This is a genomic window from Rahnella inusitata (assembly GCF_965118895.1).
Classification (GTDB): Bacteria; Pseudomonadota; Gammaproteobacteria; order Enterobacterales; family Enterobacteriaceae; genus Rahnella; species Rahnella inusitata_A.
In genome coordinates this window covers 55,347-170,689 of the sequence record NZ_CBCPJJ010000009.1, presented here as the reverse complement: position 1 = coordinate 170,689, position 115,343 = coordinate 55,347, and the positions used below count along the sequence as shown (strand labels likewise).

Below are 115,343 nucleotides of genomic sequence, written 5' to 3'. Positions count from 1 at the left end.
TGCCGCCACAAATTCGGGTTCGATATTGTAAACCGACTGCACGCCGCAGGTGTTTTGCGCCACCAGCGCGGTGATCACGCTGGTACCGTAGGCGCCGAGCGCCGAGAACGTTTTGAGATCGGCCTGGATCCCGGCACCGCCGCTCGGATCGGTGCCTGCAATGGTCAGCGCATTAATCCGTTTCATGGCTGCGCCTCCCCGTTTAACCATTCCCCGTTAATCAGGTACAAATTATCGAGTAACTCTGGCGTGAAGCTGCCCGGCCCTTTCACCGTTGCGCAGGCGCGTTCTCCGGCACAGGACATGACGCGACAAGCTGCTGCGACGTTATCCAGCCGGTTGCCCGGTAACGTAATGAAAGCAGCCACCACCGCCGACAGCGCACAGCCGGTGCCGACCACGCGGGTCATCATCGGATGGCCGCCCGCGACTGCCCAACAGCGATCGCCGCCGGTCACATAATCTGTCTCACCGGTGACCGCGACAATCGCACCGGTTTCACGCGCCAGATGCTGCGCGGCGGGCAAGGCAGAAAGAGAGTTGTCACCGCTGTCGACACCACGACCGGATGCACTCAGACCGCTGAGCGCGCGGATTTCCGAGGCGTTACCGCGAATGGCGGCGGGTTGGAGTTTGATGATGTTGAGACAGAATTCAGTGCGCCAGCGCAGGCCGCCCACGGCCACCGGATCCAGCACCCAGGGTTTTCCGGCCTGATTCGCCGCCTCAATAGCCGCCAGCATCGCCTCGGCGTGAGAATGCGTCAGCGTACCGACGTTGACCAGTAAGGCATCAGCAATGGCGCTAAACTGCGCCGCTTCGGCAGGATCAACCACCATCGCCGGAGACGCTCCCAGCGCTAGCAAAACATTGGCAGTAAAAGATTGCACCACGTCGTTGGTCAGGCAGTGGACCAGCGGTGATGAGTGGCGGAGTTGTTGCAAAGAACCGGCGGCAATCGCACCGGGAAATACGGAAGGTCGGACGTTCATAAGTCTCCCAACCGGCTTTCAGGAAGGCGGCATCGGGAGAGATACCTGACTTCCCTACGCTGGCATAATCCAGATCAGGTAATACGGGTAAAATCTCAGCCTTTCTTTTGCAAGAGCGGCACCCCGAGTCAAGGGAGCATTATTGGTGCGGACGGCGGGAAGATCAATCAGCATTTGATACCAAAAAGCCCCGTCCATTGACAGGGCTGATGAGATAACCCTGATTTACACCGTCGCCGCCACATCCTCCAGTACGCCGCCTTCACTGCGCGCCTGCCACAGTTTTATCCAGCGCAGGACTGATGCCACCATAATTACCGCGCCGAGCGCGACCATAATGATGGAAATTGTGCCGTTGAACAGATTGAAGCCTTTGGCCAGTGGATTGAAATAGACGTGAGCCACCATCCAGTACGCTGCGTAGTTCACAGTGACGTACAGATACGCCAGCGGTATCAGGCAGGTCAGCATGTAGCGGCGCTTATCCGCCAGACGCAGAATAATGGTCGCGCCGATCATCAGACCGATTGAAGCCATCAGCTGGTTGGAGACGCCAAACAGCGCCCAGACCGAATTGATATCGCCGGAGTTCAGCAGATATCCCCAGAGCAGGCAGGCGACGATGCTGCACGCCACCGCGCCCGGCCACCAGTCGGTACGTTTCAGCGGTGCCCACAGGTCACCGAAGAAATCCTGCAACAAATAGCGTGCCACGCGGGTGCCCGAATCGACCGCCGTGAGGATGAATACCGCCTCGAACATCACCACGAACTGGAAGAAGTAAGAGGACAAATGGCTGAACCACGGAATGCGCGTAAAGATATCGGCCATGCCGACCGCCAGCGTCACGGCACCGCCGGTGCGCCCGCTAAGATCCAGACCGATTTCCTGGCTAAGCGCCGGCAGATTCACCACCTGCATGCCCAGACCGGCAAACACTTCCGGCGCGGAGTTAATGGCAAAATAATCCGCCGGATGCAACGCGGTGGCAGCAATCAGCGCCATCACGCCGACCACACACTCCGCTAACATCGCCCCAAAACCGACCGGCAAAATATCACTCCATTTGTCTATCTGCTTAGGCGTGGTGCCGGAACCGATAAATGCGTGAAAACCTGATATCGCGCCACAGGCGATAGTGATCGAGATAAACGGCCAGACCGGACCCGCCAGCACCGGGCCGCCACCGTGGATAAACTGCGTGATCGCCGGGAACTGAATTTCCGGGTTGATGAACACCACGCCGACGATCAGCGCACCGAACACGCCGATTTTCATGAAGCTGGAGAGATAACCGCGCGGCGTCAGTAACATCCATACCGGCAGAGCGGTGGCGAAGAAGGCGTAGACAGGTAAAACCAGACTGACGGTCGAGGCGCGCAGGCTGAGCCATTCGCCAAACGCCGAGGCCTGTATGTACGGCCCGATCACCACGCAGGCCATAATCGCAATAATACCCACCCACGAAGCGGCTTTCATGCTGCCGGTCAGACGCTCCCACAGGCCGACGCAAATCGCCACCGGGATAGTCATAAAGACGGCAAACGTGCCCCACGGGTTACGCTCAAGGGCATGTACCACCACCATCGACAAACCAGCCATGGTAATGGTGATGATAAATAACATCGCCAGCCCGGTACACCAGCCGGCTACCGGCCCGAGTTCACGCTTAGCCACTTCCGACAGGGATTTACCCCGGTGTTTCATCGAGGCGAACAACACCACGGTATCGTGTACCGCGCCGCCGACCACGCAACCGATCAGAAGCCATAACATACCGGGCAGATAACCGTACTGCGCCGCGAGCACAGGGCCGACCAGAGGCCCCGCCGCCGCAATTGCCGCAAAGTGGCTGCCAAAGTTCACCCATTTTTTCGTCGGGACATAGTCTTTCCCGTCTTCCAGTAAATGCGACGGCGTGACCTGAGCATCATCGGCTTTCAGCACTTTACGGACAAAAAACACGCCGTAAAACCGGTAGCAGATAGTCAGGATACACAGAGTCGCGATGACAAAAGTCAGTGCGTGTTGCATCTTATTGTTCTCCGGATAAGGAATAATCAGGTGCAACGTAGCAAAGCTCTGTAGAAAGCGCGTCCGCTGTTTAGGTCAGCGGCGGTATAGCGATTTAAGCGGCAAAAACGCAGGGATGAACGGCGTGGTTCAAAGCCCGAGTTGAGATTTCAAGGATTTCAGATAACGGCGGCTGACCGGTACGCGCACCTCGTTTTTCATCACCAGCTCCGCCAGCCCGCTGTCGTCAAAACGGATTTCCCGCAGATGGCTTATGTTGATTAAAAACTGCCGGTGGCAACGCAGCAGCTGCGTCCGATTTTCCAGGGTGCGCAGCGTCAGTTCCGTAAAACATTCACTGCCGTCGGCGCGGTTTACGAAGACTCCGCTGACCCGCGAGCTGACAAAAATCACCTCATCGAAGGCAAGCAGATAAATGCGATTCTGGCCGCAGCAGGGGATCAGCGCCAGATCCGGTTCGCCGGCCATCAGCGCAGTAATATTTTGTTCCGGCAGATGCTTGCGCAGACGGCAGAGGGTTTTGTCCAGCCGCGATGCCTGTACCGGCTTTAGCAGATAATCAAACACGTTCTCTTCGAACGCCTGCAAGGCATATTCGTCATAGGCGGTGAGAAAAACAATGTGCGGCATACGCTCAGCGTCAATCATCCCGACCAGCTCCAGCCCGCTGATGCGTGGCATATGGATATCGAGAAAAACCACGTCGGGTTGCAGCCGGTTGATAGCACCCAGCGCTTGCACCGCGTTTTCACACTCGCCGATCACGCTGATATCCGCCGCATCCTGCAGCAGAAAACGCAGATTTTCACGCGCAAGCGGCTCGTCATCAACAATCAATATTTTCAGCATGCTGACTCCTTAACGGCAACCGTAAAATGACACGGGTAAACTGTTCCGGTTCGCATTCCACATGCAGACCAAATTCATCGCCGTAACGCCCGCGCAGACGGCGATCGACCAGACTCATGCCCAGACCATTTCCGCAAGCCGACGGCGCATACAGCCCGGCGTTATCTTCAACGGTCAGCATCAGACAATCGTCCTGCCCGATGGCGGAAAGACGGATGTGCCCGGCGCCCAGCAGTTGTGACGTCCCGTGCTTGATGGCGTTTTCCACCAGCGGTTGCAGCGTAAAAGCGGGTAAAAACAGCTGTTGCAGCGCGTCGGGAAAATCAAACGTGACGCTCAGCCGGTCGCTGAACCGCGCGCGTTCGATATGCAGATAGGCTTCCACGTGTTCAATTTCGTCGGCCAGTGTCACCACTTCCTGCGGGCGTTTGAGATTTTTGCGAAAAAAAGTCGAAAGATGCTGCACCAGTTCGCCCGCCTGCTGGCTGTCGCGACGGATCACCGCCACCAGAGTATTCAGCGCATTAAACAGAAAGTGAGGATTCACCTGCGCGTGCAGCAGTTTGATTTCCGACTGGATCAGCAGTTGCTTGTGGCGCTCATACTGCCCGGCGAGGATCTGCGCCGACAATAAACTGGCGATCCCCTCGCCCAGCGTCCGGTTGATCGAACTGAACAGCCGGTTGCGGGCTTCGTAAAGTTTGATCGTGCCGATCACTTCCTGATTCTCGCCGCGCAGCGGGATCACCAGCGTCGACCCGAGCTTGCACGACGGGCTTTGCGTGCAGCGATACGGCACTTCATTGCCATCGGCGTAGACCACTTCGTTATGTTCGATAGCGCGGTGAGAATGCTCGGACAAAATCGGCGAGCCTGGCAGATGGTGATCGTCGCCGATCCCGACAAACGCCAGCAGCTTCTCGCGATCGGTGATCGCCACCGCGCCGATATCCAGTTCCTGATAGATGATCTGCGCTACCCGCGCGGTGTTTTCCTGATTAAACCCCTGGCGCAGCACCCCTTCGGTACAGGCCGCAATATTCAGTGCCCGGGCGCTGAACGCCGTGGTGTAGCGCTCAAACATCGCCCGCCGGTCGAGCAGAATGCGCATGAACATCGCCGCGCCAATGGTGTTGGTCACCATCATCGGCGTGGCAATACTTTTTACCAGCCTAAGGGCTTCGTCATAAGGACGTGCGACCATCAAAATGATCGCCATCTGCAATACTTCGGCAAACAGCGTGACGCCTGCAACCGTCAGCGGATTAAACAGCCGGTCAATACGCCCCCGCCGCATCAGCACCCGGTGAACGATACCGCCGAGCAGCCCTTCCATCACCGTCGAAATCATGCAACTCAGCGCCGTCATTCCGCCCAGCGAATACCGGTGCAACCCACCGGTCAGCCCGACCAGCACCCCGACCACCGGCCCGCCGAGTAAACCGCCGAGCACCGCACCGATAGCGCGGGTATTGGCGATAGAGTCCTGAATATGCAGGCCAAAATAGGTGCCCATGATGCAGAACATCGAGAACATGAAATAGCACAACAGTTTGTGCGGCAACCGAACGGTGACGTGCATCAGCGGAATAAACAGCGGAGTTTTACTGAGTAAGTAAGCGATAACTAAATAAACGCACATTTGCTGCAACAGCAACAAAACCAAATTGAACTCATACATAGTCGCTGGCAGTATCATTAAGTGAGACGCGCACTATAGTCGACAATATCCACACAATCTTTGAGGGGGTTCACTCTTTGGTATCACCACTACACATTCGCCCTTACAAAGAAGCCGATCGCCCTTTTTTACGCACGCTGTATCTGGCCGCACGCAAAGACACCTGGACCTGGCTGGAAAATGCTGACTATAAGCTGGAGGATTTCGACCGTGCGGTGATTGGCGAGACGATTCTGGTTGCCGAGCGCGACGGGTTTTTGCTGGGGTTTGCCTCGATTTTTACTCAGGAAAACTTCCTGCATAATCTGTTTATCGATCCAAAGTTTCAGGGAACGGGTGCTGGCAGTGCATTGCTACATGCCGCCGAAAAAACTTTTACACGTACCGGTTCGCTGAAATGTTTAGTAAAGAGTAAAAAATCGGTGGGATTCTATTTATCAAAGGGCTGGACCGTAGTCGCCACGGGGGATAGTCCGAAAGGTGAATATTATCTCTTTCATTCATCTGCTAAATAAAACAAGGGTGAGTTATTAGCAACTCATCTCACAAATATCAATATTCTGTTCTTTATCAAATTTTCTTTGTTGTTAAGAGGTTAAATTTCCCAGCAGTGCTATACATACGTTGTCTTCTTTAAACTTTTTGAGGGTACGAATGAAAAAAATAAAACTGCTGCAGGCCGCGCTGATCACCGGTGCCCTGCTTTTAGCGGGGTGTACGAACCACGTTACCCAGGCTGATAAATACTCCGGCTTCCTTGGCGATTATTCCAATCTGAAAGAAAAGAAATTGCCCTCAGGTACGCCGGTGCTGCGCTGGATTGATCCTTCCTTCAAAGCATCAAACTATTCTTACCTGATGTATGAGCCGATTAAATTCTACCCTGAACCACAACCTACGGCGCAAATTAGTAAAGAAACGCTGCAGGGCGTGCTGGACTATGCCAACAGCCGCATGAAACCGGCAATGGCTGAACATCTGCAACTGACCGATCACGCAGGCCCGCGCACGCTTATCTTTAAAGGCGCGATCACTGGCGTAAATACGTCAGCAGAAGGTCTGCAATTCTATGAGGTGATCCCGGTTGCCCTGGTGATTGCAGGTACCGAAACGGCTACCGGCCACCGTACCCGTGATACCGAAGTGTATTTCGAAGGCGAACTGATCGACGCCAGTACCGGCAAATCGGTTTTCAAAGTTGTGCGTAAAGGCTTCGGTAAACAAGTGTCCAACGACACCCAGAAAGTCACCGCGAACGATCTGAAAGTCGTGGTCGATGGTCTGGCAAACGACACCAAGTTGTTCCAGGCGAACTAAACCTGACGCGTGAGTGAGTATTTTATGAGGCAGCCAGAGGGCTGCCTTTTTTCTTTCCTGCCCGCTGTCTCATGCATCGTGACTCATAGACTTATCACGACCCTCACCCTCTCGCGCCATCGCAAGAAAAGCACAGGCGGCGCCATTGGTCTCACCGGCGCGGCTCACCAGCATCAGGTTGGCAGCCAGACCGGGTTCATCCAGCACACGGTATACCAGACCCGGTATATGTACCTGTTCCAAAGGCTCAGGTACTAATGCAATACCCAGTCCGGCCGCTGCCAAAGCCAGAACGCTCAGTGTACTGGAGGTACGATGAGCGATATTAGGTGGATGCCCCAGCATCTCGATAAGCCTGTGAAGTAAATACTCATCCGCATCGTGTGCATCGTAGAAAATTAGCGGTTCTGTCGCGAGCATCGCCACTTTGAGCAGGGGAATATTGGCCAGAGGATGATCGTCAGCCATGGCCACCCGTCTTTCCCAGTAACCGATTCGTTCAGCCAACAGCGCCCGATCGTGCAACTTGCCGTGATCGGGGGTATACCCAATGTCCAACTGCCCTGCCAGAATCGCGTCGGCCTGCTGCTGCGGGGGGAGTTCCCGAACGATCAATTCGACATCAGGATAGGCTTTGTGGAAGGCGCGTAAATCGCGCATCAGCTTGCCGCTAAAAACGGCGTTCCCGGCAAACCCCACCCGTATGCTCCCCAGCTCACCACGTATGGCGCGCTGGACAGTCAATTTGGCATGTTCAGCCTGAGCGAGCGTGTTACGTGCCTGGGCAAGCAGTAATTGGCCCGCTTCGGTCAGCTCTACCCGGCGGCTGGTACGCTCAAACAGCGGTCCACCTAACTCTTCCTCCAACGCACGGATCTGCATACTCAAGGCCGGTTGCACGATATGAAGGCGCTCTGCGGCTCGCCCAAAATGCTTCTCTTCAGCAACCGCCAGAAAATACCTCAGATGACGCAATTCCATCACACCCTCATTAATCATTTTAAATGATTGATTGGTAATATTAACACATTGGAATTTATTAAAGTTAAAGAGGATGCTCTGTTCCATCGGCACATGTGATGCCTTCTGCTTAAGGACTTTGCCATGCAACATCATCTTGAAGATCGTCTCCAGATAACCGACCTGATGACCGGCTGGATCCATCGCGATCTGGGCCAGTGGGATGCCCTTCGTGAGCTTTTTCACCCTGACGGCACTATCGAAGTGACGTGGTTTGAAGGACTCGCAAGCGAGTTTATTGATGGATCGATGAAAATGGGTGCGTCAGATGCCCGCACTAAACACCTGATCGGCACACCCGTTGTGACCTTCAATCAGACAGCGACGAAAGCTATCGTTGAGACCAATGCCATGATCATCGGCGAGAACGTCACACTGGATGTAGGCTGTGTCGGCCATAACCGTTTTTACGATTTGGTGGAAAAGCGTGAAGGTATCTGGAAACTCCTGCACCGCCAAAGTATTTACGATATGGCGACTTTCACCTTCCCGATGGGGCCGGTCGAGATCGATAGCGTCGTCGTGGCGAAATATCCACGCGAATATGCCGCGCTGGCCTATATGCTGGAAAAAAGCGGTTTCCCGGTCAAACGTATTTTTGCCACCCGCGGGAGCGAGTTAGAAAAAGACATGAAAGCCGCCGGCGCGGCCTGGTTAATGGCCTGATTATTCCTCTCTGACTCACCGGGGTAACCCGCACACTTAATGAAATGCGCCAATTTGCCTGGCGGACAAAGAGAAAATCGCATAAAAAAAGCCAGTGGATATCGCTATCCCACTGGCGTTTTCATGGATCCGGCTCTCAGATTTCATCCAAAAATGGTAAGCACTTAGTCATCCCAAATGCTGCATTTCATCATGCTCAACGAAAGCTACTGTATTTTCCCGTCAATGCCCTTTGATGTTCTTGGCAAAATACATGGCTTTGTCGGCATGTTCGAGAAGCTGACGTTCGTCTTCACCATGCTCAGGGTAAAGCGCAATCCCAATACTGGGCACGATGTGCAAACTGTGGCCGTCGAGAATAAAAGGATGATGAAAAGCATCACGCATTTTTTCCGCCACCCGCGCGACGTATTCTGACAATGACGTGCCGCGGAGCAGAACAACAAACTCATCACCACCAACGCGCGCGACAGTATCCGATTCACGTACGCACTGCTTCAGGCGAGCGGCGACCTCTTGCAGCAATAAATCTCCGATCCCATGACCCAGCGTATCGTTCACCTGTTTAAATTTATCCAGATCAAGATAAAGCAAAGACAATTGCCCATGATCTCGTCGTGCAGCCGCCAGCGCAACGTTCAGACGATCGTGCAAAAAACCACGATTAGGCAACGCGGTAAGCTGATCATATTGCGCCATGTATTGCAGCCGGACTTGCATTTGCTGACGCTCAATGACGGTGGCAATTTGCGTTGAGACGAACTGCAGTAACTCCTGATCCTGTTCGCTGTAGCAGACTCCTCCGGGATAGCTTTTGACCATCAGCACGCCGATCGTGCCTTTGTGGGATTTGAGCGGGACACCCAGCCAGGAAAAGGGGTTCATGCCAAAGGAGACGCGCAGCGCTTTCAGACGATCGACCATCGTCTCAGGCGTCAGCAGCAGCGGCTGACCGGAATGAATAATCTCTGCGTAGAGCGTCCCCGGGATCAGTTTGAAAGGTTCTGGCGTTTGCAGATATTCATCCACGTGATAGGGAAAGCTGAGCTGGTCTGTTTCATCGTCGTAGAGCGTTACAGAAAAATTCTCTACTGGCAGAAGTGTGCCGACGATCTGATGGATACGCTGAAATAACTTGAGAAGATCCTCGGCGGTATGTGCGGCTTCGGATATGGAATAGAGCGCAGACTGCAAGGACTCGGATCGCTTGCGTTCGGTAATGTCGCGCGCAACCCCAATACGTAACTGGTCGGCCGGTGACCAGCGCGCTGACCACATGATGTGGACGACGTGCCCGTTCTTGTGCAGATAGCGGTTCTCAAAATGCAGTTGAGGCTGGCCTGCCATCACCGCCACCACCGAGTTACGGGTCAGTTCGCGATCTTCAGGCAGCATCAGGTCGAACATATTTTTGCCGATCATTTCTTTCGGCGTATACCCGAAAATACGTTCGCACGAAGCGCTCGCAAAAACGATATGGGCTTCGGCATCCACTGCAAAAACAGCATCCATCATGAGGTCAATAAAACTGGCCAACGGCGCGTGAGGATTCGGTTCCATAGAGAAATTAAGGCCTGAAGAGAAAAGGGAGTACGACCGCGTTCCTGAGAGATATCCGCCGCCCATTAGCGCCATACTGTTTTGCATTAACGCTTACAAATAATACAGATGAACATATCACGGAAAAGGGAGATTTGGCGATGCTGAAAAACGCCTGCCAGCAGAGGGGAGTTAAAATAAAAAAACCCGCGATTACGCGGGCTTATAAGGTCTGTATTTGTGGTGGCAGCCAGTGCCAGACGTCAAATCATTCCCACTCAATCGTCGCCGGTGGTTTACCGCTGATGTCATACACTACGCGGGAAATGCCATCAACTTCGTTGATAATGCGGTTGGAGCAGCGGCCGAGGAAATCGTACGGCAGGTGCGCCCAATGCGCAGTCATGAAGTCGATAGTTTCAACTGCGCGCAGTGAAACAACCCAGTCGTATTTGCGGCCATCACCCATCACGCCAACGGAGCGGACAGGCAGGAAGACGGTGAACGCCTGGCTGACTTTGTTGTACAGGTCGGCTTTATGCAGTTCTTCGATGAAGATAGCATCCGCACGACGCAGCAGGTCGCAGTACTCTTTCTTCACTTCGCCCAGCACGCGCACGCCCAGCCCTGGCCCAGGGAACGGGTGACGGTACAGCATGTCGTACGGCAGGCCGAGTTCCAGACCGATTTTACGCACTTCGTCTTTGAACAGCTCTTTCAGCGGCTCAACCAGACCCAGTTTCATTTCTTTTGGCAGACCGCCCACGTTGTGGTGGGACTTGATCACGTGCGCTTTACCAGTCGCAGAGGCAGCGGATTCGATCACGTCAGGGTAGATGGTGCCCTGCGCCAGCCATTTCACCGCATCCTGCTTGCAGGCTTCTTCATCGAAGACTTCTACAAACACGCGGCCAATGATTTTACGTTTCGCTTCCGGCTCATCAACACCCGCCAGCGCAGAGAGGAAACGCTCTTCCGCTGCCACGTGAACGATGTTCAGACCGAAACGGTCGCCAAACATTTCCAGCACCTGATCGGCTTCGTGCAAACGCAGCAAACCGTTATCAACGAAGACACAGGTCAGACGGTCGCCGATGGCGCGGTGCAGCAGCATCGCGGTCACGGAAGAGTCCACACCGCCGGACAGGCCGAGGATTACATGATCGTCGCCAATCTGAACGCGCAGGCGATCAATGGCGTCTTCGATGATTTTAGCCGGAGTCCACAACGCTTCGCACTGGCAGATGTCCATCACGAAACGTTCCAGAATGCGCAGGCCCTGACGGGTGTGCGTCACTTCCGGGTGGAACTGCACGCCGTAGAAGCGTTTTTCTTCGTTCGCCATAATGGCAAACGGACAGGTATCGGTGCTGGCAACGGTGACGAAGTCAGACGGAATGGCCGTTACTTTATCGCCGTGGCTCATCCAGACGTCGAGCAGCGGCTTGCTGTTATCGCTCAGGGCGTCCTGAATGTCGCGGATAAGCGCGCTTTCAGTCTGAACTTCAACCTGTGCATAACCAAACTCGCGTTCGTTAGAACCTTCAACATGGCCGCCTAATTGCATTGCCATGGTTTGCATGCCATAGCACACGCCCAGCACCGGCACACCGGCTTCGAAGACGTAGTCGGGCGCACGCGGGCTGTCATGCTCGGTGGTACTTTCAGGGCCACCGGACAGGATGATCCCGTTCGGGTTGAATTCGCGGATTTGGGCTTCGGTTACGTCCCAGGCCCAGAGTTCGCAATAGACACCGAGCTCGCGCACGCGGCGTGCAACAAGTTGAGTGTACTGGGAGCCGAAATCGAGGATCAGGATACGGTGCTTGTGAATATTTTCGCTCATGAGGGGCGTTTTCCAGAAAGCAATAAAAGCGTTAAAACAACAGGTTAATTTTTTCTTAATGCACTAAAAGCAGACAGCGAGCTCGTTGCTCGCTGTCTTAAGGGATTAGGAACCCATGCGGTAGTTCGGTGACTCTTTGGTGATGGTCACGTCATGTACGTGGCTTTCCTGGATCCCGGCACCGCTGATACGAACAAACTCAGCCTTGGTGCGGAGGTCGTCGATGGTAGCACAACCGGTCAGACCCATACAGGAGCGCAGACCGCCCATTTGCTGGTGAACGATCTCTTTCAGACGACCTTTGTAAGCAACGCGGCCTTCGATACCTTCCGGCACCAGTTTGTCAGCGGCGTTATCGGTCTGGAAGTAACGGTCAGAAGAGCCCTTGGACATCGCGCCCAGAGAGCCCATACCACGGTAGGATTTGAACGAGCGGCCCTGATAGAGTTCGATTTCGCCCGGTGATTCTTCAGTCCCCGCCAGCATCCCGCCGACCATCACGCAGCTTGCGCCGGCAGCGATAGCTTTAGCGATGTCGCCGGAGAAGCGGATACCGCCGTCGGCGATAACCGGAATACCGGTGCCTTCCAGCGCTTCAACCGCGTCAGAAACGGCAGTGATCTGTGGAACACCTACGCCGGTCACAATACGCGTGGTACAGATTGAGCCTGGACCGATACCGACTTTCACCGCGCTCACGCCCGCTTTTGCCAGTGCCAGAGCACCTGCGCCCGTCGCGACGTTACCGCCGATGATTTGCAGATCCGGGTATTTTGCGCGGGTAGCGCGGATACGTTCCAGAACGCCTTCGGAGTGGCCATGAGAGGAGTCGATCAACAGAACGTCAACGCCCGCCGCAACCAGTGCGTCGATACGTTCTTCGTTGCCAGCACCCGCGCCAACCGCAGCACCGACGCGCAGGCTGCCCTGCTCATCTTTACATGCGTTAGGTTTACGTTCGGCTTTCTGGAAGTCTTTGACGGTGATCATACCGAGAAGATGGAATTGCGCGTCAACAACCAGCGCTTTTTCTACGCGTTTTTCGTGCATTTTCTGCAACACGATTTCGCGGGCTTCGCCTTCTTTCACGGTAACCAGACGTTCTTTCGGCGTCATGACTGCGGTGACAGGCTGTTCCAGATCGGTCACGAAGCGCACGTCACGACCGGTGATAATACCGACCAGTTCGTTCTCTTCGGTCACAACCGGATAACCGGCAAAACCGTTAATTTCAGTGAGTTCTTTAACCTGACGCAGAGTGGTTTGTGGCGTAACCGTTTTAGGGTCAGCAACAACGCCGCTTTCATGCTTCTTCACGCGACGGACTTCTTCCGCCTGACGCTCAATAGACATGTTCTTGTGGATGAATCCGAGGCCGCCTTCCTGCGCCAGAGCAATCGCCAGATTCGCTTCAGTCACGGTATCCATCGCTGCGGACAGCATAGGGATATTCAGACGGATTTTAGCGGTCAGTTGAGTACCGAGATCGGCAGTATTAGGCAGAACTGTGGAGTGGGCTGGAACAAGGAGAACGTCGTCGAACGTTAGTGCTTCTTTTGCGATACGTAGCATGGGCAATATCTCACCAAGGTGGATGCGGAAAAGATAAAATATTGCAGCGGGAGTATACAGGTGAGTAGGTATTCCGACCAGAACTATTTCAAAAACTTCTTGATTACCTTTTTCGGGCATGTAGTATCGTTCGATTAAGTCTCTGTTTTTGAATTTGATCTGGATCACATGTCGCTACCTTCTTCGCCTCCTATTTTTACCGTAAGCCGCCTGAATCAGACGGTCCGACAGTTGCTGGAAAACGAAATGGGTCAGGTCTGGCTCTCCGGTGAGATCTCAAATTTCTCTCAGCCCTCTTCCGGCCACTGGTATTTCACCCTCAAAGATGACCGCGCGCAGGTCAAATGCGCCATGTTCCGCAATACCAACCGCCGCACGACGTTCCGCCCGCAAAACGGCCAGCAGGTTTTAGTGCGCGCGACCATTACGCTGTATGAACCGCGCGGTGATTATCAGCTGATTGCCGAAAGTATGCAGGAAGCCGGTGACGGTCTGTTGCAGCAAAAATTCGATTTGCTTAAGCAACAGCTGGCGGCCGAAGGTCTGTTCGATACTCAGTTCAAACAAGCGCTACCCTCGCCTGCGAAATGCGTCGGAGTGATCACCTCCGCCAGCGGTGCGGCATTGCATGATGTGTTAAACGTATTAAAGCGACGCGATCCATCACTCCCGGTGATTATCTATCCCACCTCCGTTCAGGGTGTGGATGCGCCAATGCAAATCGTCCGGGCTATTGAGCTGGCGAATACTCGCGAAGAGGTGGATGTACTGATCGTCGGGCGCGGCGGCGGTTCGCTGGAAGATTTATGGAGCTTTAACGACGAGCGCGTGGCGCGGGCCATTTTCGCCAGCCGCATTCCTATCGTCAGCGCTGTCGGCCACGAAACCGACGTCACTATTGCCGATTTTGTTGCGGATTTGCGCGCCCCCACGCCATCAGCCGCCGCAGAACTTATCAGCCGCAATCAGCTGGAATTATTGCGTCAGATCCAGTCTCAGCAGCAGCGTCTTGAACTGGCGATGGACTATTACCTCGCGCAACTCGCGCAGCGCTTTAGCCGTCTCAACCATCGTCTGCAACAGCAGCATCCGCATTTGCGCCTGGCGCGTCAGCAGACGGCGCTGTTCAAACTGCGCCGCCGTCTGGATGAAGCGATGCAAAATCAGCTGCGCCAGATCCTTCGCCATACCGACCGGCTGCAGCAACGTCTGACACAACAGCAACCACAGCCGCGCATTCACCGTGCGCAACAGCGGGTTCAGCAGTTGCAATACCGTCTGCAACAGGCGATGTCTGAGCAACTGGGTGAACACCGTGAACGTTTCGGCAAAGCTTGTGCGCAGCTTGAGGGCGTCAGCCCGCTGGCGACGCTGGCTCGTGGGTATAGCGTGACGACGACGCCGCAGGGTGCATTGTTGAAGAAAACCACGCAGACCGCACCGGGCGATACGCTCAAAACACGTCTGGCCGATGGCTGGATTGAAAGCGAAGTGAAATCGATCGTGGTGGAAAAGAAGGCGCGTAAACGGGCAGTGAAAGGGGCCTGAAACAGGCCCCTGGTTTACTATCAGATTAAGTAACTTTTTGTCCGTTCCCCGTTTATCCACACCTCACGCGCTTCACCTTCCGGCAGAACGATATCCAGAGATTTCCACGCTGGTTTGAATTCGCCACGCTGAGTGATCGTGATATCGATACGTTGCGTGCCGCTGACAATGTCCCAGTTGAGCCACAGCGCCTGATTTTGCTGCCAGCGGTGGCTTTCGCCGTCATCCTCGAACAACATGCCTGCTGATGTCACCGCTCCTGGCGCCGGATAAACGTGCAACTCGCGCGCCATGTCCTTGTTGCTGTCCACGTATGCCAGACGCGCAGACTGCGGTAATGCAGCACCGGCGCGAACCAGCAGCGGCAGGCGATCGAGCGGCGCATCGAGGATAATCGTCTGACCGCCTGCGAACCATTCTCCGCTATAGAAATCGCACCAGCCGATGCCGTTGTCCGGAAGATAGACCGCGCGCTCGCGCTGCCCCTCATCGACCACGCTGGCAACCAGTAAATCCCGGCCCATCAGGAAATCGTCGGTTTCGGCGAAGGTGTTTTTATCATGCTCGTGATCGAGGAACGTTGGCCTGAGCATCGGTTCGTCATCGGCGTGTGCCTGCCAGAGCAGCGTGTAGAAGTACGGCAGCAGACGGTAGCGCAGACGGATGGCATCGCGGATAAGCGGCGTCACCTGCGGGTACATCCACGGTTCGTTGACGGTGTGATCGTCATTCCACGAGTGAATGGTAAAGCGCGGATGCATCACGCCGTTTTGCACCCAGCGTACAAACAGTTCGGCGTCGGGTTTATCGCCGGAGAAACCGCCGACGTCGTGCCCGACGTTGTACAGCCCCGATAAGCTCATGCCAATACCCATACGCGTGTTGTAGCGCAGCGTCTGCCAGTTAGTCCGGTTATCGCCGCTCCACGTCTGTACATAGCGCTGCATGCCCGCACAGCCGGATCGTGAAATCAGATACGGGCGGATTTCCGGTGCAAAGCTTTGCTGCGCTTCGAACGACGCACGCATCATCAGCAGCGGCATCACCGGTCGAATGTGTTTAATGGCGATAGATTTACCGAATCCGTGGCAGCGCGCGTCGCTGTCCCAGACTTCGTATTCGTTATTGTCGTTCCACGTCGAACCAATGCCTTTTTCCAGCAACTGCTGCGTGACGCCTTTCTGCCACCAGCGTACGGCGGCCGGATGAGTGAAGTCGAGGTGTGAACCTTCGTCATCCCAGAACACCGATCGCTCAGGCACATTGTTTTCGCTGTCGCGGATAAAGAGCCCCTGCTCCGCCACCTGCTGATACTGCGGGTGATCCTGCAACAGGCACGGCTTGATGTTAGCGGCCAGACGGATACCGGCGTCGAGAAACGCCTGTGACATCACTTCCGGCTGTGGCACTTTTTCGTAATTCCAGTTGAAGACGTAGCGTTTATTGCCAATCGACGTATAACCCGACGAAAGCTGGAACGAATCGCAGGGGATCTCGTGTTGCTGGCACAGTGTGATGAATTTCATCAGCTGCTGCTGAGCGTCAGGTGCATCGGTGTAATACATGGTCGAGCCGCTGTAACCCAGGCTCCATTTCGGACCAAACAGGGTTTTACCGGTCAGCCTGACCAGCTTTTTAGTGACGTCCAGGGAGGTCGGGCCAATAAACAGATAGTAATCCAGATCGCCCGCTTCGGCACTGAAACGACGATATGGCAGATGGTAATTATCCAGCTCTTTGCCAAGATCCAGCCAGACATTGCTGAGATTATCGTAGAACAGGCCAAAACTGACGTCGTTACGGCGGGTCATCGTGAACGGAATATGTTTGTACAACGGATCGGTGCTGGCCGCGTTGTATCCCATTGCATCCAGATTGCGCATTTCGAAGCGGCGGCCGCTGCGGTTGAGATCACCGGCTTTTTCGCCCAGTCCGTAAACGCCGTCCTGCGCCTCACGCCGCTGATAGTGCGCCGACGCGTCGCCTTGCACCGAGAGCATATAGGCACCGGTTTTACGGTCGCTGACCAAAGGCAACCAGTCACCCGCCGCGTTTTTATGTTCCCATTCCAGCCAGAGAGGCTGATGGACGGTCACGCGCAGGGCTTCGGTCGTAACGATCAGGGTATTTTCGCCCTGCGTCATCTGATAACCCGGCAGCGTAAAACCTTCATTGCTCAGACGGTCGCGCCCTTCCCACGGCACATCATTTTGCGGTGCGATGCTCCAGGTGCGATCCAGTGCCAGCTTGCCGTGACGCTGAATAAACACGCGGATTAAGCCGTGCTCCAGCACCCGCAGACAAAACAGATGTTTACCTTCGACACACAGATCCACACCTGCGTCGTTTTGCCCGGCCAGCTCCCAGTATTTCAACGTCTTCATACGTGCTCCCTTTTTGCCGGATTGCGGCGTTCAGCGATCAAAGCAATCAGGAAGACCGCTCCGATCAAATCAAAGAATCCCATGGCGATAAACAACGGGTTAAAACCGATTGTGTCGGCAACGGCGCCGATCAGCAGAGAAAACAGGAAGCTGGCGATCCATGCGGAGGAACCGCGCATTCCGTTTACTGTCGCTACCTGATTTTTATCGAAGGTCTCCACGACCACTGCGCTCAACATGCAGGAAATTACCTGATGGCCGAAGCCGCCGATGGAGATCAGCGCAATCGCTGCGTACGGGCTTTGCGTGAGCGCTACCAGCGCCAGCGACAGCATCATGAATGCGCCGGTGACGGAGCTGGCGACGATGGAGTTGATACGGGTGCAGCCGAAAACTTTGCGATACAGCGTGGTGAGATAGCCGCTGGCGATACTGCCGAGATCGGCGGCCAGGAACGGAAGCCAGGCGAACATCACGATGTGTTTCAAATCCATCCCGCGTTCGTTGGCCAGATACAGCGGTACCCAGAAGCTGAACACCGCCCACGCGGGTTCGGCCAGAAAGGCGGGGATGGCGATACCGTAGAATTTTTTGTTTTTGCAGACGATTTTCAGCGACTGAATAAACGGCAGACGCGTTTGCTGCGGTTCATTGTCCTGACGGATCAGCGCCAGTTCATCTTTGCTCAGATTAGGGTGGGTTTCCGGTGAATGGTAAAACTTCCACCACAGCAAAACCCACAGCATCGAGAGCACACCGCAGAACAGGAACGCCCCGCGCCAGCCGAAAGACAGATGTGCCACCAGAATGATCGGGGGTGCCAGCATCGCGCCAATCGAGAAACCCACACCCGCCCAGCCTGCGGCGACCGGCCGTTCTTTACGCGGGAACCAGTCGGAAATCGCTTTGGCGTTGGCCGGTGTGGCCGCCGCTTCTGCGCTGCCCATGAAAAAGCGCAAAATCGCCAGCTGGATCCAGCTTCCGGCACCGGCGTGCAGCATACACACGACTGCCCAGACAGAAGCACAGATCAGGAAACCGAGCTTCAGGCCGATCACGTCGATCAGCCAGCCACACAGCGGCTGGAAAATGGTGTACGCCGCCTGAAAGGCCGCGACGATGTAAGAATATTGTTCGGTGGTCATGTTCAGGCTGGTTTTGAGTTCCGCAGCCAGTAATCCCAGCGAATTACGGGTGATGTAGTTCACCGTCACGCCGAGTAAAAACAGCGCCAGCATCCACCAGCGTAACGCTTTTATTTTCCTGCGCCCTGTTACCGCAGTCTTCTCAGTGCTGATTTGAATTGTCATGCCTGTTCTCCCACCCGTCGGCCATTGCCGCAGATGATGTGTTATGTAAGGTACTTCGGCAGAGTAGGCAGACGGATCTGTGAGCGAAACGTGATTTTTTGCAAAAGCTTTCACGCTATAACTGCTTAGCGGCATCACGGCAGGCAGAAGCTTGTGCGCTCTTCATCTTATGAGGTGAAAAATTTTGCACAGGCGATTTTGAAGGAGATCACAGTTTGAAAGGAAAGTTAAATATCCAGCAAATTGCCGACCAGACAGGGCTGTCGATCAGCACCGTTTCACGGGTTCTGGCGGGGAAAAATAATACCAGCACCAGGGCCCGCGAGCGGGTGATGGAATGTGCCAAATCGCAGGGCATTTTCACCGGACTTTCTACCGGCCGCCTGATGCTCAATAACATCATGATTTTCGCCCCGGCCCGCGCCTTCGATGTTCGCAGCGATATTTTCTATTACAAAGTGGTGCAGGGGATTCTGGCGGCAACCGCCCATCATGAAGTGCGCGTGCGCTATTGCGCGATGGAAGAAGAGAACGCCGACGCCGCACTCTTTATCGCCAAAATGACCGACCCGCTGACCGAAGCCGCGCTGCTGGTTGGCATCGACGATCCACATATCCATCAGCTCGCCGCCGAAATGGGCAAGCCCTGCGTGCTGGTGAACTGCCATGACCGGTATATGCGCCACGACAGCGTCAGCCCCGATCATCAGACCATGGGCGATTTCGCCTGCGATTATCTGTTCGCTCAGGGGCATCAGCACATCGTGACGTTGCAATGTCTGCGTCGTCATACCATGGAACTACGTCTGAGTGGCATCAGACAGGCATTCGCCCGTCATCATCAGACCTTCAGCGACAGCCATCATCTGCTGAACACCTCGGGTTTTGGCGCGCAGGAAAGCGAGCAGGCAATGCTCAACTATCTGGATGCCTTGCCGGCGGGTCAGCCGCTGCCAACGGCAATTCTGGCGGGCGGTGATTTTATGGCGTCCGGTGTCGTGGCGGCGCTCAGCAAAAAAGGCTTCTCAGTGCCGGGCGATATCAGCGTGCTCAGTACCGACGGGTTTAATCTGGCAGAAATCCACGACGTGCCGCTGACCGCCGTCCACGTGCCGCGTGATGAATTGGGAACCGAAGCCATCGCGCTGTTGCAACGGCGTATGCTGCGCCCTGACGCCCCCTGCACTAACCAGCTCCTTCAGGGAAAACTGGTGGTGCGGGATTCGGTACGTAAGGCTTCTGGCCGGGCAGTCACGCCCCGCGCCCATCAGCTTTATGATCAACAAATCTGATGAATCACACGTTGTAAGAGCGGCAGCCGGACAGATAAATCTCATCTTTGACGGGAGGAACGTGACGCGGTTCTATACTGAGTTGTGACGACTATTCATTAGCCGCTTTTCAGTATCAGACATTCAGAACACCTTTCTTTCACCTGCGGGTGACCCTTGATAAGGAGATTCATGATGAATCACAGTTCAGCGAAGCGTTACAACAGCGTCATTCCACCCTACATGCTCAACCGCATTATCGAACACGGCTCAGAACCTCAGCGCAAATGTGCCCGGCAAACGCTGGTGCATGTAAACACCCTGATGGCACAGCCTTACGCCAAACCGCAAAAGATCGTAACCGCCAAAGCCGGACAGGTGGAGCGCAATATTTATGATGCGAAAAACACTACCCGTCTGCCGGGCGAATCGGTGCGTAAAGAGGGCCAGAAAAGTAACGGCGATATCTCAGTGGATGAAGCCTATGATTATCTCGGCGTCACCTATGATTTCTTTTGGCAAGCGTACCAGCGTAATTCTCTCGACGGAAAAGGTCTGGCGCTGGCCGGCACCGTTCACTATGACAAAGGCTATCAGAACGCCTTCTGGAACGGTCAGCAGATGGTGTTTGGCGACGGTGACGGCGAGATCTTCAACCGCTTTACGATTGCCATCGACGTGGTCGGTCATGAGCTTTCGCACGGTGTGACGGAAAGCGAAGCCGGGCTGGAATATAATGGTCAATCCGGTGCGCTGAACGAATCACTGTCTGACGTGTTCGGCTCGCTGGTCAAACAGTTCCACCTGAAACAAACCGCCGAGAAAGCGGACTGGGTCATCGGCGAGGGCTTGCTGGCCAAAGGCATTCACGGCACCGGACTGCGCTCAATGTCGCACCCCGGCACTGCGTACGACGATCCGCTGCTCGGCAAAGATCCGCAGCCCGCTGACATGAGCGGTTATGTGAATACCCGCGATGACAACGGCGGTGTCCACATCAATTCCGGCATCCCGAACCGTGCCTTTTACCTTGCCGCGACTAAACTGGGCGGTAACGCCTGGGAACGCGCAGGATATGCCTGGTACGATACGGTGTGTGACAAATCGTTGCCTAAAAATGCAGACTTTGTGACGTTTGCCCAACTGACGGTTCAGCATGCCGAAAAACGGTTTGATGCCTCCGTCGCGCAGGCCGTCCGTGAAGCCTGGGAGCAAGTCGGAGTGATGTAAATGAAACCTTTAGAGTCGCTGGAAAGTAATGCGGTTATCGAGATTTACCGTGAAGGTGGTATCGCGTTTATTCCTAAACTCAGCGGGCCGCGAAGGGTTGAGCTTTCAGACATGAGCGATGATAAGCGGCAGCAACTCTGTCAACTTATCAACCAGGCGATGCTCTATGCCCAGGAAAAAGAAAACGCCGGTCATGGAGACCAGCGTTATTTCCGCATCGAGATTTACTTTGCGTCGGCGGAGCATACGGCCAGTCTGGTGGTGATCATTCCGGAAACCGAAGCGCCGGAAGAACTGGTGAATTTATGGAAACAGGCCCAGCCCGACGATCACCCTTCTGAGTAAGGGGTGTACGTAAATATCACCCGCTTTTTAGAAATCATCCCATGCCCGTTTTGGCAGATATAATCCACCGCTCCGCAGGCTTTTAGTTCCTGCAACGGCTGCTGACAATCCGGGCATAACGCTGTTTGCTGATACTCTGTCTGACATGTTTCACATCGAAAGTGACCGCTCACCCAGCTCATCGGCTGGTCGCAAACCGGACAACAGGCATCCATCGTATTTCTCCTCTAAATAACGCCCAGCGTTCGCAATAAATACAGGCCGAGCGCGGTGGTGAAAAATGATCCCAGCGTGGTGACGGCAATAATGTTCGCCGCCAGCGTCGCGTTGCCGCCCATCGCGCGGGTCATGACATAACTGCCCGCCGCCGTTGGTGTGCAGGAAAACAGAAAGATGACGCCAAGCGCCGCATCGCGAAAACCAAACGCCCAGGCGCCGGCAGTCATCAGCGCCGGAACGAATATCACACGCGAAGCCGATGACCAGGCTGCGACGTTTGAACTGCGAAACATTGCCCGCCAGTCGAGGCTGGCACCCGCGCACAACATCGCCAGCGGCAGAGCCATGCCGGAGATAAACGCGCCAGTGCTGGCAAGGGTAGCTGGCATCGGCAAATGGCTATGCTGGAAGATCAGCCCGAGCACCAGACCAATGATCAGCGGATTGGTTACTACGCCGTATAAAATCGGCTTTATCCCGATACGTTTGCCCTGCCCGCCCTTCAGGCTGCGCGTCAGCGTGATCACCGACAGGACGTTAAACAGAATCACCGTCACCGCCAGGTACATCGAACCGAGCGCGATCCCTTCGCTGCCAAACGCCAGCGAAGCGTAAGCCAGCCCCGCAATTCCGGTATTAGCGCGAAATCCTCCCTGAACAAAAATGCCACGCTCACGCGGATCTTTCACCAGTTTTAGCGCCACCAGTTCCAGCAGCAGGAAAGAAATAACCGTCGCGACACCACCGTAAATGGCCAGCGGCAGATTGGAACCTGAAGAATCATGCCCCTGCGCCACGCTGAAAAAGAGCAGGCAAGGTAACGCGATATTGAAAACTAACCGGCTGGCTTTCTCATTAAAACTATCGTCCATCAGGCCAGTACGGCGCAGCACCATGCCCAACAACAAAATTAATAAATTAGGTACCGTGACGCCAAATGCAAAACTCCAGGTCTGCCAGAACATCCAGCCAACTCCTCGCGCAAAATTGAGACAAAAAAATGGGGTACATTTTCATGCACCCCATCAGTTTTAGGATTTGTTTTTCAGGTGCTGCAGCAGGCGTCTGCGCTTACGCTGCTGATGTGGTGACAGCGTGTTTTTCTTGCCTTCATAAGGGTTCTCACCCTCTTTGAACTGGATGCGGATCGGCGTACCCATCACTTTCAGTGAACGACGGAAGTAGTTCATCAGATAGCGCTTGTAAGAATCAGCCAGATCTTTCACCTGATTTCCGTGGATCACCACGATTGGCGGGTTATAACCCCCGGCGTGGGCATATTTCAGTTTCACACGACGACCGTTTACCAGCGGAGGCTGGTGATCGTCAGCAGCCATCTGCATGATACGGGTCAGCATAGAAGTGCTGACGCGCGTGGTCGCGCAAGTGTAGGCTTCAATCACGGATTCGAACAGGTTACCCACGCCGCTGCCGTGCAGAGCAGAGATAAAGTGAATACGCGCGAAGTCGACGAAGCCAAGGCGCAGATCCAGCTGATCTTTCACCTGAGCACGCGCTTCCTCACTCATGCCATCCCATTTATTCACCACAATCAGCAGTGAGCGCCCGCTGTTGAGGATGAAGCCTAACAGCGAAAGATCCTGATCGGAGATACCGTCGCGGGCATCAATCACCAGCATCACGACGTTCGCGTCTTCAATTGCCTTCAGGGTTTTAATGACGGAGAATTTTTCAACAGTTTCGGTAACTTTACCGCGCTTACGCACACCGGCGGTGTCGATCAGAACGTATTCACGTTCGTCGCGCACCATCGGGATATAAATACTGTCGCGGGTGGTACCCGGCATGTCGTAAACCACGACGCGCTCTTCGCCCAAAATGCGGTTAGTCAGTGTGGACTTACCCACGTTCGGACGCCCGACAATAGCCAGTTTGATTGGCAAAGATTGCGGATCGAAATCGTCTTCTTCGTCTTCCGGGATTTCATCACCGGTGGCTTCCTGCTCTGCCCAGTAAGCGGCGTTAGCCTCTTCTTCGGTCAGTTCGACTTCTTCAGGTTTAGCCCCAACGAACGGTACCAGTACGTGCTCAATCAATTGTGCCACACCACGGCCATGCGAGGCCGCGATAGGGTAGACTTCGCCTAAACCGAGTGAGTAGAAGTCACCGACGGCGCTGTCGGGGTCAATACCGTCAGTTTTGTTCGCCACCAGGAAAGTCGCTTTTTCACGGCTGCGAAGATGCTGGGCAATGCCCTGATCGGCAGGCATCAGGCCCGCGCGCGCATCGACCATGAACAGAACGATGTCCGCTTCTTCGATAGCCAGCAGAGACTGGCCAGCCATACGGGTTTCAACACCATCTTCGGTACCGTCTATACCGCCGGTATCCACGATGATGAATTCATTACCCTCAATCTCAGCACGACCATACTTGCGGTCACGCGTTAGCCCCGGGAAATCCGCAACCAGCGCGTCACGCGTCTTGGTCAAACGGTTAAATAAAGTGGATTTACCCACATTCGGGCGCCCAACAAGCGCAACGACAGGTATCATTTTGAAGCCTCAGTGTTTTTATTTATAGCTAAACGCAAATAGTCTGTTGCCCTTCTGTTTCGGACAAACAGCTATAATTCAATTTGTTACAGCGCAATCCAGATTTCAAATTGCACGGTTTTCAGAATACGAAACGGCCCCTGAGCAATTCAGGAGCCGTTTTTAAGCCCGTGATCAAACGATCTCAGGGCCAGACGCCGGGCGCGGTTTTAGCGGGTGAAGGAGTAGACTTCGCCACCTTTCGCTTGTACCACCAGCTTGTCGCTTGCCACAATCGGCGCACTCAGGAAGCCATCACTGTCGACTTTCTGCTGAGCAACGAAACGACCGTCCGTGGTGTTGATCCAGTGCAGATAGCCTTCTGAATCACCGACTACGATATACCCATTATACAGCACTGGCGCGGTAAGATTGCGGTGCAACAGATCACTTTGACGCCACAGGCTCACGCCGCCCTGCGTATCCAGCGCCATCACACGGTCATCCTGATCGACCATGTAGATACGACCCGCATCGACGATGATGTCATTCACAGAGCCGACATCACGTTTCCACATCACCTGACCAGAACGCAGATCCATCGCCACCAGATTGCCGTTGTAAGCCAGCGCATAAACAACGCCATCAACGATAACCGGTGTGGTGTCCACATCACTCAGACGGTCGATTTCAGTCGTACCGGTGGTTTGTGAAATACGCTGCTGCCAGATCAGCTGACCTTCTTTCATCAGCACGGCGCTGACGCGGCCGTTATCACCGCCGACAATGGCTGCACCGAAGGCAACCGCCGGGGCAGATTCACCGCGCAGAGACAGCGTCGGCATATCGAGGTTAGCGGTCCACTGGATTTTACCATCAGACTCGCTCAGACCCTGCAACATACCGTTGCCAGTGTGTACCAGCACTAAACCATCGCTGACCACAGGACGGGACAATGCTTCGCCCGCCACTTTGGTCTGCCATGCCACGGTGCCATCTTCAGTATTCAGCGCATAAACCACCGCTTTTTCACTGCCGACGTACACATGGCCGCCGGAAACGGTCAGGCCGCCGGAAAGCTGTGCCGAACGATTGCTGGAGAGGAAACCAGTTTTTTCAGACAGGTTAACACTCCATTTTTCTTTACCGCTGTCAGCATCCAGCGCTTTCACAATGCCAAAACGATCGGCTGCGTAAATGGTGCTGTCCTGCCAGGCCGGACGCAGATGGGAGTAAAAATCACCTACGCCATCGCCTACGGATTTGCTCCAGACTTTCGTCGGAGTAAATTGATTCTCAACTTTTGGCAGCGGGGACATTTTGACGACATCTTCTTCGCTGTTAAACAATGAACAGCCACTCAGCAGGGCAACAGAAACCCATCCTACCAAGAGTGTTTTACGCAATTGCATCGGGGTTCCCCTTAGCTGGCTAAGTTGTTCAATTTCATACGCAGCATCGTTTGCAGCGTTTGAGAGGGTTTAGATTCCAGACCTTTGCTGAAGGCATCACGAGCCCCTTTCGCATCGCCTTTAGCGAGCAGAACATCACCACGGATGCCTTGCTGCATTGCTGCCCAGCCTTCACCCTTCACGCCGTCTAACGTTTTGAGTGCATCATCAAATTTGCCTTGCTGCATCTGGACACGTGCCAGACGTAAATTCACCAGCGAGCGTAAATTGTCTTCTTTGGCCTGCCCCTGCGCCTGCGTTAACTGCTTTTCAGCATTGGCGAAATCTTTCGTTTCGACAAAGTGATCGGCCAGTTGCAGAGCGGCAAACACACCGTAATTGTTGTCATTGCTCTGAGCAAACTTCTCGAGCTCGGCCACGCCTTGCGCATTTTTGCTGGCCATTGCCTGATTAGCTTTCTGGAAAGACGCAGAAGCTTCCGTCAGGGCAGAGTCCTGATGGCTCTGCCAGAAACGCCAGCCGCCCAGGGCTACAATACCCAGAACAACGCCAATGGCCAGCGCTTTACCGTTTTCGGCAAAGAAGCGACGTACAGCATCAACCTGTTCATTCTCAGTGGTATAGACTTCCACAGTGTCCTTCTCCTTAACCCAACATCGAAGCCAGACGCCCAGCAACTTCACTGTGCGTCAGCGTTTCTTGTGTTCCAGTTTGCAGGTCTTTGACTACAACCTGCTGGTTAGCGACTTCATCTTCGCCTAATACCAGGGCAACGCGCGCACCCCATTTATCAGCACGGGCGAATTGCTTCTTGAAGTTGCCGCCACCGTAATTCGTCATCACTTTCAGTTCCGGCATGGCATCACGCAGCGTTTCAGCCAGTTTCATGGCTACACCTTGTGTACCCGCGCCGGAAGAAATAACGTAAGCATCTACCGTCGCAGGTGCTTTGAAGTCCGGGTTTACGGCCTGAACCAGTAATACCAGACGCTCAAGCCCCATCGCAAAACCGACGGCAGGTGTCGCACGACCGCCCAATTGTTCTACCAGCCCGTCGTAACGGCCACCCGCACACACGGTACCCTGTGAGCCCAGACTGCTGGTTACCCACTCGAACACGGTGCGGTTGTAATAATCCAGACCGCGCACAAGTCGCTGATTAATCGTATATGGGATACCAGACTGCTCTAAAAGTTCACACAGACCTGCAAAGTGTTCTCTTGATTCATCATCAAGATAGTCACCGAGCTCTGGCGCATCGTTCAGTAGCGTCTGAATGTCCGGATTTTTGGAATCCAGAACACGCAGAGGATTACTGTACATACGACGTTTGCAGTCTTCATCCAGCTTGTCTTTATGCTGCTCAAGGAAAGCTACCAGTGCGTCACGATAGTTCGCGCGGGCTTCCAGTGAACCGATAGAGTTCAGTTCCAGCGTTACGTGCTCGGAGATGCCCAACGCACGCCACCAGCGGGCGCTCAGCAGGATCAGTTCAGCATCAATATCCGGGCCTTGCAGACCGAAGACTTCGACACCCAACTGATTAAACTGACGATAGCGTCCTTTTTGCGGACGCTCGTAGCGGAACATCGGGCCGATGTACCACAGACGTTGTTCCTGATTGTACAGCAGACCATGCTCGATACCGGCGCGCACACAGCCAGCCGTCCCTTCAGGGCGCAGCGTCAGGCTTTCACCGTTGCGATCCTCAAAGGTGTACATTTCTTTTTCCACGACATCGGTCACTTCACCGATAGCGCGTTTAAACAATGGGGTCTGCTCTACAATCGGCATACGGATTTCGCTGTAGCCGTAACCACCGAGTACCTGTTTCAAAGTACCTTCGATACGCTGCCACAGCGCGGTGTCTTCCGGCAGGTAGTCGTTCATGCCGCGAATGGCCTGGATATTCTTTGCCACGTCAGTTCTCTATCGTTTTATAAAAAATGAACCCGATTATAGGGGGTTTGTGGTCTGCGGTTCAACGCACAGACGCCATCACCCCTGTCGGGTTCAATATAATGCGGGCTTACTCTGACGCCCGCAACCGATGTTACTTTTCAAGATGATTGATAACGATACGTTTACTCTCATCCATAATCGCCGCTTTGGCGCGGATCTTGGCTTCTAACTGATCGATCATCAGTTCGTTATCAAAACGATCTCTCTGACGAACGCCGTCTTCATAGAAACCGCTTTTATTATGACCGCCAGTGACGCCAATCGTAGAAACCAGCGCTTCGCCCGGACCGTTCACCACGCAACCGATGATGGAAACATCCATTGGCGTGATCAAATCTTCCAGACGCTGCTCTAATGCATTGACGGTGCCGATGACATCAAACTCCTGGCGCGAACAGGTCGGACAGGCAATAAAGTTGATCCCACGGGAACGGATGCGTAACGATTTCAGAATATCAAAACCGACTTTGACTTCTTCGACCGGATCGGCGGCAAGCGAGATACGCAACGTGTCGCCGATACCTTCAGACAACAGCAGGCCGAGACCGATGGCAGATTTCACCGAACCGGCGCGTAAACCGCCGGCTTCCGTGATGCCCAAATGCAAAGGCTGATCGATACGCTTCGCCAAAAGACGATAAGACTCGACGGCAAGAAACACATCAGAGGCTTTTACGCTGACTTTGAACTGATCAAAGTTAAGTCTGTCGAGAATATCGACATGGCGCATCGCAGATTCCAGCAGCGCTTCCGGCGTAGGTTCGCCGAACTTTTCCTGGATATCTTTTTCCAGAGAGCCACCGTTCACACCGATACGGATAGGAATATTGTAGTGACGGGCGCAGTCCACCACGGAGCGGATGCGTGATTCATTACCGATGTTGCCCGGATTAATGCGCAGGCAATCAACTCCGTATTCAGCCACTTTCAGCGCGATACGGTAGTCAAAATGGATATCAGCAACGAGCGGAACATCCACCTGCTGCTTGATAAGCTTGAACGCCTCAGCGGCATCCATGGTAGGCACAGAAACGCGGACAATATCGACGCCCACGCGTTCCAGCGATTTGATCTGGGCGACCGTCGCCGCGACATCTGTGGTGCGGGTGTTGGTCATCGATTGCACAGCAATCGGCGCGCCATCACCTACAGGCACCTTGCCGACATAAATCCGGGTTGATTTGCGACGGGTAATGGGTGCTTGGTTATGCATTACTTCACTCTCCATCGTTGCAATCGTCCGACAAGCTGCCGATTACTCGGCAGCGATAGTCAGGCGCGCAACACGGCTTGATTTTACAAAACGACTTAAATCAACCGGCTTGCCCTGGAATTGAATATCCACTGCACCCGGTGCGCCGATTTTCAGCTTATAAGGTGCAGTTCCCTTCACGCTCAGGGTTTCGCCGCCTTTTTTGATGCCGCTGAACAAGGTTTTACCTGACGCGTCATCGATCTGTAACCAGCAATCGGCTTTGAATGTCAAAGCGACAGCTTGCGGATCAGCACCTGCAGCAGCAGTTTGTGCATCACCGGTTGGCAGACCATTCTCAGCCGTTGCTGGCTGGCTGGTGGATACCGCAGCAGGTGCTTGTGCTGCAGGCGTTCCGGAGGAAGCCGGTGCGCTGTTATCCGTTGGCGTTTGCGCCGTGTTCAAAGGAATTGAGTTCTGTAATTGTGGTGCCGTCGCTGCTGCGTCAGGCGCAGAAGAGGGATCTTCTGTCGTCGGTGCAGAATTAGCGTTGTCACCACCGCCCAGAGGTATAGTTTGCCCCTGGCCGTTATCCTGATTCAGTTGGGCCGTAGACTGATCGGCCATTGTCGCGATTTCTTCCTGCTGCGCCTGATGGTTTTGCCACCACCATGCACCGGTCAGGCCAATCACCACAAATACCACCAGCCAGGTAAAGCCCATCAGCCAGCCATCGCGTTTTTTGCGAGACTTACCGAGAGAGAAACCCTGCATAGAAGCGACTTTCGGCACTTTAATCGGGGCTTGCTTACCAATCAGGTTTAAGAGCTCTTCTTCCGGGATATGAACCAGTTTGGCATAGGAACGAAGATAACCACGCAGGAAAGTCGGCGCGAGATCGGCCGGCGTCGCATCTTCTTCAATTTGGCGAATCGTAGAGACTTTCAGACACAGGCGTTCTGCAACGGCCTGATGGCTGAGCCCTAACTCTTCACGTGCCTGACCCAGGCGTTGGCCTGCGGTCAATTTAACTTTATTTTCTTGGGAGGCTTCAGTATTCATTAGCTAAGAACTGCTGGTACTGTTTGGATTGTGGATAACTTCGCGCAAGCTGCTTACCGAAGCGTTGAACGCTGTCCGGATTGCCCGCTAACGCAGCGAATCGAATTTGTAACATAATGCTGTCAGCCGTGGCTGGCAGGACATGCTGGTAGATATCCAGTAGAAGTTTCGCCTGAGCGCGATTCCCTTCTTCAAATTCTTTGGTTGCCTCTGTCAGCAAGGGTGCGCCTTTATCGGGATCGGTTTTTAATGCCCGGCTCAGTAACACTCGCGCTTCCTCATTCTGATTTGCCTTCAGAAAACAGTAGCCTGCATTTTCGAGACTGTCTGCCACCTGACCGTAATCAGGCGCATTGGCTGCGGCGCTAAACTGCTGTTGTGCCGGTACATACTGCCCTAAACTACACAAAAACGCACCGTAATTATTTAAGACGGTCCCATTTTGCGGAGCCAGCTTCAGCGCTTGCTGATAGCGGCTTTCAGCAGCTTTCTGATCGCCGGTTTTTTGCTCGTAAAGTGCCATGCCCAACTGAGTACGATAATCATCCGGCGCACTGTCTGCGGCTTTTTGCAGATTTTGTTTCGCCGCATCCATATTCCCCTGAGAAAGATACGCCATTCCCAGTTCAAGACGCGTTTGGGAGGCACCGGTTGCTGCCTGCGTCTCTTTCGGGGAGCTTGAACACCCCGTCAACAGAGAAACCGCCAAACCGGCAGCCATCAGCATTTTCGTACTGTCTTTCATTGCCATGCTTAATTCCCTTTATTCTGCCACCGACAATAAAACGCAGGGCTTTGAGGGATACCTCCAGGCCCTGCGCTGACCTTCTGACGATTAAACGGCTTTAACGGAAATCTGCTGCTCAGCCGCCATCTTTTTCTTCAACGTACGTTTGGTGCGGTCAATGACGTCACCGGCCAGCTGGCCACAGGCGGCATCAATGTCATCACCACGGGTTTTACGCACGATGACGGTAAAACCATACTCCATCAGCACTTTAGAAAAACGATCAATACGGCTGTTTGAGCTGCGGCCATACGGCGCGCCAGGGAACGGGTTCCATGGGATCAGGTTGATTTTGCACGGCGTATTTTTCAGACGCTCAGCCAGCTCATGCGCGTGCTCGGTGCCATCGTTGATATGGTCGAGCATAACGTACTCAATGGTCACGCGGCCCTGGTTGGCGTTGGATTTGCTGATGTAACGTTCAACGGCGGCCAGGAACGTATCGATATTGTACTTGCGGTTAATCGGCACGATTTCATCGCGGATAGCGTCGTTCGGCGCGTGCAGGGAGATAGCCAGCGCAACGTCAATCATGTCGCCCAGCTTATCGAGCGCAGGCACGACGCCAGAGGTAGACAGCGTCACGCGGCGTTTAGACAGGCCAAACCCGAAGTCATCAAGCATGATTTCCATCGCCGGAACGACGTTGGTCAGGTTCAGCAAGGGTTCGCCCATGCCCATCATCACGACGTTAGTGATGGGACGGGTGCCCGTAATTTTGGCAGCACCGATGATTTTCGCCGCACGCCAGACCTGACCAATGATTTCGGACACGCGCAGGTTACGGTTAAAGCCCTGTTGAGCCGTGGAACAGAAAGTACATTCCAGCGCGCAGCCGACCTGGGAGGAGACGCAAAGCGTGGCGCGGTCGCCGTCCGGGATATACACGGTTTCGACCAGTTGCCCGCCGACCTGAATCGCCCATTTGATAGTGCCATCGGTAGAACGTTGTTCGGAAGCGACTTCCGGAGCGCGGATTTCAGCCACGCGCGCCAGCTTGTCACGCAGCGGTTTATTGATATCGGTCATTTGCTCGAAATCATCGCTGCAATAGTGGTACATCCACTTCATGACCTGATCAGCACGGAACGGTTTCTCGCCCATGTTGATAAAGAACTCACGCATTTGTTTGCGGTTAAGATCAAGAAGGTTAATTTTTGCGGCAGCAGGAGCAACAGTTTTCACTTCCTCTGCAGAAATCGGGAAGGTTTCAGACACGTTTTGCTCGGGAGTTGTTGATTCTAACATAATGAAATATGGCCTCGTTGTTACACGTTATGGCGCCAGGGAAGTGCAGAACCGTCACTGTCTGCGCGCACAAGCGGCATTCAGGTGGCCTGCAATAAATTGCGCCCCGAAGAGGCTGGCTCATTCGGGGCGCAACATTGTACAAATTTTAGGGCAGAGTTGCCATGTTTGGAAGGTGACGCTGACAAAATTCTTGCGAATTTGCGGTCTGTATTCCGGCAATGACGCCCGAAAATCTTAACGCGGGCAGATTTCGCTTTCGTCGAAGAAGTAAGCGATTTCGCGTTGTGCGGATTCTACTGCATCAGAACCGTGAACGGCGTTGGCAGTGAAGCTGTCAGCGAAGTCTGCACGCAGGGTACCGGCCAGTGCGTTTTCCGGGTTAGTTGCCCCCATGATGTCACGGTTACGCTGAACCGCGTTTTCGCCTTCCAGCACCTGAACAACGATCGGACCAGAAGTCATGAACTCAACCAGACCGTCAAAGAATGGACGACCTTTATGCTCAGCGTAGAAACCTTCAGCCTGCTCTTTGGTCAGTTTCAGCATTTTAGAAGCAATGATGGAGAAACCTGCGCGTTCGAAACGAGCGTAGATTGCGCCAATGTCATTGTTAGCAACGGAGTTTGGCTTGATGATGGAGAAAGTACGTTGGATAGTCATGGAAAAACCTCTGTCTGACTTTTATAGGTAGGGCCGGTTAATTTAATGTTATACCTGCCGTAAAATGGCGGTGATTATAGGGAGCGAAGTTAAGATTGCCTACCCGAATCACAACATTTAATTAAAAAAATGCGGCATTGATTCACGATCATGCACAAACTGCCTATTCCCCTTAAACAAAACAGGGGCAATAAGGGGATTTACGTCGAGATCCCCTTGCGGTTTTAGGCCTGCCCGGACGAAGGAATAATATTACGCAGCCAGCTTCCCCACTTACGCTGATAGAACGGCTGCGTGTGACTGATCAGATAATGGCTGATGCCACGTTCCTTTTCAGAAACAATACAGAAATCCACAGGACGGTCGTCCGGTGAGGTTTCGGCCGCCACGTTGCCCGCTTCGCGGATCAGCGCATCAATTTCGTGTTCATCACCGTCGGCCTCCACGCCGATCAACAAGTTGGGCTGATCGTCGACAGTTTTATCGTGGATCAGTGCCATGAATGCCCTGCGCACCGGTTTTTTCTGCGTGAACAGCGTGGTCAGTGCGTCAATCATCGCCGACGGATACTCTTCCGGCTGGCCGATCAGCAGTTGGCTTTCTTTATCCAGCACCAGTTCTGATGGCGCATTCAGCCCGCCGTTGCTCAGCAACTGCGTCACTTCGCTCGGGTAAAACTCTTTTCCGTATTCAGATTTGGGATTTAGAAACAGCTCCTCGCCCTGCGTCATTTCAAACAGCACGCGGGCGGGCAGTGCCACAAAGGCCTGCTCATCCGGGCTTTCGCCTGCACTGGCTTTTTCCAGAACGTCGACGGAAGAAAAGAAAGGAATGATCGAGCTGCCGTCCTGTTTTTCCCAGTGCAGGATATTCAGTTCGCTGCCCGCAGTGATCGCCACACTGCCCTGCGTTTGCGCATTATCCTGACCGGCATCGCCCAGAACAAACACGGTGGAATCCAGCAGCATCTGGTAAAACGCCGGACGCCAGGCGGCAGCGGTCACGGACAGACGGAGCAGTCGCTCCAGCTCGTTTTCACCCTCCGTCGCAGCGCTACCCGCAGGGAGATGATCGTGTGGGACACTCATGGTTCTTTACTCCGGTAAAGGTATAAAACGGGGCGCCCGTGAGCGCCCCGTAAACTTACAACGAAAACAATATTGGATTATTTGGCTTTGTTTAACAAAAGATTAGCTACAGTACGCACGCCCAGACCGGTGGCACCGGCAGACCACTGGTCAGCCGCGCTTTTGCGGTAAGTTGCGGAACAGTCGATGTGCAACCAGCCCTTTTTGTAATCCGTCACAAAGTGAGACAGAAACGCCGCTGCCGTACTTGCACCGGCGGTGTGGGAAGGACCGGCGATGTTATTGAGTTCAGCGAAATTAGACGGCAGATGGGAACGGTGGAACTCTTCCAGCGGCAAACGCCAGAACGGTTCGTGTTCGGCTTTGGCGCTTTCCAGCAGGTCGGCGGCCAGGGCATCATCAAAGCTGAACAGCGCATGGTAATCGTTGCCCAGCGCCGTTTTGGCCGCACCGGTCAGCGTTGCCGCATCGATCAGCAGTTCGGGATTCTGTGCAGAGGCGTCGATCAGGCCATCGGCCAGCACCAGACGGCCTTCCGCGTCGGTGTTCATCACTTCAACGGTTTTGCCATTGCGGTAGCGAATGATATCACCCAGTTTGAGCGCATTGCCGCTGACCATGTTGTCCGCGCAGCACAGATAAAGCTTCACGCGTTTATTCAGGCCGTTGGCCGCGGCCAGCGCCAGCGCACCGGTCAGGGTGGCTGCGCCGCCCATGTCGGCTTTCATGGAATCCATGGAGCCGCTCGGTTTGAGGCTGTAACCGCCGGTGTCGAAAGTAATACCTTTGCCGACCAGGCAGGCGTAAACCGGCGCTTCTGCGTCGCCGCTTGGGTTGTAATCAAGCGCCAGCAGAACCGGAGCGCGATCTGAACCACGGCCAACAATGTGCAGACCGTTATAATTTTGCTGGCGAAGATCGTCACCTTTGGTGATGCGGTAGCTGACTTTGTCGTTACCAAATTCGCACATCAGATCCACAGCGCGCGTTGCCAGTTGCTCTGGTGACAAGTCTTCTGCTGGGGTATTGATCGTGTTGCGCACCCAGTCGATGATTTTCAGGCGCTGCTTCAGCGTGTTCGAATCATCTTCTGATAATTCGGCCCATTCGACGTTACGGGTGCCTTTCGGGCCACGGAAGCCTTGCCAGAATGCCCAACTGTTTTCGAGATCCCAGCCTTCACCGGCCAGTTTAACATTTTTAACGCCCTGACCGTCGATACGACGTGCCGCTCGGGAGATTGCCGTCAGCGCGTCGCCGCCATTCAGATGAATGGTCATGCCCGCAGAATCGGTGCTCAGTGCGGCTTTTTCGCCCCAGCGCGCATCGGCTGGCTGAGTAGAAAGGAAAACGGGCATGGCTTCATTGGTCGTTACTTCGGAACTCATAACAGCACTCCTGATTGTTTTTATCTTCAATGATGACAGGTAAATCGCCCTTTTATAGGGTTACTTCATTTCGTATAAACCGGTGGCAGCTCACGCAGGCGGCGGACAGATTTCACTACCAGCGCAATGGCATAATCAATTTCTTCTTCGGTGGTCCAGCGCCCCAGCGAGAAACGGATGGAACCGTGTGCCAATTCTTCGCTCAATCCTATGGCACGCAAAACGTAGGAAGGTTCAAGGCTGGCGGAGGTACAAGCGGAACCGGAAGACACTGCCAGATCTTTGAGCGCCATGATCAGAGACTCCCCTTCCACGGCGGCAAAGCTGACGTTGAGGATGTTGGGTGCCGCGTGCTGCGGCGATCCGTTGAGATGCACCTGATCCAGTTGCTGAATGCCCTTCCACAGGCGATCCCGCAGTACGGTCAGACGTTCTGCTTCAGCGATCATTTCTTCTTTGGCAATGCGGTACGCTTCGCCCATGCCGACAATCTGATGCACCGGCAGCGTCCCGGAACGCATACCGCGCTCGTGGCCGCCGCCGTGAATTTGTGCGTCGATACGCACTTTCGGTTTGCGGCACACGTACAGCGCGCCGATGCCTTTCGGGCCATAAATCTTATGTGCGGAGAACGACATCAGATCGACCGGCAACTCGCTGAGATCGATAGCTATCTTGCCCACGCTCTGGGTCGCATCGACATGGAATAAAACGCCGCGACTGCGGCAAAGTTCGCCGAGCGTCGCGATGTCCTGAATTACGCCGATTTCGTTGTTCACCTGCATGATTGACACCAGAATCGTCTCCGGACGCATCGCCGCTTCCACTGCCGCTGGGGTGATCACACCATCTTCGCGCGGGGCCAGATAAGTGACTTCGAAACCTTCACTTTCCAGCTGAATACAGGTATCGAGCACCGCTTTGTGTTCGGTCTGGCTGGTGATGATGTGGTTGCCTTTCGCACGCTGCGCATGGGCTGCGCCTTTGATAGCCAGATTGTCAGATTCTGTCGCGCCCGAGGTGAAGACAATCTCACGCGGATCGGCATTGATCAGATCAGCTATCTGGTTACGCGCCACGTCCACGGCCTCTTCGGCCTGCCAGCCAAAGCGGTGCGAGCGGGAGGCCGGATTGCCGAAAGTACCGTCCAGTGTCAGACACTGCATCATCATCTGCGCCACACGCGGATCGACCGGCGTGGTGGCGGAATAATCGAGATAGATAGGTAATTTCATGACAGGCAAGCTCCGGACTGCGCGTTCGTTATCGAACGAAAGAATGAAAAACGACAGCCAGTTTAAAACGGCTTCACGGATTCTTAAAAGGGAAATGACGTTTTGCGGGCACTAATCGGTAAGAATTGACGTCAGTAAAAGTAAAAAGCCCGCGGAAATTAATTTCCCGCGGGCTTTTTTAAGCGTCGATCATCAGTGGAAAAAGAGATTACGCTCTTAAATTCACATTGATCGTTTCCATCTGACGGCCATTTGGCTGACGACGGACTTCACCATTCTGACGGTCGGCCACTTCCAGGATTTCCTGGTTATTGACCAGCTCTGCCAGCGTAATGTTGTTGAGGAAACCGCTGATGCGCTCGCTCAGATCACGCCACAGAGTATGAGTCAGACAGCGTTCGCCGTTCTGGCACCCTTCTTTACCCTGACAACGGGTTGCGTCAACGGATTCATCAACGGCAGTGATGACTGCGCCAACAGCGATATCCGCTGAATCTTTACCTAACAGATAACCACCGCCCGGACCACGAACGCTGGCAACCAGACCGTTTTTACGCAGACGCGAGAACAGCTGCTCCAGATAAGAGAGGGAGATGCCCTGGCGCTCAGAAATGTCAGCCAGTGGTACCGGTCCTTCCTGTGAATGCAGCGCTACGTCAAGCATAGCGGTCACGGCATAACGGCCTTTGGATGTCAGTCTCATAGCATGGTTACCTGTGTTGAATTACTTAAAAATACAATGGTTCGGAATATGCAAATGAGTCTGCCATTCCCGAGTAAAACAGTCAACTATTTAACCTAGTAATTTACTCAAGTATTACAGAGCCGTAAGAACGATGTAGAAGAGAAAACGCAACTCAATGATAATCAGACTAAAAACTGCCTTTATTATCAGAAAGCGAGGCTTATTCCTTGCTGTTCTTAGTCTTTTCGATCGACGTCAGGATGCCGCGCAGGATGTTCAACTCCTGAGATTCAGGTCGCGCACGGGTAAATAACCGACGCAATTTGCTCATTACCTGACCGGGATGTGCCTGTCGGATAAAGCCGGTTTCCAGCAGCGTATGTTCCAGATGCTGATAGAAACGCTCGAGGTCATCGACCAGCGGATACGGTGACTCTTCATACTCTACCTGCGGCTTCGCAGCTTCCAGTAAGGCAAGGTGCGCCACGCGCACTTCATATGCGATGATCTGTACAGCCATCGCCAGATTCAGCGAGCTGTATTCAGGGTTCGCCGGGATGCAGACGTGGTAGTTACATTTTTGCAGTTCTTCATTGGTCAGACCAACGCGTTCACGACCAAACACCAGTGCGACCGGCGCGGTTTGTGCCGCGATGGCGCTGTGCTCGCCGCATTCACGCGGTTCCAGCATCGGCCACGGCAACGTGCGCGAACGGGCGCTGGTGCCGATCACCAGACTGCAGCCCGCCAGGGCTTCGTCCAGCGTATCAACGATCTTCGCATTCCCGATAACATCACTGGCACCGGCAGACAAAGAGATGGCCTGAGAGTCAGGTTTCACCAGCGGATTGACCAGATACAGGCTGGATAATCCCATGGTTTTCATGGCACGGGCGGTAGAGCCCATATTGCCAGTGTGGGAGGTTTCAACTAATACAATACGGATATTGGGCAGCATACAAACTCTGAGCGTGGCGGAAAATCACAACAGCCTATCACAACGGTAGTTAATTTTCAGAACCCCTGCTATACTGCGCGCCGTTTCCCGTATTCCCGTTCTTTAACATCCTAGTTGGAAGATATCCATGCATCCGATGCTCACCATCGCCGTGCGCGCTGCGCGCAAGGCCGGTAACCTGATTGCCAAACATTACGAAACACCAGATTCTGTAGAAGCGACTCAAAAAGGTACCAATGATTTTGTTACCAATGTAGACCGCGAAGCCGAGCACATGATTATCGACGTCATTCGCAAATCCTATCCAAAACACACCATCATCAGTGAAGAGTGTGGCGAACTGGAAGGCGAAGACAAAGATGTACAATGGATTATCGACCCGCTGGATGGCACCACCAACTTCGTTAAACGCTTCCCACATTTCGCTGTATCTATCGCCGTGCGCATCAAAGGCCGCACTGAAGTCGCGGTAGTTTACGATCCAATGCGTAACGAACTGTTCACCGCGACCCGCGGTCAGGGCGCACAGCTGAACGGCTACCGCCTGCGCGGCACCAACGCCAAAGACCTCGACGGCACCATTCTGGCGACCGGCTTCCCGTTCAAAGCCAAACAGCACGCAAAAAGCTACATCAATGTGATCGGCAAGCTGTTCACCGAGTGTGCGGATTTCCGTCGCACCGGTTCTGCTGCGCTGGACCTGGCGTATGTCGCCGCGGGTCGCGTTGACGGTTTCTTCGAAGTGGCCCTGAAACCATGGGATTTCGCCGGTGGTGAGCTGCTGGTTCGTGAATCAGGCGGCGTAGTGACTGACTTCGTTGGCGGCCACAACCATTACTCTTCTGGCAACATCGTTGCCGGTAACCCGCGCGTTGTTAAAGGTATTCTCAATACCATGCGTGAAGAACTGAGCGAAGCGCTGAAGCGTTAATTCCGCTGCTTATCAGTTAAAAAAAACGGACGTCCATTGCGGGCGTCCGTTTTTTTATGCCTGTTTTAGCGACCGAACGGGCCGCCCAGCCCCGATGAAGCCTCTCCGCCCCCCGCGCAGTAAAGCAGGATGCCTGCCACCAGCAGCACAATTCCTCCGCCCAGTGCCAGCAGCGACCACGTAATGCGTTGCCAGACCGCTGGCGTCCGACTGGCGCTCAGCTTCACCGCCAGCGCCCGGCTGTAAAATACCAGCACGCCAATCAGGGAAACGGTAAGCGAGGTGCCGATAGCCATCGCGATAGCAGAAATCACGCCCCAGCTGTATACGCCGATCACCTTGGCAAACAACAGCACCATGATCGCACCTGAGCATGGCCGCAGCCCCATCGCCAGCACGATCGCAATTTGTGTACGCAGATCGCCACCCGCCTGCAACTGTTTATCACTCGGCACATGCTGATGCCCGCAACCACAATGATCGTCATGAACATGCGGCAGCGCGGCCGGCGATGAAATACGGCGTATCTTCATCGCGGGTACTGGCCGCAGACTTTTCAGCGTGTGATAAACGCCTTTCAGCGCCCGCCAGCACAGCAAAAGACCGAGCAGGATCACCAGAATGAAACTCCCCTGCTCCATCCAGAAACTACTCTGATGCAGTTGGCGGGAAGAGAGTTGCAACACGCCGAGCACCACGCTGACCAGCAATATCGCCACCAGTCCCTGCACTATTGCCGAAGCGAAGGTCAGTTTCAGGCTACTTTTCAGCCGGGAAGGATGGGTGGCAAGATAGGTGGTGATGACGATTTTTCCGTGCCCCGGCCCGATGGCGTGGACAACGCCGTAAATCAGGCTAAAGCCCGCCAGTGTGAAACCCGCCCGCATCGGATTTTCTTTTACCTGGCGCAATAGCCCCGCCAGTTCCTGATGTAAATCCCGCTGCCACATAATGCTGCTGAGCAATATGCGCGGCCAGTAATGCATCAGCAGGAAACCGCCTGCCGCCAGCAGAATAAGAAAGACCGCCAGCGGCCACAGATCGCGCCAGGAAATCGTTTTCGACGACGTTGAGATCAATGACATTCCAGCGTGACCTTCTGAGCGAACTGCTGACCGAGATCCATGCTTTCCGGCGGCGCATCGGCTTTATCGAGCGACAGCGCGTAACTTTGCAGCGAGGCATTTGGCTTTGGCGTAAACAGCGCCAGCGTGCAGCGATTTTCCAGCGCCGGCGGCAAATGCAGCGCGGTTTTATCTTTGTAGGTCATATCGACAAAATAGGACGGGTCAAACGTCATAAACTCCATCGGTTTCCCGGTCAGTGGCTGAGGTCGGGCGAGCGGGAGAACAAACTCGAGCACCGCCTGATCGCCTTTTCGGGAAAGCTGATATTCACTCGGTAAGTCCAGATATTTCACCGGTTTTCCCTCACGATAAAAGTTGGTGAAATAATGCTGACTGAGCACGCGCGCCATCACTTCTGCCGCCAGCTTCTTCCAGATATCTGAACCGGTTTTGGCATTTTGCGCGTCATACAACAAATCTGCCGAGGTGATTTCATCCATCGTCCAGACCATTTTCAGACCGGTTAACGAAGTCTCGTCGGCGACCAGCGTAGTCTGCATATCAATAAAGCTGTGCGGGTGCGCAGACGCCGTGCCCGGCAGGCAAAATAGCGCCAGCGCCAGCCAGCGCATACTGAGTCCTGAGAGCCTGTCCCTGGTTTTTCGCAACGTCACTCTCCTGTAAAGCATCATTAAATTGTTACTTAGTAACAGTATTTTGCTGTGCATTTAAGCGGTCGTCAAAAATATCTGTGATCTGAGTTGTAAGCCGGAGTAAAACCCGATGGCCGCGACCTGTCGCGGGCGGGCGGTTTGCTATGCTTGACTAATAATTTCAAGTGACACCATTACAGAAGGTGATATGACTCTGGATCCACAACCTGCTCCCGCGCTTTCCGCTTCGCAACGTCGCTGCCACGTGTTGCTGATGCTGTACGCGCCGCTGACGGCTGTGCAACTGGAGATTATCAGCGAAATCAACCGGGTTGACCTGCAAACGACGTGGGACGATCTGGCGGAAGTCACCTGCGAGATCCAGCGGATACACCGGCTGGACGTGCTGCAATACAGCGAAAAAGAGTGCCGCATTCAGGGTGACACCCTCGCCCAGCGCCTGTGTCTGTTTCAGGGATTACGCCGCACCCTGCGGATTTCCCCAGATTTTGTGCCGCGTCATTTTCTGCCCTGGTTACATATTGCGTTCGAAGGCCAGCCTTGCCCAAAGGTGGTACTGCGCACCGATATTCTGGGGGTCATGATCGAAGATTGCGCCTCGCTGTTGCCGAAAGGGCTGAGCGAGCACGATTGCCAGCTGATACGCATTTGTTTGCAATATTGTCTGTGGCAGAACGGTGCATGGCAAAGCGCGCCGTCCAGCGGCCTACGGTTCACCGAACAACAGCGTCGGTGGCTGCGCGAAAAAGCGGAGTATCCGGCGGCGCGAACGCTGTTTACGCAGTTGCAAACCCTGAGTCACGGCTTGCTCGATGACAGCGAGTGTGAGTTTTTCACGCTGATGCTACGCATGCTCAAAACGCACAGCTACCAGAGTTCCGGTTCGACCGAAGATCGGCGATTGCTGCTGCAAATCGAAAATCTGGTGGCGCGCTTTCAGGATGTCGCTGGCATGAAGTTTAGCAGTCACGAAGGTCTGGTCGGCCAGCTTTTCGCCCATCTCGGCCCGGCCATCGAGCGCTGTCATTTCGGTATTGGTATCGACAATTTAATGCAGGAAGAAGTGAACCGGATGTATCCGCGTCTGGTACGAACCACCCGCGAAGCGCTGGAAGGGTTTGAGCAGGAATATCTGATTCAGCTCTCTGAAGATGAAATCGGGCTGGTCGCGATCACGTTTGGTGCCTGGCTGATGCAGGGTAATGCGTTGCAGGAAAAGCAGATCCTGTTACTGACGCACGATAATCCGGCGCTGGAAGAGGCGGTCGAGCAGCAAATCCGTGAGGCAACGCTGCTGCCGCTGAACATCAAATATCAGACGCTGGCTGATTTCTATAAATTCGGTGCTCCGAGCGGCGTGGCGATGATTGTCACCCCCTACGCCACCCGCAGCACCGACGCCGATCCGCTGGTGATCCACACCCAACTGCCGCTGGCGAAAGAGCAGCGAAAACGTATTCGCTCGCTGCTCGAAGCGCCTTAACGGACAGGTGCGGCCGGTGCGGAAGGCGTGACTTTAGGGCGCAGGAAAATCGCCGGCACCGCCAGCAATGCCATCACCCAGAACAATCCGGCATGCAGATGTTCAAACAGGAAGCCGGACACCATCGTCATAATCGCCACCCCGCCGCCCATTGCCAGTGCAGAATACACCGACTGTAAGCGAATCACCTGATCGCGCGGCCGTGCTGCAATAAAACGCATTCCCGCCAGATGACAGACAGTGAACGTGCCGCAGTGCAGGATTTGAATCACAATCAGCCACGGCAGCGCGGTAAATTCGCCCATCAGCCCCCAGCGTACCACGCCGCACACCGCCGACAGCAGCAGCAGATCGCGCGCCGACCAGCGGCTGAACAGTTGTTTGCTAAAGGTAAACACCAGCACTTCCGCCACCACACCAAGTGACCATAAATAGCCGATAGTCGTCGAAGAATAGCCGACGTCCTGCCAGTAGATGGCGCTGAAGCCGTAATAGGCCGCATGCGCCCCCTGCAACAATGTGACGCATAACAGGAATCGCCAGACCGGCGTTTCGCCCAGCAGCGCTTTCCAGGTGATGGTCGGCGCGCCGCTCTGGCGCGGCTCCCCCACCGGCTTCACGCTCGGACGCAATAACATCCCGAGCAGCATCGCCGCCACGCCTGCGGTCAGCGTGTATAAAATTGCGTTATGACCGTAGACTTCTACCAGTTTTCCGGTCAGCGCCGAGCCAATCACAAACGCAATCGAGCCCCAGACGCGCACTTTGCCGTAATCCATATTGATCTGACGTTGCAGCGTGCCCGCCAGCGCGTCGGTCAGCGGCACCAGCGGCCCGAAGAACAGGCTGAAACCGGCGATGTTGATCATCAGCCACGCCCAGCCGTTGCCGAACCAGAAGCCGACGGCGAAAGCCAGTGTGAGCAATGCCAGAATGCGCAGCCCGGTTATCAAATGAGAGGGGTCTTTGATGGAAGGAGAAATGATTAACGTGCCAAGGAAGCGTGCGACTAATCCTGCGCCGAGCAGCAGGCCGATATTTTCGGAAGAAATCCCCTCGCCTTTAAGCCATAACCCCCAGAAGGGAAGAAAAATACCGTAACTGAAAAAATAGGTGAAATAACTGAGTGACAGCCAGCGTGTGGAACGCAATTCCATAGATCCTCCGGTGTGAGGCCAATACTTTGACAGAGCTCACAATCGCTAGCAATCCGCAAACCTCTCCATAACAGAAGAATGTCTGCCAGCTCACAAATTCTGATTCATACGTATAAAAAAACCCGCCGAAGCGGGTTTTAGCACCTGACGGTTACCGCAATATTATGCGTAAACCGGGAAGCGTGCACAGATGTCGAGAACTTTGTTTTTCACGCGCTCGATAGTTGCTTCATCGTTCACGTTGTCCAGCACGTCACAGATCCAGCCAGCCAGTTCACGCACTTCGGCTTCTTTGAAGCCGCGACGGGTCACAGCCGGAGTACCGATGCGTACGCCAGAAGTCACAAACGGGCTCTTCGGATCGTTTGGTACGCTGTTTTTGTTCACGGTGATGTTGGCGCGCCCCAGAGCGGCATCAGCTTCTTTACCGGTCAGGTTTTTGTCAACCAGATCCATCAGGAACAAGTGGTTGTGCGTACCGCCGGAAACCACTTTGTAACCACGTTCCAGAACCACGGCAACCATCGCCTGTGCGTTTTTCGCCACCTGCTGTTGGTAGACCTTGAATTCAGGTTCCATCGCTTCTTTCAGTGCTACCGCTTTCCCGGCAATCACGTGCATCAGCGGGCCGCCCTGACCACCAGGGAAGACGGCGGAGTTCAGTTTTTTATAGAACTCTTCGCTGCCGCCTTTCGCCAGGATCAGACCACCGCGTGGGCCAGCCAGCGTTTTGTGTGTGGTTGTGGTGACAATGTGCGCGTGTGGAAGCGGATTAGGGTAAACGCCTGCGGCGATAAGACCAGCAACGTGTGCCATGTCGACGAAGAAATAGGCACCAACGCTGTCAGCGATTTCACGCATTTTGGCCCAGTCAACGACACCGGAGAACGCGGAGAAGCCGCCGATGATCATTTTGGGTTTGTGCGCTTCGGCCTGACGTTTCACATCTTCGTAGTCGATATCGCCACTTTCGTCGATACCGTAAGGCACCACGTTGTACAGTTTACCGGACAGGTTTGCCGGTGAGCCGTGCGTCAGGTGACCGCCGTGACCGAGGTTCATCCCCAGAATGGTGTCGCCCGGTTGTAACAGTGCGGTGTAAACCGCAAAGTTCGCCTGTGAGCCGGAGTGTGGCTGAACGTTAGCGAAATCAGCACCGAACAATTCTTTTGCACGGTCGATAGCCAGTTGTTCAACGATGTCGACGTACTCACAGCCGCCGTAATAGCGTTTGCCAGGGTAACCTTCGGCATATTTGTTGGTCAGCTGCGAGCCCTGAGCCTGCATAACACGCGGGCTGGTGTAGTTTTCTGACGCAATCAGCTCGATATGTTCTTCCTGACGAACAACTTCTTTTTCCATTGCTGCCCACAGCTCAGCATCATAATCGGCAATGTTCATTTCACGCTTTAACATCCGCATCTCCTGACTCAACAAACTAAAAATAAACGCCCCTCACGGGTTCTGCGCCACAGTGTAAATGTTTAAGCGGGCTTCGGATAGGGGCTGTTTAAGGTTTTTAGGCAAACGATTGGCTCCAGATACAGCAAGGCTTTGATCTGCGAACCTCTGTCCATAATCAAGGGAGTTTTATTCACATGATCATGTACAAATTTCAGCTTTGTGAGCCATCCCTCACCCGATAATAGACCTACTCCTTTAGGGGGGTTTACAGAAATTGTGGGTTTATATAAGATGCATTTAAAATGCATGTTATAGAGTTAAATCAAAATGACACGGAGTTCACTATGCTAGATGCCCAGACTATCGCAACCGTTAAATCCACCATTCCCTTGCTCGCCGCGACCGGCCCGAAGCTCACCGCGCACTTCTATGACCGTATGTTCGCCCATAATCCTGAGCTGAAAGACATCTTCAATATGAGCAATCAGCGCAACGGCGATCAGCGTCAGGCGCTGTTTGACGCCATCTGCGCTTATGCCGCCAACATCGAAAATCTTGCCGCACTGCTGCCTGCGGTAGAACGTATTGCGCAGAAGCACACCAGTTTCACTATCCGCCCGGAACAGTACAACATTGTTGGTACACATCTGCTGGCGACGCTCGATGAAATGTTCAGTCCGGGTCAGGAAGTGCTGGATGCGTGGGGCAAAGCTTACGGGGTGCTGGCGAACGTGTTCATCAACCGTGAAGCAGAAATCTATCAGGATAGCGCTGAGAAAACCGGAGGATGGAGCGGCACTCGTGAATTCCGTATCGCCGAGAAACATCCGCAAAGCAGTCTGATTACCTCTTTCCTGCTCGAACCGGTCGATGGCAAGCCGGTAGCTGACTTCCAGCCGGGGCAATATCTGGCGGTGTATATCCGCGACGCCTCGCTGGAGAATCAGGAAATTCGTCAGTATTCCCTGACGCAGGCACCAAACAGTAAAAACTATCGTATCGCGGTGAAACGCGAAGATCAGGGCGCGGTATCGAACTTCCTGCACAACCACGCTCAGCCTGGTGACATCATCCACCTCGCCGCACCGCACGGTGATTTCTTCATGGATATTGGCGAAACCACGCCGGTCGCGCTGATTTCTGCCGGTGTCGGCCAGACGCCGATGCTGGGAATGCTGAATACACTGGCGCTGCGCGGGCATAACGCCCCTGTCCAGTGGCTGCACGCTGCCGAAAACGGCGCAGTTCATGCTTTCGCCGGTGAAGTGAAAAGTGCCGGTGCGCGACTGCAGCTGCTGGAAAACCACGTCTGGTATAACCAGCCGCAGGAAAGTGATCTCCCGGGCGAAGATTTCCAGCATCGGGGACTGATGGATTTAAGCAAAGTCAGCGCGCAACTGGCCGATCCGGCAATGCATTTTTACCTGTGCGGCCCGGTCGGGTTCATGCAATTCGCCGCGAAACAGTTGCTGGCGATGAACATCAGCGAAGACAGAATTCACTATGAATGTTTCGGCCCGCACAAAGTGATCTGAATCTGAAAGGCTTTAAAGCAAAAAGGCTGACGCAATGTCAGCCTTTTTCGTTTCTGCTCCGTACGGCGGATCAGATCGCTTCTTCGTCCTGCTCGCCGGTACGGATACGTACCACACGCGCCACGTCAAACACGAAGATTTTACCATCGCCGATTTTACCGGTCTGCGCGGTAGTCATGATGGTTTCCACGCAGGTATCCACGATGTCATCCGCCACCACAATTTCGATTTTCACTTTTGGCAGGAAATCGACCATGTATTCAGCACCACGGTACAGCTCGGTGTGACCTTTCTGACGGCCAAAACCTTTCACTTCGGTGACGGTCATCCCGGTAATCCCGACTTCTGCCAGTGCTTCACGGACGTCGTCGAGTTTGAATGGCTTAATAATCGCATCGATCTTTTTCATGGCGGACCCTTATTATCATTCGTTTGCTCTCCGCCTTCCTGAGCGGCAGCATGGTTCACAATCTGGCTTCGCAGGCGCGTGGCGTACGAAGGGGCTAAAGGTATCATAGTTCAGGGGCGGGGATGTACCCGATGGCGCTGATATTCTTTACAGTCTTTACTCTTTAAAATCGGTCGCTTCCAGTTCGTGGCGCGACAGTAATTTATAGAACTCGGTGCGGTTACGCCCGGCGATACGCGCCGCCTGCGTGACGTTACCTTTGGTGATCTGTAAAAGTTTACGCAGATAATTCAGCTCGAACTGATTACGCGCATCGGCAAATGTCGGCAATGCGGTGTTCTCCCCCTCAAGCGCCTGCTGAACCAGCGCTTCACTGATCACCGGCGCAGAGGTGAGCGCGACACATTGCTCGATCACGTTCACCAGCTGACGCACGTTCCCCGGCCAGCTGGCCGCCATCAGGCGTCTCAAAGCATCGGTGGAAAAACTGCGCACAAACGGCTTGTGCCGCTGCGCCGAAATGCGCAGCAAATGGTTGGCGAGCAGCGGAATGTCTTCCGCCCTTTCACTGAGCGTCGGTAATTTCAGGCTGACGACATTCAGACGGTAAAACAAATCTTCGCGAAACTCGCCCTTCTCCATCGCTTTCGGTAAATCACGATGGGTGGCAGAGATAATGCGGACATCGACATCAATATCATGATTGCTGCCGAGCGGGCGCACTTTGCGCTCCTGCAATACGCGCAGCAGTTTTACCTGCAATGACAGCGGCATATCACCAATTTCATCAAGAAATAACGTCCCGCCGGTTGCCGCCTGAAACAGCCCTTCCCGGCTGCTGACCGCCCCGGTAAACGCGCCTTTGGCATGGCCGAACAACTCGGATTCCAGCAGCTGTTCCGGCAGCGCACCACAGTTGATGGCGATAAACGCTTTCTTACCGCGCGGGCTGGCACCGTGGATCGCCTGAGCCAGCACTTCTTTACCGGTGCCGCTCTGGCCGTTGATCAGCACGCTCACATCTGACTGCGCGACCATATTAGCCTGTTCCAGCAGACGCAGCATGACCGGGCTGCGGGTGACAATTGCCTCCCGCCAGCTTTCATCCGCCGACGGGCTGGACTGCGTCAGCGCCTCATCAATGGCTTTATAGAGCGCATCACGATCGACAGGCTTGGTCAGGAAACTGAACACGCCCTGCTGGGTGGCGGCGACCGCGTCTGGGATCGAACCGTGCGCGGTGAGAATGATCACCGGCATACCCGGCTGGAATTTTTGAATCTCCGCGAACAGTGCCATGCCGTCCATTTCGTCCATGCGCAAATCGCTCAGCACCAGATCGATACGTTCACGATGCAGCACACGCAGTGCTTCGGCACCGCTTTCGGCGGTGGTGACACGGAAACCCTCGCTGGTCAGGCGCATGCCCAGCAGCTTTAACAGGCTGGGATCGTCATCGACCAGCAATAAACTGGCAGCTTTTCGTAGCGTCATTTTGCGTTCAGATCCTTAGGCGGCGTGTAAGTCTCAGCCGGTTTTACGGAGGATTCAGAAGCCGGTTTCGCCGGTGTTGCAGGATCGTTATCCGGTAAATCACCCTGAATTTGTTTGCGCGAGGAGAGCTGACGTTCGATATCAGTCAGGTTTTCAAGCTTACGACGCGTATCCGCCAGACTATTTTCCAGTGTCTGCTGCTGTGCAGTCATCGCCTGAAGCTTTTCTTCATTTGCTGACTGCTGGCGGAGATTGCGGGCTTTTTCATCCCCCAATACCACCTGCAAATTCTGACGTTCGCGCCACAGCTGTACCAGCGGGCGGATCGATCCTGGCATCTGCCCGCGATTCTGACTGACTTTATTCAGTAAGGCGCGGCGCTGCGGCAGATCAGGTTCGGCACTGGCTAACAAAATGCTTTGCTTGAAAATCTGATCCCAGCTACTGGCGGGGATCTGCTGCGCCTGAAAACGCGCCTGCACGTCGCTCAAGCGATCGGCACAATCCATCGCACGCAACCAGTAGAGTGAATTGGTCAGTGCGTCGCCATCGTCCAACGCCCAGAGGGTCTCACAGGGCGCAATACGAAAATCAGTCACTTTGCTTTCAGGAACAACACTACTGGAAACTTGCTGATAATAGCGGTTATCGGCGGTGTGCTGCACGCAGCCCGCCAGTACCAGTGCGGTACCGATCGATAAAAATCGGCGAACAGATTTAATCAGTAAGGTGAATGCGTTCATTGGTCGCACCCGCTAGCAAATATCGTCATTATTTTTTTCTTCTCAGCCGTCAGGGGCAATTCGATACGAAAACAGACGTCCGCATCCTCAACGGCAACCAGTTGCAGCTCTCCATGCATACGACGAATACAGTCCTGAGCAATGCTTAACCCCAGACCGCTGCCTTTTACAGCCCCTTTTCTCTGCTGGCTACCCTGATAAAAAGGTTCAAAAATCATCGCGCGCTCGGCGTCGGGGATCGGGGCTCCGGAGTTCGCCACCTCGATAATCACCCGCTCTTCACCATACCGGCTGCGGACCCAAATAGTACCGGATTCAGCCCCGTAGTGCACCGCATTGGAATAGAGATTATCCAGCACCCGCCGCAGCAGCGTCGGTTCGGCCAGACACTGTGGCGCATCAATAATCACTTCACTGCGGATTTTCTTCGCGCGCGCAGGCAGACTGTTGGCTGCCACCACGTCGGTGACCAGCGCTTTAAGATCGACAGCCACACTGAGCGTTGGCGCATCCGCCAGTTTACGGTTGTAATCGAGCAATTGTTCGATGAGCGTCTGCAAATGGCGACTGCTGTTGTTTAAGATCGCCACCACTTCTTTCTGATCCGGCGTCAACGGTCCGGCGACTTCATCGGCGAGCAGTTCGGTGCCTTCACGCATACTGGCGAGCGGGGTTTTCAACTCATGAGAGATATGGCGCAGGAATTCATGACGCTGCGATTCCAGCCACGCCAGTCGTTCGCTCAACCAGACAATACGCTGCACCAGCGAGCGGATTTCACGCGGGCCTTTAAAACGCGAAACATCCCCCAAATTTCGTCCCTCACCCAGCCGGTTGATCATACGTTCAACCCCTTTCACCGGACCGATAATCATGCGGGTAAACAGCACCACCAGCGCGCCGCTGAGCAGGAACAACACCAGCGCCTGCCAGCCAAAGAACTGGCCGCGCTCCGCAATTTCTCGTTGCAACTGTAAACCGCGTGAAAACACCACTTCGCGGGTGGCCTGTACCATTTCAGCATTGGTGCGCGAGAAATTCTCCAGCCGCGCTGAGGAATCGTCATCCGGCGAGTTGTTGTCGCAAACCGGCGTTGTCAGTTGGGTCAGCAACGTGCGCAGCGTCTGGTAATAACGCAAATCCGGCAACACAGAAGAATGGGCATCCAGTAACTGCGAATATTGTTTGCGTTGATTTTGATAAAGGCGGGAAAGCGTCGGATCGTCAAGGACACAGTACTGACGATAGCTGCGCTCCATTTCCAGCGCGATGCTGGACATGGCTTCGCTGCGACGGGCATCGCTTAGCGTAGTGCGGTTAATCCGGGCAGCCTGACGGCTGAGCTGGTCGAGACTGTCATAGGCCTGATAAGCCAGCACCAGCAATGGCAGCAGGACTAACAGGAAAGCCATCAATACCAGCTGGCGTAAAGAACCGGGGAATAAACGTCCTCTTTTCAACGCATTCATCTCATTTTCAACAGATGAAGTCATGCTAGCTGACAAAGGTTTGAACAGCCAGTGCCGCAGCGAATCGTCTTTAAGGATTTAAGAAAACAGGAAATTTCAGAGGGGTGGTATTGCAGAACATCCATCAGGATGTTCTGCAAACCGGAAGAGGTGGTGCCTCACTCAACGTGTCGTTCGATGCTTGATAACGTGCTTGCGCAACGATTATCGGTCTGGTGAACGATAGGCACCGTTTCTTAGGCGTCATTCGGGCATTATGAGCATATCAACGCTTTCGCGTGAGCCAATCATAATCAGGTGAATGAGCAACTGACATGATTCTAGCATGAAGCATGCCAACATTTAAATAATAATCATATCACTTTGAATATTATTGTTTTTTATTTAAAAATGATTTTTATGCTTAAAAAGCAATCACTGCAAGTCGTTCTAAAAACGACCAAGGTGTCGTCAGAAAACAACACTAACCACACTTATTATTATATTTCTTTAAAATCAATCATTTAAATGTCCCCAAATGGAGACACCCTTTTTCGCGATTGTCGTCATTTACTGACAGTTTGGGATCAGTGTTCGCTAAAACCGAGAGAGTTTGGCGTCGGCACAGGCTGTTCGCAGTCGATCGGATTATCCACTTTGGCCGGATCGCACTGAGTGGCCTGCTGCGGGATAAATATATGATCAAGGATCGCCCGCGCCGTCGGCCCGGCGACAACGCCATCGCCTCCGCCATTTTCCAGAATCAGCGCCATCACCACCGAAGGATGTTTATACGGCGCGAACGCGGTATAGAAGATATGGTCACGCAGTCGAACCGGGGTCATTTTGGCGTTATAGACCTGATTCTCGCGCAGGCTGAATACCTGAGATGTCCCGGATTTCGCTGCGATCTGATAAGGCGCGGTGTGGAACAGCTTATAACCAGTGCCGTTCGGCAGATTCGCCATACCAAACATGCCGTTTTTGACGATGCCCCAGATTGGCGATTTCGGATCGGCAATTTGCTGTGTCGGCGGCATTTTATACGGCGTGATCGTTTTGCCACTTTTTGACGAATACAGCAGATGTGGCGTTTCCAGCTTACCGTTATTCACCAGCGCACTCAGCGCCCGCACCATCTGAATCGGCGTCGCGACCCAATAACCCTGCCCGATACCCACCGATACCGTATCGCCCTGATACCAGCCCTTCTTGTGAACCTTCATTTTCCACTCACGGCTTGGCAGGACGCCGTTATATTGCTCGTCCAGATCGATGCCGGTAGATTTGCCGTAGCCGAATTTGGACAGCCAGGTGTGAATACGGTCGATGCCCATTTCAAATGCCACCTGATAGAAGAAGGTATCAGCTGATTCTTCAATAGCTTTGGTGACGTTGAGCATACCGTGGCCGGTTTTCAGCCAGTCGCGGTAATGGCGCTGCGTGCCTGGCAGCGTCCAGGTCGGCGCGCCGAAGAAAGAGGTTTGTGGCGTGATAACACCTTCAAACAACGCCGACGTCGCCATAAACGGTTTTACCGTCGAGGCCGGTGGATACAGTCCCTGCGTCACGCGGTTGATGAGTGGCAGATCCGGATTTTTCAGCAGCGCGCTGTACTGTTTACGGGAGATACCGTTCACAAACGGATTCGGATCGTAACTTGGGCTGGACACCATCGCCTTGATGCCGCCGTCGCGTGGATCCATCACCACCACCGCGGCACGCTGGCCTTTCAGCACTTTTTCGATGTACTGCTGCAAACCGAGATCCAGCGTCAGATAAATATTCTGCCCGGCTTGCGGAGGGACTTCTTTCAGCAGACGCACCACGTGGCCGTGGTTATCGACCTCCACTTCCTGATAGCCGGTTCGGCCATGCAAAATATTTTCGTAATACTTTTCCACGCCCTGCTTGCCGATATCGTGGTCTGCCGAGTAGTTTTCGGAAATGCCATCAGCGTCGAGGCGCTTTTCATCTTTATCGTTAATCTTCGAGACATAACCCACCACATGCGCCAGTTCCGCGCCATACGGATAACGTCGCTGCTGATAAGTACTGATCGAGACGCCGGGGAAATTAAACTGGTTTACTGAGAATCGCGCGACTTCAACATCGGTCAGCGCCAACTTAAGCGGAATCTGCGCAAAGCGGCGACCGTGGATCATCGCGTCGTGGAAACTGTCGAGATCGTCCTGGGTCAGATCGACAATCGGTTTAAGCGCATTCAGCGTTGCCTGCAAATCCGGGACTTTTCCGGGGATCATCTGCAACTGATACAGCGTGATATTTTGCGCCAGTATGACGCCGTTGCGATCCATAATCAGCCCGCGGCTGGGGGCAATCGGCAGCATCTTAATGTCGTTCTGATTGGAGCGGGTCTGATAAAAATCATGCATTCCCACCTGTAAATGATACAGATTGAGCACCAGCACGGTGGACAACAGAAACACGACCATAAAAGCAATCACGGCGCGGCGGACGAAAAGGACGGACTCGGCGGTATGGTCGCGAATTTCGTCATTAAGTAAGGCCATAATCGGGCAACTACCTTTATTGTCTGCTTTTAAAGCGGGCGAAATGAAAAAGAGTGGAGTCTGGAAAAGTGCGAAAGGATAGCCCGCCCTGCAACAGGCGACTATAAGAAGTGTGCTAATGAAGTAGCAGGAGTGTTTCTATTTATTGCAGGCTTATTGCAGACATAGTGCAGTGCGTGGCGGATCCCGCCAACGCACTTGCTTCCTGAAAGCCAGCGCCTTTTATTTGGCGGTATTGAGTTTACAATCCCCGTAGACGTAACCTTCGGTCTGGGTAGCGACGACAAAGCTGTCTTTCGTGTGGATATACATCAGGTTATCCTGCGCGCCCGCTTTCATCGGCTGATTGTCTTGACCTATAATGTCGGTCAGTTCAGGGCTGGTGATCAGTTTGCTACCATCCGGTGAAAAGCTGAACGTATTGCCCGCATCATAAACCGCCGCGTTTTTATTCACGACTTCAGAGACATCGCTGCCATCATCTGACTGCGTATGATGGGTTAAAACACATTGATATTGCGTAACAGCCGATGCTGAAAACGACGCCAGCGCCAACATCACCGCCACACAACCGCCTGACCTGACCATCAGATAAATCCATAAAGTGAGTAAGAACGCCATGCTAACACTTGCCCGCCCAGTGGGAAGAGCCTGCAAATAAATATTCATATGCAGAATGTCTTAAGCCAAATTACTTCTCATAAATAATGGGTTTCTAAACGCTCATATAATGACTCGTTTTTTATACAGTGTTTAAGAAAAAACCTGCTTATAATCCGCACATTACTGTCTTATAAAAACAAAGGATTGAGATGAGATCTTTCAAAGTACCCGGGGCAAACTTCTATTTGCGTTACCACGAACTCTCAGGGCTTGGTGTTCCGCTGGTGTTTATACACGGTCTGGGTTGCGCATCATCTTGCGATTTTCCACGCGTGGCGACCGATGCATCACTGCGCCCGCGCCGTTCCTTCCTGCTCGATTTAGCCGGTTCAGGTTTCAGCGATAAACCGCAGGGTTTCAGCTACAGCCTGCAGGCCCATGCTGACTGCGTAATCGCCTGGCTGGAAAATCTTGCCGTACCGCAGGTGAATCTTATCGGCCACAGCATGGGCGGCAGCATTGCGATCATGGTCGCGTCCCAGCGTCCGGATCTCATCCAGCGGCTGATCGTCGCCGAGCCAAATCTGGATGCCGGTGGCGGCGCGTTCAGTCGCGCTGTCGCGAAATATTCTGAAGAAGACTATCTCGACGAAGGGCATGCGCGTCTGATTGAGATCGCGGTGCGTGGTGATGATCAGGTCTGGGCGGGTTCGATGGCGGTCGCTTCACCGCTGGCAATCCATCGTCAGGCCGTCGGTCTGGTCAATGGAGAAGTACGCTCGTGGCGTGAGCAGCTTTATCAGCTGGAAATGCCCGCCACGGTATTATTCGGTGAGTTCTCCCTGCCGGAGCCCGATGTCGCGATTCTGCCGCAGCACGGCATTCACACCGCCGTTGTCCCACAGGCTGGCCATTCGATGATGTGGGAAAACCCAACCGGCGTGGCCGCGGCGATCAACACGGCGCTGAATGCCGAAGTAATGTAAGTCACTTAGTTTGAATGAATAACAGGGGGCAATTTCCTGCCCCTTGCGCCCCCTCTTCCCCCCGAACGTTCTTGCCCAAAAAACTAAATAACCGATTAGTGATCCAGATCAACTAAACCCCGCGCCCCGCAAGGGCTGCAGAGGCGTTTTAAGTCGAATTTCGAGGCGTTTTTGGGTTAAAAATGGCGTCTCATACCGCCAGCAATGCATTTCATTCCGCAACTCGTGCATCTCACGCCGCAAATGAACCGCACATATTCGTGAGGACTATCATAGCCACAGTTAATTGAATCTACTTCGCTCGGGAGAACCCACTATGAGTGACACATCTGGCATGCCGAACTACAACCGTACCCGCTGGCTGACTCTGGCCGGTACAATTCTGACTCAGCTCGCACTGGGATCTGTGTACACCTGGAGTCTGTTCAACGGTCAGCTCTCTGAAAAACTGGGTGAGCCGGTCAGTCGCGTCGCACTGACCTTCGGGATCCTCAGCCTGTGTCTGGCTATCTCTTCTTCCGTCGCGGGGAAACTTCAGGAACGTTTCGGCGTTCGCAACGTTACTATTGCCGCTGGTGTGCTGATGGCTGCCGGGTTCTTCCTGACTGCGCATTCTGACAACGTCATCATGCTGTATATCAGCGCCGGTGTGCTGGTCGGTCTGGCGGACGGTGCCGGTTATCTGCTGACGCTTTCCAACTGCGTAAAATGGTTCCCTGAGCGTAAAGGGATGATCTCAGCCTGCGCTATCGGTGCCTACGGTTTAGGCAGCCTGCTGTTCAAATTCGTATGCGGTCATCTGCTGGCGACTGAAGGTTTGCAAAACACCTTCATGATCTGGGGCGGCGTGGCGATGGTGATGGTGATTACCGGTGCACTGATGATGAAAGATGCGCCAAAACAGGAAACCGCCGATGTGACTCGTGAAGAGAACTCTCTGAACGATAACAGCAAAGACAGCCGCGAATTCACGCTGGCCGAAGCGGTTCGCGCACCGCAGTACTGGATGCTGGCGCTGATGTTCCTGACTGCCTGCATGAGCGGCTTGTATGTGATTGGTGTGGCAAAGGATATCGGACAAAGTCTGGTGAAACTGGACGCCCTGACCGCCGCCAACGCCGTCACCGTCATCGCGATTGCTAACCTGAGTGGCCGCCTGGTGCTCGGCGTACTGTCTGACAAAATGCAGCGTATCCGCGTGATTTCCATCGCGCAGATCGTCTCACTGGCCGGGATGAGCATGATGTTGTTCACTCACATGAATGAAACCATGTTCTTTATCTCCGTAGCCTGTGTCGCCTTCAGCTTCGGCGGGACGATCACCGTGTATCCGTCACTGGTCAGCGATTTCTTCGGCCTGAACAACATGACCAAAAACTACGGTCTGCTGTATCTCGGTTTCGGTATCGGCAGCATCTTCGCTTCTCTGGTGGCTTCGCTGTTCGGTGGTTTCGCAGTGACCTTCAGTATCATCACAGTATTATTGATGGTGTCATTGGTTCTTTCTGCCACGATTCGCTTACCGAATAAATCAGAAGCAGGTCATAATACGCTCCAGCACGTGTAAACCAGCACTTGAGCGCATCATAAATGATGAACGGGAGCGTAATTAGCTCCCGTTTCTTATGAGTAAAGCATATCTGTTCAGTGGCTGATTCACACAACACTTACGACCAAACGTGAATACACCGGACACCCGACCATGAAACGCACCACCCTCGCTCTTTTCAGCCTGATGCTCAGCCTTACCGCTTTTAACAGTTTTGCCGTAGCCTATCCTTCCAGTGCGCAGGAAGTCGCTTCAGAACTGAGCCGTAAAGCCAGCGAAAGCAGTAATCAGCCGTCTACGACGCTTGATGCCAGCGCGCACAGTACACTGACTTCCGGCAGCGATTACCTGTAATCAGCGCACCAGCGTCGCGCGCTTGCCGTCAAATTTCCATCCCTGTATCAGATACTGCATCGCGATCGCGTCATCGCGGTCTTTTTGCATCATATTGTTGTAGCGCTGGTGGGCAATCCCTACCGCGTCCATATCCAGCTCCACGCCGAGCCCCGGCAGTTCGTTAAGCGCCAGCTTACCGTCTTTAATTTGCAGCGGATTTTTCGTCAGATGCTGGCCTTCCTGCCAGATCCAGTGCGTATCAAACGGCGAAATGTCACCGGGCGCGGCCGCACCGAGATGCGCCAGCATGGCCAGCGATACGTCAAAGTGATTATTGGAATGACAGCCGAGCGTCAGCCCCCACGCATTGCATAACGTTCCGATAGTATTCGCGCCACGCATCGACCAGTAATGCGGATCCGCCAGCGGAATATCGATGGCGTTAAGCTGCAACGCATGGCTCATCTGCCGCCAGTCATTGGCGATCATATTCGTCGCGACCGGTAATCCGGTGGCGCGCTTAAACTCAGCCAGCGTTTCACGCCCGGAAAATCCCTGCTCGGCACCGCACGGATCTTCGACGTAAGACAAAATCCCGTGCATGTCTTTGCACAGCGCAATCGCCTGATCCAGCGACCACGACGCATTCGGATCGACGGTGATCCGCGCCTGTGGAAAACGTTGTTTCAGAGCCCGCACGGTATCAATCTCTGCTTCTCCTGCCAGCACGCCCCCCTTGAGTTTGAAATCCTTAAAACCGTATTTGTCCTGCGCGGCTTCGGCCAGTTGCACAACTTTCTCGTGTGTCATCGCCTCCTGATGGCGCAGGTGATACCACGGATGCTGCCCCGGCTGTGCTTTCCCTTGCTGATAGGCCAGATCGGTTTTCTGCCGGTCGGCGATGTAAAACAGATAACCGAGCACCGGCACTTCATCGCGCTGTTTACCCGGTCCAAGCAGCTGTGCAACCGGCTGATTAAGATGTTGCCCCATCAGATCCAACAGCGCCGTTTCCAGTACGGCAACCGCGTTGTGGTGCCGCTCGAGATCCCACGGTCGAAAGCCAGGCAGGACGGGCTGCGGCGCAAGGTTTTCTTCCAGATCGCGTTTATGCAAATCGCTGACCAGCTGATTCATTTTGCCGATCTCCTGACCGACAATATGCGGGATCGCCTCATTGAGGATCTTCAGCACGACGCCTGTTGCGGGCGACTCGCCGACGCCGGTGTGCCCTTGGCTGTCTTTTAGCACCAGCAGGATACGGGTGAAATAGCAATTATGCGCACCGGCGATATTCAGCAACATGCTGTCGTAACCGGCAACCGGGATGACCTGCATTTCGACAATTTTTGGTGTATCAGACATGGCGTTTTGGCTCCAATCCCTGCGGGGCATGATAGTCAGGTTGCGTTGGCGTGCGGTGGGTTTTGGTGAAAAACAGTGTGATTGCGGCGAAGACGGAAACGCCGCTGAGGATATACAGCCCGGCAGTCGTACTGCCGGTCGTCTGTTGCAGATAGCCAAACACCGCCGGCGCGAAGAAACCACCGAGATTACCCAGCGAGTTGATCAGCGCAATGCCCGGCGCGACGATAGAAGACGGCAGCTGGCTCTGCGGAATAGGCCAGAACAGCACAGCGCTGGATTTCGTGCCGATGCACACCACGCACAGCGCAAACAGGCCAAACCACGGGCTGCCGAGCGTACACAAACAGGTGCCGATGGCGGCGACAATCAGCGCCAGCGCCAGAAGGGTTTCCCGGTTGCCACGGAATCGGTCGCTGACGCGGCCAAGTATATTGATGGCGATAATCGCGCAAATCCACGGTACCGAATTCAGCAAGCCGATCTGTAACGATGACAGCCCCGGAATGCGGCCGATGATTTCCGGCTGCCAGAACACCAGCGTGTAGCCGGTCATGCACATCACGAAGAACAGGAAGCACAGATAGGCCATTTTGCCGTCGGTGATAAGTTTCCAGCGTGACTGTCCCTGCGTATGGACGTCACGCGAACTCGCCTCTTCCAGCAGCGCAGTGCTCAGCGCCTGCTTTTCTTCGACGGTCAGCCATTTGGCTTCCTCCGGTTTTGAAACCAGGAAAAATGCGGCCACGATCCCAACTAACACCGACAGCGCGCCTTCAATGAACAGCACCCACTGCCAGCCCGGTAATCCCATAAAATCGTGCAATTCGAGTAATCCGCCGGTGACCGGACCGGATAACAGATAGGCCGCCGCCGAACCGGTGAGGATCAACGCTGTGGCACGCCCGCGATAGACGTTAGGCACCCATTTGCGGAAATAAAATAAGATCCCCGGGAAGAAACCTGCTTCGGCGACGCCGAGTAAAAAGCGCAGCACGTAGAACTGCATTGGTGTGGTAACAAAACCCATCGCAAAGACCACCGCGCCCCAGGTGATCATAATGCGGGTCAGCCAGACGCGGGCGCCGTACTTATCCATCAGCATATTGCTGGGGATTTCAAACAGCGCGTAACCGACGAAAAACAGACCGGCACCGAAACCGAAGGCGGCGGTACTGATGCCGACGTCCGTTTCCAGGCTGTGTTTGATGAAACCGACGTTGGTGCGATCGATTTGGTTAATGATCAACATCAGGATGAGCATCGGAATGGTGCGGGCAAAGAATTTGCGGTTTGCACTTCTTACCGCTTTGTTTTCATGACCGTTCATGGTGTTCCCTTAGCGTTGAAATAATGAACAACTGCAACACTACTTAAGAAGCGAACACGGTGAATTGCCATTGTGCACTCGCCCAATGTTTGATCACCCGCAAAGACAGGCGACAACTATTAATTCACATTATCAATGAATTGAATGATGTGCATAAGCACAACTGATGATTAAGGGGTTTTTCCCTTTTTAGATGGAATAGCGAGGCGGTTCACAGTTTACGGGAGGTCTTTTTCAAACAAAGTGCTTAAAATAGGAACACGTAATTATCCATGCGATTTATATGTTTGTTATAATTACGCCTTGAAATTGATCAATGGGACACGCCGTCCCGACACAAGGAGTGTGAAATGAAAGCAACTGCATTTTGGTTAATCATGGCCGGAGGTTCCGTAGCGATTGGCTACGCGATGGCGCTGATGATGGAGCTATTGTAACGTCTGACGCCGTTCCGCCCTTTTCGATAAGGACATATCTATGGCATTTTACAGCCCCAGGCGCATCATTCTTTATACTGCTGCGGCCATTGCGCTGCTGGTCATCGTTGGTCTGGTGACCTACTTCACCGTCGGCCATCTGGCTGTTTAAGGTTTTCCTGTCTTCAGAACCCGTGGCGATACACAAGGTCTCGCCGCATAATGCCTGCCTGAAAACCTGATCCAAACATCACACTTATTGAGATAAGAAACATGACATACAAGGGATTACTGGTGGTGGCTGTCGTTATTCTGCTGGCAAGCATCGGCTCGGAGTCATTGATTAAGAAGGGAATTGCGATGGCGGACGCCAAAATTGATCAGGTGATTGGTCATTACGCAGACAAATAAGGCTTACAACTGCTGGAGTAACCTTACCGGGCGATGACAAAACCATACACAGCGTTTGGTATCGTAAGTCCATCAAATGTTGTGTGATGTCCCTGTGTAATACCCCTGTAGAACCCTGTTATTTGCCCGCCGCGTGCGGGCTTTTTTTTGTTTTTTTTTCAGATAAAAGTCCACAGAAGCCAATTGCCGAAATAATTCGAGTTGCAGGAAGGCGGCAAGGGAAAGAGTCCCGATGAGCTTACTCAAGAAAGTGATTCGTGTGACTGAGTGCAGCTAACGCATCTGCAACTCGAAGTATGAAGGGAATTTGCCGGTGCTTTCCCGGCCGTCATATTGCGGCGTAAGCGTCCATCGTACACTCCTACATTACGCGGCCTGAGCGCGGCCTTATCACAACAGAAAAAACGGCTGAGTTTTTTATTCCCTGATTATCTATTTTTTTATTTCGATAAACATGACGAGAAAAAAGAAACCGGCTTTTCTGTTGTGGCTCCCGAAATAATTCTGGAAGCTTTTAAATAATAAACCCCGGCGTTGGCCAGGGTTTATTTTTGTGGTTCATAATGTCGATATTGAAACAACGATTCCTGTCTGCTCCGGGCTTAACCCATCTTCGCTATTGCAGGTGATTTGCCTTCAATATCAGGCGACATTACAGAACGACAACGTTACCCGCTGAAGGGCCTTTCTGGCCTTGTTCGATGGTGAACTCTACGTTCTGACCTTCGTCCAGGGTTTTGAAATCATTGCTCTGGATTGCAGAGAAGTGTACGAACACGTCTTTGCTGCCGTCTGCAGGGCTAATGAAACCGAAACCTTTACCAGCGTCGAACCATTTTACTAAACCAGTCATTTTAGTAGACATAGAAAATACCTTCTTTTTTTATTTTATGATGCCATAGGGCAATATAGGTCTGTTTTTATTTGAAATACTTATGGATGCATCAGAGAAGGAAATTCGTCGGAGAAAGGATTTGCTATATCACTTGAACCAGGAACTGCTTTACTAAATGTCTTACATAAATAGGTCTTAACCACAAACCGTTGACGCTATTTACACACAGCAGGATTTATTAAGCAAGCCTTTATTTCAAAGCAACTCTATTTATAGCCTTTATATTTGTTAAAAGAATAACCCGCAGGGCACGCAGGGCGGTGGCTGTAGCCAGATTAATCAATAATTAAGCCTGCCCAATTCAGGCAGGCATTAAGACGATTCTCACCCTGTTATGAATCAAACTCAGCGCGCCGTGGCTCTTTTCACACAATCGGCGCGGCGTCCGTCCACCCGTTTGGCGAACCACGCGGTGGTCAGCGTGCGGGTAATCTTCGGACTTTCCAGCGTGATCCCCGGCAGCATCTCGCGCGGCTGTCGCTTCCCGGTGGTTTTATCCGCCAGCGTAAACACCTGTTTGTAGAGTTTAGTGTCTTCGAATTCCAGCTGTTCGCCCTTCTCCAGCGCCTTGCGGATTGCCGAGTGGCTCATATCCAGACGCTTGCTCAGCGTGCGCACCGCCAGCTCAGTGCTGCCAGGCTTATCGGTGCCATAGTTGATAAGGTCACCATCGAGCGCCAGCGGAATACCCGAGGCCTTACTGACCGCACTCTGGAACGCGGCATTACGGCTGGCATACCAGCCCGCATTGAAGTCGGCGAAACGATACAGCGGCTGAGTGTAATTCGCCGGATATCCCAGCAGATGTTTCACGCCGAAATAGACGCCGCCGCGACGGCTAAACACTTCGTTGCGAATCGAGCTCTCCACCGGATACGGATACCCTTTGGCATTCTGTTCGGCAAACGCGATGCTGACCTGCATCGGCCCGCCGGTATGCACCGGATTCAGATTGCCAAACAGCTTCTGTCCCATCGGCACCATATCGATGAAATCATCGAAAATCGCGCTCAGCTGCTTCTCTGTTTTCACATTATCCAGCCGCTCGCTGTAGGATTTGCCGTTCGGCGATTTCAGCAACAGAGCGGTGTGTACCAGGAAATTCGGCACATGGACGGCATCTGCGCGGCGGTCTATCTCTTTCCACGCAATTTTACCCAGCCCCGGTACCGGCGCGTCGGCGTTGAAGTTAGATTCCTGCTGCGCCACCGCCAGCACAGAGCAGATATTCTCGGTGGTCGGCGCGATGCCCTGCGCAGAAAACGCGGCGGTAATATCCGTCGCCCAGCCCTTGCGATCCGGTGCTGTGGAAGGCATCAGCCGTATGATGTCCGCTTTGGTGTCCTGCGGATTTTTCACCGGCGCGTTGTTTTTCTTATTCGACGTACACCCGGCGAGGATCAAAATCGCTAGCGCACCGAGCGTGCAGGGTGTGGAAAATCGCTTACCGTTCAAAATCATACATTTCCTGAAGAGGGAGTTACGTGTGTACTTTCGTGACGTTAACTAAGATAAGCGCGGCTTTCTAGTTAAAATTTCAGCTTTTTACGCTAAGGTTAATCTTCTGAATATGGAGCAAAAGGAGCAAGGAATCTATGCAATACGCGATCAAAACCTCTCACTTCAACCGCACTTTCCTGATGCCATTAATGCTGCTGATGATGATTTTTGCCGTCAGCGGCTGTGGTGATAAAGAGCCTGCGCAGCGCAAAGCGTTTATGGATTTCCTCCAGTCGCGCATTCTCGACAAACAGGTGCTGGCTGTGCCGCAGCTGTCGGAGGCGGAGAAAAAACAGTTCGGGGATTACAGTAAAGATTACGCGATCATCACCGGTTTCCATCACCAGATGAACACTGAGCTCGATTCCTCGCTGGTACCCGTGTTTGCCGGTATGAACGGCGTCAACAGCGTCAATGCGCTGGTCGAACAGCGCGATGACCTCAAAAAGATGGCCGACAGCAGCCAGAACTGGAAAGAGAAAATCATCACGCTCAGAACGCAGGCGGATACCCAGCGCGCGGCGCTGAAACAGCCGGATGATCTGAAAAAGGTTTACGATCAGGCTTACGAGAAAACGGTGATCAAACCCTCTGAAATCACCGAACAGGTCTTCGATCTGCTGCCGCAGGTGCTGAATCTAATCGTCGCCAAAGCCGATTTCATCAAGAATCAGGGGAAAGAGGTCACCATTACCGGCAACCGTCTGCAATTCTCCAACCAGAAACAGCTGGATAAATACAACGCGATCCAACAACAGCTGGTGCCGCTGAATGCGCAGCTGATGCAGCTCAGCCGCCAGATGCAGCAAATGGTACGCTAAACCACCACCCGAACGTTCAGACCGCCGCAAGGCGGTTTTTTCATGACGGCGCTTTTGTTATGGTGTGCGGCACTTAACTAAGGAGACACCGATGAGTGACGAAATTCTTGCCAAACGCGTGGACCAGCTTGAGCGCGTAAACCGTGAACTTCTGGTACAAATTTCCGCCATGCGCCTGCTGTTTGGCAGCGTGGGCAACGTGCTGAACGCCAGCCAGGAAAATGCCTTCACGGTAGCCGTGAATCAGGCGCTTGAAGCTAACCGCGCCGATGTGGCAAACCAGACCGATCTGGACGACGCTTCCCGCAAATTCCGCGAAGACGTATTTAAATGCACCGAATCTCTGCTGCCGGGCAGCCGTTAATTGGTGAAAACATCAAAAGGCTCAGACGCACTCTGAGCCTTATATTCCCCCACCCTGACTCCCCTCTAGATATTCGGGCATACCAGCGCCAGATCCGCCTTTTCCGGGAACAATCTCTCGCTGATAAAATCGATAAAGACCCGAAGCTTCGGCGTCATGTAACCGCCAGACGGCCACAGAATATAAAAATCTGCACTGCGTTTAACGTGCTCGTCTAATACGGTCACGAGTTGTCCGCGCGCCAGTTCCTTGCGGACGCTGAAATCCGGCAGGCAGGTGATACCCAGTCCCTGTACCGAAAAACAAAGACGCGTTTCAATGTTATTGCAAACCATCGACACTGGCAGCGCGACATCTACATGCGCCGGAACCGGCCACGGCTCCAGCTTACCGCTGTTGGGATAACGAAAATGCAGGCATCGATGCGTAAGCAAATCCTGCGGCTCGCGCGGCCAGCCGTGCTCTGCAAAATAGCCAGGAGACCCGACCAGCAGATGATGGAACGTGCCCAGCTTGCGCATCGACAGCCGTGAATCCACCATCTGCCCGGTGCGCACTACCGCATCAAATCCCTCTTCGACCACATCGACCACGCGATCGGTGAAATCCAGATCCAATTCGATGTCCGGATAACGGCGCATAAACTCGCCGAGCACCGGCAGCAGCAGCGTACTGAGCAGCGGCAGGCTCATACGCAGCCTGCCGCGCGGATTTTCTGAGAGCTGCGACAGCTCGCTTTCCGCGGCTTCCAGCTCCGCAACAATCCGGCGGCTGCGTTCGAGAAACAGCGCGCCTTCCGCCGTCAGCGTAACGCTGCGGGTGCTGCGGTGGAACAGACGCACCTTCAGCTTGGTCTCCATCCGCGCGATGCTTTTACCCACCGCCGATGCCGACACGCCCAGTATCCGCCCTGCGGCGACGAAACTGCGGGTTTCCGCGACGTGCACAAACACATTCAGACTGCTCAGACTTTCCACCGCCACCTCCGATTACGGACACCAACGTCCGTATACTCTGGAAATCTACCCTACTTTTTCCGCACCGGGGAGATCTCTATTGTGATCGAACACATTCTTTCATTGAGAAATCACTATGAATTCCCCCCAGTCCGCCTCACCGTTGCCGCTTTCCGCCCTGCTGGCGATGGCGATGACCGGTTTTATCGGCATCATGACCGAAACGTTGCCCGCCGGGCTATTACCACAAATTGCTGCGGGACTTAATGTTTCGCAGGCAATGGCCGGACAGCTGATCACGCTTTACGCCGCGGGTTCGCTGATGGCGGTGATCCCGCTGGCAGCGATGACGCGCGGCTGGAACCGGCGCACCGCGCTGCTCACGGCGATCCTCGGCTTTCTGGTGTTTAACACGCTCACCACGTTTTCAACGAATTACCTCGTGACGCTGTTCGCGCGCTGGATGGCCGGTGCGGCCGCCGGTCTGGCATGGGGATTACTGGCGGGCTACGCGAGACGCATGGTGCCGGTGCATCAGCAGGGGCGCGCGCTGTCGGTGGCGATGCTGGGTGCGCCGGTGGCGCTGTCCGTCGGCGTCCCGCTCGGCACCTGGATGGGTACCCTGCTCGGCTGGCGGATGGCGTTTGGCGTGATGTCCGCTATCACGTTGCTGCTGGTCGTATGGGTGATGCGCAAAGTGCCAGATTATCCGGGACAGGCGGCTGGCCAGCGCCAGTCACTGCGTCACGTGATAAGAATGCCGGGCGTGCGCAGCATACTGGCGGTGATCTTATTATGGATGCTGACGCACAACCTGCTTTATACCTACATCGTGCCGTTCCTTGCCCTCTCCGGCCTGGCAGAACGGGCTGACCAGATATTACTGGTTTTCGGCATCGGCGCGCTGGCGGGTATCGGTTTCACCGGTTTACAGGTGGATAAATGCCTGCGGAAAACCCTGCTGGCCAGCCTGGCACTGTTTGCATTGATTTCCCTCGGACTGGCGCTCGACGGCGATTCACCGCTGATGGTGACGCTGTGCGTCGCCATCTGGGGGCTGACTTTCGGCGGTGCGGCGACGTTATTGCAAACTGCCATCGCTGACGCCGCCGGCGAGCAGGGGGATATGGCACAATCGCTGGTCGTGGTGTCGTGGAATCTGGCGATTGCCGGCGGCGGCTTGTCCGGCGGCATTCTGCTTAACACCCCCGGGATCGGCATTTTCCCGTGGGCGATGCTGATTCTGTTGCTGGCTGCTCTGATAATTGCCTGGTGCGCGAAACGTGACGGTTTTAAGCCAGGTGCCCGATATGCAGAAAATCCTAAGGATCCGGTCGCGGAGGGACAGGATCAAAGTTTCGCAGCGTCTGAGCGGGTATAATTTCCTAAACCCTTTCAGAACCAAACGCCTGAAATCTCCTCAGAGGGAGCCCTTTCTGATAGAGTAAAAAACAGGCAATGCAAAGACGATGAGATCCATGGAAGCCCATAAAAAAGCCGCTATAATTTTGACTGTACTCGCCACTACGGCCTTACTGCTGGTGGCTTTCGAGTGGCTTGCCGATCAGACCGTTCCCGAGTTAAAGGAACATGTGGTTCACTACGTTGACCGGCACATCACCGGTTAGCGTGGATTCAATAACACCTAAGCTCAATACAGGGAGGATCCGATGGTCACCAAAAGGATGATGAGTAAACACTGGAAAATGGTCGTCGTGTTGTTATGCATCTGCGGCGGCCTGCTGTTACTCCGCTGGGCGGCCATGATTTGGGGTTGAGCTGATATTGTTAGCGATACTATTTTGAGTTAAGTTGACGCCCCTATGAAAACCCCAAAACCGCGTCGTCCCCATGGGCGATGGACCTACTACATTATGTACGAAGACATTCTGTGGCCCTGCCCGGTTCGCTGGGAGTGGGAGAATGGCTATGGCGGCTGGCTGCCGTTTTACTATTCCCCGACCCTGGAATTTGTCGCCGGTGACCCGCTCAAAGCCACCAAAGTGCCCGGTTCCAAAACCCGGGCCATCGCTAAAACTTCCCGCATCCCGCAGTACGATTACTGATCCTGCCTTTCAGGCTATCACACCGTTTCAATCAGTCCGCTCGCCCGCAGTACCCTGCGCTGTACCGCATCCGGCAGCACCGCATTCATTCCTCCGACACAGCCCAGACTGAACCAGTGACGCGCACGGGTAATGCCGGTGTAAATCAGTTCACGGGTGAGGATCGGACTGAGATTCTCCGGCAGCAGCAGCGCGGTATGGGTGAATTCAGAGCCCTGCGATTTATGCACCGTCATCGCGAACACCGTCTCTACCGCCTGCAAACGGCTTGGCATCACCCAGCGGATACTCTGGGTGCCGTCGCCAGCCAGAAAGGCAACGCGCGATACCCACACCGTCGATCCATCCGCCAGCGTTTGCGGAATTTGCAACGTAATGCCGATATCGCCGTTCATCAGCCGCTGGCCGTAATCATTGCGCGTTACCAGCACCGGACGCCCCGGATACCAGCCTGCCGCAGCCTCCAGCAGCCCTTCTTTCCATAGAATTTCAGCAATGCGCAGATTCAGCCCTTCAACACCCCACCGCCCGCCGCGCAGGGCGCATAACAGCTGGAACTGACTGTAGGCCTGCAGCACTTTGGTTGCCCAACGGTGGAAGGATTCCATCGGTTCGTCGATTTCAGGCCGCTCATTTTTCACTATCGTCAGATAGTGACGATAACCGACCGGCGGCGAAACGCCTGCCCGCGTCGTGGCAGCAGGAAACTGCCCAACCGCGCCATTAATCACCCAGTCGCGCAGCGCCTGATCGTCGGCCACGCTGAGCGTCAGTTGCGCCAGATCGCCGTACCCCTGCTTCCACACCTGCTTCAGCGCTTTCACATCGCCATCGTTGACCGCTTCAGCCAGCCGCCCGATGCCGCTTTGTGCATCAAAACGGTAGCTGTGACGTAACATCACCACTGCCTGATCCATTGCGGTTCCGTGCGCATCCACCAGAGCATCCGGAATGTTCTCCCCGGTGACGGTTTGCAGCCAGTCGCGGGTTTTCGGCAAATAATGGCCGCCCGCCGCACGCTGGCAAAGTTCGCTGAGCAACGCGCCCGCTTCCACCGATGCCAGCTGATCTTTATCGCCAAGCAGAATCAGGCGTGCCTGATCCGGTAACGCCGCCAGCAGCGCAGCCATCATTTCCAGATCGACCATCGACGCTTCATCCACCACCAGCACGTCGAGCATCAGCGGATTGCCCGGATGATGGCGGAAGTGCCGCGTATCCGGGCGGCTGCCGAGCAGGCGGTGCAGCGTCACTACGTCAGTATTGATACTTTCACGCACGGCGTCGCCGTTGCCGATCGAGCTCAAATCCAGTTGAGATACCGCACCGGCAATTGACTCATTGAGCCGCGCCGCCGCCTTACCGGTCGGTGCCGCCAGACGGATGCGCAGCGGCTGGCCGTGGTCTTCCAGCGCCAGCGTTTGCAGCAACGCCAGCAGACGCACCACAGTGGTCGTTTTCCCCGTGCCGGGGCCACCGGTCACGATGCTGAACGCACTGCCTGCCGCCAGTGCACAGGCCAGTTTCTGCCAGTTGGCTTGCCCGCTATTGCCGCCGGCAGGAAACAGCGCATCGAGCGCCGCGCGCAGAGGTGCCACCGGCAACGCGTCCGGCTGACTGCGCGCCAGACGTTGTTCAATCGCGCCGCGTACATTCTGCTCATACTGCCAGTAACGGCGCAGATACAGGCGATGGCCGATGAGCACCAGCGGCGAATTTCCCTCACCGTGGCCCACCAGCTGCGGGTGTCCCAGCGCTGCCATCCATTCTGTCAGGCTGAGATTTTCCAGCACCGCAGCCGGGCGGATCACCGCACCGTCGGCGTGGTCGCCCTCCGGCGGCAGCGAGAGCGAAAAGGCGCTGTCGTCGAGCGTGGCCTGCAAATCCAGACACACATGGCCGCGCCCGAGCTGATAACTGGTCAGCGCCGTTGCCAGCAATAACAAGGGATGCGCGTCGGGCGTCTGCTTCGCCAGAAATGTCACCAGTGCGCGATCCAGCTCACGCAGCCAGCCGCACTCTACCCAACTTGCCAGCAGGTGTGCGATATCTTCACGGCTGTTGATTTTCATGCGCGTTTCTCCTGATTACCGCTAAACAGCAGGTCGAGTTCTTCCATTAAGGCTTTATCCGGCCTCTGAACGCAGACGCCGTTACCCGGCGCATGACTGCCGCGCAGGAATAAATAGACTGCGCCGCCGATATGGCGGTCGTAGTCATAATCCGCCAGACGGGATTTCAGCAGGCGATGCAGCGCGAACAGATACAGCGTAAATTGCAGATCGTAGCGGTGATCCAGCATCGACCGGATCATCGACGTATGATCGTATCCGCTGGCATCGCTACCCAGCCAGTTGGATTTGTAATCGAGTACGTAATAACGCCCGTCGTGTTCGAACACCAGATCGATAAAGCCCTTGAGCATCCCGTTGAGATCTTCCGCCAGCAGCGGCGCGCGCGGTGTGCCGTCCAGCGTGTATTGCGACACCAGTTTGTCGAGGCGGCGGGTCGATACCTGCGTCAGCGCGAACCAGAACTCCATCTCCACCTGATACGGCGGCAGTCCTGCCAGCGTAAACGCGTCGCCAGCCGGCAGCGGTAACGGCTGGGTAAGCAACGCGGTCAGCCATTGCGTCAGCGATGTGATCCATTTTTCCCAACCGCGCGTATTACAGCGCCGCGCTACCTGATCGGCGATTTTTTCCGGCTTCGACGTCAGTGCGGCAAACCCTTCTTCCCCCGCCCATTCCAGCAAACCGTGCAGGAAATTACCCGGTGCCGGGCCGCGCGGAAACGCATACAGATCCGCGCCGGTCATCGGCTGTAACACGCCTTCCGCCAGTTCCAGATCTTCCAGCCCCGTACTCTCTAAATAGGTATCCTGCGCCGCGCTTTCGATTTCCACCGGCGGCTCATAGGTCGCCACGTCGGAGGCGATATATGTCCCGGCGGGCGCAATTTGCAGGCCGGAGAAACTCGATATCCACCAGCGCGGCGCTTTATGGGTGCGCAGCGGCGGACGTGGCCCGAGCGCAGGCAGCGCCTGTTCATTACGGAACACCGCGCCGTCCGGCGCAGGCAGCGGCCATGCGCGGATATTCGCCGTTTCCAGCGCCTGTAAACAGGCAGGCAGCGCGTCGGCCGCGAGGGTTTCTCCGTCGGGTAAGCTGTCCTTATAAAATAAATAGCCGGGAGCACTCTTCTCAAACTCTTTCAGCGGTGCCATGCCGAGCCAAAGCGCGTAACGTGAGCGGGTCAGCGCGACGTAAAATTTACGCAGATCTTCCCCCAGCCGTTCGCGATCGGCGAGAGCCAACTGATCGTCGGTGGCGCTTAACGCCACTTCGAGTTCGCCCTCCGGCGTGTGCCATTTCAGCGGCGAGTCCTGTTTTTTCACTGCGCGGAAGGCGCAGGCAAAGGGCAGGAACACCAGAGGATATTCCAGACCTTTGGATTTATGCACCGTCACCACTTTCACCAGTTCGGCATCGCTTTCCAGACGCAGTTTGCGCGCATCGCCGCCCTGATGTTCGTCCTGACGCTGCTCCGCCAGATAGCGGATCAGTGCGTGTTCGCCGTCGAGCTGAACGCTCGCCTGTTGCAGCAACTCGGACAGATGCAGCAGATCGGTCAGCGCACGTTCGTCACCGCGTCCGAGCAAACGACGCGGCACGTCAAATTCCCACATCAGGCGGCGCAACATTGGCAGAATGCCCTGTTTGCGCCAGCAAATGCGGTACTCCTGAAACTGGCGAACGTAGCGCTCCCACTCCTGCTCATCCTGATTCAGGCGATCGAGCGCTTCCCAGCTTAAATTGAGCGACGGCGTGCCGAGCGCAGCGCGCAGCAGGCGATCGTTTTCCGGCGCAGCGCAGGCCGCCAGCCAGTACTGTAATTCGCCCGCCTGCGCACTTTGAAAGATTGATTCTTTATCAGACAGATAAACGCTGCGCACGCCGCGTTTGGACAGCGCCGTGCGGACAGCCGTGGCTTCACGGCCGGTATTCACCAGCACCGCGATATCGCCCGGCATCACCGGTTTCAGCGTTTCGCCGGGCAGCCCGAAGCCAGCCACGCCCTGCTGGCCAAGTCGTAACAGACGGACAATTTCTGTCGCGCAGCCGTCGGACATCAGCTGGATATACTGCGTTTTCGGCAGCACGTCGGCCTGATTTTCCGGATACCACAGCGTCATGGCGGCGGCTTCGGCATCATCAATTATCAGCGTGTCGGCACGCCCTTTGGCTTCTACCGGCAGGAACGGCACCTGATTTTCATCGCCACGGCGGAACAGGAAAGCCCCCTCGCCGGAAGGACGATTTTCGGCAAGCCCAAAGACTTCATTCACCGCAGCCACCATCCCGCGCGTAGAACGGAAGTTGGTGGCCAGCGTGTAGTGACGTCCGCCGGTGTCGCGGCGGGCGCGCAGATAGGTATAAATATCAGCGCCGCGGAAGGCATAAATCGCCTGTTTTGGATCGCCGATCAGGATCAGCCCTTGCTCAGGGGCGTTTTGCGCCACACGGTAAACAGTGTCGAAAATGCGATATTGCAGCGGATCTGTGTCCTGAAATTCGTCGATCATCGCCACCGGGAACTGAGTGCGGATGATCTCCGCCAGCCGTTCTCCATTGTCGCTGCGCAGCGCGGCGTCGAGGCGGGTCAGCAAATCGTTAAAACCCATCTGTGCGCGTTTTTGCTGCTCGGCGTCGAAGCGGTTTTCTATCCACCGGCAGGCGTGTTGCAGCAAACCACTGCGGGCATCCGGCAGATTTTCCAGCCGCGCTTTCAGGGTTTCCATGGCGGTGATCGCCGGATGCGCAGGGGGTTCGCCCTGCTTCCAGCATTCCGCTAAGCCTTCCGGCGTCAGGCGTTCCCAGCCGGTTTTCAGATCCGGCGCAACCTCATCGGTCGTCGCCCAGATGTGCAGTTTTTCCAGCCACGGCAGAAAATACCGCGCCTGAATTTTACGGCCATCCACCACTTTCGCTGCCACCGCGCCTTCAAGAAGGGTGCGCAGTTCCTGCGTCCATTCCGGCCAGCCCTGTTTCAGCGCCGACAGTTCGGCGGCTTTCTGCTGACTGGCCGCTTCGCAGATCTGTGCGGGTGTTTCGTCTGAGCCCAGTTCTTCGGCGTATTCCAGCAGCGGCGCAACCTTGCTGTGTAACTCTTCCGGCGTCCGCCACCATGCGCGCAGGGTGCGGATATCGGATTCCGGCAACGCAAAATAGAAGCTGCGCCAGTAGTCGCGCACCACCTCCATCAGCAGTTCGGTTTGATCGGTTTCCAGCGTCTGGGTGAACAGGCTGTCGCTGTCGAACGCGTGCTCGCCGAGCATGCGGTTACACCAGCCGTGGATGGTAGAGACCGCCGATTCATCCATCCATTCCGCCGCCAGTTGCAGCTTGCGGGCGCAACCCGGCCACTGTTCAGGAGGATATTCAGCGCGCAGCGTCTGCAAAAATTCGTCGCCCTCAGAAGAGGCCCCGTCCAGATTTAAAAAGTATTCCGCTGCCTGCGACAGACGCACGCGGATACGGTCGCGCAACTCTTTGGTGGCCGCATCGGTGAAGGTCACCACCAGAATTTCAGGCGGCGTCAGCGGACGGTTGAAAGCATTCTTCCCGCCGTGGCCGAGCACCAGCCGCACGTACAGCGCGGCAATGGTAAAGGTTTTCCCGGTACCGGCGCTGGCTTCAATCAGGCGGCTGCCGGTCAGCGGAAAATTCAGCACGTTGAGCGCTGATGGGCGAGTCCCGGCAGAGGACATAGTGCGATCCATCATTCCTTGCCTCCTTTCTTACTGCGGGAAAGATGATTGCGAAGCGGTGCCAGCAGGCTGTCCGCGAGCAATGCGAATTCTCCGTCAGACCACAGCGTCGCGAAGTCCGGCCATGCGCGCGCCAGATAGCGGTTGCTGTCGCGCTCGCCGAATTTCATGTTGGCCGGATCGTGATTTTCATAAGCATCCCGCGCCGCAAACCACGCGTCGCTGTCCGGCGCGCTGTGTTCATTGCCGTCCTTTTTCAGCCAGACGAACGCGGTTTTCACCGCCAGCGGCAGAGGTCGCCGTTGCCCCAAGTGCCAGGCTTCGATCAACGTTTGCCACAGCGCCTGAGCCTGCGCAACCTCCAGCGGCGGCAGTTCAGCGGTGCCGTTTTTACTGACGATAATGCTGTGCATCGGCTGCCCGTTCAGGTGTCCGGCCAGATGCGCCACCCAGTACGGCAGCAGTTTGTCGAACCGGTAGCTGCGCTCTTTGGTCATCAGACCGCCGCTTTCCAGCACCACGCGCGCGCGCTCGCCGTTCTGATTAGCACGCAGATCGCTGAGCCAGTCGGAGACATTGATGCCGCCGATATCTGCCGACAGCGCTTCGTTGCCCAATGCCTGCGGCCACGCCTCCAGCACCTGCTGATAACTGGCGAAAAGCGTGTCCATCGGTTCGGCGAGATCTTCACTCAGTACCGCAGCGAATTCGCCCGGCGCCAGTTCGCCGCGCCGTTCGATGCGTTCCAGCTGCTGGCGCAATATATCCTGACGCGAAACACCCGCCTCCAGCGCCCACTTCTGCGCGCGGATCAGTTCATCCTGCAATCGCCAGTTTTCCAGCGCATTCACATCGAAAGGTTCCTGATCTTCGCTTCCCGGATCTTCCATCTCAAAATAGATGTTCAGCCGCTGGCGGAAGAAACTGCGCACCGGATCCGACAGAAAATCAGACAACTGACGCAGCGTCAGCGCACTCTCTTGTTCCAGTGATTCAAGCGGCGCGAATGCGGTAACCGGAGCATCGGCGTCCAGTCCGGCGCGCCATTCGTGGGCATAACTGAACAACGCGCCGTCTTTCGTAAAGTAATCGCGATTGAACGGTTGCAGACGATGCTCGACGGTCATCGCGTGCAGCAAATCCCCGTCGTCGTTGAGTTTCCAGCCTGCCGCCAGATGGTCGCGCAGCTGCGCCACCAGCACCGACGGCGGCCGCTCGGTATTGTCGTGAATACTGCGGCCAACCCAGCTGATATGTAAACGTTCACGCGCGGAAAGCAGCGCCTCGAGGAACAGATAGCGGTCATCTTCGCGGCGTGAACGGTCGCCCGGACGGTAATCGCGCCCCATCAGATCGAAATCCATCGGCACGCGGTTACGCGGATAATCACCGTCGTTCATACCAAGCAGATAAAGGTGACGGAAAGGTATGGCGCGCATCGGCATCAGCGTAGCGAAAGTGACCGCGCCGCCGAAGAAGGGCTGCGTCAGGCCGGACTGGTCGAACTGCGCCAGCCAGTGATCCCGAACCACGGAAAGCGGCAGTTCAGCTTGCAGATTGACGCTTTCACAGGCTTCCAGCCAGGTTTCCAGCTCGGTGTGCAGACGCACCAGAATAAAGCCGTCTTCGCCGTCATCACCGGTAAAATACCGGGAAAGGATGTCGCGCAGGCGTTCGCCCCAGACCGCCGGTGCAGCCGGTTCGCGCAGCTGACGCCAGGTTTCATCGAGGCAGTTTAAAAGATGCGACAGCGGGCCAATCAGCGCTGCATCCAGCCCGCCGATTTCATCCAGCGGTTCGATATTCTCCCACGCCTCACCGCTGCCCACGGCATACCCCAGCAGCATGCGTTGAAGGCCGAAGAACCAGCTGTTTTGCTCCGGTGAGAGCGGTAGTTCGAGGCTCTGACGCTGTTCCGCGTGCAGCCCCCAGCGCACATTGGCGGCGCTTATCCAGCGGTGCAGCAGCGGCAGCTGTTCTTCTTCAATGGCAAAGCGCTCGCGTACCGACGGCACGTCGAGTAAATCCAGCAGATCGCTGACCGCAAACCGCGACTGCGGTAAATTGAGCAATCGCTCCAGCGCGCCAAGCAGCGAGTTATTCTGGCGAGGCCCCTGATCGGCGACGGTGAACGGGATATAGCGCAGATCGCTGCGCTCCATCAGACCAAACACCGCCTGAATGTGCGGCGCGTAGCCGTTGATATCCGGAACCATCACGATAATGTCGCGCGCCTTAAGCGTCGGATCCGCAGCCAGCGCGGCCAGCAGCCTGTCGTGCAGCACTTCCACTTCACGCTGGGCGCTGTGGGTAATGTAAAAACGCAGGGAATCATCCTGCGCATCCAGCTGCGGCCAGTGAACCTGGGTTTCCGCCAGCGGGCGCAGCTGCAAAATATCTTCCTGCAACTGGTGTAAAAGCGTATCGGTGCCGTTCGAGGTGAAGAGATCGATGCGCGGGATCACCGGCGCGAGCTGCGCAGCATAGGATTCGTGATTATCGTATTCATTGAGCAGGCCAATGTAATCCCGCCCCTGCTTGCCCCACGCCGCCAGCAGCGGATGGGCGTGCTGGTGAAGTTCATCTTCGGCGATCACCTGCGGCATGCCCGGCTTACGCAGCTGACGGATGCGTTCAGCGCGCAGCAGATCTTTATCGGCAATGATATCGCTCCAGTCGTGCTCACATGGGTTATGCACACACATAAAGATGTGGGTCCAGCGGCCAAGAATCGCCAGCACTTCGAGAGATTGTTGCGGCAATGAAGAGATACCAAAGACGATCAGCCGCGCAGGCAGACCGGCCGGGCGCTCATTTTCCGGGATAGTCAGCGCATGTTGCAGAAAACGCTGGTGCAGCGCGGCACGGCTGGTGTTGCGCTCGCTTTCATCAACGTCGTCCAGCAGCGCGCGCCACAGTTGCGGCTGCCACAGCAGGTTTTCCGGCAACGGCTCGCTACCCTGACGGCTGGTGCGCAGCACATCCTGCCCGTTACCCCAGTCTTCCAGCCAGTCGGCACGGTACACCTGATACTGATCGAACAAATCCGCCAGACGCTGCGCCAGCTGGTGCAGTTTTCGCATGTCACCATCGTCTTTTAAGAAACGCGCCAGTGGCGCATAAACCGGTTCAGTGAGTAACTGAGGTAAAAGGCGGATCAGCCGCCAGGTCAGCAGCGGGCGATCGAACGGCGAAGATTCCGGCACCTGCTCTTTGCCGAGCACAGCACGATAAACCTGCCAGAAGAAACGTGCGGGCAGTTTGATGTCCAGCGCCGCCGCAATGCCACAGCCGCCGTCCTCCGGGTCACGGGCCAGCGCCAGTTTCAGCCACTGATTGATACCGTTGCTTTGCACCAGAATCACTTCATTTTCCAGCGGCGGAAGCGGATGCGCCGCCATCCACGTGATCAGCACGTCCCTCAGCGCTTCTGAGTGATTGCCGTGTAACACCATCAAACCTGAATTCACGCTCGCATCCCTTGTTATCGCCGGTTGAGGAGAGAGATTTTGCGTTGATTTGAAAAGGATTGGAAGGAAAAGAGGCCGGGACTGCGGAGACTGAATGCCTGACAGTGAAAGATACGGATTTATCACTTCACCGACTATTTCGTTAGTCAATCAATTAGTTTTCATTAAGATTTTTACATTATCATTCTATTACTCAATAATTTTCTGTTTAATAGAAATAAATTTCCGAATTTATCGCCATTTTAGAAAGCACATTTTGTGTAATGAAAACTTAACTGATATAAAATCTGCGTTAGTTATTCATCGCATAACCATAAAGAATGGATTGGTAAATAAGGATATTTACAATGAATGTTAAATTTATCTGCTGGGCTATTTTCCTGGCAGTCTGTCCGGTACAAGCCGCCCTGCTCAGCCCGGCAGACAGGGGAAATATTGAGCAACAACAGAGAGATTTATTACAACAACAGCAAATTCAGCGCGATGAACTGGAGAAAGGCCAGACTGTTTCCGTACCGCCGTCCGCGTCCGCCGATTCTGGTGATCAGCCATGTTTTACTATTTCCACTATCAATATCCAGCAGGACAAACATTTATCTTCCGGTGATGAAAATACGTTAACGAAAATTTTTATTGGAAAGTGTTTAGGCATTCACAAAATTACCCAATTGGTGCAGGAAATATCTGGTGCGTATATCCACCGCGGATATATAACCAGCCGTGCGTTTCTTCCCGAGCAGGATCTTTCCCGTGGTGAGCTGAATATTACGGTAATGAAAGGAAAGCTTGAGGAAATTCAGTTAGATAAACGCAGTAATCGTATTCTGGCGATGGCGTTCCCCGGCCTGAAAGGTAAGATCCCTAACCTTCGCGATATCGAACAGGGTATGGAGCAGATCAACCGCCCGCGCCAGACGTCTGTACAAATTGAAATTCTTCCCGCCGCACAGCCTGTCTACTCCATCGTGAATCTCACTCCAACGCAGGAGTTACCTCTTAGTGCCGGCATCGGGTTTGACAACGGCGGACAAAAGAGCACAGGCACCGGGCAGCTGTTGTTCGGCGGGACGCTGGAAATTTCAGTATTGAATACCAAACTGAGCGGCACTCTTAGCGCTCAGCAAGACCTGACATTCACGAGCAACTCCCTGCATCTCAACCAGGGTGGGCAACTGCTGGCCGGAAGGAAACTGGATCTCACGGCCAGCACCCTCAACATCGGGGACGAAGCGAAAGGCGCACAGGGCATTTCGCAGAACTTAGCCCCCTTTACCAGCACGAAAACAGCGTGCTGACCATTGATGGCGACATCATTTTGCACCACCCCGTTGCCACGATTGACGGACAGATGGCCGCTGAAGCTGATGGCAAAGTGCTTCAAAATGGGCTCGGACGCACAGTTACAGGCGCAGCGCGATATGAACTTAACGCTGTCGCTGTCAGCAAATTTTGATGACGTCTTTCCGCGTCTGGTATTCCAGACTCAGATCGGTAAAATTCAGCTTCAGACGACGATTCTCGTCCTAAAGTTCTTTGATCTTTTTAATATCAACGGCTTACATCCCGCCATATTTTGCCTTCCGGTTGTAATAACAGGTTTCGGAAATAGCGGCTTCGCGGCACACATCTTTGACGGTCCTGCCAACTTCGACTGATTTCAGCACGGCGATGATCTGGTGTAAGGTGAATCGGATCTTACGCATAGAGATCTCCTCAGGTGACATAATCAGTATGTCGGAAAAACTCTAAAAGTGAATGGGCTGTGTTGGTGGGATATTTACACTCTTTAGCAGAGCCGGGGAAAGTGGCTACGGCGTGCAAAAGTTGTAGAAACAGCCGCACCCTTAAGGTTCGGCTGTCATCTATTATTTAATTCCTTTCACGCTAGTAATCCAACCCGCAGAATCTCCCTGAGTAGTAAAGTCAACATGGTCTTGGCATCTTCCATAAGTGTACGGTGTCTTAAGTGTTCCTGATATACCTGAATCTGCTATTGGGGAACCAAAGAAAACTTTCGTATAGGGTATTTTTGAGCATGAATTAATCTGTGGATAATACTCCACAAAGCCAACTTGTGAATTTTTTATACCTTGCGAGCCATCACGAGGTTGCCAGGCTCCTATTTCATTAATTTCACCAGTGGTGGTATCCTCTACATAACCTCGCCATACTTTAGCATTTTCATCATCTCTCTTGACGGTTAAGTTATATTGGTGACCATAAACTAAACTTATTGTTTTTGAACAGCTGGAACCCTCTCCACCATCCGCTGACCCCGAGCAATTTTGGGCTACTGGTGTTACTCCATTACCAAATACAGAGAATACAGCCGTACCTGAGTCTTTCGATTTTGGCTGCAAACCAATATAGCCCGAATTACCGTTTATAAATTGATATTGCATAGCATAGTAGAACCCTCGTGCTTCCGGGGACTCATCTATCTTCATTGGGAAAGTTATTTTATTAAATCCTGATGCTGGTGAGTTTGGTATCGTGTAACCTATGTTTACTATCCCTGTTGGGCCCCATGGTGTACCAAAAGGAAATGCCTCTGAACTCCATTCCCTCATTGAGGTATAGTCCGATGACCCTCCTTGTGCTGTACAATCGCCTATTGAAGTAGAGTTATTATTACTAAATGTTCTGATACAAGTTGATTTTACGGCATCCATTCTATATTTATTTTGCAAAAGAGCATAGCCAGCGCCATCTTCAACTATTTTCCAGAGTCTCATTGATGTGAAATCATATCCTCCTCCTTTCGCCACGCAATCACCAACTTCTAGTCTGTCACTCTTGTTAAACGTTCTTATACACTGACCTTCATTAGCATCCTGCTTATATTTGTTTTTTAATAAAAAATACCCATTGGATTGCTCTGCCACTTCCCATTGTCGCATGGAGGCATCATCTGATTCGCCTCCCTGAGCCGTACAGTCCCCTATGGAAACTGAATTATCATTTGAAAATGTCCTTAGGCATTTACCTTTTCCTACGTCTCCTTTGTATTTACTCATAATAGTGGAGTATTGAACATCTGTTGCAGACATAACATTGTTAGAAAATGCTAACAAACTCATTAGTGATCCACAAATTGCGATATATTTTGAACTCATACAACATCCTTTTTATATTTTTTGATTGGAAATAACAGATCGGTTCTTACTAAAGTCCTTACTGAAGTTTCACTCAAGTCCTTGCTGAAGTTTTGCTAAACTTCTTACTAAAGTTCTTACTAAAGTTTAAACTGACGCATAGAATTTCATATTTGAACAATGATGGAATTGATGATAATCATGAAAATTAAAATAATAACGTAATATGAGATAAGTTCTTCAATCGCCTGGTACCACAGAAGAGAAAGCAGTTGTTAATAATAAATAGTAGTTTTCGTAGTTATAAATAAAAATGTTAGAGAATCAGGGGAAGCGATGAGCAAAGAAGTGGTTTTACTCCACGCACTACACCGTCCGGCAGGTGTAGTGGTCAGGCAAAACTGGCCACGGTCGCGTTGAACTTCCCTTGAAATCGTATATTTTCCCTGTTTACGGATAATTCCATCGGTGCCCTTTGATGTCCTACAGTTACTGGCAAGTTGCAGTAAAGCCCCCGATAACGTGTTATTTTCGGAACTTCATCTGCTTAGTAAAACATCGATAAAACCATCTTAAAAAGGGTCGTACATGGAAAAACTTCCGGCTGTCACCATCACTTATTGTTCTCAATGCAACTGGCTGCTGCGTGCGGCGTGGATTGCGCAGGAGCTATTGAACTCGTTCAGTACCGATCTGGCCTCGGTGACGCTGGTGCCGGGCACTGGCGGGATTTATGAAATTAAGGTGGATGATGAACTGATTTGGGAACGCAAGCGTGATGGCGGATTCCCGGAAGCGGCGGCGCTAAAACAGCGGGTGCGCGATATCTGTTTTCCGGAGCGGTCGCTTGGGCATGTGGATAAGAAGAAAATTTCTGAGGACGGGCAGGCGGACTGATTGAAAAAGGCAGGAATGCCCTGCCTTCAGATTTTATGCCTGATGTGAAACGCCTTCCGGTGGTGGGACGTTTTACTTTGCTTTCAGCATATCCAGAATGACTCTTGCGTAACCTTTAGCGATGGCGGGATTGGAAAGATATTGCATCATCATTTCCTGTTGGGCCACGTTACAATCCATGATTGCCTCATCAACCGCTTTCGGAAAATCTCCCAGCATGACCTGCTCAGACGTGTTATTAGCAAGCTGCGTCATAACCGTCAGGTTTTCAGAAATTTTGTCGCAATGAGCTTGTAAGTTGTTGATCAGGTCTTTATCCGTCAAATTTTCAGTAACAAACAGCTCATTCAGCCGCGCCAAAACCTGCGACAGAAAATCCTCTTTCTTGTCTTTGGGTTTAGCCGATCCGACGTCGTTGCCGGGCTGTAGCCCCTGATTTTCGCCGTCAGCTTGCAGTTTGATGTGCTGTTCGCGGATTTTCGACAGCCGGTAATGACTCATCACCACATCGTTCAGATCGATGTCATCTTCCTGCACATTCTGATCTTTAAGCAATGGCCGCAGATGGCGGGCGAACAGGCTAAGTTTCTCCAGATCTTTATTATCGTAATCGACGATTTGCGAAATAAACTCGTAAAAACGCACAAAGCTGCCGAGATCTTTTTTGAAGATTTCCAGCCGGTCTTTCTCCAGCTTGCACTCTTTAAATGCGTTTTCCGCATTGGCGATCAGTACCGGCTGGTGCGTAGCCTTGGTTAGCTCGAACATCTTTTTAGACTGCAGAAAGGCGTCAAGGACCGAAAGATAGCGCTTTTCCCAGCGGTCGACGGCCGGTTTGCAGATATTGCTCAGCGCCGCACTGGATTTGTTCTGCGCATAAAACGCAGTACAAAACTGTTCAACCTCATTCCACAGGAAAACACCGCTGGCACGCAGCTTTTCGAACAGCTCAAACACCAGCGCCGGATCGCTGACGTCCAGCAGCGCCGCCGTCTGATAATAGGGCTGGAACGCCTGTAAAATATCGTCCGGCTGGTTGTAGAAATCGAGAATAAAGGTGCAGGAGTCCGTTTTCCCCTGATACGTGCGGTTCAGGCGCGAAAGGGTTTGCACACACTCGACACCGCCGAGCGGTTTATCGACGTACATCGCACACAATTTTGGCTGATCAAAACCGGTCTGGAATTTGTTGGCAACCAACATCACCTGATAATCATCGCTGTCGAACGCTTTGCGCATATCGCGCCCTTTAAGCCCCGGATTCATATTCATCTCGGTGAACTTATGGTTGAGGAACGGCAGACTGTCAGGGTCGCATTCAAGTTCGCAGCTCTTTCCAATTTTTTTGTTAAATATTTTTAACAAAAAAAATAACACATCGAATATAGTTAACAACGACTCCATCGAATAAATAGACTTATCTAAAATAACATGATGATTTCCATATCAATTATTAAGATGTAATAACTCAGAACTAAATAGAGAAATTATATTAGAAGATAAAAATCAAAGCCGACACTTAGAATAATAACACTCCATACAAACACATTGATAATTTAACATACTAAACCTGTTGATAAAAAAAGCACACAAATAAATGAAGAGTGAAAAACATCGAGCTTACCATTAGTTAAAGCTACACCTTTATATTATAGGCATAAATAAATTCATAATAACAAGAACGTAAATTATCACTTGAACTTGTTAACAATGGAGAAAACAGATCAAAATACTGTTTAAATATAAATTTATCACTCCTTAAATCCCCACTCCAACTAATATCATTAACTGTCCTAGATACTATTTCATGAAACAATTTATCATTAACTTCTTTCACTAGAGTATCACATACGACAGCTATTTCTTGAATTCCTAACAAATCGATAGAGATTGGTTTTTCTAAGTAACGGCAATACTCATCTAATCCAAGAGATAGCGCATTATTAGACCCAAGATGTCCTGAACGATGAACTACACAATGTCTTAGGTGACAAACTGTATCAAAGTCAATGAAAGCAGAATTTAGAGCGGGAATCTTAGAGTACCCTCCTAAATTAATATTAAGAAAAGCATTTAAACTTTTCACAATATTACTAGAAGATGTGAAAGATGCATTCTCTAATAAAGCTTCAGGTAAAAGGTTTTTTTGATGATGCAATGCGGCACCATAAGTAACATTAGCAGCGTAGCTATGTTTTCTAGAGTGTTCATCTATAATCAATAGCTTTCTTATTACACTTCTAAAATAAGTTTCCACGCTAGAAACCAAACCGAGAATAACTAAATTCGAAAGTTGCTTCCACTCATCATTTACATATGTCGCAAGTGGAATAAACTGTAAGGTTTGTGGGGAGTACAAACTTGCACCTAGTAATTTTAAATTACTTTTAATCTTATCATTAAAAATATCAATTGGTGGCTTTTCAGGCTCAGAATATGACTCGTCAAAAAATGTTAATGATTTAATGCTAGAAGTAGTCCTAGCACCAGAAATACAATAATTAAATATTTTTTTAGTTTTCTTATTCATTAGTAAAGAAACTCATTAGTCCATTCATTGATTTTTCCAACAATTTTTGCTGAGTACTTATCGCCAACTCCTTTGACTTTTCTAAGTTCCGCGGCAGTATTATCAGATGACAAGACATCTTCAATTGTCAAGTATTTAGTTTTCTCTACAACTCGCTTTTGAAAATCCGAAAGTGGCAGATCTGTCAATTTTGTTGACATACAATTTTTGAATGTTGAACTTTCAAGAAGAGCTGTCCCACAAATATGACAATATCTTTGCCCCTCAGTAATTCTTGGCGTTTCACAATTGCTACATGGGGGTAAATCCAAAGAAATTTCAGCTATTTTTTCTTTGGATAAGAGTCTATCAAATTTTTTACGGACTGGATGCTTTTCTGATGGACCTTTAAGTATTAATAATAATCCAGCAGCGTTAAAACCTTTACTTTTAGTCAAAGCTCTTTCTTTTATTAGCAATGCTAAATGAGGTATAAATCGCCTAAGTTTTCTTTCTGTACCATGTGAAACATCATCTTGCGCATAAAGAATACCGGCTTCAATAAGAAATTTAATCATTCGTTCTGCTTTTGTATCAACGTCATCAATTCCAATCACGATATTTTTTTTGAAATCTAAAGGAGATTCATCTATTTTTTTATGATTAAAGGCTTTGATGGTTTTAACAATTTCAGAAATCAACTCATCGCCAATGTTTATAATTTTATTATACTGAGGCATTTTTTGCGCGATTGAACGATATTCATTCATAATATTTGTGCACTTCTCAGAAATAATAGCATTAAACTTTGATTGCTGACCTTTCCTATCTGAATCAATATATGAACGTAAGTACATAATATAAGAACGAGGAATACCAAAAGCTGCATACATAAGCAACTCTCGAATATCTTTATCAATGTCTAAACTCTTACCAAATCGTGTAGAGACTATTGCATCCATAAACTGCAAATAATCTTGATCCTCGACATTCATCCAAATATCAACTCTTTCAGCATCTTGGCCTACATGAAAACGAGGGCCATATTGAGTTGTTCCTGGATAAACAGATGCTTTAGGTGAAATTTTTATTGTTTTTAGGCTTCTGAATATATCGAAAAACTCAATCATATAATCATTAGTGAATGTTAAAGCTGCATCATCCAAGAAAATCACTGCTCTTTTTCGGTCATTTTTATCAATTGCTTTTTCAATTAACTCCTGAACAATATTTATGTTAAGCTCAGATAAAACAATGGAATAAGCCTCGCTATATTTTTGTTTCTCTATATCTAAGATGAATTTCTTCAAAAAATCTAAATTGAAGCCTAAATCTTCAAAAAAAACACCATATTCGCCTGCGCACTCAACTACTATTTTAGCCAACACCCAAGCATGGAAAATATCTATTGCATTAGAATTTTCATGCAAATATGTTTCAAGCCTTAGATAATGGTTAAATGAAACATAAAGCGGTAATGGTCGATTAGCATCATTCTTACAACTAAAATAAGCACACCGCATTTGATGAGTTTTCCCAGTCCCCCTGGGCCCGACGATTAATTTAGCTCCGATTTGGATTAGTTTTTTTTGAATGTTATCGAAGTGCTTGCTTGTAGCAGTCCAACTAATTAGGTCTTCTTTAGTTATATAATCGGCCCGTTCTTCATATTCAGCTTCATCGAAAAGGCTTAGATTTAATTTATCGGACATAGTGAGATGACTCCTTTACCTCGTAGAAAAAAAACAGTAAAATACTGTAAATTTATACACATGAAGCTAAGAACGTGGTCGATTTTAATCAGTATTATACAAGTAAAAAACTAAGTGATCTACTATCAAGATTTATATCACTTACAGATCCTCGTACTTGCCTAGAACTCAGTGCTGGTGAAGGGGCTTTACTTGATGCAATCAAAGCTAAATGGGCAAAAATCAAATGTACAACCATCGATATTGACCCCATTAATCATTCTCTTCTTCAAGAGAAATTCCCTTTAGATGAACATCATTGTACTGATGCGACAAGTGATGAATGCATTAATATTCTTCGAGAAAAAAAATACGACTTAGCAGTTTGTAACCCCCCGTTCCAGACCATCAGTAGAAATAAAACAATTAATGAGTATCTTGAGAAAGCATTTGACTTAGATTTCCAAGGCCAGCATAAAATACGCGCTGAGATAGTTTTCCTAGCAATAAACCTTCTTCATATCAAAGAAAATGGAGTTTTAGCCATCATAGTACCAGAATTAATAATCAAGGGTTTAAAATACAATGAATTTAGACAATCCCTTTTTTCAAAATATAAGCTTCAGTATTTAGTTGAATGTACACATAAAGCATTTAAGCATACGGAAGCTAAAACATACATATTATTTTTAAAGAAGGAAACTACAGATATTATCTATGACTATACTCATATCAAGGTGAACTCTCAAGCCTTTTTAGAAAAAGAACATAGATACGTCATTTCCGCTCTATATAATCCAGTTGAATTAAATAAAAAAATACACCCATCTGACCGCATCAAAATAATACGTGGAAACATTTCAGGAAAAATTTGCAAATCGCTCAATGCACCTTATATTCACACGACAAATATGAGTGCGGATATGGGGGTTTTAAATATAACCAATCCCCAAAAAATGGGAGGTTACAATATGGCCAAACAAGGCGATGTTATTATTTCTCGGGTTGGTACGCGCGTATTAGGAAAAACTAATTTTTTACTCACTGGTAGTGCCGTCCTTTCTGACTGCGTTTTCGCAATTAGATTTAAAAGCAGTAACGACAAATCCAAGTTCTTGAATCATTGGAAATTACATCGCGACGATTGGATCAACACCAATTCAACTGGAACATGCGCAAAACACATTACTAAAATTAGCTTATGGAATTTCATAATGAATATTATACTAAAGAATGATAGTAATGACTTTGAATAACTCAGTTAAAATTCGCAAGGTGACATCTTTATTCCTGAGTTAGGTTCAAGGTAGTTATACATATCAAGTAATGTTGAATTTATATTTCATTCACCACTCACTATTAATGCAATTTTCAAAAAAAATTACTTACACGAGAAAATAATTCTTTAAGGATGGCTTTGTGATATTCAATTCCTAATTACAATAAGACTTCCCAGTCTCCCACAGGGGCATGATAAAGTTGAGTCTAATAAAAATCAATTCTCCAATATATTTATTAAGGTATGTGTAAATTTTAGTATTCATGCTTTCTTAAGATAATTATAATAAAACATAAGACTAAATACTCCACAAAAAAAATATGACATCAAGAAAAAGCTTATGCATTCAGCTATAATCGTCTGTTTTTGTAACACTCTTCAAGTTTCCCCCTTTTATGTCAATACTCTGATCTTAAAAGTCCTCTCATGGAAATACTCATACTTAAGCCCCTCCATCACGCATCATCGTTGCCCCTTTTCAATTGTGATTTTCTCGCTGGTTATCAATACGTTCATGAGTTACACCGTTGCCAATAAATACAATTCTCAGGAGACCGGCAGCACGCTGAATGCGCTGGCATCCAGCATGCGCAAGGAACAGCGAATGGGTCAGTTTGAAAACGAAGATAATTTTGTCACTTCAGCCAGTGGCGCTGACCTGGAATTTCATCCCAGTGATGACGCAGATTGCAACTGCTGGAGAATTAGTCAACGTGTACGTCGGCTATGCCAGACAGGCCAACGAGATAACGAAATCCGCGTCTGCAGCTGCATCGCGCGGTTACATTGTGGTCAATTAAGTCTTGACAACGATGGAAAGTATCGAAAAAAAGTCATCAAAAATCGGCGATATCCCCGGTGTTATTGACGGCATCGCCTCCAAAAACAGGCCAACGTGGTGTCCATCGCGGTCGGGCATTTCCGGGTCTGATCACGCCGCCTGCCTGAAACGATCATCACAGCCCCGGGACCTTATTCTCCGGTGGGTTTTGGCTTTACTTCTTCGCCCTCCTGAGGTTGTTCCGGCCGACCTCAGATTTTTGTTACGTCTGTTTTATGCTAGAATTTCGATAATAATATATAAAGACAGCGTTTAACCTTTGAGGAATAAGGAATGAAGTATCCCGTTCAGTTTCGATGGACTCAAAAACATGAGGATTATTGTTTACGACATAAGGTCCATCTTAAATTCCCGGAAATGGTGGAAGGGATATATAAGAAGAGAAATTTATTCCTTTTAAAAAAAGGGGAGAAACTAAAATTTACCGCGGATGTTTGGGTCGAAGAATATGCCTCAATGCCGCGAAAAAGTTTCTGTTCGATGGGCGCGTATTCTTACGCGTGCAGTAAATTACCTAATAACCTCAAAACCGGCCGATTTTGCAGCCTGGCGGCAGGCGTGCGGGTGATGGGGCCGCAACATCCCATACACCGGTTTACCACCAGCCCGCTGACGTATCATGATTTTTTCTCGAAAGTGGCACAGGAGCAATTTGGGGAAACGCTGAACATTGCCGGGTTCGACTATATGCCGCCGGCGACGATATTAGGTCATGATGTCTGGGTGGGGGAACACGCCGTATTAAAAGGCGGCATCACTATCGGTAATGGCGCAATCATTGCGGCCAATGCCGTGGTCACCGGTGATGTGCCGCCTTACGCCATCGTCGGCGGTATTCCGGCTAAGATCATTAAATACCGCTTTGCGCCAGAAATCATCGAACGCCTTCAGGCGATTGAATGGTGGGATTATAAAATTACCGATCTGCCAGATGTTAGTCAGTCGGATGACATTCTTTATTTCATCCAACAGATGGAAGAAAAAATAGCCCGTGGTGAAATAAGTAAACATCAGTATAAAATCATGAATATCGCGCAGGAACTGGCGAGGTTATAAAAACAGCAATAATGTCGTTACGCCGATTCAACTCAATTGCGCGTACGCTAAAGGCCCGGCCAAAAGTATTGTCGAAGTGGTTGCCAGTTATAATTAACCGGCAACCGGTTTACTGACGGTCAGGCTTTAAGCTCCCGCTCCACCAGGGTAGCCAGCACGCCGATGCCCAGCGGAATGATGTCATCGTTAAAATCGTAGCGTGGGCTGTGCAGTGAGGCGGAAGGCGTGGTGCCATCGGCGCCCAGCCAGAAATAGGCACCCGGACAGGCTTCGAGCAGATAAGCAAAATCTTCGGCGGCCATCGACGGCGCATTGTTGAAATGCACCTGTGTAATGCCCGGCGCGTTCTGTGCTGCATCACGCAAAATCGCCGCCTGCGCCGGATGGTTTTGCGTCACCGGATACCCAAACTCCCAGCGCACCTCGCCTTTCACACCGTAGGGTTGCGGCACGGCCTGAACGTATTCTTCAATCAGCCGCCAGCAGGTTTCCCGCGTCGTGCGGCTCAGGCAACGCAACGTGCCTGACATGTGCAGCGTTTCAGGGATAACGTTAATCGCTTCGCCCGCCTGTAACTGAGTGAGGCTGATCACCGTCTGTTCCAGCGGCGACAGGCGGCGGGAAATCAGGCTTTGTAGCGATAAAATCAGCTGTGCGCCCGCCACGACCGGATCCGCGCCGAGTTCAGGCATCGCCGCATGGCAGCCCTTTCCGGTCAGCGTGATGTAGAAATTATCCTGCGAAGCCATCATCGGCCCCTGACTGACCGCGACTTCGCCGACCGGCAGACCCGGCCAGTTGTGCAGCGCGTAAACCGCCTGCATCGGGAAGCGTTCAAACAGCCCTTCTTTGACCATCATCTCACCGCCGCCGACGTTCTCTTCAGCAGGCTGAAAGATGAAATGGACGGTGCCGCGAAAGTGACGGTTTTCACTCAGGTGACGCGCCGTGCCGAGCAGAATGGCGGTATGGCCGTCGTGCCCGCAGGCGTGCATCAGACCGGGATGCTGGGAGATGTGGTCAAACTCATTGAGTTCCTGGATCGGCAGTGCATCGATGTCTGCCCGCAGGCCAATCGACGGGCCTTCGCCGTTTCGAAGCGTCGCGACAATCCCGGTCTCAGCAATGCCGGTATGGACGTCAAGGCCGAACGACAACAACAGTTCGCTGATGGTTCTGGCAGTGCCGTATTCTTTCAGTCCAAGTTCGGGGCGGGTGTGGAAATCCCTGCGCCAGATTTTCGCCTGCTCAATATTCTCTCGGGAAATGACTGCCATAAACCCTCTGTGCTGATCTGAATTCCTGCCGGAGCGAGTCGCTCAGCGGCAATATGCTGGTTCAAAGTATCACATTCGCGCGTGAACAGATAAACGTGAAAGCAATGGCGAAAAAGGATGTCAAAGCAGCGTGATAAATGCGGCATTGGGGTAGACGCCGGGGGCGCAAACATAGACCATAAGCCATCAATTATGGTTACCGGGGCTTCAATGAGCGACTCGCCGCATCCCGTGCGTAAGCACCCCATGAAACTCAGCACATCTGTCAGCCTGATGATCAGCGCCGTGATCATTTCTGTCCTGCTGGTGGTGCATTTTCTGTACTTTGTTCAGGTCAGTGATACCACCCGCGACGGCGTGAAAGATAAAGCGCTGGCCGTGGCGCGCACGCTGGCGGATTTGCCTGAAATCAAACACGCACTCTCTCTGTCGCCCGACAGTGGCATTATTCAGCCCATCGCCAGCGCTGTGCAAAAACGTAATGATCTGCTGTTCGTGGTCGTGACCAATATGGACGGCATCCGTTATTCACATCCAAATGCGGACGTGATCAGCCATCACTTTATCGGCAACGATATCGATCCGGCGCTGCTGGGCAAAGAGAACGTCTCGATCAATAAAGGCACGCTGGATAAAGCGCTGCGGGTGTTCACGCCGATTTATGACGAGAATCATCACCAGATTGGCGTGGTAGCGATCGGCATTTCGCTGGTGAAAGTGACCGAGCAGATCGACAAAAGCCGCTGGAGCATTTTGTGGACAGTGTTGTTCGGCATGATGGTCGGCGGACTGGGCACCTGGATTTTAGTGAAAATGCTCAAGCGCATTCTCTTCGGGCTGGAACCCTATGAAATCTCGACGCTGTTTGAACAGCGTCAGGCAATGTTGCAGTCGATCAAGGAAGGGGTGATCGCTATTGATGACGGCGCGCAGGTCACGCTTATCAATCAGGAAGCCCGACAGATGTTTTTGGAAACCGGCACGCAGTTAAGCACCCGTCCGGAGGACAACCGCGAGCCGCAGCCGCTGCTGCTCGCGCTGTGCGACGTGTTACGTACCGGCATTCCGCGCCGCGACGAAGAGATCAACTTTAAAGGCCGCTATCTGCTGAGTAATACCGTGCCGGTGCGCAGCAATGGCGTGATTATCGGGGCCATCTGTACCTTCAGGGATAAGACCGAAGTCAGCCAGTTGATGCAGCGTCTGAGCGGCATGGTAAACTACGCCGATTCGTTACGTGAACGCTCACACGAATTCATGAATAAGCTGCATGTGATTCTTGGATTGCTGCACATGAAAAGCTATGCGCAGCTGGAAGATTACATTCTCAAAACGGCCAATAACTACCAGGCAGAAATTGGCTCCTTGCTGTTGAAAATCAAATCACCGGTGATTGCGGGCTTTCTGTTGAGCAAGATTAACCGTGCGTCGGACACGCGCCATTTACTGACGCTGAGCGATGACAGCCTGCTCCCCGACAACACTAACGAAAATCAGGTGGCAGCGCTGATAACCGTGCTCGGCAATCTGATTGAGAATGCGCTGGATGCGCTGGCGGAACAGCCGGACGGAGAAGTGAGCGTATTACTGCATTATCAGAATGGCTGGCTGGCCTGCGTGGTCAGCGACGATGGTCCCGGCATCCCACCAGATGACCTTGAGGCTATTTTCGAAAAAGGGGTCTCGTCGAAAGGCTTTGATCGCGGAGTCGGGTTATTCCTGGCAAAACAACAATTAGAAAACCTGGGCGGAACGATTGCCGTTGAGTCTGAACCTGACGTTTACACTCAATTTTTTGTTCAACTTCCGTGGGATGGTGAGAGGAAAACTGCATGATCAATGTGCTGGTAGTCGATGATGACGCCATGGTCGCAGAGCTCAACCGCTGCTACGTGGGCCAGATTGCCGGGTTTACGTGCTGCGGAACGGCTTCGACGTTACAGCAGGCGAAAGACATGGTGCTGAATAATCAGCTGCCGATCGACCTGATCCTGCTGGATGTCTATATGCAGCAGGACAATGGGCTGGATTTGCTGCCGGAGCTGCGAAACGCCAGGCGTCCGGTGGATGTGATTGTGATTTCATCTGCGGCAGATGCTAAAACTATCAAGAAATCGCTCAATTACGGCGTGGTAGATTATCTGATCAAACCGTTCCAGTTCTCGCGCTTTGAAGAGGCGCTGACTGGCTGGAAGCAGAAGAAAGCGCTGATGGATAATCAGCAATATTACGAGCAGTCGGACGTTGACCGGTTAATTCACGGTAATAATCAGGCGACAGCGGACACCAAAAAGTTGCCAAAAGGCCTGACGCCGCAGACGCTGCGCACGCTGTGCCTGTGGATTGATGCCCATCCGGAGACGGAATTCTCAACGGATGAGCTGGCACACTCCGTGAATATCTCGCGTGTGTCTTGCCGTAAATACCTGATCTGGCTGGCTGACAGCCACATTCTGTTCACCAGCATTCATTACGGCGTGACCGGACGACCGGTGTACCGCTACCGTTTGCAGGCGGAGCATTATTCGTTGCTGAAACAGTACTGTCAGTAAACCGGACGGAAAGCGTTATCCAGCAGCGTGAAGCTAAACTGACGCTGCGAGGAGAAAATCACCTGCTGATCTTTGGTGACGAAAATGGCCTCGATATCCGGGATATCCCGCAGATATCGCAGGCTTTTTTCGACGCCCATGCCGTACAGCAGCGTGGTGTAAATGTCGCCGTCGATGGAGTCATCAGAAATAACCGTCACGCTGAGCAGTTCGTTATCCAGCGGGTAACCGGTTTTAGGATCGAGAATGTGGTGGTAGCGGCGGCCATCGCATTCAAAATATCGTTCGTAAATGCCGGACGTCACCACTGATTTACCGTTCACATTAATCACTCCGATCAGCGCATCCGGTGCTGAAAACGGCGTTTTCAGGCCGATTACCCACATCCCTTCCCCGCCAGTGCCCAGCGTTTGCACATTCCCGCCTAAATTTATCAGCGCATTCTCCACCTTTTCCTGCACCAGAAAATCCCGCACCACGTCGGCAATATAGCCCTTGGCGATCGCCCCGAGGTCGATTTCCATTCCGGCTTTTTGCAGAAAGACCGAGCGTGTGGATCCGTCAAGAACCACATCATGAGGATTTGTCAGCGGGAGCAGTGCACGGAGATGGGCGGCGTCGGGCACGCTGTTACCGCTGAAGCCGATTTTCCAGCGTTTGACCAGCGGGCCGATGGTGAAGTTGAAACTGCTGTCCGGCAACTCGCTGACCGCCTTCGCGCAGCGGATCAGGTTAAACACCGACTGACTGACCGCCACCGCATGGCTGCCCGCCGCATGGTTGATTGCCATGACCTCGGAATCGTGCCGGTTGACCGTGAAGATATTTTCCTGCTGTTTGATGAGCCGGAAAACGCGAGACGCCAGACCCTCATTATGTTCAAACAGCTTGAGAAGAATGGGGGAACCCATCAAAACAGCGGAATAAGCATAAATACGGGCGTCTGGCGTCATAGAAAGTCTCTGAACTGAAGAAGTGAAACCTGCGCCACAGGGCGCAACGCAGGCTGTTAACCGTTATCGCAGAGCGTGGATGGCGGCATTACGTCCCGCCAGAATACCGAAGATGATGATATCTGCAACGGCATTCCCGCCGATGCGGTTCGCACCGTGGATCCCGCCGGCCACTTCACCCGCCGCAAACGCACCGCGGATAACCTGTTCGTTGGCATCCAGCACGCAGGTGTCGGTGTTGATGGTCACACCGCCCATGGTGTGATGCACGCCCGGTGCAATACGGATCGCGTAGAACGGCCCCTGATTGATCGGATGGCGCAGCGCCGTTTTACGGCCAAATTCGACGTCGTCCTGTTTATCAACGGCCACGTTATAGCTTTCCAGCGTGGCGAGCAGCGCGTGGTGATCCATTTCCAGTTTTGCCGCCAGTTCCACCGGTGAGGCTGCACTGATCACGAAACCGCGCGCGATGTATTCATCCGCCGCTTTGTTGTTCAGGCGAATCTGCTCATCAAAGACTACATAAGCAAATTTCTCCGGCAGGGCGATGATGTTCGCCGACACTTTGTCACGGGTTTCCATCTCATTGAAGAACCGCTTACCCGCCTGACTGACCAGAATCGCACCGCCGCCACGGATGGCTTCGGAAATCAGGTAGGACGTGGTTTGCTCCACGGTCGGGTGGATTTGAATTTCGCCCATATCCACAGTACCTGCACCGATTTTCTGCAAAATTGCGATGCCGCTGCCGGTCGCGCCTTTGTGGTTGGTGGTCACAAAACCGTCCAGCTCAGGGCGATATTTCACCACCATTTCACTGTTGGCGCTGAAACCGCCGGTCGCCACAATCACACTTTTAGCGTTGACGATCAGCACGTCGTTGTCGTCGTTCAGCAGTTCCACGCCCTGCACCGCACCATCGTGATAACGAATTTCGGTGACGGACGTATCGAGCATCACGTCGATGTTACGTTTGTTGAGATTCTTCACCAGACCGCTGATCAGGAAGCCGCCGACGGCGCTGCGATCTGCCGGACGGTGCGTGCGGTCGATGCTCATACCGCCGGTAATGGTGATGTCGCTCAGCTCAATGTTGTGCTCAGCCAGCCATTCGACCGCCTGCGGAGCGCGCTCGACGAACTCTTTGAGCAGCACGGTGTTGTTCTTGAACTGGCCGCCTTTCAGGGTTTCCTGATAGAACAACTCTTTGCTGTCTTCGATGCCTTTCAGTTTCTGATAACGGGTATCCGCAGCATTCATGCCGACCGACGCCTTGATGGTGTTGCCGCCGATGGTCGACATTTTTTCCACGATCAGCACTTTCGCACCTTCATCACACGCCTGAATCGCCGCTGCCAGACCGGCACCGCCGCTGCCGACGACCACAACGTCGTAGCTTTGCGGTTCAGACAGGCTGCCGCCCTCTTCCAGCAGCTGCGCTTTGCAGGATTTGGCGATGGCTTTGGAGACGGCTTTTTTCACCGCTTCACTCTGCTCGGTCGCACCGGTGACCGCATCAACGTGCGGGCTGTTGGCATCAAGAATACGCGTGCGGATGATGTCGAAACTGGTGGTGAATTCAACGTCAACGTCGGCGCCGGCTTGCAGTTCGATATCGGCAATGCGGTCAGTTTCCAGACTGACGTTGATCGCCAGTTCATTGACCGGATCCTGCACTTTTTCCCGGAACACACCGGCCTTGAATTTCTTCGAGGTCATGCTCATGTCGCGGATCATTGCGTCCACCAGCGAGAAGCGCCACAGCGGTTCAGGAATGGTCAGCGCCTCGCGTTGGGTGCTGTCGATGAACAGTTCGAGTTTCTGGTCACTGGCAATGCGGTCGGTCCAGTCGGGATAGGCGATGCAGGCTTTGCCGATGGCAATCATGTCGTAACCGTGGGCCATCGCCAGTTCAGCGTCGGCTTTATTAACAATTCCGCCGACGCCCATCACCGGGATTTTCGCCAGTGTGTCAGAGCGCATCGTGACGTATTTGTCGATAAGCGGCGTCGGGTCAGTGGTATCGACAATAGAAGGACGCAGCGAGTAGCCCAGAGAGAAGTGCAGATAATCCAGACCGCGCGCCGCCAGTTGCTCCAGCAGATACATCGTGTCTGCGAAACGGATGCCCGGCTCTTCCAGCTCTTCCGGCGAGAAACGGTAACCGATGATGAAAGAAGAATCGGCGTATTTCTGCGCCATGCTGTGGGTGATATCGAGAATGGCCAGCGGGAAACGGGCCCGATTTTCGCGGCTGCCGCCCCACTTATCGTCGCGCTGGTTTGAGTTCGGTGAGAAGAACTGCTGAATGAGATAGGTGTTGGCACCGTGGATTTCCACGCCATCGAAACCGGCTTCGATGGCACGACGCACGCCTTCACCGAATTTGGTTATCATGCCGTCCACTTCTTCTGCGGTCAGCGCGACCGGCGTCGCTGCGCCATCACGCGGCGCGGCCAGTGCACTTGGTGCGACCGGGGTCTGGCCACCAATCAGTTTAGGTTCGCTCATGCGGCCGCCGTGATAAATCTGTAACACCGCTTTGGAACCCTGAGATTTCACGGCGTCGGCGATTTTTGCCAGACCGTCAATTTTGCTGTCGTTATCGATGCCAATCGCACCAGGGAACGCCAGCCCTTTGTCATCGATAAAGCAGCACTCGACGATCACCGTGCCGATGCTGCCGGCACGTGCGCGGTAGTATTCAACCAGTTCGCTGGTCACAGTGCCGTCGAAAAAACCGGTACAGGTGGTCATCGGTGCCATCAGCACACGGTTTTTCAGCACGGTGCCATTTGGCAGAGTGAACGGGCTCAATAATTGCGGGTTATGGCTCATAATATCCAGCTCCAAATTTAGAAATATTTAATAATCTGTGAATTCGTTATCGGATTTATTTTATTAATTTTATTTTCGGCCGATGTCATAGGAGTAATATAACGATATCTTTACTTTCAAAAGGTGTAACGTTAGTTTATTAACTATTTATCCATTAATGGAATGCCCGCATTATTAAATTAATGTTAACCATGTTATTAAACGATCACATTAATTTAAATTACGAACCGTTTTACCTGTCATTAAAAGCTGAAATATTACATTTAGGCAGGAGCAACTGACATCACGGCACAGCGCGCCGAGGCTGTTTTTGGTGGATCCGTGCGATCAGAAGTGGCATTTCAAGGCCGTTTTACTACTCATTTTTTTCACAGGGCGTAGACACTGAAAATAACCCTGCCAGACAGTGGGAATTAATTGATAAAAACAAATACGGCATCCTTTCTCATTATCTTTTCTTAAATTTACACAGCTCCGTATTTTCTTGATCGAGATCAACAGTAATAACTACGAAAAACGCATTATATAAAAATATCCTCCCTCTTAAGGGGAATGAGAATAACTAAACTCAAATAACAATAATGGAGCAATTTAAATGCCACCATTAAATAACTAAAGAAACTTGAGTAACTAAAAAAAGCATAATCATCTTACCTATGTATCAGCAAACCTATTCTCAACTACTTGTAGACAAATAAAATGACAGATATTTCAAAAACTACGGTTACACCGCAGGCGAACAAACCAGCTGGAGGCAAGAAAAACCGCCTTCTTCTGATGTTCTTACCTGTGCTGGTTGCAGTGTTGTTGTTACTCGCTCCTGTCCCCAACGGTTTAGAACCCCATGCATGGCACTTCTTCGCCATCTTTGTCGGTGTGATCGTGGGCCTTATCTTCGAACCTTTACCCGGCGCGGTGATCGGCCTGACCGGCGTGGTTGTCATTGCGTTATTCAGCCAGTGGTTGCTGTTTAGCCCGGCGGAACTCGCTGACCCTAAATTCAAAATGGCGGCACAGTCCTTTAAATGGGCAGTGAGCGGCTTCGGTAACTCCACGGTCTGGCTCATCTTCGGTGCATTCATGTTTGCCGCAGGGTACGATAAGACCCAGTTCGGCCGCCGTCTGGCGCTGATTCTGGTGAAATATCTTGGCCGCCGCAGCCTGACGCTGGGTTATGCCATTACCTTTGCCGATTTACTGCTGGCTCCGTTCACCCCGTCTAACACCGCGCGCAGCGGCGGTACAATCTACCCGATTATCGCTAACCTGCCGCCGCTGTACGGCTCCAAGCCGAATGACCCGAGTGCCCGTAAAATCGGTTCATACCTGATGTGGGTGGCGATCACCGCCGCGTGCATCACCAGCTCCATGTTCCTGTCTGCTCTGGCTCCTAACCTGCTGGCGCTGGGCATCGTGAACAGCATCACCGGGATCAACATTTCCTGGGGTACCTGGTTCTTCGCCTTCCTGCCGGTCGGTTTGCTGCTGCTGCTGACCATGCCGCTGCTGGCGTACTGGTTCTACCCGCCGGAAGTGAAAATCAATGATGAAGTGCCGCGTTGGGCGACCGCCGAGCTGGCCAAACTGGGCAGAATGTCCCGTCACGAAATTCTCCTGCTGGTCTTCGTGTGCTGTGCATTAGCTATGTGGATTTTTGCCGCCAGCTTTATCGAACCGGCCATGGCAGCCCTGCTGGTAGTGGTTCTGATGTTATGGACCGGCGTTCTCAACTGGAACGATATCACCAGCAACAAACCGGCCTGGAACACTTTCGCCTGGTTCGCCACGCTGGTGGCACTGGCTGACGGCTTGTCCCGCACCGGTTTCATCGCCTGGCTGGGTAAAGAAGGCGCGGCTACTATGGGCGGTATCTCGCCGGGTACCGCGACTATCGTGCTGCTGCTGGCGTTTTATCTGCTGCACTACCTGTTTGCCAGCACCACGGCGCACACCACCGCGCTGTTACCGGCCATGCTGACCATCGGTGCTGCCATTCCGGGCATCAACATGCAAGTGTTCTGTCTGCTGATGGTCACATCGCTGGGTATCATGGGGATCATCACGCCATACGGCACCGGCCCAAGCCCGATTTACTACGGCAGCGGCTATCTGCCAACCAAAGACTATTGGCGTCTGGGTACTATCTTTGGTGCGATTTTCCTCGCCGCGCTGCTGCTGATTGGTTATCCGTGGATGATGATGATGTTCTGAGATAGGGGATAAAATCACCTACAAAGCTTTAACAGAACATTTACTGGAAGAAAACATATAAACCACGTTGCCAGCCTGTGTATAAGGCTGGCAACATAGAGAAAGCATATAAACGTCGCCCGATTTATCCCTGTTCACCCGAAACGAGAAGTCCTGCTAGTGGCGGCAATAACGGATAAAGTGAGAAAACAATGTCGAACAAACCATTCCATTATCAAGACCCGTTCCCCGTTACCAAAGACACGACCGAATACTACCTGCTGACCAAAGATCATGTTTCCGTAAGCAACTTTGACGGCCAGGATGTGTTAAAAGTCGAACCTGAAGCGCTAACCCTGCTGGCACAACACGCCTTCCATGATGCCTCATTCATGCTGCGCCCTGCGCATCAGCAACAGGTGGCGTCCATTCTTCACGATCCGGAATCCAGCGAAAACGACAAATACGTTGCGCTGCAATTTCTGAGAAACTCTGAGATCGCCGCGAAAGGCATTTTGCCGACCTGTCAGGACACTGGCACCGCGATCATCATGGGTAAAAAAGGCCAGCGCGTCTGGACCGGTGGCGGCGACGAAGCCAGCCTGTCGAAAGGCGTATATAACACGTTCATCGAAGACAACCTGCGCTACTCGCAGAATGCCGCGCTGGATATGTATAAAGAAGTGAACACCGGCACCAACCTGCCGGCGCAAATCGACCTCTACAGCGTCGATGGCGACGAGTACAAATTCCTTTGCATCGCTAAAGGCGGCGGGTCCGCGAACAAAACCTATCTGTATCAGGAAACCAAAGCGCTGATCACGCCGGCGAAGCTGAAAGGCTATCTGGTCGAGAAAATGCGCACGCTCGGTACCGCGGCCTGCCCTCCGTATCATATCGCATTTGTGATCGGCGGGACTTCCGCTGAAGCCACGCTGAAAACCGTGAAACTGGCGTCCACGCATTATTACGACGGCCTGCCAACCGAAGGCAACGAACACGGTCAGGCGTTCCGCGATGTGAATCTGGAACAGGAGCTGCTGGTCGAGGCGAATAATCTCGGCCTGGGCGCACAGTTCGGCGGCAAATACTTTGCGCACGACATCCGCGTCGTACGTCTGCCACGTCACGGCGCATCCTGCCCGGTCGGCATGGGTGTTTCCTGTTCCGCAGACCGTAACATCAAAGCCAAAATCAACCGCGACGGCATCTGGATCGAAAAACTGGAAGATAATCCGGGCCAGTACATCCCTGAAGCATTGCGTCAGCAAGGCGAAGCCGGTGTGGTGAAGGTGGATCTGAACCGTCCGATGCCTGAAATTCTCGCTCAGCTGTCGGAGTATCCGGTGTCTACGCGTCTCTCCCTGACCGGTACCATCATCGTGGGTCGCGATATTGCGCACGCCAAACTGAAAGAGCGTCTGGATAACGGCGAGGGTTTACCGCAGTACATCAAAGATCACCCGATTTACTACGCCGGCCCGGCGAAAACGCCTGAAGGTTATGCATCAGGTTCCCTCGGCCCGACCACCGCTGGCCGCATGGATTCCTACGTGGATCAGCTACAGGCTAACGGCGGCAGCATGATCATGCTGGCGAAAGGTAACCGCAGCAAGCAGGTAACGGACGCGTGTCAAAAACACGGCGGCTTCTATCTGGGCAGCATCGGCGGCCCGGCAGCGGTTCTGGCACAGCAAAGCATCAAGAGCCTGGAATGCGTGGAATACCCTGAATTAGGGATGGAAGCAATCTGGAAAATTGAAGTGGAAGACTTCCCGGCATTCATTCTGGTGGATGACAAAGGTAATGACTTCTTCGAGCAGATCCATGCCAATACTTGCGCGAAGTGCGTGAAGTAAAAGTCAGTCTTTAGATAAACAAAAGGCCTGCCGAAGACGGCGGGCTTTTTTTATGCCCTTACTTACGAGTGTACAATTTGACGTCACTAAAATGCGGCGTAAACTATCTCAATAATTTCTATTTTTGAGATAGTTTACCCATGAGTATCAAACCGCCCCCTCCGTTAATCCCTCTGAATCAAATCAGCGGTGAGCTGTTCGAGCAATACCTGACTTACTCCCGGTTAGTGGATGCGCAGGGGCGCTATTTGCCGTGGGACGATTTCCAATATCGCGTTGTCAAAGGCGCAGATCCAGTGATGGCCTGGAGTTTTACCCGCCGTACGCGCGCTTTCGCGATGCAATTCATTGAGTATTTTAACGCTCAGGGCCAGCAGGCCGGCTTCAATAAGACACCGTTAATGGCGCAGGCCTGCGAGCGGGTGGATAAAACCGCGACCACTCAGGCGTTAAATCAACAGCGGGAAAGGCTGCAGGGCATAGGCGCGACGCTCAGCCAGTTACAGCTCGATGAGCCGATCACCAGCTCGCAGCTTGAAGGCGCTAATACCACCACGCTGATGGCGCGGGCAATGCTCGAATCAGGACGGAAACCGCGCACTGAAGGCGAGCAGATGATTGCCGGAAACGCCCGGCTGATGACTGAGATTTCCGCGCATCTGGATGAACCGCTGACTATCGGTCTGATCCGCCATTTTCACGCCGTCGGTATGGCAGGCATTAACGACAGAAAGTATCAGCCGGGTAAGTTCCGCAAAACAGATAACGTGGTAATCGCCGATTACGACGGTAACATCGTCCATCAGCCGCCGCTGGCAGAGCTGATAACTGAACGGCTTGAACAGGTTTGTTCGTGGGTTAATGCGGCGTCAGGCACCTATATTCATCCGCTGGTGCGCGCGTGCATTCTGCATTTTATGGTAGCCCATGAACATCCTTTCAGGGACGGAAACGGCCGCACCAGCCGGGCGCTGTTTTACTGGTTTATGCTGAAATCAGGCTATCAGGCTTTCCGCTATATATCGATCAGCAGCCTGCTCTACGCCGCACCAGTGAAATATGCCCATAGCTATCAGTACACAGAAAACGACGAAATGGATCTGACGTACTTTCTGGAATATCAGATGGGGATTGTGAAACGCGCGCTGGATAAATTCGAAGAATACATCGCGAAGATAGTGAATCGTCGGGCGTTCATAGACCGAAAATTGTTTGAGTCCGGCGCACTACAACGGCTGAGCCAGCGTCAGGTGACGCTGGTCAATATCATGCTGGCCGAGCCCGATAAAGAATTTACTGCGGCAGAAATCAGTGAAAAACTGGGGGTTTCGGACAACACCGCCAGAAACGACCTGCGGGTGCTGGTGAGCGAAAAGATTGCTGACGAGCAGAAAACAAACGGGCAGCAGAGCGTTTACGTGCCGGTAAAAGACCTCATCTGAGCTCCAGCCTTCAAACCGCCGCTACGACATCATATAAATCATCACCCCTTCCGTAAAAATCCCGACGGCGGTGCCGATCAGGATCGACGACGAGGCGGATTCCACGTAGGTATCGCTACGCACCGCGAACATACCCGCGGCGATGGCCGATGGCGTCGCGCCGATGATCACCACCTGTTGCATCAGCGTGTGGCTGAGCCCAAACGCCAGCCCGGCGGCGGCCATGATCGCGGGCTGGATCAGGTTCTTAATGCCGATATTGGTGAAGGTGTGAATGTTTAGCGACGGGCGTTCCCCAAAGAACAGCAGCCCCAGCGCGAACAGTGAAATCCCGCCAGCGGTTTTGCCCATCATTTCAACGGAGGAGGAGAGCAGCTCAGGGATTTTAATCCCTGCCAGACTCATCACCACGCCAAGCACCGGGATCCAGACAATCGGATTACGTGCCGCTTTAAACAGATTGGTCAGGATCATGTTGCCCAGACTACCCTGCTCCGCCAGCTCACTGTTTTTATCGCCCATACGGATCAGCACAATGGTCAGTGGGATCATCAGCACGCTGGTGATCAGATTGCCAATCAGCACGCCAAGGAACCCTTCCGGCCCGATAAGCACCGCGAGAACAGGCGCACCAAAGTAGGCCATATCAGGAAACGCACAGACCAGCGACTGGATCGCGCTGGTCTTAATATCGTGTCGGAACAGGAAACGGGAGATGCATAGCGTCAGCAGGTAGGAGCCCATCAGGCCGATGACCAGAACTGCCATAAAAGATAAATTCTGTAATTTGGAAGGATCGGTGTGCAGCGCGCCGATAAAAAGATGTAAAGGCAAGGCGAAGCGGATCACCACTGTCGCTAATACCGTCGCGTCGTCACGCTTCATATATCCGAGTTTTCCACTCAGCCAGCCTAAAAGCATTACAAAAACTAAAGGAAATAATGAGGATAAGAGTAACGTTGGCATAATATAACCTTTTTAATTTTTATCATTGATCGGGCGAACAAAGTGGCGAGTATTTATATCCATTAACACACCAGGCAATTGTGATAATCATCACATCCAATTAACCAACCGAAATAACAATAATTACTTAATCATCATTGCAATACAAATCAATAACTTAGATTATTTAGATGAATTTACATTAAGATTGTAAAATATAACCATCGACGCAGATACATCCTGAAAAATCCAACAACATACTGTAGTAAATAATCACTAAGTAAGTATTAAAACACTTTTGTAATTTAAGTAATCGAAATATCACCCTGCCGCGTGCTATAAAAAATCGAACAGACATGTTTTTAAAAGACGTCTGATAAAATAACAGTCGGCTATGCGGCATTAACTATCTGCACATTGTTTCAATTGATCATGGGGTTTTACTGCGAGGGATCCGGAGACCAAAAATCATGCTCCGGGAAATCACTGAGTTCATACTCAAAAAGGCTTTAAATGATGTTAAAAAAACGCCCACTCTACACGCACTACACTGGCTCGCTGTTGCTGGAAAATCCGCTGCTGAACAAAGGTTCCGCCTTCACCCACGAAGAGCGTCTGGCGCTGAATCTTAACGGTTTGTTGCCAAATCAGGTTGAAACCATCAGCGAGCAAACTGACCGCGCCTATTCTCAGTTTTCTGATTTCAAACGCGATATCTCCAAGCACATTTATTTGCGTAATATCCAGGACACCAACGAAACGTTGTTCTATAACCTGGTGAATTCCCATCTTGAAGAGATGTTGCCGATCATTTACACCCCGACCGTCGGCGAAGCGTGCGAGCACTTTTCAGATATCTACCGTCGCGCGCGCGGCCTGTTCATCGCCTATCCGGATCGTGATCATATCGACGAGATGCTGCAAAACTTCTCCAAAAACGATATCCGGGTAATCGTCGTCACCGACGGCGAACGCATTCTCGGGCTCGGCGATCAGGGGATTGGCGGCATGGGGATCCCGATCGGCAAACTGTCGCTCTACACTTCCTGCGGCGGCATCAATCCGGCCAATACCTTGCCGATTATGCTGGACGTCGGCACCAACAATGCCCAGCGCATTGCCGATCCGCTGTATATGGGCTGGCGTCATCCGCGCATTACCGACGGCGAATACAATGAGTTTATGGATCTGTTCATTCAGGCGGTGAAAACGCGCTGGCCGGACGTGCTGTTGCAGTTCGAAGATTTTGCTCAGACCAACGCGATGCCGCTGCTCGAGCGTTATCGCGACCAGCTTTGCTGTTTTAACGATGATATCCAGGGGACGGCGGCGGTCACGCTGGGCTGCCTGATTGCCGCCAGCCACGCGGCGGGCACGCAGCTGCGCGATCAACGCGTAACGTTTTTAGGGGCTGGTTCTGCCGGTTGCGGGATCGCCGAGAAGATTATCGCGCAGATGATTGCCGAAGGTGCCACCGAGGACGAAGCGCGCAGTCAGGTGTTTATGGTAGATCGCTTTGGTTTATTGACCGATGACATGCCTAACCTGCTCGATTTTCAGCGCAAACTGGTCACGCCGAAAGAAAAAGTCAGCCAGTGGCCGGTGGATGCGCAAAACATCTCATTGCTCGATGTGGTGCGACATTCCCAACCAACCATCTTGATTGGTGTTTCCGGGCAGCCGGGCCTGTTCACCGAAGAGATCATCCGTGAGATGCATCACCACTGCCATCACCCGATCATCATGCCGCTGTCTAACCCAACGTCCCGCGCCGAAGCCCGTCCGCAGGATGTGATTGCGTGGACCGAAGGCGCAGCGCTGATGGCCACCGGCAGCCCATTTGCCCCGGTACATTATCAGGATCGCACTTACCCGATCCCGCAGTGTAACAATGCCTATATCTTCCCTGGACTGGGGCTGGGGATCCTGGCCTCCAGAGCGCGCCGCGTCACCGACGGCATGTTGCTGGCCGCCAGTCAGGCGCTGGCAAGCCTGTCGCCGCTGGCGACCACCGGTGAAGGCTCATTGTTACCTGCGCTCGGGGATATTCAGAAAGTATCGAAAGTGATTGCTGTGGAAGTCGCCCGCACGGCTCAGCGCGAAGGCGTTGCGCCGGTGGTCTCAGAAGAAACGCTGCAAACCCGGCTGGATTCCGAATTCTGGCAGGCTACCTATCTGCCTTACAAACGCTCCTCTTTCTGATCCCTTCCTCACAGCCGGTACCTGCGTACCGGCTGCATCTCTCATCAGAAAGTGCGGACATTTCAAAAGTCATCTCATCTCACAAATCCGCAGCCACTTAAGGGCTATGATGATTTTGTCTTAATGACGTCATGAATTTGGGAGGGATGATATGGAAAGGTACCAAAATCGGGGAGGAAATTCAGGTATCGTCGCTTTCGCTATAACGGAAGATTCAATCACACTGAAGTTTAAAGATGGCTGGCATTACATCTACAACGCCGTCCGGCCAGGTCAGACAGACGTCACCCTCATGAAGGCGATGGCAAAATCCGGCAGCGGACTTCACGCCTTTATCAACCGCAAGATCCAAAATAATTACTTTCATAAATTCCACTAAACACGAAAAAGGCGGCAATCGCCGCCTCTTCTGCTTACTTCGTTAAATCACTCATTTGAGCTTATTTATACAGCTCAGCGGTACCGTACATCTGGTTGTTACCGGAAGCACCGATGATGCGGTATGAACTTGCACCCGCCTCATTAGCTTTGGCTTTCAGTTCTGATTGCAGACCAGAAAGATCACCCACTGATGATGCGCTTACCACACCGATTGCCTGCTGACCGGCCGGAGCAGACTGAACTTCAGTTGCTGCCAGAGTAGAAAATGAAGCGGTAGCCAGTGTCAGAGCGGCGATTGTCATTGCGATGGTTTTCATGATGTTTTGTCCTGTCAGTCAATGTTGTGCGGGTTACCTTCTTCAGCAACCCCGGTTTCGGGTCAACGTTAGTTATTAATTAACGTTCAATAAGTAAATGATAGAGAGTGCGGGAAGTTTACGCAAGCAATTTGTTTAATGAGTGTTAACTTATTGTGCGATCGAGTGACAGGAGGGTAAAAACGTGTTTAAGGAATTGGGAGACAGGCGACGGAGGGAATTGGTCACCTGTAAGCATGATTATGATTTGTTCGGCGCGCGCGGCGGCCGGGCAATCAGATTACCAGGCTTGTCATAGTAACGGCCCGGCCAGGGTCTTGCTAAAGCATGGAGATACGTTGAAGAACTTAGCCCCGCAGCGCGTCAAACCGATGCCAGCATAGTGCCTTTCTTGCGAAGTGCCGCGATGAAATAGAAATTGAAGAAAGTGACCAAATCGATCCACCAAATATTTAATATCTGTATGCCTGAAATGCCATGCGTTGTTGCACAAGAAAACGCCACCCTTTATACCGGATGAACTTAAAAAGAATATTGGGAATAACTAAAATGGTGCCGACTACCGGAATCGAACTGGTGACCTACTGATTACAAGTCAGTTGCTCTACCTACTGAGCTAAGTCGGCATTTTGAGGTGTTACCGGGGAACTACGGGGTGATAAATTATTGAAATTTGATGCCGCAGTCAAGCCCCCACAGGTGCGTTTGCTGGTTTTCTCGTCATTCTGCGCAAATTAATGAATTTGCACCGGTTTCACGAACAAAAATCCACCGGTGCAGCGGCATTACGGACGCACTAAATCGTCGCCGTAACCAATCCATTTGTAGGTTGTCAGGGCTTCTAATCCCATCGGGCCGCGGGCGTGCAGTTTTTGCGTGCTGACCGCCACTTCTGCGCCTAAACCGAACTGGCCGCCGTCGGTGAAACGGGTGCTGGCGTTGACGTACACCGCCGAGGAATCAACTTCACGCACGAAGCGGTCCGCACTGCTGATCGAACGGGTGAGGATCGCATCCGAATGTTCGGTGCCGTAGGTGCGGATATGCGCCACGGCGGCATCGAGATCGGCGACCACGGTGACGTTCAGATCCAGCGACAGCCATTCATCCTGATAATCCTCTTCTGTCACCGCCAGCACGTTCGCCGGACCGTTTTGCAGATGCGCCATAGCGGAGTCGCTGGCGTGCAGCGTCACGCCTGCGCGGTGCATTCTGGCGCTCAGTTCCGGCAGGAAACGCGCGGCAATAGCCTGATGCACCAGCACGGTTTCCAGGCTGTTACAGGCGCTCGGACGTTGCACTTTCGCGCTTTCGATGATGGTCAGCGCTTTGTCGAAATCAACGCTCTCATCGACGAAGGTATGACACACGCCGATACCGCCGGTGATCACCGGAATGGTCGACTGCTCGCGGCACAGCTTGTGCAGTGCCGCGCCACCGCGTGGGATCAGCATGTCGACGTATTTATCCAGACGTAGCAGCTCGGCCACCAGCGCGCGATCCGGGCTGTCGATAGCCTGAACGGCGGCTTTCGGCAATCCGCACTCTTCCAGCGCCTGCTGAATGACTTTGACCGTCGCCTGATTGGTGTGATGCGTCTCTTTACCGCCGCGCAGGATCACCGCGTTACCGGTTTTCAGACACAGGCTGGCAACGTCGATGGTGACGTTCGGGCGCGCTTCATAAATCACGCCGATCACGCCGAGCGGCACACGGCGGCGCTCAAGGCGCAGACCGCTGTCCTGCAATGAACCGTCGATCACCTGCCCGACCGGATCACTCAGGCGGCAGACGTCGCGCACGTCGCTGGCAATCGCCGATAAACGGGCGGGCGTCAGCAACAGGCGGTCTAATAAGGCTTCGCTCATGCCGCTTTCACGTGCAGTGGACATGTCGAGCTCGTTGGCAAGAATAATGCTCTGGCTGTTGGCCTCGAGCATATCGGCCATCAGCCTCAGCGCGCGATTTTTCTGCGCGGTGCTGAGGGTGGCAAGCTGCCAGGACGCGGCTTTCGCGGCCTTGCCCATCTCGTTAAGCATGGTAACTCCTTAACTGACAATCATGTCGTCACGATGAACGGCCACCGGGCCGTACTCGTAACCGAGAATTTCGCTGATCTGCTGGGAATGATGACCGGCAATCATGCGCATCGCATCGCTGTTATAGCGGCTGACGCCGTGCGCCAGGTCACGCCCGTTCAGATTACGGATGCGGATCACCTCACCACGCGAGAAATCACCTTTCACTTCGCGGATGCCTTTGGGCAGCAACGAACTGCCGCGCTCAAGCATCGCCGCAACCGCACCATCATCAATGGTGATTTCACCGGCAGGTGGAGCACCGAAGATCCAGCGCTTACGGTTCTCCAGCGGCGTCTCCATCGCATGGAAACGTGTACCGACGGACACGCCGTTGATCACATCCGCGATCACCCCCGGCAAACTCCCGGCGGCAATAATGGTATCAACACCAGCACGGCACGCGACGTCCGCCGCCTGCAATTTGGTGGCCATACCGCCGGTGCCGAGGCCCGAGACGCTGTCACCGGCGATGCCGCGCAGGGCGTCATCGATGGTAGTGATCTCACGGATAAGCTCCGCTTCGGGGTTAGTGCGCGGATCGGCGGTGAACAGGCCGCGCTGATCGGTCAGCAGCAGCAGTTTATCTGCACCGGCCAGGATCGCCGCCAGCGCCGATAAATTATCGTTATCACCAACTTTGATCTCCGCCGTCGCAACCGCATCGTTCTCGTTAATCACCGGTACAATATGGTTATCGAGCAGCGCATTCATGGTGTCGCGGGCGTTCAAAAAACGCTCACGATCTTCCAGATCGGCACGGGTCAGCAGCATCTGGCCGATGTGAATACCGTAAATAGAGAACAATTGCTCCCAGAGCTGAATTAAACGGCTTTGCCCGACGGCAGCCAGCAGCTGTTTGGAAGCAATGGTGGCGGGGAGTTCGGGGTAGCCAAGGTGTTCGCGCCCGGCGGCTATCGCGCCCGAGGTCACAATCACAATCCGATGCCCTGCCGCATGTTGCTGCGCGCACTGGCGGACAAGCTCAACAATGTGAGCCCGGTTGAGGCGGCGGGAACCGCCAGTGAGCACGCTGGTGCCCAGTTTTACAACCAGTGTTTGGCTGCCACTCATAGTCATCTGCCGTTTAATTAGTGTGTTTGATTGAAATGAAACGCTTTGCTTTGATGTGTTTGTATCAGGAGAGAAGCGTTATGCCAACCGGCATAACGCTATAATAGCAGCATTCATGATGGGAATGGGTAGTACGCAATGGTGCAAAAGATCAGGCGGAAAGCTTCACCGGTTCTTCGCTGAAATCATCAGCGGGTTCCAGTTTGAGCGACATCTCTACGATCATGGCATTGAGTTTTTTGTGAAACCCTACCAACGTCGTCTCAAGCTTCTCGCGGACTTCAGCATCCTTAATGTTTTGAGCCTTCCAGTCGCCTTCTTTGTCGAACAAACCGAAGTGATACACATAGGTAAAACGTTCGGCTTCGGCCTGTAACTCAATCCACCAGCCCCAGAACTCACGCTTCTCTGGCGCGGGCTTCACGTTGACACAGACAGCTAAGCAGTCAAAGAAAAAGCGGTCGTTCTCGCATTTCCCTTCTCTAATGTACGGCCCTAACGTACCGAAACGTTTCATTAGCCTGCTTTTAGGATGACCACTTGGTAACGTCATAGTACAACCTCCATATATAGACGCTCCTTTTTAGCAAAACGTTAAGAATAAGCAACCATTAAGTTATTGCATTCTCTTTTGCAGCCAGCCGCAAATCTCATGTAATGCACGATCAAAGTGCTGATAAAGCGGCTCGCTCTGGATAGCCATCAGCTTGCCGTCAGAGGAGGAATCCGCTATCAGCTTGGCTTCGCTCTTCGGGCTGAACACGTCGTTCTCCCAGTAGGCAGCCAGCATTGGCGTCGGCGTTCTGCGCCCCAGAAGGCCCTGCATTTTCAGAGAATAACGATTAAGTTCGGTTTTCAGCGCCGAGTCCGACGCACTGGACATGCCGATGCGGCTGGCGAGCACGTCCATGTACATATCCGGCACCTGCTCCTGACATTTTGGGTCACTGAGCAGCGTGTGCACCAGCGCGCCCAGTGTGGCGACAGCGCGCACGCGGCGCGGTTCGAGATACGCCAGACGCACGGCAACGTTGGCGCCAAAACGGTAACCAAGCAGGCTGACGCGACCGGCATCCACCCAAGGAACATTCGGCAACTGCTGTAGCACCTGCTGATGCAGGAAGCTGGTATCCTGCGTCAGTTTCCACTTCGCGGAAAACCCGATCGACGGCATGTCGATAGTCAGCATCGCAATGCCCATTGGCGCGAGATAAGACCGGAACAGGCGCTGATGGTCACTTTGTAGCGTATCCAGTCCGCCGCAGACCATCACCGTCGGGAACGGCGCTTTGCCTTCGTTCGGCAGGTGCAGGAAACCGGTGATCGGCGCGCCGCCGGGGATCGCAAAATCCAGCTCTTTGAGTTCATAAGGCGAATGCTCGGAAGATTTCTCGAACGCTTTGTTCGCCAGCGCCTCGGCCTGTTCCGCCAACGTATCGCCCTTCAGATGCGGGTAACCGGCGATGCTGTAAAGGTTGGCGGCTTTCAGCCAGTATTCGCTGGCCAGATCCGCATCCTGCTCTTCTGCGGCTTTCTTCTGCCAGAGCATGGCCTGATTCGACCATTCATAAATCCAGTTGCCGTTGCGATAGCCGATGACCGTATCGAGCAGCAGCGGATCGCTGTGCTCGGCTTTGCACACCGCAATGCGCGACAGCACCTCTTCCACTTCGAGCGGATCTACGCCGCGCCACATCCACATCAAACGGTTAATGGTTCGGTACCAGCAATTCACCGTATCCCCTTCCAGCGCAGAGTGCATCGGCGGGTTGGCATTGTGATGATGAACGCGACGGACCAGCGTCGAGGTTTCCGGGTATTTGAAGGAAGGTTTGAACAGTTTTTCCGTGAGATTGACTGGCGCCATAATGCGTAATCCTCCGTTAGCAAGCAGATGGTCGCCCGCAGGCCACCCTTTCATGACGGGATTATAACGTGTTAACGGTGCGACAAGACAGGAGTGAGGTCAAACAGAAGGGATTTCAAGTCAATGAAAGCAAAACGCCCGGCAATGAGCCAGGCGTCTTTTATCAAGCGCAGTAAATCATTTTCCCACTAAAGGAGGAACAAACACCACGCCCATATCCCACGGCTGTTCGATCCAGGTGTTCTGCGGGATGTCTATCACGTAATCATCGACCAGCGGTGCGCCAGCGGGTTTAGCAAAGATAGTGATGAAGTGAGCTTTCGGGTACATCTCACGGATGGCTTTCGCGGTGCCGCCGGTGTCTACCAGATCGTCGATTACGATAAAGCCTTCACCGTCGCCTTCTGCGCGTTTCAGCACTTGCATTTCGCGCTGATTGTCATGGTCGTAGCTGGAGATGCAGACGGTGTCTACGTGACGGATACACAGTTCGCGCGCCAGCAACGCTGCCGGAACCAGACCACCACGGCTGACTGCAATAATGCCTTTCCATTGTTCTGCCGGCAGCAGGCGTTTAGCCATCGTGCGGGCGTGGATTTGCAGCATGTCCCAGGTTACAACGTATTTTTCGCTCATAAAGGTGTCCCAGCCAGTGAAAAGACGGCTTCTAAGAATGTATTCGGGGGAAAAAAGGTTGCGCGGGATTATAGAGATTCTGGCTCACAAAAACCAGCGATTATCTGGCATCAGGTGCCCAAAAACCCTGGATTTTCTGCCCGCATACGCGCACAGCGTAAGATTAAGTGATATTCTGTCAGGCCACTCGCCACAACGTCTGGCGGGGATTACTTAACCTTAAACCTACAGCATCTCAATCAGTTCGCCTGCACATGGAGCCTGAATGAGCTGACTGTTACAGGAGACTTATAGTGTCTGAACTGTCTCAGCTTTCGCCACAACCGTTGTGGGATATTTTTGCCAAAGTATGTTCAATTCCGCACCCTTCTTATCATGAAGAAGCGCTTGCAAATCACATCGTTGAATGGGCACAGGAAAAAGGTATCCACGCTGAGCGTGATGAGGTCGGCAACATTTTGCTGCGCAAACCGGCCACCCAGGGCATGGAAAACCGCAAAGCCGTCGCCCTGCAGGCTCACCTCGACATGGTGCCGCAGAAGAACAACGATACCGTTCATGATTTCACTAAAGATCCCATCCAGCCGTTCATCGAAGACGGTTGGGTAAAAGCACGCGGCACCACGCTGGGTGCTGATAACGGCATTGGTCTGGCCTCTGCGCTGGCGGTTCTGGCAGATGAAAGCGTCGAACACGGCCCGCTGGAAGTGCTGCTGACTATGACTGAAGAAACCGGTATGGCGGGCGCATTCGGCCTGCAACCAAACTGGTTACAGTCTGAAATCCTGATCAACACCGATTCCGAAACCGAAGGCGAAATCTACATGGGTTGCGCGGGCGGGATCGATTTCACTGCCACGCTGCCATTAAGCCGCGAAGCCGTTCCGGCCGGTTTCAGCACGCTGAAACTGACCCTGAAAGGTCTTAAAGGCGGTCACTCAGGCGCTGATATTCATCTGGGTCTGGGCAATGCCAGCAAACTGCTGGCCCGTTTCCTGGCCGATCACGCGCAATCCCTCGGTCTGCGCCTGCTGGACTTCACCGGCGGCACGCTGCGTAACGCGATCCCACGCGAAGCCATCGCCACGCTGGCTATTGCTTCTGACAAAGCTGACGCGCTGAAAGCGGCTGCGCAGGAATTCCTGGCGACGATCCAGTTCGAACTGTCTGCGGTAGAGAAGAAAATCGCGCTGGTGGTTGAACCGGCTGAAAGCCCGGCGAAAGTGCTGACTGTCGACTCACAGGACAAATTCCTCGCACTGCTCAATGCCACACCAAACGGTGTGATCCGCATGAGCGATGACGTGAAAGGCGTGGTCGAAACCTCCCTGAACGTCGGCGTTGTTACCATGAAAGAGGACGAAGTGGCGATCAACAGCCTGATCCGTTCCCTGATCGACAGCGGGAAAGAGTACGTGGTCAGCATGCTGAACTCACTCAGCGCGTTGTCTGGCGCGAAAAGTCTGGCAAAAGGCAGCTATCCGGGCTGGAAACCAGAGCCAAGCTCACCGGTCATGACGCTGGTGCGTGAAACTTACGAAACGCTGTTCAATAAAACTCCGAACATCATGGTGATCCACGCCGGTCTGGAATGCGGTCTGTTCAAAAAACCGTACCCGGATATGGACATGGTCTCCATCGGGCCAACCATCACCGGCCCGCACTCGCCGGATGAGCAGGTTGAAATCGAAAGCGTTGAACTGTATTGGAAACTGCTGACGGCGTTGCTGAAAGCGATTCCTGAGCGTAAGTAATTGTTTTAGCTCCTCCCCCTGCGAAGGGGGAGGTCGGGAGGGGGTTTAGCGGTCAACTCAGAAGTCGTTTGCTATACCCCCCCTTCGCAGGGGAGCAGCTAACATTATTCCCAGGGCAACAGCAACTGCCGCTCTATCTGCGGATCCTGCAACGTTACGTGCAACCCGACCAGCCTGACGCCACGCCCGCCTCGCCGTTGATCCCAGGCTTCACGCGCCACTTTCAGTAAATCTTCTTTATTGAGCACCGGCCAGACGTGTTCCTGCGTGGTCTGCTGAAAATCATGGAATTTGAGTTTTACGCCTTGCCGCGCGATGCGAAGAGTAGGACTGACTTTGCTCAGCCGCGTATGCAGTTCGGGATATAAGCGTTCGATCAACGCCGCACACTCTTCCCAACTGTGTATGTCTTCCGCCAGCGTCCGCTCGACGCCCACCGATTTCCGCAGCCGTTCAGCGGAAATTTCACGCTCGTCGATACCCTGACAGCGCTCCCACAGGACACGGCCAAACTTGCCAAAACCTTTGAGCAACGCGGCCAGATCATAGCGTTGCACATCGCCGCAGGTAATAAGTCCGTGTTCCTGCAAGCGCTGGGCAGTCACTTTTCCGACGCCGGGAATTTTGCTCAGCGGTAAATCTTGTAAAAACGCGTCGACTTTATCCGGCGTGATCACGAACTGGCCGTTGGGTTTATTCAGGTCAGAGGCGATTTTCGCCAGAAACTTGATGGGCGCGATACCAGCCGAAGCGGTCAGATTGATTTCATCAGAGATCGCCTGACGAATTTCTGCGGCGATAAGCGTGGCGGAACCGTTGCACTGGGTGGCATCGGAGACATCCAGATAGGCTTCGTCGAGGGACAAAGGTTCGATAAGCGGCGTATAACGCGCAAAGATTTCACGGATGTGGTTAGAGGCTTCTTTATAGGCTTCCATTCTGCCAGGGATGACTTTCAGGTGCGGGCAAAGTTTCAGCGCCATCCCGGTGGGCATCGCGCTGTGGACGCCGAATTTACGGGCCGGATAGTTGGCGGTGCTTATCACACCACGACGATCGCGGCTGCCGCCGATGGCGATCGGAATGTCGCGCAGGGACGGATCATCGCGCATCTCAACGGCCGCGAAAAAGCAGTCCATATCCACGTGAATGATTTTACGCATAGCCCTCCCCTGATAACTGTATAAGTATACAGTTAAGAGATGCAATTTCAAACACAGAAAATAATGGTTAATTTCACTTAATGAATCAGGCCTGGTGGCAAGTACAAACAATTAACATTAAGAAATCTATTATTCATTATTTGGTGATTGCTAAAAATTTAATCAGTATTAATATGGCAACGTTTCAGACAGTCAGTACATAAGAATCAATCAGTGGCGGTCTTAAAGATGGTGACATCTTCAGACAAAACATCAGAATTATTATTAAGCAGGATTTAGAATGATCAGAATCGCGCTGTTCCTTGCGATGCTCCTCAGTTTGCCTTTATTTACAGCAAATTACGCCGTGGCCAGCGAACCTGTCCCGGTTAACGCTGCGCTTAAAAAGCAGTTGTTAGGCGCTCCGGTATATATCCAGATTTTCAAGCAAGAACGTAAACTCGAATTGTACGCCCAGCTCGACGGCGAATTTCGTCTGATCGGCAGCTATGGCATCTGTGACTTTTCTGGTGGTTTGGGGAATAAACGTCGTGAAGGCGACTTCAAAAGCCCGGAAGGTTTCTACAATGTGGATATCCACCACCTGAAACCAGACAGCCGCTTTTATCGCGCGATCAATATCGGTTTCCCGAACGCCTATGACATTTCCCAGGGTTACTCAGGCAAGTACCTGATGATCCACGGTAACTGTAAATCCATTGGTTGCTATGCGATGACCGACGGCTACATGGATGAAATTTTCACCTATGTTCAGGCCGCTTTCCAGTATGGTCAGCGTAATCTGCAAATCAGCATTTACCCGTTCCGTATGACGGATGCCAACATGCAGGCACATAAAAACTCAAGCTACATTAACTTCTGGCGTCAACTTCAGCCGGGATATGCGTACTTTGAGAAACACCATCAGGCACCGAACGTGGTGGTGACTGACGGTAAATATGAAGTGCTTCAGCCGCTGTCCAATACCCCGCTGTCCTCACAGCTGGCGTTCACCCAGGTGAAATAACGCGAACTCGCCTGGGGCAATTTTGTTCCAGGTTTCGTTTGCAGTCAGCGGTTGCGTGGCAATCACGGTGACGACATCATTGGGTGTCGTCTGCTGCTGAAAATCAATCTCCACATCCTGATCTAACAACGTGGCCTTGCCAAACGGGGCGCGGCGGGTGATCCAATACAAATTTGTCGAACAATAGGCCATCACAAAATGCCCGTCCGACAACAGCATGTTAAACACCCCTTTCTGCCGTAACTCATCCGCCAGCGACGCAATATAGCGAAATACCGCAGGCCAGCTCGCAGGCCGGCGCGGATAACGTTCCGTCAACTTGTGCAGCAGCCAGCAAAAAGCATATTCGCTGTCGGTCTGACCTATCGGGCGCAGCGTGCCGGTATCGAGCTGGCGATAACCGCGCAGCTGACCGTTGTGTGCATAGGTCCAGTTGCGGCCCCACAGTTCGCGGGTAAACGGATGGGTATTCTCCAGTGCCACTTCGCCACGGTTTGCCTGACGGATATGGGAAATTACCGCACAAGATTTGATTGGGTATTCCTGAACCAGGCGGGCGATGGGCGAATTAAAGCTCGGCAGCGGATCTTTAAAAGTACGACAGCCATTCCCCTCGTAAAAGGTAATGCCCCAACCGTCTTTATGCGGGCCTGTCCCGCCACCGCGCTGCACTAATCCACTGAAGCTAAAGCAAATATCAGTAGGAACGTTAGCGCTCATCCCGAGCAATTCGCACATCTCCCGCCTCCTTTACAACAAAGGTCTTATGCCTTCGCCATCTCTTTTTCGATCAAGAGAATTAAAATATGAATGACTTTAATATGGATTTCCTGCACACGGTCTGCAAAACCAAAGTGCGGAACGCGAATTTCCACGTCGGCAGAACCGTCCATTTTGCCGCCGTCTTTACCGGTCAGGGTAATGACTTTCATGCCTTTGGCACGGGCCGCTTCGATGGCTTTAATCACGTTGCCAGAATTGCCTGAAGTCGAGATGCCGAGCAGCACGTCGCCTTTCTGGCCTACGGCTTCAAGATAGCGGGAGAAAATGTATTCGTAACCGAAATCGTTGCCGACACAAGAGATGTGGCTGACGTCGGAAATCGCAATCGCCGGATAGCCCGGACGGTTTTCGCGGTAGCGGCCCGTCAGTTCTTCCGCGAAGTGCATAGCGTCGCAGTGGGAACCGCCGTTGCCGCAGGAAATCACTTTCCCGCCCGCTTTAAAGGAATCTGCCAGCAGTACTGCTGCACGTTGAATAGACTCAATATTTGCCGGATCGCTGATAAATTTATTCAGCGTTTCAGCAGCTTCGTTCAGTTCAGTACGGATAATGTCCTGGTACATAGCAACCTCTTTTATGTCCATTTGCAGCCGTGTTGTACGCGGCCGATAGCAATAAAACTTTCCGCTGTGCAGTGTAACGGATCGGCGGATCGCCGAGAAGCAATGAAGCGGTAATGATTCCGATAGTTTCCATTTTTGACGCTTCGTGCGGCCGGTTTGTGAGCTGTGTTGTAATTAGTATGTAAACACATTGATAAAGAAATGAGCATGGACTAAAACCATTATATCCCTACAACAGGTCAGACCTCCTACTACTCAGGGGCTTTACTATGATGGTTCTTAGCATTGTTGCATTTGTCGTTATCCTGGGCGCGCTGTTCTATCACCGCGTCAATCTCCCGCTTAGCAGCCTGATTTTGCTGGCGTTTACCGCCGTG

At 52.9% G+C, this 115,343-nt stretch carries 94 protein-coding genes, 1 tRNA gene, 3 pseudogenes and 1 riboswitch (2 of these 99 cut by a window edge); of the genes and pseudogenes, 34 read left to right on the top strand and 64 right to left on the bottom strand.

Annotation, left to right across the window (positions count from 1 at the left end; genetic code table 11):
- From thiD to ACMHLI_RS08825, 5 genes are all read right to left on the bottom strand, one after another.
- Positions 1-186, bottom strand: the beginning of a protein-coding gene (gene thiD / locus ACMHLI_RS08845; protein WP_413529145.1) for a bifunctional hydroxymethylpyrimidine kinase/phosphomethylpyrimidine kinase. Its footprint begins 615 nt before the window's first position; the window shows 186 of its 801 coding nt (coding positions 1-186); its start codon is at positions 184-186; its stop codon lies beyond the left edge, outside the window.
- Entirely contained in the window at positions 183-992 is an 810-nt protein-coding gene (gene thiM / locus ACMHLI_RS08840; protein ID WP_413529144.1) for a hydroxyethylthiazole kinase, read from the bottom strand. The genes thiD and thiM overlap by 4 nt, the downstream gene beginning before the upstream one ends.
- A 34-nt stretch (positions 993-1,026) precedes the next feature.
- Positions 1,027-1,128: riboswitch (TPP riboswitch) on the bottom strand.
- Positions 1,129-1,217: 89 nt separating this feature from the next.
- Positions 1,218-3,026, bottom strand: a complete 1,809-nt coding sequence (locus tag ACMHLI_RS08835) for a carbon starvation protein A (protein WP_413529143.1) — start codon at positions 3,024-3,026, stop codon at positions 1,218-1,220.
- 129 nt (positions 3,027-3,155) lie between these two features.
- Complete coding sequence (gene btsR, locus ACMHLI_RS08830; protein WP_413529142.1) at positions 3,156-3,875, bottom strand: two-component system response regulator BtsR; 720 nt, start codon at positions 3,873-3,875, stop codon at positions 3,156-3,158.
- Complete coding sequence (locus tag ACMHLI_RS08825) at positions 3,853-5,556, bottom strand: LytS/YhcK type 5TM receptor domain-containing protein (RefSeq protein WP_413529141.1); 1,704 nt, start codon at positions 5,554-5,556, stop codon at positions 3,853-3,855. The genes btsR and ACMHLI_RS08825 overlap by 23 nt, the downstream gene beginning before the upstream one ends.
- A 77-nt stretch (positions 5,557-5,633) precedes the next feature.
- Here ACMHLI_RS08825 and ACMHLI_RS08820 point away from each other — a divergent pair, with 77 nt between their 5' ends.
- Together ACMHLI_RS08820 and ACMHLI_RS08815 are read left to right on the top strand one after the other, a co-directional pair.
- Entirely contained in the window at positions 5,634-6,071 is a 438-nt protein-coding gene (locus ACMHLI_RS08820; RefSeq protein WP_413529140.1) for a GNAT family N-acetyltransferase, read from the top strand.
- A 139-nt stretch (positions 6,072-6,210) separates the two neighbouring features.
- Complete coding sequence (locus ACMHLI_RS08815) at positions 6,211-6,873, top strand: DUF3313 domain-containing protein (RefSeq protein ID WP_413529139.1); 663 nt, start codon at positions 6,211-6,213, stop codon at positions 6,871-6,873.
- 69 nt (positions 6,874-6,942) lie between these two features.
- On the opposite strand, the gene ACMHLI_RS08810 is transcribed toward ACMHLI_RS08815, so the two are convergent.
- Positions 6,943-7,854, bottom strand: a complete 912-nt coding sequence (locus ACMHLI_RS08810) for a LysR substrate-binding domain-containing protein (RefSeq protein WP_413529519.1) — start codon at positions 7,852-7,854, stop codon at positions 6,943-6,945.
- Positions 7,855-7,977: 123 nt separating this feature from the next.
- Here ACMHLI_RS08810 and ACMHLI_RS08805 point away from each other — a divergent pair, with 123 nt between their 5' ends.
- Positions 7,978-8,559, top strand: coding sequence for a nuclear transport factor 2 family protein (locus ACMHLI_RS08805; protein WP_413529138.1), 582 nt, complete (start codon positions 7,978-7,980; stop codon positions 8,557-8,559).
- A gap of 222 nt (positions 8,560-8,781) precedes the next feature.
- Here ACMHLI_RS08805 and ACMHLI_RS08800 read toward each other — a convergent pair whose 3' ends face one another.
- From ACMHLI_RS08800 to guaB, 3 genes are all read right to left on the bottom strand, one after another.
- A complete protein-coding gene (locus tag ACMHLI_RS08800; RefSeq protein WP_413529137.1) occupies positions 8,782-10,119 on the bottom strand; it encodes a diguanylate cyclase domain-containing protein in 1,338 nt (445 codons plus the stop codon).
- A gap of 247 nt (positions 10,120-10,366) precedes the next feature.
- Complete coding sequence (gene guaA / locus ACMHLI_RS08795) at positions 10,367-11,944, bottom strand: glutamine-hydrolyzing GMP synthase (RefSeq protein ID WP_413529136.1); 1,578 nt, start codon at positions 11,942-11,944, stop codon at positions 10,367-10,369.
- Between the two features lie 105 nt (positions 11,945-12,049).
- Positions 12,050-13,516, bottom strand: coding sequence for an IMP dehydrogenase (guaB, locus tag ACMHLI_RS08790; RefSeq protein WP_413529135.1), 1,467 nt, complete (start codon positions 13,514-13,516; stop codon positions 12,050-12,052).
- Between the two features lie 168 nt (positions 13,517-13,684).
- Here guaB and xseA point away from each other — a divergent pair, with 168 nt between their 5' ends.
- Complete coding sequence (gene xseA / locus ACMHLI_RS08785; protein ID WP_413529134.1) at positions 13,685-15,064, top strand: exodeoxyribonuclease VII large subunit; 1,380 nt, start codon at positions 13,685-13,687, stop codon at positions 15,062-15,064.
- Positions 15,065-15,084: 20 nt separating this feature from the next.
- On the opposite strand, the gene ACMHLI_RS08780 is transcribed toward xseA, so the two are convergent.
- Together ACMHLI_RS08780 and ACMHLI_RS08775 are read right to left on the bottom strand one after the other, a co-directional pair.
- Positions 15,085-17,448 (bottom strand): TIM-barrel domain-containing protein, encoded by a 2,364-nt coding sequence (locus ACMHLI_RS08780; RefSeq protein WP_413529133.1) that lies wholly within the window; start codon positions 17,446-17,448, stop codon positions 15,085-15,087.
- Positions 17,445-18,758: an MFS transporter gene (locus ACMHLI_RS08775; RefSeq protein ID WP_413529132.1), complete on the bottom strand. Its 1,314-nt coding sequence runs from the start codon at positions 18,756-18,758 to the stop codon at positions 17,445-17,447. Before ACMHLI_RS08775 ends, ACMHLI_RS08780 begins: the two co-directional genes overlap by 4 nt.
- Before the next feature lie 215 nt (positions 18,759-18,973).
- Here ACMHLI_RS08775 and ACMHLI_RS08770 point away from each other — a divergent pair, with 215 nt between their 5' ends.
- The 3 genes from ACMHLI_RS08770 to ACMHLI_RS08760 all read left to right on the top strand — a co-directional run bounded on the left by ACMHLI_RS08770 (position 18,974) and on the right by ACMHLI_RS08760 (position 21,604).
- Positions 18,974-20,050 (top strand): LacI family DNA-binding transcriptional regulator, encoded by a 1,077-nt coding sequence (locus ACMHLI_RS08770; RefSeq protein ID WP_413529131.1) that lies wholly within the window; start codon positions 18,974-18,976, stop codon positions 20,048-20,050.
- A gap of 174 nt (positions 20,051-20,224) precedes the next feature.
- Positions 20,225-21,259: a M4 family metallopeptidase gene (locus tag ACMHLI_RS08765; protein WP_413529518.1), complete on the top strand. Its 1,035-nt coding sequence runs from the start codon at positions 20,225-20,227 to the stop codon at positions 21,257-21,259.
- A complete protein-coding gene (locus ACMHLI_RS08760) occupies positions 21,260-21,604 on the top strand; it encodes a protealysin inhibitor emfourin (protein WP_413529130.1) in 345 nt (114 codons plus the stop codon).
- On the opposite strand, the gene ACMHLI_RS08755 is transcribed toward ACMHLI_RS08760, so the two are convergent.
- From ACMHLI_RS08755 to trmJ, 16 genes are all read right to left on the bottom strand, one after another.
- Positions 21,589-21,819 (bottom strand): zinc ribbon domain-containing protein, encoded by a 231-nt coding sequence (locus tag ACMHLI_RS08755; protein WP_413529129.1) that lies wholly within the window; start codon positions 21,817-21,819, stop codon positions 21,589-21,591. The two genes, ACMHLI_RS08760 and ACMHLI_RS08755, sit on opposite strands and share 16 nt — an antisense overlap.
- A 12-nt stretch (positions 21,820-21,831) precedes the next feature.
- Positions 21,832-22,788, bottom strand: a complete 957-nt coding sequence (locus ACMHLI_RS08750; protein ID WP_413529128.1) for an AEC family transporter — start codon at positions 22,786-22,788, stop codon at positions 21,832-21,834.
- Between the two features lie 66 nt (positions 22,789-22,854).
- The gene (der, locus tag ACMHLI_RS08745; protein ID WP_112164827.1) at positions 22,855-24,339 is read right to left on the bottom strand and encodes a ribosome biogenesis GTPase Der; all 1,485 of its coding nucleotides are present in this window, start codon (positions 24,337-24,339) and stop codon (positions 22,855-22,857) included.
- Positions 24,340-24,548: 209 nt separating this feature from the next.
- Entirely contained in the window at positions 24,549-25,730 is a 1,182-nt protein-coding gene (gene bamB / locus ACMHLI_RS08740) for an outer membrane protein assembly factor BamB (RefSeq protein WP_413529127.1), read from the bottom strand.
- 11 nt (positions 25,731-25,741) lie between these two features.
- Complete coding sequence (locus tag ACMHLI_RS08735) at positions 25,742-26,362, bottom strand: YfgM family protein (protein ID WP_413529126.1); 621 nt, start codon at positions 26,360-26,362, stop codon at positions 25,742-25,744.
- 13 nt (positions 26,363-26,375) lie between these two features.
- A complete protein-coding gene (gene hisS / locus ACMHLI_RS08730) occupies positions 26,376-27,650 on the bottom strand; it encodes a histidine--tRNA ligase (RefSeq protein WP_413529125.1) in 1,275 nt (424 codons plus the stop codon).
- 133 nt (positions 27,651-27,783) lie between these two features.
- Positions 27,784-28,905 (bottom strand): flavodoxin-dependent (E)-4-hydroxy-3-methylbut-2-enyl-diphosphate synthase, encoded by a 1,122-nt coding sequence (gene ispG / locus ACMHLI_RS08725; RefSeq protein ID WP_413529124.1) that lies wholly within the window; start codon positions 28,903-28,905, stop codon positions 27,784-27,786.
- 42 nt (positions 28,906-28,947) lie between these two features.
- Positions 28,948-29,946, bottom strand: coding sequence for a cytoskeleton protein RodZ (gene rodZ / locus ACMHLI_RS08720; protein WP_413529123.1), 999 nt, complete (start codon positions 29,944-29,946; stop codon positions 28,948-28,950).
- Positions 29,936-30,673, bottom strand: coding sequence for a type IV pilus biogenesis/stability protein PilW (gene pilW / locus ACMHLI_RS08715; protein WP_413529517.1), 738 nt, complete (start codon positions 30,671-30,673; stop codon positions 29,936-29,938). The genes rodZ and pilW overlap by 11 nt, the downstream gene beginning before the upstream one ends.
- Before the next feature lie 108 nt (positions 30,674-30,781).
- Positions 30,782-31,981, bottom strand: a complete 1,200-nt coding sequence (locus tag ACMHLI_RS08710) for a bifunctional tRNA (adenosine(37)-C2)-methyltransferase TrmG/ribosomal RNA large subunit methyltransferase RlmN (RefSeq protein ID WP_413529122.1) — start codon at positions 31,979-31,981, stop codon at positions 30,782-30,784.
- A gap of 237 nt (positions 31,982-32,218) precedes the next feature.
- Positions 32,219-32,644: a nucleoside-diphosphate kinase gene (ndk, locus tag ACMHLI_RS08705; RefSeq protein ID WP_112164814.1), complete on the bottom strand. Its 426-nt coding sequence runs from the start codon at positions 32,642-32,644 to the stop codon at positions 32,219-32,221.
- A 224-nt stretch (positions 32,645-32,868) separates the two neighbouring features.
- Entirely contained in the window at positions 32,869-33,732 is an 864-nt protein-coding gene (gene sseB / locus ACMHLI_RS08700; protein ID WP_413529121.1) for an enhanced serine sensitivity protein SseB, read from the bottom strand.
- Between the two features lie 77 nt (positions 33,733-33,809).
- Entirely contained in the window at positions 33,810-35,120 is a 1,311-nt protein-coding gene (gene pepB / locus ACMHLI_RS08695) for an aminopeptidase PepB (RefSeq protein ID WP_413529120.1), read from the bottom strand.
- A gap of 65 nt (positions 35,121-35,185) precedes the next feature.
- A complete protein-coding gene (locus tag ACMHLI_RS08690; protein ID WP_413529119.1) occupies positions 35,186-36,355 on the bottom strand; it encodes an IscS subfamily cysteine desulfurase in 1,170 nt (389 codons plus the stop codon).
- Positions 36,356-36,563: 208 nt separating this feature from the next.
- Positions 36,564-37,058: a Fe-S cluster assembly transcriptional regulator IscR gene (gene iscR / locus ACMHLI_RS08685; protein WP_056781306.1), complete on the bottom strand. Its 495-nt coding sequence runs from the start codon at positions 37,056-37,058 to the stop codon at positions 36,564-36,566.
- 202 nt (positions 37,059-37,260) lie between these two features.
- Positions 37,261-37,998 (bottom strand): tRNA (cytosine(32)/uridine(32)-2'-O)-methyltransferase TrmJ, encoded by a 738-nt coding sequence (trmJ, locus tag ACMHLI_RS08680; RefSeq protein WP_413529118.1) that lies wholly within the window; start codon positions 37,996-37,998, stop codon positions 37,261-37,263.
- 127 nt (positions 37,999-38,125) lie between these two features.
- Between trmJ and suhB the strand changes: the two genes are divergently transcribed.
- Positions 38,126-38,929 carry an inositol-1-monophosphatase gene (suhB, locus tag ACMHLI_RS08675; RefSeq protein WP_112164805.1) on the top strand — a complete coding sequence of 268 codons (804 nt, stop codon included), beginning with the start codon at positions 38,126-38,128 and terminating at the stop codon, positions 38,927-38,929.
- Positions 38,930-38,994: 65 nt separating this feature from the next.
- On the opposite strand, the gene ACMHLI_RS08670 is transcribed toward suhB, so the two are convergent.
- Positions 38,995-40,014 carry a nickel/cobalt transporter gene (locus tag ACMHLI_RS08670; RefSeq protein ID WP_413529117.1) on the bottom strand — a complete coding sequence of 340 codons (1,020 nt, stop codon included), beginning with the start codon at positions 40,012-40,014 and terminating at the stop codon, positions 38,995-38,997.
- On the bottom strand, positions 40,005-40,628 hold the full coding sequence (locus tag ACMHLI_RS08665) for a DUF1007 family protein (RefSeq protein WP_413529516.1): 624 nt from the start codon (positions 40,626-40,628) through the stop codon (positions 40,005-40,007). The genes ACMHLI_RS08670 and ACMHLI_RS08665 overlap by 10 nt, the downstream gene beginning before the upstream one ends.
- Positions 40,629-40,857: 229 nt before the next feature.
- On the opposite strand from ACMHLI_RS08665, the gene csiE reads away from it, so the two are divergent.
- Complete coding sequence (csiE, locus tag ACMHLI_RS08660) at positions 40,858-42,153, top strand: stationary phase inducible protein CsiE (RefSeq protein ID WP_413529116.1); 1,296 nt, start codon at positions 40,858-40,860, stop codon at positions 42,151-42,153.
- Here the strand turns inward: csiE and ACMHLI_RS08655 are convergent.
- Positions 42,150-43,310: a 3-phenylpropionate MFS transporter gene (locus tag ACMHLI_RS08655; protein ID WP_413529115.1), complete on the bottom strand. Its 1,161-nt coding sequence runs from the start codon at positions 43,308-43,310 to the stop codon at positions 42,150-42,152. The two genes, csiE and ACMHLI_RS08655, sit on opposite strands and share 4 nt — an antisense overlap.
- A 162-nt stretch (positions 43,311-43,472) precedes the next feature.
- Positions 43,473-44,726, bottom strand: coding sequence for a serine hydroxymethyltransferase (gene glyA / locus ACMHLI_RS08650; protein WP_413529114.1), 1,254 nt, complete (start codon positions 44,724-44,726; stop codon positions 43,473-43,475).
- A gap of 332 nt (positions 44,727-45,058) precedes the next feature.
- Here glyA and hmpA point away from each other — a divergent pair, with 332 nt between their 5' ends.
- Complete coding sequence (gene hmpA, locus ACMHLI_RS08645; RefSeq protein WP_413529113.1) at positions 45,059-46,249, top strand: NO-inducible flavohemoprotein; 1,191 nt, start codon at positions 45,059-45,061, stop codon at positions 46,247-46,249.
- 70 nt (positions 46,250-46,319) lie between these two features.
- On the opposite strand, the gene glnB is transcribed toward hmpA, so the two are convergent.
- The 6 genes from glnB to ACMHLI_RS08615 all read right to left on the bottom strand — a co-directional run bounded on the left by glnB (position 46,320) and on the right by ACMHLI_RS08615 (position 53,498).
- On the bottom strand, positions 46,320-46,658 hold the full coding sequence (glnB, locus tag ACMHLI_RS08640) for a nitrogen regulatory protein P-II (RefSeq protein WP_013574351.1): 339 nt from the start codon (positions 46,656-46,658) through the stop codon (positions 46,320-46,322).
- Between the two features lie 156 nt (positions 46,659-46,814).
- Entirely contained in the window at positions 46,815-48,152 is a 1,338-nt protein-coding gene (glrR, locus tag ACMHLI_RS08635) for a two-component system response regulator GlrR (RefSeq protein ID WP_413529112.1), read from the bottom strand.
- A complete protein-coding gene (qseG, locus tag ACMHLI_RS08630; RefSeq protein WP_413529111.1) occupies positions 48,149-48,895 on the bottom strand; it encodes a two-component system QseEF-associated lipoprotein QseG in 747 nt (248 codons plus the stop codon). The genes glrR and qseG overlap by 4 nt, the downstream gene beginning before the upstream one ends.
- Positions 48,892-50,364 (bottom strand): sensor histidine kinase, encoded by a 1,473-nt coding sequence (locus tag ACMHLI_RS08625; RefSeq protein WP_413529110.1) that lies wholly within the window; start codon positions 50,362-50,364, stop codon positions 48,892-48,894. Before ACMHLI_RS08625 ends, qseG begins: the two co-directional genes overlap by 4 nt.
- 566 nt (positions 50,365-50,930) lie before the next feature.
- Positions 50,931-52,877, bottom strand: coding sequence for a penicillin-binding protein 2 (gene mrdA / locus ACMHLI_RS08620; protein WP_413529109.1), 1,947 nt, complete (start codon positions 52,875-52,877; stop codon positions 50,931-50,933).
- Between the two features lie 222 nt (positions 52,878-53,099).
- The gene (locus tag ACMHLI_RS08615) at positions 53,100-53,498 is read right to left on the bottom strand and encodes a hypothetical protein (protein WP_413529108.1); all 399 of its coding nucleotides are present in this window, start codon (positions 53,496-53,498) and stop codon (positions 53,100-53,102) included.
- Between the two features lie 191 nt (positions 53,499-53,689).
- On the opposite strand from ACMHLI_RS08615, the gene ACMHLI_RS08610 reads away from it, so the two are divergent.
- The 3 genes from ACMHLI_RS08610 (at position 53,690) to ACMHLI_RS08600 (ending at position 56,369) form a co-directional block, all read left to right on the top strand.
- On the top strand, positions 53,690-54,466 hold the full coding sequence (locus ACMHLI_RS08610; RefSeq protein WP_413529107.1) for an alpha/beta fold hydrolase: 777 nt from the start codon (positions 53,690-53,692) through the stop codon (positions 54,464-54,466).
- Between the two features lie 316 nt (positions 54,467-54,782).
- On the top strand, positions 54,783-56,033 hold the full coding sequence (locus ACMHLI_RS08605) for an OFA family MFS transporter (RefSeq protein ID WP_413529106.1): 1,251 nt from the start codon (positions 54,783-54,785) through the stop codon (positions 56,031-56,033).
- 135 nt (positions 56,034-56,168) lie between these two features.
- On the top strand, positions 56,169-56,369 hold the full coding sequence (locus tag ACMHLI_RS08600) for a hypothetical protein (protein WP_213052066.1): 201 nt from the start codon (positions 56,169-56,171) through the stop codon (positions 56,367-56,369).
- On the opposite strand, the gene ACMHLI_RS08595 is transcribed toward ACMHLI_RS08600, so the two are convergent.
- Both ACMHLI_RS08595 and ACMHLI_RS08590 read right to left on the bottom strand, forming a co-directional pair.
- A complete protein-coding gene (locus ACMHLI_RS08595) occupies positions 56,370-57,716 on the bottom strand; it encodes an enolase C-terminal domain-like protein (protein WP_413529105.1) in 1,347 nt (448 codons plus the stop codon). It abuts the gene before it with no gap.
- The gene (locus tag ACMHLI_RS08590; RefSeq protein WP_413529104.1) at positions 57,709-59,046 is read right to left on the bottom strand and encodes an MFS transporter; all 1,338 of its coding nucleotides are present in this window, start codon (positions 59,044-59,046) and stop codon (positions 57,709-57,711) included. The genes ACMHLI_RS08595 and ACMHLI_RS08590 overlap by 8 nt, the downstream gene beginning before the upstream one ends.
- 689 nt (positions 59,047-59,735) lie before the next feature.
- On the opposite strand from ACMHLI_RS08590, the gene ACMHLI_RS08585 reads away from it, so the two are divergent.
- On the top strand, positions 59,736-59,873 hold the full coding sequence (locus ACMHLI_RS08585; protein ID WP_167457518.1) for a hypothetical protein: 138 nt from the start codon (positions 59,736-59,738) through the stop codon (positions 59,871-59,873).
- 652 nt (positions 59,874-60,525) lie between these two features.
- Here ACMHLI_RS08585 and cspA read toward each other — a convergent pair.
- A complete protein-coding gene (gene cspA, locus ACMHLI_RS08580; RefSeq protein WP_101076387.1) occupies positions 60,526-60,738 on the bottom strand; it encodes an RNA chaperone/antiterminator CspA in 213 nt (70 codons plus the stop codon).
- Positions 60,739-61,113: 375 nt separating this feature from the next.
- Entirely contained in the window at positions 61,114-62,229 is a 1,116-nt protein-coding gene (locus ACMHLI_RS08575; protein ID WP_413529103.1) for a DUF1615 domain-containing protein, read from the bottom strand.
- A gap of 134 nt (positions 62,230-62,363) precedes the next feature.
- Here ACMHLI_RS08575 and ACMHLI_RS08570 point away from each other — a divergent pair, with 134 nt between their 5' ends.
- Both ACMHLI_RS08570 and ACMHLI_RS08565 read left to right on the top strand, forming a co-directional pair.
- Positions 62,364-63,089: a DUF3053 domain-containing protein gene (locus ACMHLI_RS08570; RefSeq protein WP_413529102.1), complete on the top strand. Its 726-nt coding sequence runs from the start codon at positions 62,364-62,366 to the stop codon at positions 63,087-63,089.
- Positions 63,090-63,180: 91 nt separating this feature from the next.
- Complete coding sequence (locus ACMHLI_RS08565; RefSeq protein WP_413529101.1) at positions 63,181-63,453, top strand: hypothetical protein; 273 nt, start codon at positions 63,181-63,183, stop codon at positions 63,451-63,453.
- Positions 63,454-63,518: 65 nt separating this feature from the next.
- On the opposite strand, the gene ACMHLI_RS08560 is transcribed toward ACMHLI_RS08565, so the two are convergent.
- The gene (locus ACMHLI_RS08560; protein ID WP_413529100.1) at positions 63,519-64,430 is read right to left on the bottom strand and encodes a LysR family transcriptional regulator; all 912 of its coding nucleotides are present in this window, start codon (positions 64,428-64,430) and stop codon (positions 63,519-63,521) included.
- Positions 64,431-64,545: 115 nt separating this feature from the next.
- Between ACMHLI_RS08560 and ACMHLI_RS08555 the strand changes: the two genes are divergently transcribed.
- The 3 genes from ACMHLI_RS08555 (at position 64,546) to ACMHLI_RS08545 (ending at position 66,475) form a co-directional block, all read left to right on the top strand.
- Complete coding sequence (locus ACMHLI_RS08555; protein WP_413529099.1) at positions 64,546-65,790, top strand: MFS transporter; 1,245 nt, start codon at positions 64,546-64,548, stop codon at positions 65,788-65,790.
- A gap of 289 nt (positions 65,791-66,079) precedes the next feature.
- Positions 66,080-66,187: a small membrane protein YniD gene (gene yniD / locus ACMHLI_RS08550; RefSeq protein ID WP_112164783.1), complete on the top strand. Its 108-nt coding sequence runs from the start codon at positions 66,080-66,082 to the stop codon at positions 66,185-66,187.
- Between the two features lie 45 nt (positions 66,188-66,232).
- Positions 66,233-66,475 (top strand): hypothetical protein, encoded by a 243-nt coding sequence (locus ACMHLI_RS08545; RefSeq protein ID WP_413529098.1) that lies wholly within the window; start codon positions 66,233-66,235, stop codon positions 66,473-66,475.
- Positions 66,476-66,492: 17 nt separating this feature from the next.
- Here ACMHLI_RS08545 and recD read toward each other — a convergent pair whose 3' ends face one another.
- From recD to recC, 3 genes are read right to left on the bottom strand one after another with little or no spacing between them, the layout of a single operon-like run.
- On the bottom strand, positions 66,493-68,547 hold the full coding sequence (gene recD, locus ACMHLI_RS08540; protein WP_413529097.1) for an exodeoxyribonuclease V subunit alpha: 2,055 nt from the start codon (positions 68,545-68,547) through the stop codon (positions 66,493-66,495).
- Positions 68,544-72,260 carry an exodeoxyribonuclease V subunit beta gene (recB, locus tag ACMHLI_RS08535; RefSeq protein WP_413529096.1) on the bottom strand — a complete coding sequence of 1,239 codons (3,717 nt, stop codon included), beginning with the start codon at positions 72,258-72,260 and terminating at the stop codon, positions 68,544-68,546. Before recB ends, recD begins: the two co-directional genes overlap by 4 nt.
- On the bottom strand, positions 72,257-75,700 hold the full coding sequence (recC, locus tag ACMHLI_RS08530; RefSeq protein WP_413529515.1) for an exodeoxyribonuclease V subunit gamma: 3,444 nt from the start codon (positions 75,698-75,700) through the stop codon (positions 72,257-72,259). Before recC ends, recB begins: the two co-directional genes overlap by 4 nt.
- Positions 75,701-76,062: 362 nt before the next feature.
- Here recC and ACMHLI_RS08525 point away from each other — a divergent pair, with 362 nt between their 5' ends.
- A complete protein-coding gene (locus tag ACMHLI_RS08525) occupies positions 76,063-77,010 on the top strand; it encodes a POTRA domain-containing protein (RefSeq protein ID WP_413529095.1) in 948 nt (315 codons plus the stop codon).
- A gap of 153 nt (positions 77,011-77,163) precedes the next feature.
- On the opposite strand, the pseudogene ACMHLI_RS08520 reads toward ACMHLI_RS08525, so the two are convergent.
- Both ACMHLI_RS08520 and ACMHLI_RS08515 read right to left on the bottom strand, forming a co-directional pair.
- Positions 77,164-77,418 (bottom strand): annotated as a pseudogene (locus ACMHLI_RS08520) (transposase); the annotation flags it as partial.
- Between the two features lie 162 nt (positions 77,419-77,580).
- Entirely contained in the window at positions 77,581-78,831 is a 1,251-nt protein-coding gene (locus ACMHLI_RS08515; RefSeq protein WP_413529094.1) for a DUF3472 domain-containing protein, read from the bottom strand.
- Between the two features lie 567 nt (positions 78,832-79,398).
- Between ACMHLI_RS08515 and ACMHLI_RS08510 the strand changes: the two genes are divergently transcribed.
- Positions 79,399-79,707 carry a SelT/SelW/SelH family protein gene (locus tag ACMHLI_RS08510; protein ID WP_413529093.1) on the top strand — a complete coding sequence of 103 codons (309 nt, stop codon included), beginning with the start codon at positions 79,399-79,401 and terminating at the stop codon, positions 79,705-79,707.
- A 72-nt stretch (positions 79,708-79,779) separates the two neighbouring features.
- On the opposite strand, the pseudogene ACMHLI_RS08505 reads toward ACMHLI_RS08510, so the two are convergent.
- From ACMHLI_RS08505 to ACMHLI_RS08495, 3 genes and pseudogenes are all read right to left on the bottom strand, one after another.
- Positions 79,780-81,027, bottom strand: a pseudogene (locus ACMHLI_RS08505) (UvrB domain 3-containing protein); the annotation flags it as partial.
- A gap of 316 nt (positions 81,028-81,343) precedes the next feature.
- Complete coding sequence (locus ACMHLI_RS08500; RefSeq protein WP_413529092.1) at positions 81,344-82,237, bottom strand: hypothetical protein; 894 nt, start codon at positions 82,235-82,237, stop codon at positions 81,344-81,346.
- A complete protein-coding gene (locus ACMHLI_RS08495) occupies positions 82,237-83,928 on the bottom strand; it encodes a zinc ribbon domain-containing protein (protein ID WP_413529091.1) in 1,692 nt (563 codons plus the stop codon). Before ACMHLI_RS08495 ends, ACMHLI_RS08500 begins: the two co-directional genes overlap by 1 nt.
- 74 nt (positions 83,929-84,002) lie before the next feature.
- Here ACMHLI_RS08495 and ACMHLI_RS08490 point away from each other — a divergent pair, with 74 nt between their 5' ends.
- From ACMHLI_RS08490 to ACMHLI_RS08480, 3 genes and pseudogenes are all read left to right on the top strand, one after another.
- On the top strand, positions 84,003-85,163 hold the full coding sequence (locus ACMHLI_RS08490; RefSeq protein ID WP_413529090.1) for an N-6 DNA methylase: 1,161 nt from the start codon (positions 84,003-84,005) through the stop codon (positions 85,161-85,163).
- A gap of 751 nt (positions 85,164-85,914) precedes the next feature.
- Positions 85,915-86,064: pseudogene (locus ACMHLI_RS08485) on the top strand (methyl-accepting chemotaxis protein); the annotation flags it as partial.
- Between the two features lie 419 nt (positions 86,065-86,483).
- Positions 86,484-87,083: a CatB-related O-acetyltransferase gene (locus ACMHLI_RS08480; protein ID WP_413529089.1), complete on the top strand. Its 600-nt coding sequence runs from the start codon at positions 86,484-86,486 to the stop codon at positions 87,081-87,083.
- A 119-nt stretch (positions 87,084-87,202) separates the two neighbouring features.
- Here ACMHLI_RS08480 and ACMHLI_RS08475 read toward each other — a convergent pair whose 3' ends face one another.
- On the bottom strand, positions 87,203-88,360 hold the full coding sequence (locus ACMHLI_RS08475) for a M20 aminoacylase family protein (protein ID WP_413529088.1): 1,158 nt from the start codon (positions 88,358-88,360) through the stop codon (positions 87,203-87,205).
- 210 nt (positions 88,361-88,570) lie between these two features.
- On the opposite strand from ACMHLI_RS08475, the gene ACMHLI_RS08470 reads away from it, so the two are divergent.
- Positions 88,571-90,196: a sensor histidine kinase gene (locus ACMHLI_RS08470; RefSeq protein ID WP_413529087.1), complete on the top strand. Its 1,626-nt coding sequence runs from the start codon at positions 88,571-88,573 to the stop codon at positions 90,194-90,196.
- A complete protein-coding gene (gene dcuR, locus ACMHLI_RS08465) occupies positions 90,193-90,912 on the top strand; it encodes a two-component system response regulator DcuR (protein WP_413529086.1) in 720 nt (239 codons plus the stop codon). Before ACMHLI_RS08470 ends, dcuR begins: the two co-directional genes overlap by 4 nt.
- Here the strand turns inward: dcuR and ACMHLI_RS08460 are convergent.
- A complete protein-coding gene (locus ACMHLI_RS08460; protein ID WP_413529085.1) occupies positions 90,906-91,865 on the bottom strand; it encodes an FAD:protein FMN transferase in 960 nt (319 codons plus the stop codon). The two genes, dcuR and ACMHLI_RS08460, sit on opposite strands and share 7 nt — an antisense overlap.
- Before the next feature lie 63 nt (positions 91,866-91,928).
- Positions 91,929-94,706: a flavocytochrome c gene (locus tag ACMHLI_RS08455; protein WP_413529084.1), complete on the bottom strand. Its 2,778-nt coding sequence runs from the start codon at positions 94,704-94,706 to the stop codon at positions 91,929-91,931.
- 699 nt (positions 94,707-95,405) lie between these two features.
- Here ACMHLI_RS08455 and ACMHLI_RS08450 point away from each other — a divergent pair.
- The 3 genes from ACMHLI_RS08450 to ACMHLI_RS08440 all read left to right on the top strand — a co-directional run bounded on the left by ACMHLI_RS08450 (position 95,406) and on the right by ACMHLI_RS08440 (position 100,197).
- Positions 95,406-96,917, top strand: a complete 1,512-nt coding sequence (locus ACMHLI_RS08450; protein ID WP_274611820.1) for an anion permease — start codon at positions 95,406-95,408, stop codon at positions 96,915-96,917.
- 191 nt (positions 96,918-97,108) lie between these two features.
- Entirely contained in the window at positions 97,109-98,755 is a 1,647-nt protein-coding gene (gene fumA, locus ACMHLI_RS08445) for a class I fumarate hydratase FumA (RefSeq protein WP_413529083.1), read from the top strand.
- Positions 98,756-98,895: 140 nt separating this feature from the next.
- Positions 98,896-100,197 carry a Fic family protein gene (locus tag ACMHLI_RS08440; protein ID WP_413529082.1) on the top strand — a complete coding sequence of 434 codons (1,302 nt, stop codon included), beginning with the start codon at positions 98,896-98,898 and terminating at the stop codon, positions 100,195-100,197.
- Between the two features lie 21 nt (positions 100,198-100,218).
- Here ACMHLI_RS08440 and ACMHLI_RS08435 read toward each other — a convergent pair whose 3' ends face one another.
- The gene (locus ACMHLI_RS08435; protein ID WP_413529081.1) at positions 100,219-101,163 is read right to left on the bottom strand and encodes an AEC family transporter; all 945 of its coding nucleotides are present in this window, start codon (positions 101,161-101,163) and stop codon (positions 100,219-100,221) included.
- 495 nt (positions 101,164-101,658) lie between these two features.
- Here ACMHLI_RS08435 and ACMHLI_RS08430 point away from each other — a divergent pair, with 495 nt between their 5' ends.
- Entirely contained in the window at positions 101,659-103,344 is a 1,686-nt protein-coding gene (locus ACMHLI_RS08430; RefSeq protein ID WP_413529514.1) for an NAD-dependent malic enzyme, read from the top strand.
- 151 nt (positions 103,345-103,495) lie between these two features.
- Positions 103,496-103,723 carry a hypothetical protein gene (locus tag ACMHLI_RS08425; protein WP_413529080.1) on the top strand — a complete coding sequence of 76 codons (228 nt, stop codon included), beginning with the start codon at positions 103,496-103,498 and terminating at the stop codon, positions 103,721-103,723.
- Positions 103,724-103,784: 61 nt separating this feature from the next.
- On the opposite strand, the gene bhsA is transcribed toward ACMHLI_RS08425, so the two are convergent.
- The 7 genes from bhsA to gpt form a co-directional block, all read right to left on the bottom strand.
- Entirely contained in the window at positions 103,785-104,042 is a 258-nt protein-coding gene (gene bhsA / locus ACMHLI_RS08420) for a multiple stress resistance protein BhsA (protein WP_413529079.1), read from the bottom strand.
- Positions 104,043-104,592: 550 nt separating this feature from the next.
- Positions 104,593-104,668: transfer RNA gene (locus ACMHLI_RS08415), tRNA-Thr, on the bottom strand.
- Positions 104,669-104,827: 159 nt separating this feature from the next.
- A complete protein-coding gene (gene proA / locus ACMHLI_RS08410) occupies positions 104,828-106,081 on the bottom strand; it encodes a glutamate-5-semialdehyde dehydrogenase (protein ID WP_413529078.1) in 1,254 nt (417 codons plus the stop codon).
- Between the two features lie 9 nt (positions 106,082-106,090).
- Positions 106,091-107,194 carry a glutamate 5-kinase gene (gene proB, locus ACMHLI_RS08405; protein WP_413529077.1) on the bottom strand — a complete coding sequence of 368 codons (1,104 nt, stop codon included), beginning with the start codon at positions 107,192-107,194 and terminating at the stop codon, positions 106,091-106,093.
- A 151-nt stretch (positions 107,195-107,345) separates the two neighbouring features.
- Positions 107,346-107,747 carry a sigma factor-binding protein Crl gene (crl, locus tag ACMHLI_RS08400; RefSeq protein WP_112164758.1) on the bottom strand — a complete coding sequence of 134 codons (402 nt, stop codon included), beginning with the start codon at positions 107,745-107,747 and terminating at the stop codon, positions 107,346-107,348.
- 63 nt (positions 107,748-107,810) lie between these two features.
- Positions 107,811-109,061, bottom strand: coding sequence for an esterase FrsA (gene frsA / locus ACMHLI_RS08395; protein ID WP_413529076.1), 1,251 nt, complete (start codon positions 109,059-109,061; stop codon positions 107,811-107,813).
- A gap of 177 nt (positions 109,062-109,238) precedes the next feature.
- Complete coding sequence (gpt, locus tag ACMHLI_RS08390; RefSeq protein ID WP_013574288.1) at positions 109,239-109,697, bottom strand: xanthine phosphoribosyltransferase; 459 nt, start codon at positions 109,695-109,697, stop codon at positions 109,239-109,241.
- Positions 109,698-109,990: 293 nt separating this feature from the next.
- On the opposite strand from gpt, the gene pepD reads away from it, so the two are divergent.
- Positions 109,991-111,451, top strand: coding sequence for a beta-Ala-His dipeptidase (gene pepD / locus ACMHLI_RS08385; protein WP_413529075.1), 1,461 nt, complete (start codon positions 109,991-109,993; stop codon positions 111,449-111,451).
- Between the two features lie 104 nt (positions 111,452-111,555).
- Here the strand turns inward: pepD and dinB are convergent, their stop codons facing one another.
- A complete protein-coding gene (gene dinB / locus ACMHLI_RS08380; protein ID WP_413529074.1) occupies positions 111,556-112,614 on the bottom strand; it encodes a DNA polymerase IV in 1,059 nt (352 codons plus the stop codon).
- Between the two features lie 280 nt (positions 112,615-112,894).
- On the opposite strand from dinB, the gene dpaA reads away from it, so the two are divergent.
- On the top strand, positions 112,895-113,620 hold the full coding sequence (gene dpaA / locus ACMHLI_RS08375) for a peptidoglycan meso-diaminopimelic acid protein amidase (protein ID WP_413529073.1): 726 nt from the start codon (positions 112,895-112,897) through the stop codon (positions 113,618-113,620).
- Here the strand turns inward: dpaA and ACMHLI_RS08370 are convergent.
- Together ACMHLI_RS08370 and lpcA are read right to left on the bottom strand one after the other, a co-directional pair.
- Positions 113,591-114,358, bottom strand: coding sequence for a class II glutamine amidotransferase (locus ACMHLI_RS08370; RefSeq protein WP_413529072.1), 768 nt, complete (start codon positions 114,356-114,358; stop codon positions 113,591-113,593). The genes dpaA and ACMHLI_RS08370 overlap by 30 nt on opposite strands.
- 26 nt (positions 114,359-114,384) lie before the next feature.
- On the bottom strand, positions 114,385-114,966 hold the full coding sequence (lpcA, locus tag ACMHLI_RS08365) for a D-sedoheptulose 7-phosphate isomerase (RefSeq protein ID WP_037036516.1): 582 nt from the start codon (positions 114,964-114,966) through the stop codon (positions 114,385-114,387).
- Positions 114,967-115,235: 269 nt separating this feature from the next.
- Between lpcA and fadE the strand changes: the two genes are divergently transcribed.
- Positions 115,236-115,343: the start of an acyl-CoA dehydrogenase FadE gene (gene fadE / locus ACMHLI_RS08360; protein ID WP_413529071.1), read on the top strand. 2,361 nt of this gene lie beyond the right edge of the window; only the first 108 of its 2,469 coding nucleotides appear in the window; its start codon is at positions 115,236-115,238; the stop codon falls past the right edge of the window.

Coding starts and splice junctions, on each gene's coding strand:
- thiM (WP_413529144.1), bottom strand. CDS start 992: ATGAACGTCCGACCTTCCGTATTTCCCGGTGCGATTGCCGCCGGTTCT.
- ACMHLI_RS08835 (WP_413529143.1), bottom strand. CDS start 3,026: ATGCAACACGCACTGACTTTTGTCATCGCGACTCTGTGTATCCTGACT.
- btsR (WP_413529142.1), bottom strand. CDS start 3,875: ATGCTGAAAATATTGATTGTTGATGACGAGCCGCTTGCGCGTGAAAAT.
- ACMHLI_RS08825 (WP_413529141.1), bottom strand. CDS start 5,556: ATGTATGAGTTCAATTTGGTTTTGTTGCTGTTGCAGCAAATGTGCGTT.
- ACMHLI_RS08815 (WP_413529139.1), top strand. CDS start 6,211: ATGAAAAAAATAAAACTGCTGCAGGCCGCGCTGATCACCGGTGCCCTG.
- ACMHLI_RS08810 (WP_413529519.1), bottom strand. CDS start 7,854: ATGGAATTGCGTCATCTGAGGTATTTTCTGGCGGTTGCTGAAGAGAAG.
- ACMHLI_RS08805 (WP_413529138.1), top strand. CDS start 7,978: ATGCAACATCATCTTGAAGATCGTCTCCAGATAACCGACCTGATGACC.
- ACMHLI_RS08800 (WP_413529137.1), bottom strand. CDS start 10,119: ATGGAACCGAATCCTCACGCGCCGTTGGCCAGTTTTATTGACCTCATG.
- guaA (WP_413529136.1), bottom strand. CDS start 11,944: ATGAGCGAAAATATTCACAAGCACCGTATCCTGATCCTCGATTTCGGC.
- guaB (WP_413529135.1), bottom strand. CDS start 13,516: ATGCTACGTATCGCAAAAGAAGCACTAACGTTCGACGACGTTCTCCTT.
- xseA (WP_413529134.1), top strand. CDS start 13,685: ATGTCGCTACCTTCTTCGCCTCCTATTTTTACCGTAAGCCGCCTGAAT.
- ACMHLI_RS08780 (WP_413529133.1), bottom strand. CDS start 17,448: ATGAAGACGTTGAAATACTGGGAGCTGGCCGGGCAAAACGACGCAGGT.
- ACMHLI_RS08775 (WP_413529132.1), bottom strand. CDS start 18,758: ATGACAATTCAAATCAGCACTGAGAAGACTGCGGTAACAGGGCGCAGG.
- ACMHLI_RS08765 (WP_413529518.1), top strand. CDS start 20,225: ATGAATCACAGTTCAGCGAAGCGTTACAACAGCGTCATTCCACCCTAC.
- ACMHLI_RS08760 (WP_413529130.1), top strand. CDS start 21,260: ATGAAACCTTTAGAGTCGCTGGAAAGTAATGCGGTTATCGAGATTTAC.
- ACMHLI_RS08755 (WP_413529129.1), bottom strand. CDS start 21,819: ATGGATGCCTGTTGTCCGGTTTGCGACCAGCCGATGAGCTGGGTGAGC.
- ACMHLI_RS08750 (WP_413529128.1), bottom strand. CDS start 22,788: ATGTTCTGGCAGACCTGGAGTTTTGCATTTGGCGTCACGGTACCTAAT.
- der (WP_112164827.1), bottom strand. CDS start 24,339: ATGATACCTGTCGTTGCGCTTGTTGGGCGCCCGAATGTGGGTAAATCC.
- bamB (WP_413529127.1), bottom strand. CDS start 25,730: ATGCAATTGCGTAAAACACTCTTGGTAGGATGGGTTTCTGTTGCCCTG.
- ispG (WP_413529124.1), bottom strand. CDS start 28,905: ATGCATAACCAAGCACCCATTACCCGTCGCAAATCAACCCGGATTTAT.
- rodZ (WP_413529123.1), bottom strand. CDS start 29,946: ATGAATACTGAAGCCTCCCAAGAAAATAAAGTTAAATTGACCGCAGGC.
- pilW (WP_413529517.1), bottom strand. CDS start 30,673: ATGCTGATGGCTGCCGGTTTGGCGGTTTCTCTGTTGACGGGGTGTTCA.
- ACMHLI_RS08710 (WP_413529122.1), bottom strand. CDS start 31,981: ATGTTAGAATCAACAACTCCCGAGCAAAACGTGTCTGAAACCTTCCCG.
- ndk (WP_112164814.1), bottom strand. CDS start 32,644: ATGACTATCCAACGTACTTTCTCCATCATCAAGCCAAACTCCGTTGCT.
- sseB (WP_413529121.1), bottom strand. CDS start 33,732: ATGAGTGTCCCACACGATCATCTCCCTGCGGGTAGCGCTGCGACGGAG.
- pepB (WP_413529120.1), bottom strand. CDS start 35,120: ATGAGTTCCGAAGTAACGACCAATGAAGCCATGCCCGTTTTCCTTTCT.
- ACMHLI_RS08690 (WP_413529119.1), bottom strand. CDS start 36,355: ATGAAATTACCTATCTATCTCGATTATTCCGCCACCACGCCGGTCGAT.
- iscR (WP_056781306.1), bottom strand. CDS start 37,058: ATGAGACTGACATCCAAAGGCCGTTATGCCGTGACCGCTATGCTTGAC.
- trmJ (WP_413529118.1), bottom strand. CDS start 37,998: ATGCTGCCCAATATCCGTATTGTATTAGTTGAAACCTCCCACACTGGC.
- suhB (WP_112164805.1), top strand. CDS start 38,126: ATGCATCCGATGCTCACCATCGCCGTGCGCGCTGCGCGCAAGGCCGGT.
- ACMHLI_RS08670 (WP_413529117.1), bottom strand. CDS start 40,014: ATGTCATTGATCTCAACGTCGTCGAAAACGATTTCCTGGCGCGATCTG.
- ACMHLI_RS08665 (WP_413529516.1), bottom strand. CDS start 40,628: ATGCGCTGGCTGGCGCTGGCGCTATTTTGCCTGCCGGGCACGGCGTCT.
- csiE (WP_413529116.1), top strand. CDS start 40,858: ATGACTCTGGATCCACAACCTGCTCCCGCGCTTTCCGCTTCGCAACGT.
- ACMHLI_RS08655 (WP_413529115.1), bottom strand. CDS start 43,310: ATGGAATTGCGTTCCACACGCTGGCTGTCACTCAGTTATTTCACCTAT.
- glyA (WP_413529114.1), bottom strand. CDS start 44,726: ATGTTAAAGCGTGAAATGAACATTGCCGATTATGATGCTGAGCTGTGG.
- hmpA (WP_413529113.1), top strand. CDS start 45,059: ATGCTAGATGCCCAGACTATCGCAACCGTTAAATCCACCATTCCCTTG.
- glnB (WP_013574351.1), bottom strand. CDS start 46,658: ATGAAAAAGATCGATGCGATTATTAAGCCATTCAAACTCGACGACGTC.
- glrR (WP_413529112.1), bottom strand. CDS start 48,152: ATGACGCTACGAAAAGCTGCCAGTTTATTGCTGGTCGATGACGATCCC.
- qseG (WP_413529111.1), bottom strand. CDS start 48,895: ATGAACGCATTCACCTTACTGATTAAATCTGTTCGCCGATTTTTATCG.
- ACMHLI_RS08625 (WP_413529110.1), bottom strand. CDS start 50,364: ATGAATGCGTTGAAAAGAGGACGTTTATTCCCCGGTTCTTTACGCCAG.
- mrdA (WP_413529109.1), bottom strand. CDS start 52,877: ATGGCCTTACTTAATGACGAAATTCGCGACCATACCGCCGAGTCCGTC.
- ACMHLI_RS08615 (WP_413529108.1), bottom strand. CDS start 53,498: ATGGCGTTCTTACTCACTTTATGGATTTATCTGATGGTCAGGTCAGGC.
- ACMHLI_RS08610 (WP_413529107.1), top strand. CDS start 53,690: ATGAGATCTTTCAAAGTACCCGGGGCAAACTTCTATTTGCGTTACCAC.
- ACMHLI_RS08605 (WP_413529106.1), top strand. CDS start 54,783: ATGAGTGACACATCTGGCATGCCGAACTACAACCGTACCCGCTGGCTG.
- ACMHLI_RS08600 (WP_213052066.1), top strand. CDS start 56,169: ATGAAACGCACCACCCTCGCTCTTTTCAGCCTGATGCTCAGCCTTACC.
- ACMHLI_RS08595 (WP_413529105.1), bottom strand. CDS start 57,716: ATGTCTGATACACCAAAAATTGTCGAAATGCAGGTCATCCCGGTTGCC.
- ACMHLI_RS08590 (WP_413529104.1), bottom strand. CDS start 59,046: ATGAACGGTCATGAAAACAAAGCGGTAAGAAGTGCAAACCGCAAATTC.
- ACMHLI_RS08585 (WP_167457518.1), top strand. CDS start 59,736: ATGACATACAAGGGATTACTGGTGGTGGCTGTCGTTATTCTGCTGGCA.
- cspA (WP_101076387.1), bottom strand. CDS start 60,738: ATGTCTACTAAAATGACTGGTTTAGTAAAATGGTTCGACGCTGGTAAA.
- ACMHLI_RS08575 (WP_413529103.1), bottom strand. CDS start 62,229: ATGATTTTGAACGGTAAGCGATTTTCCACACCCTGCACGCTCGGTGCG.
- ACMHLI_RS08570 (WP_413529102.1), top strand. CDS start 62,364: ATGCAATACGCGATCAAAACCTCTCACTTCAACCGCACTTTCCTGATG.
- ACMHLI_RS08565 (WP_413529101.1), top strand. CDS start 63,181: ATGAGTGACGAAATTCTTGCCAAACGCGTGGACCAGCTTGAGCGCGTA.
- ACMHLI_RS08555 (WP_413529099.1), top strand. CDS start 64,546: ATGAATTCCCCCCAGTCCGCCTCACCGTTGCCGCTTTCCGCCCTGCTG.
- yniD (WP_112164783.1), top strand. CDS start 66,080: ATGGTCACCAAAAGGATGATGAGTAAACACTGGAAAATGGTCGTCGTG.
- ACMHLI_RS08545 (WP_413529098.1), top strand. CDS start 66,233: ATGAAAACCCCAAAACCGCGTCGTCCCCATGGGCGATGGACCTACTAC.
- recD (WP_413529097.1), bottom strand. CDS start 68,547: ATGAAAATCAACAGCCGTGAAGATATCGCACACCTGCTGGCAAGTTGG.
- recB (WP_413529096.1), bottom strand. CDS start 72,260: ATGATGGATCGCACTATGTCCTCTGCCGGGACTCGCCCATCAGCGCTC.
- recC (WP_413529515.1), bottom strand. CDS start 75,700: ATGGTGTTACACGGCAATCACTCAGAAGCGCTGAGGGACGTGCTGATC.
- ACMHLI_RS08525 (WP_413529095.1), top strand. CDS start 76,063: ATGAATGTTAAATTTATCTGCTGGGCTATTTTCCTGGCAGTCTGTCCG.
- ACMHLI_RS08515 (WP_413529094.1), bottom strand. CDS start 78,831: ATGAGTTCAAAATATATCGCAATTTGTGGATCACTAATGAGTTTGTTA.
- ACMHLI_RS08510 (WP_413529093.1), top strand. CDS start 79,399: ATGGAAAAACTTCCGGCTGTCACCATCACTTATTGTTCTCAATGCAAC.
- ACMHLI_RS08500 (WP_413529092.1), bottom strand. CDS start 82,237: ATGAATAAGAAAACTAAAAAAATATTTAATTATTGTATTTCTGGTGCT.
- ACMHLI_RS08495 (WP_413529091.1), bottom strand. CDS start 83,928: ATGTCCGATAAATTAAATCTAAGCCTTTTCGATGAAGCTGAATATGAA.
- ACMHLI_RS08480 (WP_413529089.1), top strand. CDS start 86,484: ATGCCGCGAAAAAGTTTCTGTTCGATGGGCGCGTATTCTTACGCGTGC.
- ACMHLI_RS08475 (WP_413529088.1), bottom strand. CDS start 88,360: ATGGCAGTCATTTCCCGAGAGAATATTGAGCAGGCGAAAATCTGGCGC.
- ACMHLI_RS08470 (WP_413529087.1), top strand. CDS start 88,571: ATGAGCGACTCGCCGCATCCCGTGCGTAAGCACCCCATGAAACTCAGC.
- dcuR (WP_413529086.1), top strand. CDS start 90,193: ATGATCAATGTGCTGGTAGTCGATGATGACGCCATGGTCGCAGAGCTC.
- ACMHLI_RS08460 (WP_413529085.1), bottom strand. CDS start 91,865: ATGACGCCAGACGCCCGTATTTATGCTTATTCCGCTGTTTTGATGGGT.
- ACMHLI_RS08455 (WP_413529084.1), bottom strand. CDS start 94,706: ATGAGCCATAACCCGCAATTATTGAGCCCGTTCACTCTGCCAAATGGC.
- ACMHLI_RS08450 (WP_274611820.1), top strand. CDS start 95,406: ATGACAGATATTTCAAAAACTACGGTTACACCGCAGGCGAACAAACCA.
- fumA (WP_413529083.1), top strand. CDS start 97,109: ATGTCGAACAAACCATTCCATTATCAAGACCCGTTCCCCGTTACCAAA.
- ACMHLI_RS08440 (WP_413529082.1), top strand. CDS start 98,896: ATGAGTATCAAACCGCCCCCTCCGTTAATCCCTCTGAATCAAATCAGC.
- ACMHLI_RS08435 (WP_413529081.1), bottom strand. CDS start 101,163: ATGCCAACGTTACTCTTATCCTCATTATTTCCTTTAGTTTTTGTAATG.
- ACMHLI_RS08430 (WP_413529514.1), top strand. CDS start 101,659: ATGTTAAAAAAACGCCCACTCTACACGCACTACACTGGCTCGCTGTTG.
- ACMHLI_RS08425 (WP_413529080.1), top strand. CDS start 103,496: ATGGAAAGGTACCAAAATCGGGGAGGAAATTCAGGTATCGTCGCTTTC.
- bhsA (WP_413529079.1), bottom strand. CDS start 104,042: ATGAAAACCATCGCAATGACAATCGCCGCTCTGACACTGGCTACCGCT.
- proA (WP_413529078.1), bottom strand. CDS start 106,081: ATGCTTAACGAGATGGGCAAGGCCGCGAAAGCCGCGTCCTGGCAGCTT.
- proB (WP_413529077.1), bottom strand. CDS start 107,194: ATGAGTGGCAGCCAAACACTGGTTGTAAAACTGGGCACCAGCGTGCTC.
- crl (WP_112164758.1), bottom strand. CDS start 107,747: ATGACGTTACCAAGTGGTCATCCTAAAAGCAGGCTAATGAAACGTTTC.
- frsA (WP_413529076.1), bottom strand. CDS start 109,061: ATGGCGCCAGTCAATCTCACGGAAAAACTGTTCAAACCTTCCTTCAAA.
- gpt (WP_013574288.1), bottom strand. CDS start 109,697: ATGAGCGAAAAATACGTTGTAACCTGGGACATGCTGCAAATCCACGCC.
- dinB (WP_413529074.1), bottom strand. CDS start 112,614: ATGCGTAAAATCATTCACGTGGATATGGACTGCTTTTTCGCGGCCGTT.
- dpaA (WP_413529073.1), top strand. CDS start 112,895: ATGATCAGAATCGCGCTGTTCCTTGCGATGCTCCTCAGTTTGCCTTTA.
- ACMHLI_RS08370 (WP_413529072.1), bottom strand. CDS start 114,358: ATGTGCGAATTGCTCGGGATGAGCGCTAACGTTCCTACTGATATTTGC.
- lpcA (WP_037036516.1), bottom strand. CDS start 114,966: ATGTACCAGGACATTATCCGTACTGAACTGAACGAAGCTGCTGAAACG.